At 47.1% G+C, this 115343-nt stretch carries 121 protein-coding genes and 1 pseudogene (2 of these 122 running past the window's edge); 12 read left to right on the top strand and 110 right to left on the bottom strand.

What is annotated here, in order from left to right:
- The 43 genes from HP567_RS15775 to HP567_RS15565 all read right to left on the bottom strand — a co-directional run.
- Window positions 1-28: the start of an HAD family hydrolase gene (locus HP567_RS15775; RefSeq protein WP_173609546.1), read on the bottom strand. Its footprint begins 1103 nt before the window's first position; 28 of the gene's 1131 nt are visible here — the first part of the coding sequence; its start codon is at window positions 26-28; the stop codon falls past the left edge of the window.
- Window positions 29-43: 15 nt separating this feature from the next.
- On the bottom strand, window positions 44-1828 hold the full coding sequence (locus HP567_RS15770; RefSeq protein WP_173609547.1) for an ATP-binding protein: 1785 nt from the start codon (window positions 1826-1828) through the stop codon (window positions 44-46).
- Window position 1829: 1 nt separating this feature from the next.
- Window positions 1830-2546: a response regulator transcription factor gene (locus tag HP567_RS15765; RefSeq protein ID WP_012686105.1), complete on the bottom strand. Its 717-nt coding sequence runs from the start codon at window positions 2544-2546 to the stop codon at window positions 1830-1832.
- Window positions 2547-2634: 88 nt separating this feature from the next.
- Window positions 2635-3864: a c-type cytochrome biogenesis protein CcsB gene (gene ccsB / locus HP567_RS15760; RefSeq protein WP_173609548.1), complete on the bottom strand. Its 1230-nt coding sequence runs from the start codon at window positions 3862-3864 to the stop codon at window positions 2635-2637.
- Window positions 3865-3888: 24 nt separating this feature from the next.
- Window positions 3889-5523 carry a cytochrome c biogenesis protein ResB gene (gene resB / locus HP567_RS15755; RefSeq protein ID WP_173609834.1) on the bottom strand — a complete coding sequence of 545 codons (1635 nt, stop codon included), beginning with the start codon at window positions 5521-5523 and terminating at the stop codon, window positions 3889-3891.
- Window positions 5524-5536: 13 nt separating this feature from the next.
- On the bottom strand, window positions 5537-6061 hold the full coding sequence (resA, locus tag HP567_RS15750; RefSeq protein ID WP_173609549.1) for a thiol-disulfide oxidoreductase ResA: 525 nt from the start codon (window positions 6059-6061) through the stop codon (window positions 5537-5539).
- Window positions 6062-6169: 108 nt separating this feature from the next.
- The gene (locus HP567_RS15745) at window positions 6170-6919 is read right to left on the bottom strand and encodes a pseudouridine synthase (RefSeq protein WP_173609550.1); all 750 of its coding nucleotides are present in this window, start codon (window positions 6917-6919) and stop codon (window positions 6170-6172) included.
- A gap of 114 nt (window positions 6920-7033) precedes the next feature.
- Window positions 7034-7567 carry a spore maturation protein gene (locus HP567_RS15740; protein ID WP_007724050.1) on the bottom strand — a complete coding sequence of 178 codons (534 nt, stop codon included), beginning with the start codon at window positions 7565-7567 and terminating at the stop codon, window positions 7034-7036.
- A gap of 11 nt (window positions 7568-7578) precedes the next feature.
- Complete coding sequence (locus HP567_RS15735; protein ID WP_173609551.1) at window positions 7579-8169, bottom strand: nucleoside recognition domain-containing protein; 591 nt, start codon at window positions 8167-8169, stop codon at window positions 7579-7581.
- Entirely contained in the window at window positions 8162-9331 is a 1170-nt protein-coding gene (locus tag HP567_RS15730) for a D-alanyl-D-alanine carboxypeptidase family protein (RefSeq protein ID WP_173609552.1), read from the bottom strand. The genes HP567_RS15735 and HP567_RS15730 overlap by 8 nt, the downstream gene beginning before the upstream one ends.
- Before the next feature lie 144 nt (window positions 9332-9475).
- Entirely contained in the window at window positions 9476-10060 is a 585-nt protein-coding gene (gene scpB, locus HP567_RS15725; protein WP_016739982.1) for an SMC-Scp complex subunit ScpB, read from the bottom strand.
- Window positions 10050-10814, bottom strand: a complete 765-nt coding sequence (locus tag HP567_RS15720; RefSeq protein WP_173609553.1) for a segregation/condensation protein A — start codon at window positions 10812-10814, stop codon at window positions 10050-10052. Before HP567_RS15720 ends, scpB begins: the two co-directional genes overlap by 11 nt.
- A 19-nt stretch (window positions 10815-10833) precedes the next feature.
- Window positions 10834-11502: a site-2 protease family protein gene (locus HP567_RS15715; protein WP_173609554.1), complete on the bottom strand. Its 669-nt coding sequence runs from the start codon at window positions 11500-11502 to the stop codon at window positions 10834-10836.
- Between the two features lie 183 nt (window positions 11503-11685).
- The gene (locus tag HP567_RS15710) at window positions 11686-12114 is read right to left on the bottom strand and encodes a peptidylprolyl isomerase (RefSeq protein WP_173609555.1); all 429 of its coding nucleotides are present in this window, start codon (window positions 12112-12114) and stop codon (window positions 11686-11688) included.
- A gap of 67 nt (window positions 12115-12181) precedes the next feature.
- Window positions 12182-14455, bottom strand: a complete 2274-nt coding sequence (locus HP567_RS15705; RefSeq protein WP_173609556.1) for a GGDEF domain-containing protein — start codon at window positions 14453-14455, stop codon at window positions 12182-12184.
- Between the two features lie 124 nt (window positions 14456-14579).
- A complete protein-coding gene (lysA, locus tag HP567_RS15700) occupies window positions 14580-15902 on the bottom strand; it encodes a diaminopimelate decarboxylase (protein WP_173609557.1) in 1323 nt (440 codons plus the stop codon).
- 179 nt (window positions 15903-16081) lie between these two features.
- Window positions 16082-17551 (bottom strand): spore germination protein, encoded by a 1470-nt coding sequence (locus HP567_RS15695; RefSeq protein ID WP_173609558.1) that lies wholly within the window; start codon window positions 17549-17551, stop codon window positions 16082-16084.
- Window positions 17505-18119, bottom strand: coding sequence for a stage V sporulation protein AE (locus HP567_RS15690; RefSeq protein ID WP_173609559.1), 615 nt, complete (start codon window positions 18117-18119; stop codon window positions 17505-17507). Before HP567_RS15690 ends, HP567_RS15695 begins: the two co-directional genes overlap by 47 nt.
- A 29-nt stretch (window positions 18120-18148) precedes the next feature.
- Window positions 18149-18499: a stage V sporulation protein AE gene (spoVAE, locus tag HP567_RS15685; RefSeq protein ID WP_173609560.1), complete on the bottom strand. Its 351-nt coding sequence runs from the start codon at window positions 18497-18499 to the stop codon at window positions 18149-18151.
- On the bottom strand, window positions 18499-19524 hold the full coding sequence (gene spoVAD, locus HP567_RS15680; RefSeq protein ID WP_173609561.1) for a stage V sporulation protein AD: 1026 nt from the start codon (window positions 19522-19524) through the stop codon (window positions 18499-18501). The genes spoVAE and spoVAD overlap by 1 nt, the downstream gene beginning before the upstream one ends.
- A gap of 13 nt (window positions 19525-19537) precedes the next feature.
- On the bottom strand, window positions 19538-20023 hold the full coding sequence (gene spoVAC / locus HP567_RS15675; RefSeq protein WP_172137891.1) for a stage V sporulation protein AC: 486 nt from the start codon (window positions 20021-20023) through the stop codon (window positions 19538-19540).
- Between the two features lie 81 nt (window positions 20024-20104).
- Window positions 20105-20524 (bottom strand): stage V sporulation protein AB, encoded by a 420-nt coding sequence (locus HP567_RS15670; RefSeq protein ID WP_173609562.1) that lies wholly within the window; start codon window positions 20522-20524, stop codon window positions 20105-20107.
- Window positions 20521-21135 carry a stage V sporulation protein AA gene (locus HP567_RS15665; RefSeq protein ID WP_173609563.1) on the bottom strand — a complete coding sequence of 205 codons (615 nt, stop codon included), beginning with the start codon at window positions 21133-21135 and terminating at the stop codon, window positions 20521-20523. The genes HP567_RS15670 and HP567_RS15665 overlap by 4 nt, the downstream gene beginning before the upstream one ends.
- A 141-nt stretch (window positions 21136-21276) precedes the next feature.
- On the bottom strand, window positions 21277-22032 hold the full coding sequence (sigF, locus tag HP567_RS15660) for an RNA polymerase sporulation sigma factor SigF (protein ID WP_173609564.1): 756 nt from the start codon (window positions 22030-22032) through the stop codon (window positions 21277-21279).
- Window positions 22033-22043: 11 nt separating this feature from the next.
- On the bottom strand, window positions 22044-22493 hold the full coding sequence (spoIIAB, locus tag HP567_RS15655; RefSeq protein ID WP_007724107.1) for an anti-sigma F factor: 450 nt from the start codon (window positions 22491-22493) through the stop codon (window positions 22044-22046).
- Window positions 22493-22843 carry an anti-sigma F factor antagonist gene (spoIIAA, locus tag HP567_RS15650; RefSeq protein WP_007724108.1) on the bottom strand — a complete coding sequence of 117 codons (351 nt, stop codon included), beginning with the start codon at window positions 22841-22843 and terminating at the stop codon, window positions 22493-22495. Before spoIIAA ends, spoIIAB begins: the two co-directional genes overlap by 1 nt.
- A gap of 147 nt (window positions 22844-22990) precedes the next feature.
- Window positions 22991-24175 carry a D-alanyl-D-alanine carboxypeptidase family protein gene (locus tag HP567_RS15645; RefSeq protein ID WP_173609565.1) on the bottom strand — a complete coding sequence of 395 codons (1185 nt, stop codon included), beginning with the start codon at window positions 24173-24175 and terminating at the stop codon, window positions 22991-22993.
- Window positions 24176-24319: 144 nt separating this feature from the next.
- Window positions 24320-26392, bottom strand: coding sequence for a methyl-accepting chemotaxis protein (locus HP567_RS15640; RefSeq protein WP_173609566.1), 2073 nt, complete (start codon window positions 26390-26392; stop codon window positions 24320-24322).
- 179 nt (window positions 26393-26571) lie between these two features.
- On the bottom strand, window positions 26572-27531 hold the full coding sequence (locus HP567_RS15635) for an ABC transporter ATP-binding protein (RefSeq protein ID WP_007720691.1): 960 nt from the start codon (window positions 27529-27531) through the stop codon (window positions 26572-26574).
- Between the two features lie 14 nt (window positions 27532-27545).
- On the bottom strand, window positions 27546-28535 hold the full coding sequence (locus tag HP567_RS15630; protein ID WP_012686081.1) for an ABC transporter ATP-binding protein: 990 nt from the start codon (window positions 28533-28535) through the stop codon (window positions 27546-27548).
- Between the two features lie 14 nt (window positions 28536-28549).
- A complete protein-coding gene (locus tag HP567_RS15625) occupies window positions 28550-29467 on the bottom strand; it encodes an ABC transporter permease (RefSeq protein WP_173609567.1) in 918 nt (305 codons plus the stop codon).
- Window positions 29468-29473: 6 nt separating this feature from the next.
- Window positions 29474-30406, bottom strand: coding sequence for an ABC transporter permease (locus tag HP567_RS15620; protein ID WP_173609568.1), 933 nt, complete (start codon window positions 30404-30406; stop codon window positions 29474-29476).
- Between the two features lie 249 nt (window positions 30407-30655).
- The gene (locus tag HP567_RS15615; protein ID WP_173609569.1) at window positions 30656-32305 is read right to left on the bottom strand and encodes a peptide ABC transporter substrate-binding protein; all 1650 of its coding nucleotides are present in this window, start codon (window positions 32303-32305) and stop codon (window positions 30656-30658) included.
- A gap of 114 nt (window positions 32306-32419) precedes the next feature.
- Window positions 32420-32890 carry an Lrp/AsnC family transcriptional regulator gene (locus HP567_RS15610; RefSeq protein WP_012686077.1) on the bottom strand — a complete coding sequence of 157 codons (471 nt, stop codon included), beginning with the start codon at window positions 32888-32890 and terminating at the stop codon, window positions 32420-32422.
- A 330-nt stretch (window positions 32891-33220) separates the two neighbouring features.
- The gene (locus HP567_RS15605; protein ID WP_173609570.1) at window positions 33221-34528 is read right to left on the bottom strand and encodes a pyrimidine-nucleoside phosphorylase; all 1308 of its coding nucleotides are present in this window, start codon (window positions 34526-34528) and stop codon (window positions 33221-33223) included.
- Between the two features lie 24 nt (window positions 34529-34552).
- Window positions 34553-35362, bottom strand: a complete 810-nt coding sequence (locus tag HP567_RS15600; RefSeq protein ID WP_056492641.1) for a purine-nucleoside phosphorylase — start codon at window positions 35360-35362, stop codon at window positions 34553-34555.
- Window positions 35363-35422: 60 nt separating this feature from the next.
- On the bottom strand, window positions 35423-36595 hold the full coding sequence (gene deoB, locus HP567_RS15595; protein ID WP_173609571.1) for a phosphopentomutase: 1173 nt from the start codon (window positions 36593-36595) through the stop codon (window positions 35423-35425).
- Between the two features lie 118 nt (window positions 36596-36713).
- Window positions 36714-37601 carry a site-specific tyrosine recombinase XerD gene (gene xerD / locus HP567_RS15590; RefSeq protein ID WP_173609572.1) on the bottom strand — a complete coding sequence of 296 codons (888 nt, stop codon included), beginning with the start codon at window positions 37599-37601 and terminating at the stop codon, window positions 36714-36716.
- 94 nt (window positions 37602-37695) lie between these two features.
- Window positions 37696-37935, bottom strand: coding sequence for a YqzK family protein (locus HP567_RS15585; protein ID WP_173609573.1), 240 nt, complete (start codon window positions 37933-37935; stop codon window positions 37696-37698).
- A gap of 154 nt (window positions 37936-38089) precedes the next feature.
- Window positions 38090-38554 carry a ferric iron uptake transcriptional regulator gene (gene fur, locus HP567_RS15580; protein WP_007720739.1) on the bottom strand — a complete coding sequence of 155 codons (465 nt, stop codon included), beginning with the start codon at window positions 38552-38554 and terminating at the stop codon, window positions 38090-38092.
- Window positions 38555-38648: 94 nt separating this feature from the next.
- The gene (gene spoIIM, locus HP567_RS15575) at window positions 38649-39275 is read right to left on the bottom strand and encodes a stage II sporulation protein M (RefSeq protein WP_173609574.1); all 627 of its coding nucleotides are present in this window, start codon (window positions 39273-39275) and stop codon (window positions 38649-38651) included.
- A 67-nt stretch (window positions 39276-39342) separates the two neighbouring features.
- Complete coding sequence (locus HP567_RS15570; RefSeq protein ID WP_173609575.1) at window positions 39343-40515, bottom strand: endonuclease Q family protein; 1173 nt, start codon at window positions 40513-40515, stop codon at window positions 39343-39345.
- 4 nt (window positions 40516-40519) lie between these two features.
- Complete coding sequence (locus HP567_RS15565; RefSeq protein ID WP_007720749.1) at window positions 40520-41077, bottom strand: NUDIX domain-containing protein; 558 nt, start codon at window positions 41075-41077, stop codon at window positions 40520-40522.
- A 105-nt stretch (window positions 41078-41182) separates the two neighbouring features.
- Here HP567_RS15565 and HP567_RS30020 point away from each other — a divergent pair.
- Window positions 41183-41230, top strand: a pseudogene (locus tag HP567_RS30020) (hypothetical protein); the annotation flags it as partial.
- A 7-nt stretch (window positions 41231-41237) separates the two neighbouring features.
- On the opposite strand, the gene HP567_RS15560 reads toward HP567_RS30020, so the two are convergent.
- From HP567_RS15560 to HP567_RS15515, 10 genes are all read right to left on the bottom strand, one after another.
- Window positions 41238-42437, bottom strand: coding sequence for a DUF3866 family protein (locus HP567_RS15560; RefSeq protein WP_173609576.1), 1200 nt, complete (start codon window positions 42435-42437; stop codon window positions 41238-41240).
- Window positions 42438-42582: 145 nt separating this feature from the next.
- Window positions 42583-43704 (bottom strand): M20/M25/M40 family metallo-hydrolase, encoded by a 1122-nt coding sequence (locus HP567_RS15555; protein ID WP_173609577.1) that lies wholly within the window; start codon window positions 43702-43704, stop codon window positions 42583-42585.
- A 91-nt stretch (window positions 43705-43795) separates the two neighbouring features.
- Window positions 43796-44212, bottom strand: coding sequence for a methylmalonyl-CoA epimerase (gene mce / locus HP567_RS15550; protein ID WP_142065105.1), 417 nt, complete (start codon window positions 44210-44212; stop codon window positions 43796-43798).
- 328 nt (window positions 44213-44540) lie between these two features.
- Window positions 44541-46691 carry a copper amine oxidase N-terminal domain-containing protein gene (locus HP567_RS15545; RefSeq protein WP_173609578.1) on the bottom strand — a complete coding sequence of 717 codons (2151 nt, stop codon included), beginning with the start codon at window positions 46689-46691 and terminating at the stop codon, window positions 44541-44543.
- Window positions 46692-46932: 241 nt separating this feature from the next.
- A complete protein-coding gene (locus tag HP567_RS15540) occupies window positions 46933-48270 on the bottom strand; it encodes a dihydrolipoamide acetyltransferase family protein (protein WP_217367023.1) in 1338 nt (445 codons plus the stop codon).
- Between the two features lie 20 nt (window positions 48271-48290).
- A complete protein-coding gene (locus HP567_RS15535) occupies window positions 48291-49274 on the bottom strand; it encodes an alpha-ketoacid dehydrogenase subunit beta (RefSeq protein WP_173609579.1) in 984 nt (327 codons plus the stop codon).
- Window positions 49275-49287: 13 nt separating this feature from the next.
- Window positions 49288-50280 carry a thiamine pyrophosphate-dependent dehydrogenase E1 component subunit alpha gene (locus HP567_RS15530; RefSeq protein ID WP_173609580.1) on the bottom strand — a complete coding sequence of 331 codons (993 nt, stop codon included), beginning with the start codon at window positions 50278-50280 and terminating at the stop codon, window positions 49288-49290.
- 18 nt (window positions 50281-50298) lie between these two features.
- Window positions 50299-51720 (bottom strand): dihydrolipoyl dehydrogenase, encoded by a 1422-nt coding sequence (gene lpdA / locus HP567_RS15525; protein ID WP_173609581.1) that lies wholly within the window; start codon window positions 51718-51720, stop codon window positions 50299-50301.
- Between the two features lie 138 nt (window positions 51721-51858).
- Window positions 51859-52950 carry a Glu/Leu/Phe/Val dehydrogenase dimerization domain-containing protein gene (locus HP567_RS15520; RefSeq protein ID WP_047068882.1) on the bottom strand — a complete coding sequence of 364 codons (1092 nt, stop codon included), beginning with the start codon at window positions 52948-52950 and terminating at the stop codon, window positions 51859-51861.
- Window positions 52951-53183: 233 nt separating this feature from the next.
- A complete protein-coding gene (locus tag HP567_RS15515; RefSeq protein ID WP_173609582.1) occupies window positions 53184-55253 on the bottom strand; it encodes a sigma 54-interacting transcriptional regulator in 2070 nt (689 codons plus the stop codon).
- A gap of 215 nt (window positions 55254-55468) precedes the next feature.
- Between HP567_RS15515 and HP567_RS15510 the strand changes: the two genes are divergently transcribed.
- Complete coding sequence (locus HP567_RS15510; protein WP_007720834.1) at window positions 55469-55729, top strand: DUF2627 domain-containing protein; 261 nt, start codon at window positions 55469-55471, stop codon at window positions 55727-55729.
- Here the strand turns inward: HP567_RS15510 and HP567_RS15505 are convergent.
- From HP567_RS15505 to HP567_RS15470, 8 genes are all read right to left on the bottom strand, one after another.
- Window positions 55726-56646 (bottom strand): UDP-N-acetylmuramyl pentapeptide phosphotransferase, encoded by a 921-nt coding sequence (locus HP567_RS15505; RefSeq protein ID WP_229088042.1) that lies wholly within the window; start codon window positions 56644-56646, stop codon window positions 55726-55728. The two genes, HP567_RS15510 and HP567_RS15505, sit on opposite strands and share 4 nt — an antisense overlap.
- Window positions 56628-57320, bottom strand: a complete 693-nt coding sequence (locus HP567_RS15500; RefSeq protein WP_173609584.1) for a glycosyltransferase family 2 protein — start codon at window positions 57318-57320, stop codon at window positions 56628-56630. Before HP567_RS15500 ends, HP567_RS15505 begins: the two co-directional genes overlap by 19 nt.
- Window positions 57307-57861, bottom strand: a complete 555-nt coding sequence (locus HP567_RS15495) for a copper transporter (RefSeq protein ID WP_173609585.1) — start codon at window positions 57859-57861, stop codon at window positions 57307-57309. Before HP567_RS15495 ends, HP567_RS15500 begins: the two co-directional genes overlap by 14 nt.
- Before the next feature lie 26 nt (window positions 57862-57887).
- The gene (gene steA, locus HP567_RS15490; RefSeq protein ID WP_173609586.1) at window positions 57888-59054 is read right to left on the bottom strand and encodes a putative cytokinetic ring protein SteA; all 1167 of its coding nucleotides are present in this window, start codon (window positions 59052-59054) and stop codon (window positions 57888-57890) included.
- 110 nt (window positions 59055-59164) lie between these two features.
- Complete coding sequence (locus tag HP567_RS15485) at window positions 59165-59341, bottom strand: DUF2759 family protein (protein ID WP_173609587.1); 177 nt, start codon at window positions 59339-59341, stop codon at window positions 59165-59167.
- A 115-nt stretch (window positions 59342-59456) separates the two neighbouring features.
- Window positions 59457-60260 (bottom strand): class I SAM-dependent methyltransferase, encoded by an 804-nt coding sequence (locus HP567_RS15480; RefSeq protein WP_173609588.1) that lies wholly within the window; start codon window positions 60258-60260, stop codon window positions 59457-59459.
- Window positions 60257-60640: a VOC family protein gene (locus HP567_RS15475; protein WP_173609589.1), complete on the bottom strand. Its 384-nt coding sequence runs from the start codon at window positions 60638-60640 to the stop codon at window positions 60257-60259. The genes HP567_RS15480 and HP567_RS15475 overlap by 4 nt, the downstream gene beginning before the upstream one ends.
- A gap of 16 nt (window positions 60641-60656) precedes the next feature.
- Entirely contained in the window at window positions 60657-61433 is a 777-nt protein-coding gene (locus tag HP567_RS15470; RefSeq protein ID WP_173609590.1) for a class I SAM-dependent methyltransferase, read from the bottom strand.
- 100 nt (window positions 61434-61533) lie between these two features.
- Here HP567_RS15470 and HP567_RS15465 point away from each other — a divergent pair, with 100 nt between their 5' ends.
- Window positions 61534-62400, top strand: a complete 867-nt coding sequence (locus HP567_RS15465) for a LysR family transcriptional regulator (protein ID WP_173609591.1) — start codon at window positions 61534-61536, stop codon at window positions 62398-62400.
- A gap of 6 nt (window positions 62401-62406) precedes the next feature.
- Here the strand turns inward: HP567_RS15465 and HP567_RS15460 are convergent, their stop codons facing one another.
- The 3 genes from HP567_RS15460 to HP567_RS15450 are packed head-to-tail and all read right to left on the bottom strand — an operon-like array spanning window position 62407 to window position 64313.
- Entirely contained in the window at window positions 62407-63282 is an 876-nt protein-coding gene (locus HP567_RS15460; RefSeq protein ID WP_173609592.1) for a metallophosphoesterase, read from the bottom strand.
- The gene (locus HP567_RS15455) at window positions 63257-63835 is read right to left on the bottom strand and encodes a beta-class carbonic anhydrase (protein WP_173609838.1); all 579 of its coding nucleotides are present in this window, start codon (window positions 63833-63835) and stop codon (window positions 63257-63259) included. Before HP567_RS15455 ends, HP567_RS15460 begins: the two co-directional genes overlap by 26 nt.
- Before the next feature lie 58 nt (window positions 63836-63893).
- Window positions 63894-64313 (bottom strand): hypothetical protein, encoded by a 420-nt coding sequence (locus HP567_RS15450; protein ID WP_229088040.1) that lies wholly within the window; start codon window positions 64311-64313, stop codon window positions 63894-63896.
- Window positions 64314-64409: 96 nt separating this feature from the next.
- Here HP567_RS15450 and HP567_RS15445 point away from each other — a divergent pair, with 96 nt between their 5' ends.
- Entirely contained in the window at window positions 64410-64847 is a 438-nt protein-coding gene (locus tag HP567_RS15445) for a hypothetical protein (protein ID WP_173609593.1), read from the top strand.
- A 78-nt stretch (window positions 64848-64925) separates the two neighbouring features.
- Here HP567_RS15445 and HP567_RS15440 read toward each other — a convergent pair whose 3' ends face one another.
- From HP567_RS15440 to dxs, 8 genes are all read right to left on the bottom strand, one after another.
- A complete protein-coding gene (locus HP567_RS15440; RefSeq protein WP_173609594.1) occupies window positions 64926-65612 on the bottom strand; it encodes a hypothetical protein in 687 nt (228 codons plus the stop codon).
- A gap of 313 nt (window positions 65613-65925) precedes the next feature.
- The gene (gene spo0A, locus HP567_RS15435) at window positions 65926-66714 is read right to left on the bottom strand and encodes a sporulation transcription factor Spo0A (RefSeq protein ID WP_007720793.1); all 789 of its coding nucleotides are present in this window, start codon (window positions 66712-66714) and stop codon (window positions 65926-65928) included.
- A gap of 260 nt (window positions 66715-66974) precedes the next feature.
- Complete coding sequence (gene spoIVB, locus HP567_RS15430; protein ID WP_173609595.1) at window positions 66975-68309, bottom strand: SpoIVB peptidase; 1335 nt, start codon at window positions 68307-68309, stop codon at window positions 66975-66977.
- 242 nt (window positions 68310-68551) lie between these two features.
- On the bottom strand, window positions 68552-70276 hold the full coding sequence (gene recN, locus HP567_RS15425; RefSeq protein ID WP_173609596.1) for a DNA repair protein RecN: 1725 nt from the start codon (window positions 70274-70276) through the stop codon (window positions 68552-68554).
- A gap of 16 nt (window positions 70277-70292) precedes the next feature.
- On the bottom strand, window positions 70293-70742 hold the full coding sequence (ahrC, locus tag HP567_RS15420) for a transcriptional regulator AhrC/ArgR (protein WP_007720787.1): 450 nt from the start codon (window positions 70740-70742) through the stop codon (window positions 70293-70295).
- 5 nt (window positions 70743-70747) lie between these two features.
- Window positions 70748-71605, bottom strand: coding sequence for an NAD(+)/NADH kinase (locus HP567_RS15415; RefSeq protein WP_173609597.1), 858 nt, complete (start codon window positions 71603-71605; stop codon window positions 70748-70750).
- Between the two features lie 127 nt (window positions 71606-71732).
- A complete protein-coding gene (locus HP567_RS15410) occupies window positions 71733-72551 on the bottom strand; it encodes a TlyA family RNA methyltransferase (RefSeq protein WP_173609598.1) in 819 nt (272 codons plus the stop codon).
- Window positions 72548-74434: a 1-deoxy-D-xylulose-5-phosphate synthase gene (gene dxs, locus HP567_RS15405; RefSeq protein ID WP_173609599.1), complete on the bottom strand. Its 1887-nt coding sequence runs from the start codon at window positions 74432-74434 to the stop codon at window positions 72548-72550. The genes HP567_RS15410 and dxs overlap by 4 nt, the downstream gene beginning before the upstream one ends.
- Before the next feature lie 248 nt (window positions 74435-74682).
- On the opposite strand from dxs, the gene HP567_RS15400 reads away from it, so the two are divergent.
- Window positions 74683-76377, top strand: coding sequence for a M3 family oligoendopeptidase (locus HP567_RS15400; RefSeq protein ID WP_173609600.1), 1695 nt, complete (start codon window positions 74683-74685; stop codon window positions 76375-76377).
- A 52-nt stretch (window positions 76378-76429) separates the two neighbouring features.
- Here HP567_RS15400 and HP567_RS15395 read toward each other — a convergent pair whose 3' ends face one another.
- From HP567_RS15395 to HP567_RS15295, 21 genes are all read right to left on the bottom strand, one after another.
- Window positions 76430-77332: a polyprenyl synthetase family protein gene (locus HP567_RS15395; RefSeq protein ID WP_173609601.1), complete on the bottom strand. Its 903-nt coding sequence runs from the start codon at window positions 77330-77332 to the stop codon at window positions 76430-76432.
- The gene (gene xseB, locus HP567_RS15390) at window positions 77329-77583 is read right to left on the bottom strand and encodes an exodeoxyribonuclease VII small subunit (protein WP_048032540.1); all 255 of its coding nucleotides are present in this window, start codon (window positions 77581-77583) and stop codon (window positions 77329-77331) included. The genes HP567_RS15395 and xseB overlap by 4 nt, the downstream gene beginning before the upstream one ends.
- A complete protein-coding gene (xseA, locus tag HP567_RS15385) occupies window positions 77552-78934 on the bottom strand; it encodes an exodeoxyribonuclease VII large subunit (RefSeq protein ID WP_173609602.1) in 1383 nt (460 codons plus the stop codon). Before xseA ends, xseB begins: the two co-directional genes overlap by 32 nt.
- A gap of 115 nt (window positions 78935-79049) precedes the next feature.
- Entirely contained in the window at window positions 79050-79904 is an 855-nt protein-coding gene (folD, locus tag HP567_RS15380) for a bifunctional methylenetetrahydrofolate dehydrogenase/methenyltetrahydrofolate cyclohydrolase FolD (protein WP_173609603.1), read from the bottom strand.
- A gap of 88 nt (window positions 79905-79992) precedes the next feature.
- Window positions 79993-80955 carry an O-sialoglycoprotein endopeptidase gene (locus tag HP567_RS15375; RefSeq protein WP_173609604.1) on the bottom strand — a complete coding sequence of 321 codons (963 nt, stop codon included), beginning with the start codon at window positions 80953-80955 and terminating at the stop codon, window positions 79993-79995.
- 18 nt (window positions 80956-80973) lie between these two features.
- The gene (nusB, locus tag HP567_RS15370; protein ID WP_088907127.1) at window positions 80974-81378 is read right to left on the bottom strand and encodes a transcription antitermination factor NusB; all 405 of its coding nucleotides are present in this window, start codon (window positions 81376-81378) and stop codon (window positions 80974-80976) included.
- Between the two features lie 47 nt (window positions 81379-81425).
- Window positions 81426-81638 (bottom strand): DUF2273 domain-containing protein, encoded by a 213-nt coding sequence (locus tag HP567_RS15365; RefSeq protein WP_012686029.1) that lies wholly within the window; start codon window positions 81636-81638, stop codon window positions 81426-81428.
- Window positions 81639-81650: 12 nt separating this feature from the next.
- A complete protein-coding gene (amaP, locus tag HP567_RS15360) occupies window positions 81651-82208 on the bottom strand; it encodes an alkaline shock response membrane anchor protein AmaP (protein ID WP_173609605.1) in 558 nt (185 codons plus the stop codon).
- 153 nt (window positions 82209-82361) lie between these two features.
- The gene (locus HP567_RS15355) at window positions 82362-82778 is read right to left on the bottom strand and encodes an Asp23/Gls24 family envelope stress response protein (protein ID WP_012686027.1); all 417 of its coding nucleotides are present in this window, start codon (window positions 82776-82778) and stop codon (window positions 82362-82364) included.
- Window positions 82779-82847: 69 nt separating this feature from the next.
- Window positions 82848-84203 carry an acetyl-CoA carboxylase biotin carboxylase subunit gene (accC, locus tag HP567_RS15350; RefSeq protein WP_173609606.1) on the bottom strand — a complete coding sequence of 452 codons (1356 nt, stop codon included), beginning with the start codon at window positions 84201-84203 and terminating at the stop codon, window positions 82848-82850.
- Window positions 84204-84219: 16 nt separating this feature from the next.
- Complete coding sequence (accB, locus tag HP567_RS15345; RefSeq protein ID WP_173609839.1) at window positions 84220-84720, bottom strand: acetyl-CoA carboxylase biotin carboxyl carrier protein; 501 nt, start codon at window positions 84718-84720, stop codon at window positions 84220-84222.
- Between the two features lie 207 nt (window positions 84721-84927).
- Complete coding sequence (locus HP567_RS15340) at window positions 84928-85602, bottom strand: SpoIIIAH-like family protein (protein ID WP_173609607.1); 675 nt, start codon at window positions 85600-85602, stop codon at window positions 84928-84930.
- A gap of 13 nt (window positions 85603-85615) precedes the next feature.
- Window positions 85616-86311, bottom strand: a complete 696-nt coding sequence (gene spoIIIAG, locus HP567_RS15335; RefSeq protein ID WP_173609608.1) for a stage III sporulation protein AG — start codon at window positions 86309-86311, stop codon at window positions 85616-85618.
- A gap of 30 nt (window positions 86312-86341) precedes the next feature.
- Window positions 86342-87019: a stage III sporulation protein AF gene (spoIIIAF, locus tag HP567_RS15330; protein WP_173609609.1), complete on the bottom strand. Its 678-nt coding sequence runs from the start codon at window positions 87017-87019 to the stop codon at window positions 86342-86344.
- Between the two features lie 8 nt (window positions 87020-87027).
- The gene (spoIIIAE, locus tag HP567_RS15325; protein ID WP_173609610.1) at window positions 87028-88224 is read right to left on the bottom strand and encodes a stage III sporulation protein AE; all 1197 of its coding nucleotides are present in this window, start codon (window positions 88222-88224) and stop codon (window positions 87028-87030) included.
- A gap of 16 nt (window positions 88225-88240) precedes the next feature.
- Window positions 88241-88630: a stage III sporulation protein AD gene (gene spoIIIAD, locus HP567_RS15320; RefSeq protein ID WP_005827266.1), complete on the bottom strand. Its 390-nt coding sequence runs from the start codon at window positions 88628-88630 to the stop codon at window positions 88241-88243.
- Between the two features lie 13 nt (window positions 88631-88643).
- Window positions 88644-88847 (bottom strand): stage III sporulation protein AC, encoded by a 204-nt coding sequence (gene spoIIIAC / locus HP567_RS15315; RefSeq protein WP_007725726.1) that lies wholly within the window; start codon window positions 88845-88847, stop codon window positions 88644-88646.
- 16 nt (window positions 88848-88863) lie between these two features.
- Entirely contained in the window at window positions 88864-89382 is a 519-nt protein-coding gene (spoIIIAB, locus tag HP567_RS15310) for a stage III sporulation protein SpoIIIAB (RefSeq protein WP_012686020.1), read from the bottom strand.
- A complete protein-coding gene (gene spoIIIAA, locus HP567_RS15305; RefSeq protein ID WP_173609611.1) occupies window positions 89370-90332 on the bottom strand; it encodes a stage III sporulation protein AA in 963 nt (320 codons plus the stop codon). Before spoIIIAA ends, spoIIIAB begins: the two co-directional genes overlap by 13 nt.
- A 138-nt stretch (window positions 90333-90470) precedes the next feature.
- Window positions 90471-90950 carry a CD1247 N-terminal domain-containing protein gene (locus HP567_RS15300; protein WP_173609612.1) on the bottom strand — a complete coding sequence of 160 codons (480 nt, stop codon included), beginning with the start codon at window positions 90948-90950 and terminating at the stop codon, window positions 90471-90473.
- A gap of 78 nt (window positions 90951-91028) precedes the next feature.
- Entirely contained in the window at window positions 91029-91292 is a 264-nt protein-coding gene (locus tag HP567_RS15295; RefSeq protein ID WP_007725730.1) for a YqhV family protein, read from the bottom strand.
- A gap of 150 nt (window positions 91293-91442) precedes the next feature.
- Between HP567_RS15295 and HP567_RS15290 the strand changes: the two genes are divergently transcribed.
- Genes HP567_RS15290 through HP567_RS15280 form a run of 3 tightly spaced genes read left to right on the top strand, consistent with a single transcriptional unit; the run spans window position 91443 to window position 93469 of the window.
- Window positions 91443-92264 carry a phosphosulfolactate synthase gene (locus HP567_RS15290; RefSeq protein WP_173609613.1) on the top strand — a complete coding sequence of 274 codons (822 nt, stop codon included), beginning with the start codon at window positions 91443-91445 and terminating at the stop codon, window positions 92262-92264.
- Window positions 92255-92971 carry a 2-phosphosulfolactate phosphatase gene (locus tag HP567_RS15285; RefSeq protein ID WP_173609614.1) on the top strand — a complete coding sequence of 239 codons (717 nt, stop codon included), beginning with the start codon at window positions 92255-92257 and terminating at the stop codon, window positions 92969-92971. The genes HP567_RS15290 and HP567_RS15285 overlap by 10 nt, the downstream gene beginning before the upstream one ends.
- Window positions 92972-93007: 36 nt before the next feature.
- Window positions 93008-93469, top strand: coding sequence for a DUF441 domain-containing protein (locus HP567_RS15280; protein ID WP_047068835.1), 462 nt, complete (start codon window positions 93008-93010; stop codon window positions 93467-93469).
- A 52-nt stretch (window positions 93470-93521) separates the two neighbouring features.
- On the opposite strand, the gene HP567_RS15275 is transcribed toward HP567_RS15280, so the two are convergent.
- The 7 genes from HP567_RS15275 to HP567_RS15245 form a co-directional block, all read right to left on the bottom strand.
- Window positions 93522-95213 carry a DUF4179 domain-containing protein gene (locus HP567_RS15275; protein WP_173609615.1) on the bottom strand — a complete coding sequence of 564 codons (1692 nt, stop codon included), beginning with the start codon at window positions 95211-95213 and terminating at the stop codon, window positions 93522-93524.
- The gene (locus HP567_RS15270; RefSeq protein WP_064199881.1) at window positions 95194-95763 is read right to left on the bottom strand and encodes an RNA polymerase sigma factor; all 570 of its coding nucleotides are present in this window, start codon (window positions 95761-95763) and stop codon (window positions 95194-95196) included. Before HP567_RS15270 ends, HP567_RS15275 begins: the two co-directional genes overlap by 20 nt.
- A 284-nt stretch (window positions 95764-96047) precedes the next feature.
- Complete coding sequence (ant(6), locus tag HP567_RS15265; RefSeq protein ID WP_173609616.1) at window positions 96048-96902, bottom strand: aminoglycoside 6-adenylyltransferase; 855 nt, start codon at window positions 96900-96902, stop codon at window positions 96048-96050.
- A gap of 141 nt (window positions 96903-97043) precedes the next feature.
- Window positions 97044-97601 carry an elongation factor P gene (gene efp / locus HP567_RS15260; RefSeq protein WP_047068830.1) on the bottom strand — a complete coding sequence of 186 codons (558 nt, stop codon included), beginning with the start codon at window positions 97599-97601 and terminating at the stop codon, window positions 97044-97046.
- 41 nt (window positions 97602-97642) lie between these two features.
- Window positions 97643-98713 (bottom strand): M24 family metallopeptidase, encoded by a 1071-nt coding sequence (locus HP567_RS15255; RefSeq protein WP_173609617.1) that lies wholly within the window; start codon window positions 98711-98713, stop codon window positions 97643-97645.
- A 28-nt stretch (window positions 98714-98741) separates the two neighbouring features.
- On the bottom strand, window positions 98742-99182 hold the full coding sequence (aroQ, locus tag HP567_RS15250) for a type II 3-dehydroquinate dehydratase (protein WP_173609618.1): 441 nt from the start codon (window positions 99180-99182) through the stop codon (window positions 98742-98744).
- 140 nt (window positions 99183-99322) lie between these two features.
- Window positions 99323-99835, bottom strand: a complete 513-nt coding sequence (locus tag HP567_RS15245) for a YqhR family membrane protein (RefSeq protein ID WP_173609619.1) — start codon at window positions 99833-99835, stop codon at window positions 99323-99325.
- Between the two features lie 124 nt (window positions 99836-99959).
- Between HP567_RS15245 and HP567_RS15240 the strand changes: the two genes are divergently transcribed.
- Both HP567_RS15240 and HP567_RS15235 read left to right on the top strand, forming a co-directional pair.
- Window positions 99960-100907, top strand: coding sequence for a DUF1385 domain-containing protein (locus tag HP567_RS15240; protein ID WP_173609620.1), 948 nt, complete (start codon window positions 99960-99962; stop codon window positions 100905-100907).
- Window positions 100908-100943: 36 nt separating this feature from the next.
- A complete protein-coding gene (locus HP567_RS15235; protein ID WP_173609621.1) occupies window positions 100944-101303 on the top strand; it encodes a hypothetical protein in 360 nt (119 codons plus the stop codon).
- A gap of 40 nt (window positions 101304-101343) precedes the next feature.
- Here the strand turns inward: HP567_RS15235 and HP567_RS15230 are convergent, their stop codons facing one another.
- The 3 genes from HP567_RS15230 to HP567_RS15220 form a co-directional block, all read right to left on the bottom strand.
- A complete protein-coding gene (locus HP567_RS15230; RefSeq protein WP_173609622.1) occupies window positions 101344-102273 on the bottom strand; it encodes a patatin-like phospholipase family protein in 930 nt (309 codons plus the stop codon).
- Between the two features lie 118 nt (window positions 102274-102391).
- Window positions 102392-102823 carry a transcriptional regulator MntR gene (mntR, locus tag HP567_RS15225; RefSeq protein WP_173609623.1) on the bottom strand — a complete coding sequence of 144 codons (432 nt, stop codon included), beginning with the start codon at window positions 102821-102823 and terminating at the stop codon, window positions 102392-102394.
- 99 nt (window positions 102824-102922) lie between these two features.
- Window positions 102923-103486, bottom strand: coding sequence for an NADPH-dependent FMN reductase (locus tag HP567_RS15220; protein WP_017247978.1), 564 nt, complete (start codon window positions 103484-103486; stop codon window positions 102923-102925).
- Window positions 103487-103642: 156 nt separating this feature from the next.
- Here HP567_RS15220 and HP567_RS15215 point away from each other — a divergent pair, with 156 nt between their 5' ends.
- Window positions 103643-104650, top strand: a complete 1008-nt coding sequence (locus HP567_RS15215) for a hypothetical protein (RefSeq protein WP_173609624.1) — start codon at window positions 103643-103645, stop codon at window positions 104648-104650.
- 222 nt (window positions 104651-104872) lie between these two features.
- Here HP567_RS15215 and HP567_RS15210 read toward each other — a convergent pair whose 3' ends face one another.
- A complete protein-coding gene (locus tag HP567_RS15210; protein ID WP_173609625.1) occupies window positions 104873-106210 on the bottom strand; it encodes a M28 family peptidase in 1338 nt (445 codons plus the stop codon).
- A gap of 318 nt (window positions 106211-106528) precedes the next feature.
- Here HP567_RS15210 and dat point away from each other — a divergent pair, with 318 nt between their 5' ends.
- A complete protein-coding gene (gene dat, locus HP567_RS15205; protein ID WP_173609626.1) occupies window positions 106529-107380 on the top strand; it encodes a D-amino-acid transaminase in 852 nt (283 codons plus the stop codon).
- Between the two features lie 260 nt (window positions 107381-107640).
- Here the strand turns inward: dat and HP567_RS15200 are convergent, their stop codons facing one another.
- The 6 genes from HP567_RS15200 to gcvPB all read right to left on the bottom strand — a co-directional run.
- On the bottom strand, window positions 107641-108192 hold the full coding sequence (locus HP567_RS15200; protein ID WP_173609627.1) for a glutathione peroxidase: 552 nt from the start codon (window positions 108190-108192) through the stop codon (window positions 107641-107643).
- 557 nt (window positions 108193-108749) lie between these two features.
- Window positions 108750-109415, bottom strand: coding sequence for a DUF1266 domain-containing protein (locus tag HP567_RS15195; RefSeq protein WP_173609628.1), 666 nt, complete (start codon window positions 109413-109415; stop codon window positions 108750-108752).
- Window positions 109416-109428: 13 nt separating this feature from the next.
- Window positions 109429-111285: a J domain-containing protein gene (locus HP567_RS15190; protein ID WP_173609629.1), complete on the bottom strand. Its 1857-nt coding sequence runs from the start codon at window positions 111283-111285 to the stop codon at window positions 109429-109431.
- Window positions 111285-112982, bottom strand: coding sequence for a molecular chaperone HscC (locus tag HP567_RS15185; protein ID WP_173609630.1), 1698 nt, complete (start codon window positions 112980-112982; stop codon window positions 111285-111287). The genes HP567_RS15190 and HP567_RS15185 overlap by 1 nt, the downstream gene beginning before the upstream one ends.
- 610 nt (window positions 112983-113592) lie before the next feature.
- Window positions 113593-114423, bottom strand: a complete 831-nt coding sequence (locus HP567_RS15180; protein ID WP_173609631.1) for a lipoate--protein ligase family protein — start codon at window positions 114421-114423, stop codon at window positions 113593-113595.
- 133 nt (window positions 114424-114556) lie between these two features.
- On the bottom strand, window positions 114557-115343 hold the 3' portion of the coding sequence (gcvPB, locus tag HP567_RS15175; protein WP_173609632.1) for an aminomethyl-transferring glycine dehydrogenase subunit GcvPB. Its footprint extends 683 nt past the window's final position; only the last 787 of its 1470 coding nucleotides appear in the window; the start codon falls outside the window, past its right edge; its stop codon occupies window positions 114557-114559.

Below are 115343 nucleotides of genomic sequence, written 5' to 3'. Positions count from 1 at the left end.
CAACATCAAATAAGATCGTTTTGATCATTTTCTCTCTACACTCCTACTTGTTTTTATGCAGCATCAAGGCGATTGTAAATGTCGTTCCCTCACCCAGCTTACTTTGCACACTGATAGTGCCCCCGTGTGCCTCGACAAGGTTTTTCGCAATGGCTAGTCCAAGACCAGTTCCGCCTAGTCGTCCACGTGTGCGAGCCTTGTCAGCTTTATAAAATCGTTCAAAAACAAACGGCAAATCTTCTTGTGGGATGCCACTGCCTGTATCGCTTATCTCAACCAGCAATGTTTTATCCCCGCGAGCCCGAATGGTGACGCTTCCTCCACTTGGTGTATGTCGCAGCGCATTATCGATCAAGTTCGTTAGCACTTGCTCCATGCGATCGGGATCAATGAATACATGGGTATGCGTCGTCGATATTTCAAGGAAGAGATGGATTTCGCGTTCTCTCGCCAAATTGGTGAATTTACGTTGAATGCGCTCCAAATACGGACGCAGTTCCATCGTCTCCTGGAACAACTCAACATGCCCCGCTTCCATCCGTGCCAAACTGAGCAATTCATTCACCAGCTTGGTCATACGCGCTGACTCGTCATAGATGATCTGGGCCAATTCTTTATGCTCTTCCGGTGTTGCCACAATATCATCCACAATCGCTTCACTGTACCCTTGCAACATGGATAGAGGTGTTCGCAGCTCATGGGATACGTTCGCCACGAAATCATTGCGCATCTTATCCAGTTTACGCTCCTGCGTGATGTCTCGAAGAACTGCGACAGCACCTCGGATTTGATCCCGATCATTCAAAGGTACCATGACAACCGACCATATGCGTCCTTGAACAGGGATATCTTCTGTCACTTCCTGTCCGGTTTGCAAAACCTGCTGATAGAACGGGAACAGCGGAACAGGCTCATCCGAATGCTCGAAATCCCAATCTCGCAAAAAACGTTCCGCTGGCGGATTCGTTACAGCCAGCTTACCGTTCGCATCTATCATCACAACACCATCTACCATGCTTCTAAGAACGCTCGCCAGCTGCTCCTTCTCTTTGGACAGTGCATCGACTAACTGATTGAGCTTGCTTGCCATCGTGTTAAACGAAGCCGCAAGTTCACCAGTCTCGTCTTGGGTCCTGATCGGGATTTCAGCATGAAAGTCCCCTTCCGCAATGCGATGCGCCGTTTCTTTCATCTGACGTAATGGAGTCGCAATACGCGATGAAAGGAAAAAGGCGAATACAGTGGTAGAAACAAATCCGATGACGCCAACCACAAAAATTAAAAATCTGACTTCCCTAACCGTATCATCAAAATCTTCAATCGCCTGATACATGACCACTGCACCCGTTTTCCCTGCTGCCATTTCTAAAGGAACAGCGACGGCGAGAAGTTCATGCTTGTTATTTGTATGATCGGCCGAATTATTCACATCAATATAGATCGTTTTGGGTGCAGGATGCTTGCCCGCCAGCGCATCAGACAAACGCAATGCAGGATTTTGGAGCAATCGCTCAACCGGAATACGAGGGAGCCCAGCCCCCTCGCTCATACCGACTTGCTTGCCTTTTTCATCGAGAATGACCATGCCCGTATGATGGACCAAACCAAACCTGGAGGCCATCTCCATAGCGGCAGTCATATCTGGACTCTGCGCCAAACCGACTGCGATCCCGTCTGCCAAATCGTGCAAATTCTTGGACTGCCGATTGCTATAAAAGCTGTCAAAGGATTGAACGAGCAACAAACTGAAGATCGTCAAGACAAGAGCAAATAAGGCAATAATGGTCATCCATAGCTTTCCGACTACACTGCGAAAAATAACGTCCACTTTACTTTGGCACCTCTAGCTTGTATCCGACGCCCCAAACCGTGGCGATCATATTGGCTGCTTGTGGAGAAACACGGTTCAATTTTTCGCGGAGACGCTTGATATGCGTATCCACCGTACGCAAATCGCCAAAGAACTCGTAGTGCCACACATCTTTCAGCAGCTCTTCACGCGTGAAGACTTTATCCGGCGACAATGCCAAGTAGTGCAAAAGCTCATACTCTTTTGGAGTCAGGCTCACCTCTTGGCCACTTGCAATGACCTTGTGTGCATCGTGGTCAATGGTCAGTTCCGGGAAAACAAGGACGGAATGACTGTTGAATGTCTCTGTCTTCAAATAAGCTGTCGCGGAAGAACGGCGAAGAATCGCTTTTACCCGGTACATGACTTCACGCGGGCTGAACGGTTTCACAACATAATCGTCTACCCCTGCCTCAAACCCGTGAACGCGGTTCGTTTCTTCCCCTTTTGCCGTCAGCATAATAATAGGGGTTGCCTTGAATTCACGAACACGCTGGCATACCTCGATCCCGTCCATTCCTGGCAGCATCAAGTCGAGCAAAATGATATCATAGTCACTTCCCACAGCCATTTCGACTGCTTGCTCTCCGTTATCTGCTTCATCAATCAGGAAGTTTTCTCTTTCCAAGTACATTTTCAGTAGTCTGCGAATGCGTTCTTCATCATCCACCACGAGTATACGTGCCATTTTTTCCATCTGGAACACCTCTTGCTCTCATAATATCGTAAAACCGTTAGAAGATAGTCCAAAAAGCTGGTGGTATAACCAGCTTTTTGAGGAAATTCTACACCCCAGCGTAAGAGTGCAAACCAGCAATGACCAAATTGACCACGACCAGTGTAATCAAAATAATGACAAACCCGATGACGGACATCCATGCTGATTTTGCACCGATCCAGCCTCTCGATAGACGCAAGTGCAAGTAGGCACTGTAGAAAAGCCAGACAACTAATGCCCATACTTCCTTCGGGTCCCACCCCCAGAATCGTCCCCACGCCTCTTCTGCCCAAATCATCGCAAAGATAAGGGCTCCGAGAGTAAACACTGGATATCCGATACTGATTGCTCGATAACTGATCTCATCCAGAAGCTCAGGATCGACGCTTTCAACCGAAGGCTTGATAGCAGCCCCTAATCGTTTTCGGAAAATCAAACGCAATCCGCCATACAGAATTACCCCTGTAAGGATTGACCACAGCATCGTATTCAATTTCCGTGCAGCGTCTTTTCCTTCCATCCAGGTAGGTGCCTCAAAGAGTGGTGACATTGGCCCTTCCTTGATGATGGTTGAATCAGCCGGTGCAACAATTGCAGGCAGGATGTACTCCACTTTCGGTTTTACCTTTTGTCCCGCTGCATTCATTTCTTCTTTCTTCATCTCGAATACCGTCTTTTGATCCATACGAGCAAAGGTAGAATCCATTAAAATGAATCCAACGAGCATCAGGACCACAGCCAGCACAATCTCCAACCATTTCGTACTTTTCGTGGAAATATGCTGCGGAACGGTACGGATCAAATACATGAGACCCGCTGCAAAACCAACCGCCAAAATCCCTTCACCCAGGGCTGCAGTTGTCACGTGAATGTGCAGCCAGTAGCTCTGCAAAGACGGAATCAGTGGGGTGATTTCCTTCGGGAACACGTACGAGTACGCGAGCATGATTACCCCAAGCGGAAGAACGAACGCCCCAATCGAGGTCAGCTTGTAAATCCGGTAAATAATTAAGTAGGCCAGAATAATACAGTAATCCAAGAATGCCATAAACTCAAACATGTTACTCGTCGGGCTATGGCCGCCGGCAATCCAGCGAGCAACCACATACCCTGTTTGCGCCACAAAACCGACAACGGCTAACCAATACGCAATCCGTCCATAGCGATTTTCATGTTGCTTGGGATCACGCCCTGCCCAGTTTTTACCCGTCACGGCTACAGCGAAGACGATAGACGAGATCACGTAGAGCAGAAACGCGATATCCAATAACCAGTCACTCAGTTGAATGAGCTGCACGTTGTTAGTACCCCCTTTGAAGCTTTAGGCCTTGGCCTTCGTTTTATCTTCTATCGTGACAGGGAGCTCCGCTTGTTTAACCAGCCCGTCTACTTCCCTGCGAAGACCGAACCAGTTTTTATTCGTATGGGCCGCTACCAAGATACTTCCCTCTTGTGTCTGTACCCAAACCCGGCGATGCTGCCAGAACACACCGATTGCAACGCCCGCAAGGAAAATGAATGAACCGAAATAAATCAGTGGCAATGCTTTGTCCACCCGTACATTCAGCCCTGCAATATCGATTAAATCAGGCATTTTGATGTCGAGGCCGTAACGAGGATCATTTTTCTGTGTAAGAATGGTTCCTTCAAGATATACCAATTTTTCGTTGTACTTGCCATTGTCTCCAATGAGTTCTAATGCGACCATCGGATTTTTAGGTAAATTGGTTTTCGTCGCAGGCTTCCCGTCTTTTCCCATTATAAAATCGGGGAAGTAATCCAAAATCCGTACCGTGAACCCATCCGCAATGGTTTGCTCGGGCTGTGGATTGTACAGATCAATTTTGATAAGGCCGATTTCTTTTTTATTGTTTTTCAAATCGACCACTGTAAAATTGAGCGCTCCAAGCTGCATCTCTTGCACGCCGCTCTGATAAATGTAGAGGCTGTCCTGCTCCATCGGATGATTCACGACGATCGGCCCCTTCTGTACTTCTACCAAATCCGGCTTTTTTCCTGGAACGTCAGCGCTTTTATTTTCATACAAAATGGCATCTGTCTGGTAGCTCTTCACGATGGCTCCGCCCTTAAGCTCCAGTTGCTCCGGCATTTCTTCTTCCGACCAATACTCTGTCGTGTAGTTCTCGTTTTTTATGTAGTAAGGGGTATTCGGAATCGCCATTGTTTGTCCCTCACGCACCCAGACGTACTCGTCCAAGTAAAAGCCAGGCAGGCTTCGCATTAAGGTACCGACCAAAAACAAAATCAATCCAATGTGATTAATGTAAGGACCCCAACGGCTAAAACGGCCTTTTTCAGCCATAATCGCTCGCTCCGTGCGGAAAATGCGGTATCCTTTTTCTTTTAATGCCAGAGCGGAGGCGTCCAGTATTGCTTCCTGATTGGCGTCTGGAGCAAGCTCACCCTCTGCAAACAGCTTTTGCCCTTTCAAGAAGGACTTGTGCTGGTTCAATCTCGGCTTCTTTAACGCTTTATACAGCGGTACTACGCGGTCCAGACTACAGATAACCAAAGATGTACCGAGCATAACCAGAAGCGTCACAAACCACCAGGACGAGTACATATTGTGAAATCCAAGGCCGTAAAAAATCGTTCCAAGCGTACCATATGTTTCCGTATAAAAGCGGGCAACATCTGCTTCTGTCGGTACGGGTACTGGTATGTACATTTGCTGCGGAAAGATGGTTCCGACTGCGGACGCCACCAAAATGACAATAATGATACCGATTGCAATTTTGACCGAAGAAAAAAAGTTCCAGACTCGGTCGATTACCTTCGTGTTATTCGTTTGAGAACGTCTTGCCATTCCTTCATAACGCATGTCAGGAAACGAAGTCTGCTCGTGGACTTCCACATTCAAAGGCTTCCCGCAAGACTCACAGAGCAGCGTCCCAACCGGGTTGGTATGACCGCATTCGCATTTTCGCTGATCCATCATTGCTCCTCACTTACGGCAAGATTTTTGTTACTTTTGACTCAATCATGGCTTCATCCAATTGCCCGATAAATACTTCCTGCACTTCTCCATCTGGGTCGATGAAAAAGGTCGTCGGAATCGGACCAATTCGATACAGCTTTGTAATTTCCGATTGGCGATCAAGCAAAATAGGGAAGTCAATCTCGAACTGCTTTACGAATGGTTCTACGGCAACTGGCGATTCTCCGATATTGACGCCAATTACAACCAATCCCTTATCTTTAAACTTCGTATATTGCTTTTGCAATGCCGGCATTTCTTCCTTACAGGGTTCACACCATGTGCCCCAGAAATTGAGGATAACGCCTTTTCCTTTCAAACTTTCCAGAGCCAGCTCTGGTCCATTCAATTGTTCCAAACTAAAATTCGGAGCATCGCTACCTACTTTCACAGCACCGGGGTCCTTCACAAAGCTGGAATAGAGTGCAAAGACCAGCGCCACAAGCAAAACACCCAATACCGCGATCCTGACATATGTACGATTGCTTTTGTTCATGAGGCCTTACTCCCATCTACTGCTAATAAATTGCATCCTTTTCCCATTCTATTATAGCGTTCCTAGTTTTTCCGACAGCGCACAACTTATGAACAGATTTTGAACGAATCAATGTTTCGCGCGCGGGCTCCTTTTCTTTTGAACCAAGCCCCGCTTCAAGCTCTCCACTTCCTCATGAGTGAGCTTGCGAAATTCGCCAGGCTTCAGTCCATCTAATGTAAGAAATCCTAAACGGATTCGCTCCAATGTCAACACCGGATGACCGATCGCCTCACACATTCTGCGCACTTGGCGATTTCGTCCTTCATGTATGGTCAGTTCTACCAATGCTCTTTGACTGCTAGACTCTGTCTTTAGCAATTTAGACTGACCGGGAGAAGTCATGCCGTCTTCCAAACGAATGCCGGTTGCTAGCTTGCGCACTTTTTCCTGACTGGGGATTCCCTTTACCCATGCCCGATACACTTTATCGATTTCATAGCTTGGATGTGCCAGCCTGTTGGCGAGCTCCCCGTCGTTCGTCAAGAGCAGCAAGCCGGAAGTATCATAATCCAAGCGACCTACTGGATATACCCGTTCTTTAATTCCCTTCAACAGATCGATCACTACCCGTCTGCCGCGCGGGTCTGTGACGCTCGTAATGACACCAGTAGGCTTGTACAACAAGAGATAGACATGTTGCTCCAGCTTAACCGGCTGTCCATTCACCACAATTTTGTCCTTGAGCGGATCGACTTTTATTCCCTGCTCTCGTACGACTTGGCCATTTACCTGCACCTTGCCTTGCGCAATCAATTCTTCACAATGGCGACGAGAGGCGACTCCAGCATGCGCCAATACTTTCTGTAAACGTTCCATCGTTGGTTCACCTCTACAACATCATACCCATTCTTACTAGTGTGGACAAGAAAAAGGGAAAAACTTCCCCATATCCATGAGGAAGTTTTCAAAGCCTACTCTATTTGAGCTCTTTTAAGCGAAAATGTAGGAGACAATGAGCAGCGAAAATATGACACCTGCCAGGTCTGACCACAAGCCTACTTTTAGTGCATAAGCAGAATTGCGAATACCAACTGCGCCAAAATAAACGGTTAGGACATACAGAGTCGTATCTGTACTCCCTTGCATAGTAGCGGCCAGTCTGCCCAAAAAAGAATCGGGACCGTACTGTGCGATCAGATCTGTTGCAATCGCAAGCGAGCCTGTTCCCGTCAACGGACGAAGCAACGCCAACGGGACCAGTTCTTCCGGAAAATGCAGCAGGTCAAGCAGCGGCTTGAGCGCGCGAAGCAGTAGATCCAACGCTCCTGATTCCCGAAACATACTCACTGCGACCATCATGGCAATTAGGTGCGGGAGTATGCGAATGGTAGTGGTTAAGCCGCCTTTAGCTCCATCTACAAACGTCTCGTAGACGGGGACTTGTTTCCGCCACCCATACAACAAGACAAAGGCAATCGTAACGGGAATGGCCCAAAGAGAGAGCAGGGATACCCATTGGTACATAAGGACTCCCCCTATCTGTGTCTTCGTATATGTCGATAACGGTACATGCGATCAATCAACAGCGCGACAATCGTGGCGGCAAAGGAAGATAACAGCGTAGTCCCTACGATTTCTACGGGATTCACGGAGCCATACTGCATGCGGATTGCGATCATGGTTGTAGGAATAATCGTTATGCTCGCCGTATTGATCGCCAGCAGTGTACACATGGCAGCCGAAGCGTTTTGCTTGTCTGGATTCAGCTTTTGGAGTTCTTCCATCGCTTTCAGCCCCATCGGCGTTGCTGCATTACCAAGCCCGAGCAGGTTTGCACTCATATTTGAGAGGATATACCCCATAGCAGGATGCCCTTTTGGAACATCGGGAAAAAGGACTTGAATGATCGGTGACAATGCCCGAGCCAATAGCTCAAGGAGTCCTGACTTTTCAGCAATCCGCATCATTCCCATCCAAAAGGCGAGAACACTGAGAAGTCCGAGACAAACCGTTACTCCCGTCTTGGCTCCCTCAAACGCTGCTGCGTTGATCGCTTCCATCCGCCCCGTCACGGCCGCAACGACAATGCTAATGACAATGAGCCCGAGCCAGATGACATTAAGCACTCCACAGCCCCCCTGACACTATTCCCCAAAACTGCTGCCACATTGAGCGTGAAGCTTGCGGGGCTGCAGAAGTCGGCGCATCCACACGAACTAGCAACGGAACCTGCCCAATCATCTTTTCCTTTAAATAGAGCTGAAGAAATCCTGCCAGTTGACCATTCATTTTCGATGTCACCGTTGATTCTCCCATAACGACACGCTTGTGAATCGCTTCTGTTTCTGTCGTTTGCAGTGGATATTGAAATGTGTTTGTGGTGACAAGATGAGTTCCTGCTTCAAGTGTGACTGGCGTGTCAGGCTTTACCTCCTGCCCTTTCTTGACCAGCTCTTGTAGCGGATAATTTGCGAAGCCCCAGTCCATCAGCTTGGCGGAGTCGTTCCAGTCATCAGAAGCATTCAGAGTAATTGTCGCCAGCTGTCTTCCGTTCCTTGTGGCAGAGGAAGCTAGGCAGCGCTTCGCGAGTTTGGTGTATCCCGTTTTCACACCATCAGCACCGTTGTAAAGGTGAAGCATCTTGTTTTTGTTCAGTAAGCGCCGGTCCCATTGTTCGCCTTCCCACGAAATATCCTTGACTTTCGTTGAGACGATTTGACGAAACACCGGATTATGTAAGGCATAGGCGGACAGCTTTGCCATATCTTCCGGAGTGGAGTAATGCTGGTTACTGTCATCTAAACCATGCGGATTGGTGAAATTCGTATGCTCCATTCCAATCATTGCAGCCTTTTCATTCATTAAGTAAGTGAATCCGGGCACTGATCCTCCGATGTGGGTAGCGATGGTGACGGCTGCGTCATTGCCAGATCGCAGCATCAAACCGTACAGCAGTTCTTCCAGCGTGAGCTTCTCTCCATTTTTCAAGTAGATGGATGAGCCTTCTACACCTACTGCTTGTGGCGGTACCGTTATCTGTGCATCCAATTTGCCCATCTCGATTGCTACGATTGCTGTCATCGTTTTGGTCAGACTCGCAATCCTCATTTTTTTCGTACCATTTTTGGAATAAAGAATCCGTCCACTCTCGACATCGATTAGTGCTGCACCTTCAGCTGACAAGCCAGGTGGAGCTGCAGCAGCCTTTACCACCGCTGCCGGCGTAAAAGCCATCTGTATAAAAAGAAAAACGACGAGTACGCCGGACAGATATTTTCGGATGTTCATAAACGTCCTCCCCATTTGAAAACTTGGACTCAACCTTGCCTATAAGGCAAGAGAAAAGCCGTCGTTATACCACGATACACAGGTTTGTACCATAGTATATGGGGACGAGTCGTATGATAGTACGAAAAACTGTCCGGGCTGTAACTAGTCGTTTGTCGCTTCTTCTGCTTTTCCGAATAGCGCTGATGCTTCAAGACGCGCTTCTTCAATATCAAGATTGACAGGCGGTTCTGGCAAATCCCCCAGTTCCCGTAAACCAAAATGCTCCAAAAACTCTTTGGTGGTCGCGTACAAAATGGGGCGTCCGATCCCCTCTGCTCTCCCCGCTTCACGAATGAGTTGCTTGGATAAGAGGGTGTTCAGTGCTTTTTCGCATTTAACGCCACGGATCTCTTCAATCTCCGAACGGGTCAGGGGCTGCTTGTACGCAACAATGGCGAGTGTCTCCAACGCTGCTTGGGATAGCGTTGACTGACCTGGTGATGTTGCTAACCGTTCAAAATAGGGCACATGCTCGGGCAGAGTGGTCAGCTGATACGCTTTTGCCACTTCCACGATTTGAATACCGCGTCCTGCCCGGCGGAAGTCAGCTTTCATGTCTTCGATCAAGTCGATGACCTCTTCTTCCGACACCTCAGTGATTTCACTGATTTCTTTGGCATCGATTCCTTCATCACCCGAGATGAACAGCAAGCCCTCGATTACGCCTTTCAGCTTGTCATAGTCCATCAGTGTGGGCTCCTTCCGTTCCGTTTTCACATATGATGATGTCTTGAAACAATTGATTTTGTACACACGTAATGTGCTTAGCCTTCATAAGCTCAAGCAAGGCGAGAAAGGTCGTCACAATCTCTGTACGCGTCGCCCCTTGCGTAAACAACTCAGAAAAACGAACCATCCCACCGCTGCGTACCGCTTGGCGTATCTCTGTCATTCGATCCTTGATGGAGATTTCGTCGCGCGATACCTTGGTCATCGGTTCTTTTTCTTTCGTTTTCTTTACCAGCTTTTCCAGCGCGTTGATCAAATCGTAGAGGGTCACATTTGATACTGTATGATCCTCTTCACGCACATAAGGAGACAAATTCTCTGCGGGACGTGTAAAGACTTGATTACGACCGATTTCCATTTCTCGCAGGTTCTCGGCAAGCATCTTATAGCGCTTGTACTCCAACAGACGCGCAACCAGTTCTTCACGCGGGTCTATCTCGTCTACATCCATATCGAGGAACTGCTGAAAGACATGCTCCTCCTTTTTGGGTAACAGCATCTTGCTTTTAATAGAGAGGAGCGTAGCCGCCATCACTACGAACTCACTGGCCACATCCAGTTGGAGCTCTTGCATCTTGTCAATCGTCGCGAGGTATTGCTCCGTAATTTCCGCTATCGGTATGTCGTAGATGTCCACCTCAGCCTTGTCGATCAGATGGAGCAACAGATCGAGTGGTCCCTCAAAGGAATCAAGTTTGATGCTGTAAGCCAAAAGTCGTCCCTCGTTTCCGTTAGATGAACACGCTTAAGATACTACTTCCAATTCGTTGAACCAATTCCAGGGCAATCCCATGGGGAATACCAAAAATGATTGTGCTGACCCCCGGAATAAAGATGAGTAATAGGAGAATCCACGGCCCGTAGACTTCATAATTGTAAAACTTTCCATCCCAACTTCGCGGAGACAAAAATCGCAGTATTTTGTAACCGTCCAATGGCGGAATCGGCAACAGGTTGAAAATGAAAAGAGCTGTATTGATCCAAACAGAAAATCGTAGTGTCATATCAATTGCGTAAGCCACTTTTTCATGCATTCCTACTAGTACTCCGGAATTAATTACCACGAAATACACCATGTAAAACAATACCGCGAGTATCAGGTTAATGAGTGGACCTGCAAATGAAACGTAAACAATCCCTAATCGCTTGTTCCCACGGAAATGCAGAGGATTAATCGGCACTGGTCTCGCCCAACCAAATGGACCAAACAAAATGAGAATCAAGCCGAACGGATCAATATGCGGGATTGGATTTAAAGTTAAGCGGCCCTCCGATTTCGCCGTATTGTCACCCAGCTTCCAAGCGACAAAGGCATGCGCCCATTCATGCAAAGTGAAAGCGATAACGAACGCAATTAAGCGAAACGGTACCGTTTTCCAATCAAAGTGAAAAAGATCCATTGCTTCCTCCAATCATGCGCGTTCAAAAAGTCATCTTTTTGAACAACCCCTGATAAAAATCGTCTATCTTCTAGCATACCAGCAGATAGATAGGCTTACAACCCCAATCCAGCTTGACCCAGCATGTAGCCTGACGAAAAAACACCGACAAGGATTCCCTCATCGGTGTTCATTCAACTTCTATTATCCTACTTTTACTGTACCCATTTTATCGCCTTGTTTGATTGCATCAACGTGTTCCAAACCGGAAGTGACGCGACCAAATACGGTATGTACGCCATCGAGGTGAGGGAAAGAATCGTAGCAGATGAAGAATTGGCTTCCGCCTGTGTCTTTTCCTGCGTGTGCCATGGACAGGTAACCGCGGAGATGCTTATGTGGGTTTCCTTTTGTTTCACATTTGATGGTGTAACCAGGACCGCCTGTTCCTGTTCCGTAAGGGCATCCGCCTTGTGCTACGAAGCCAGGGATAACGCGGTGGAAGGACAGACCGTTGTAGAAGCCTTCGTTAGCCAATTTCTCAAAGTTTGCAACTGTGCCAGGAGCTTCTTGATCGAACAGCTCCAGCTCGATTTGGTTACCATTTTCCATGGTGATGAGCGCCTTTTTCATATGTTGACCTCCATACCTTGTAAAGTTAACGTACCCATTCTACCATGGAGATCGATTGACGTCCAATTTATCCCTCGATGCGGATCTGCTCTTCGCCAGGCAACTCACAGTCGGTAATAAAAACAGTCCCCGCCTTCGCTTTTGCCACCATTTTCACGTACGCAGCCTTCTCTGCAACTTGTTCCGCACTAGTGTACTTCCCTGCGTAAAGGACGACACCTGCCATCGACATCGAGAGCTCCTGACCGTCCCCCATTCTGCGCTTTTCATAAATGTCCGAAAAGTATGGCGTAAAAGCATCCATGATAAACAAAACTACATCATTCGCACACTGCGCCGTCGTAATCAGAATAAAATCATCTCCGCCAATATGACCGATGAAGTCAGTCCCGCTTCCGTACCATTTCGAGGCTTCCCGCAACAAATTCGCGGTTCGAACAATGATCTGATCACCCACTTCAAACCCATAGCGGTCATTAAACCATTTGAAACGGTCGAGATCACAGTAGATGACCACCTGATGATCATACCGTTTTAGCCGTTGGTTCAATTCTCTTTCAATCTGCACATTTCCCGGCAATCCTGTCAGTGGATTGGCTGAGCTCGCCATCTCGAGTTTAATGGAAGCCATTTTGTCCAACAGCCTCTGCACAGTAACGATACCGATGTACTCCCCTTTCTCATCAATAATAATGACCACATCATACAAATGATAAGCATCTCTGGCCATCGCCCGCTTCGCCACCTCATCCAGCTTGTCGTCTTTGGTAGCTTTGAGCGGGTTGGTATTCATGATTTGAGAAACGGGTCTTTCATAGTACAGTGCAATTCCGTATTGACCACCGAGGATCTGATACAGAGAAAACCTCATGACAAGTCCTACCGGTATGCCGTTCTCCAGCACAACCACGCTTTCAATTCGCTGATTTTGCTCGAAAATCTCATGGATGCGTCTTACTTTCACGTGCTTTTCAACACTGATCGTCTTCGCCAAGATTTCCGTCATAGCGGGAGTGGGCAGTATTGGCGCTGCTTCTTGCTCAATCCGCTTTTCCATCGTAAAACGCAGAAAGTTCATCGCCTTTCCACATAGCTGCGCCATTCCTTTGTCCGGCTTGCCTAAATAGTAACCCTGTCCGTAGATGACACCGACTTCCATGAGCGTTTCCAGCTCACGCTCTGTCTCGATCCCTTCTGCTATGATTTTGCAGTTCACTTTGTCAGCAAAAGATACAAACGTCTCCAACAACGCCTGCTTAATCGGATCGACATCGATGTTACGAATTAAGGACATGTCGAGCTTAATAAAGTCCGGGTAGATTTCTGTAATCGATTCCAAGCTGGAATACCCTGCTCCCGCATCATCTACGGCGATCATATATCCTTGCTTGCGATACTCCTCAATGATTTTTCGAAAGACAGCGTAATTCGTAATCGCATGACGCTCTGTAATTTCAAAAACAATGTTTTGCGGCGTCAACTCATACTCTGCCAAAAGCATCTGCACTTTGCCACGCAACAGAAACGGATCGTCAATCGCCCGTGGGTCCAAATTAATGAATAGTTTTTCATGAGGCTTCAGGTAGCGTATATGCTCCAATGCCCGCTTGCGACATATATGCTCCAAACGAAACACCGTATCCGTCTCTTGTGCATAATTGAACAAGGCTGCGGGAGTTGCAAAAAGACTGTTGACCGGTCCGCGCGCCAGTGCCTCCCACCCCAGTGCTTCGCCATTTGGCAAATGAATGATCGGCATGAAGTGCATCTGAACGTTTTCCTCTGCAAGCAGCTTGTGAAATTGTCTAATGTGTGCATACTTTTCGGAGGTAATCCCATACTTGGCCATATGTACAGCATGTTTAACAGAGGTATACATCTCTTTCACGATATCTTCCCCGATGATTTCCGAAAAGCCGATATGGACACGAAGCTCCTCGCGATTAACGAAGCTCACTTGTCGATTTAACTGTCGTTCAGCTAGCTCCTGAAAATGAATGGATAGCATTTGACAGTCTTCTTCACTCATCATTTTCGAAAAGGAAGTGTAGATGGCAAAATCATCGCCCCACAGCTTTTGAATCGCGATGATTTTCCCTTTGATTTCAAATGCTTGACGAGCGACAGCTGGCAAAATGCTTTCGAATATATGAAGAACTCTCTTGGCGCTCGTATCACCATAACGATGCTCTACCTCTGTCAGCTTGACGATATCTATATAAAACATGACGACTTTCTTCTCTCTCTCCACTTCTTGCCGAATCATCGCCTTCATCCATTGGCGTTTGTCCAATGAAATATAGGGTATTCGTCGAAACCGCTTCATAAGAGTCGACAACATGATGAATCGCTCCCCCTCACCCTTTCATTATGCCGAGAAAACATTAAGCAATCATGAATGGGAGATGAAGGAAATACAAAACCTTCCCAAACGATCGGGAAGGTTTGTGCATTTTTTATGAAGTTTAACGCATAAGCTGCGCGCGTTTTGGCAAAACATCGTGACCGACTACTTCTGCGTACGTTTCGCGTCGTACGACTACTTCTGCTTCTCCATCCTTTACAAATACAACTGCCGGACGAGCAATCCGATTGTAGTTGTTCGCCATGGAATAACCGTATGCACCTGTACTTGGGACTGCGAGAATATCGCCCGCTTGCGCTTCTGGCAGCTTCACATCCCAGATGAGCATATCACCTGACTCACAGCACTTTCCTGCAATGGATACAACTTCTGAGGCAGGTGCATTCATTTTGTTCGCAATCGCTGCTTCGTATTCTGCATCGTATAAAGCTGGTCGCAGATTGTCTGTCATCCCACCATCGACCGCAATATATTTTCTGACATTTGGAATGTTCTTATGCGATCCAATTCGGTACAAGGTTGTCCCTGCATCCCCTACAATACTCCGACCTGGCTCGATCCAAATCTCAGGTAAAGGAATCGCCAGCGCTGTTAGCTCTTGGCGAACGATATCTGTTATGGCTTTGATATACGTTTCCGCTGGCTGCGGTGTATCGCTTTCTACATACCGAATACCAAAGCCTCCTCCTACATTCAAAACTTCCGGGAGGAATCCTAGCTTTTCTTTTGCTTCGCCCAACAGCTCTGTCAATCGTTTGACAGCCACGAGGAAGCCTTCTGTTTCAAATATTTGTGAGCCAATATGGCTATGAACTCCCAATAAATGGAGATGATTGCTTTCATGAGAGAATTGAATCGCCTCAAGAGCCTGGCCGTTTTGCACATCAAAGCCAAACTTGGAGTCGATCTGCCCAGTAGAAATGTATTCATGTGTATGAGCTTCTACACCCGGCGTGACACGCAAGAGTACGGCGACTTTTTCGTTTCGCTCTTCGGCCAATTGAGCCAACATGTGCAACTCATAAAAGTTGTCCACAACAAAACAGCCAATTTTGGCATCAAGGGCCATGATTAACTCATCATGAGATTTGTTGTTGCCATGAAAATGGATGCGCTCTACGGGGAATCCAGCTTGCAGAGCCGTATACAATTCGCCGCCAGATACTACATCGAGTGACAAGCCCTCCTCTTCAACAAGCTTGCACATCGCCAACGTGCAAAATGCTTTGCTCGCATAAGCAACCTGGAACGAAAAACCCGTATTGTGAAACGCATTGACAAATTCTCGGCATTTGGTGCGAATTTGCTGTTCGTCATACACATATAAAGGTGTTCCGTAAGTAGCAGCTAGCTGTGTCGTATCACAGCCTCCGATTTCCAGGTTTCCTTGTTCATTCACTCGACTTGTCCCGTGTAAGTACATGTTCTGTTTCCTCCCCAATTCATTCGCACCGATGATGTATATAGACAACCTTGTATAGAGAAAGGCAACCAACAAGGAGCGTCAGTTGCCATACAGAAACTTTTGTTCGTAAGGCTTCCCTACAATTTACTACAAGGTTGTGCGTTTGACAATGGGTGATCCCATCCGTTTTCAGAATATTATTGCCGAGAGGAATTTTGCGAGCGAACGATACTCGGCCTGTTGTTTTTGCTTGGCACAGCCAGCCGTACCACAATATCCTTCATCCCTTTGTAGTTGAATGGAATGAACGGCCATAAGTAAGGCGTATTCAGCGAACGGGTGGAAGCCAAGAAAATCAGGATGATCGTAATCCCGATCATCAGTCCCGGTGTAGAGAAAAAGCCCACCATAAGTATCAGAAACAAGCGAATAAGTCGATTGGCCAAGCTTAACTCATAGCTGGGAGTCGAATACATCCCGATTGCCGCCACTGCCAAATACAAAATAACCTCAGGTGCAAGGAGTCCTACCTTGATCGCCACGTCCCCGACCAGAATCGCGGCCAATAAACCTACGGCAATCGAGAGCGGCGCAGGCGTATGAATGGCGGCCATTCGCATCAAGTCCAGACCGACCTCAGCGATCACAAATTGTGCCAAAATAGGAATGCTGCCCATCTTTTTAATCCCTAAGAAATGAAGCGGCTCCGGTATCATGGAAGGGTGCATGACCAACAGCAACCAGATCGGCAAAACAAAAACGGAAGCAAAGATTCCCAGAAAACGAACCCAGCGCAGATAAGCACCGATTACCGGTGTTTGTCGATACTCCTCCGCATGTTGTACATGATGAAAATAGGTGGCGGGTGTGATCATGACACTCGGTGAAGTATCCACATAAATCAGTACGTGACCTTCCAATAGATGTACAGCAGCCACATCGGGCCGCTCTGTATATCGGACTAACGGGAAGGGGTTCAACGTTTTTCCAATGATAAATTCCTCGACGGTTTTTTCTGCCATCGGTATCCCGTCAATCTGGATGTTTTGTAGACGCTCCTTCAATGTATGGACCAGCTCTTCATTTGCTACATCGTGCAAGTAGGCAACCGCAACATCTGTCTTAGTACGCTCCCCTATCTGCATGATTTCGAATCGGAGCCGTTCGTCACGAATCCGTCGGCGCGTAAGAACTGTATTGGTTACAAGCACTTCAGTAAAGCCGTCATGGGCGCCGCGGACGATTCTTTCCGTATCGGGCTCCTGCGGTGTGCGATTCGGCAGGATTTTGGCATCGAGGATAATGGCATGGGGAGATCGGTCAATGATCAGTCCTACTTGGCCAACGAGCAATTTATCCATAAACTCGTCAGTGGTTTCTACCTTGCTCAGTTGGTAGAAAGGGATGAATTTATGAAACAAATGGTCGAAAGCATTGTCACCCATATCCCGCTCACGTACATCGTTCAGCTCACGCATGATCTGCGAAATCAGTATGCTTTCTGCGAAGCCGTTTATGTAATACAACAACATTCGTGTATGACCCACATAAAAATCATGAACCCCAATGTCAAAACTCTTACCGACACCAAGTCTGTCGTTCAAATACCTCTGATTCTCTTCAAGATAAGTTGAAATGGGATGACGTTTTTCCGTGACCTGTGCCATGAGCGCCGCTCCTTTCCATTATCCATTGCACCGCTCTCGTTGTGATGGGACAACCGTTTTGCAAACTATCTCTACCTTCCATTTTGCCTATATCTCCAATACCGATGACATTAGGTACATGCAGGGAATTCAAAATATCTACGGTATCTCCATAAATGTGATGCTGAAGTTGCTCGTCTGCGTACCCGTCCTTGTCCACGGCTTCTTCTACAATTTGTCCTTGGTTGTTTACGGAATAAGCGACGGTCGCACCCTTGACCCAATGTGTATTCGAGGCTACTGCAATCGCACCGATTACTTCGATATCAGGATGCTTCACCACGTATTCGAGGGCTCGTTCCCCTCTACCCTTGCCGTAATCTCCATTGTCATCGAACATGACGATAACAGGATCGTATGGCGTCATTTTAATCAGTTCGACCATCTGATTCCCTCGCAGTGGAGTCGGATTCCCGGCAGACAGTGATATGCATCGACCACCAAATTGCTTGGCGACATTCTCGATTACTTTTTGGGCAATATGATCTCCGTCTGTCACCACTATGACTTTCCGGCGTACTGTGTCCATGCTGGGTCACCGCCTTTTCCTGCTTGGACTTACCCTTTGGGTTTAAAAATGAGTGAGGCCAAAAATCCGAATGCGATCGCAGCCGATATACCCGCACTCGTGACCTCAAAAATCCCCGTGGCGACACCAATCAACCCATGTTGTTCGGCCTCGCCGATGGCTCCATGATACAAAGAGTGACCAAAGCTCGTGATCGGTACAGTCGCACCTGCGCCTGCAAAATCGATAAATTTGTCATACACGCCGATAAAATCGAGAAAAACTCCTGCCACGACCAGCGTACTCATGACATGAGCAGGCGTTAGCTTGCCAACATCCAAAAGGAGCTGACCCACTACACAAACCAATCCCCCTACGACAAAAGCAATCAGGTATTCCATTAGCTGCCTCCTTCAAGCGCAACCGCGTGAGCGATGCATGGTATCGAATTTCCCTGCTGAGTGCTTACCGGGCTTAAGAGTGCTCCCGTGGCGCAAACCAACACGTTTTTCAGTAACCCACGGTTGAGCTGATCAATAATGTAGCTATACGTGACCACAGCACTGCTTGCACAACCGCTTCCACCTGAAAACACATCCTGATCAGGGGAGTATATCATCAGCCCACAATCATTGTAGACTTGATCCATGTCGTATCCTTCCGTCAACATAAGCTCCTTTAGAATCGGATAGCCGACACCAGCCAAGTCGCCAGTCACGATCAAATCATAGGATTGTGGGGAGCGCCCCGTATCTTGAAAATGCGTCTGGATCGTCGATGCAGCTGCTGGAGCCATGGCCGTCCCCATGTCGAACGGGTCTTTAATCCCCATGTCCACTACTTTTCCCATCGTCGCATATGTAATGCGCGGACCATTCCCCCCGATTCCAACCAATCCTGCGCCAGCTCCTGTCACCGTCCACTGGGCACTTGGGGGCTTCTGTCCTCCGTATTCCGTGGGATAACGATACTGCCTCTCCGCTGTGGCATTGTGGCTACTGCAAGCAGCGATCGCCTTGCTCGCATAGCCTGCGTTTACCAGAGCCGCCGCATTAGCCAGTGTGAGCATCGAGGTTGAGCATGCTCCGTACATGCCGAGCAGAGGCATGGCCAGCTTTTCTGCTGTAAAGTTGGTCGTGATGTTCTGGTTCAACAGGTCGCCAGCGAGAATGAGATCCACATCCTTGCCGGTGATGCCCGCCTTTTGCAGCAATGTATTGACCGCGTCCTCCATCAGCTGGCGTTCTGCGTCTTCCCACGTCTGTTGGCCTGCATACATATCGTCGTGGATTTTATCAAACAAGTGCGCCAGCGGTCCTTCGCCTTCTTTTGGTCCCACAGCAACTGCCGAGCTTTGTAGACGAACATTTTGATCGAAGTGCCAGGTTTGCCGATTGACTCGTTTCACTGGTTGATTGCTTGACACCGACAGCCCTCCCTTAGAAAAGCATGTTGATCAGGCTCTTTATTATTCCCGCAATGAAAGCAGCAACAACCCCAAATACAATGACCGAACCAGCGAGCTTAAACATATTTCCGCCAACGCCGAGCACTAACCCTTCGCTCCGATGTTCGATGGCAGCAGACGCTATCGAGTTGGCAAAGCCTGTAACAGGCACGGCTGATCCTGCTCCAGCATACTGCCCGATATTGTCATACACACCTAACCCTGTCAGCAAAACGGACAGAAAGATGAGCGTCGCAACAGTCGGATTGCTTGCCGTTTTCTCCGTAAATCCGAAGAAGGTAATATACATATTTTGAATGGCCTGACCCAACAAACATATGGTCCCTCCTACCCAGAAAGCACGAAACGAGTTAAGCAGAACGTTTCGTTTGGGCTGGAACTTCGAAGCCTGCTGTTGATACAGTTGTTTGGTCATCTGCATCGATCCGGGGTTTTTGGATTTTGTTTTGGTTGCCATGCCCTTTCACTCCCTTTGTAAGCTTTCTTCCTATATCCTTCCTTTTTCTAAAGATGCCTATGAATAGTGGTATTTACCATTTCACAGATGGAGCAGCCATTGCAGTAAGGAACCCGTCACTTTTCCCAAAACTACTGCCATCAACAGAAAGAGAAGACTGCCATCCATGTGGATTCGCTTCGCTAATATGGGGAAGACATTCAGGACCTCCGTCAGGCCCGCGGCGAGTGTGCCCACAAATATCCCTGCAAATATCCCGTAAATCGAAGATACGAGAACGGGTAAATGAGCACCCCAGTGAAAAAAATCAATAAACGTAAAAAAAAGCGCTCCTGCCACCAAGGCCCATTCCAGGGAGCGGATATATCGATGAGCATTCGTTAATTGTGTCAACCTCGGAATGATGTCCAGAACGGTAATAAACGCGACCAGCCCGCTCCCTACAGCAAGACCTCCACCCAGTCCGATCAAAATAAGCAACAAGCACTTGATGACGCTCATTTCTTCGTCCGTTGGTTTTCCTTGTTTTCATTTTGTATGTAGTATTGATCCAGGCTTTGCTGATACATAAACAATTCCACTTCTAGCGGACTAGGTTCTTCGTTGATTTTTTTCTGGAAAATATGGTTGAAAAACAGAATCATCCCCAAACCGATTCCGATGGAGTAAGGAATTTGCATCCACAAGGGCTGATGGCTCTTTTCACCTGTAATCAAATAATAGATTCGTTCGTGAACCTGCATCATGCTGACATCGGTATGGAAATTCATGATCGCCAATCCAGAGCCAATGAACAGCAGAATCCACACCATCGCCACCAAAATCGGGTTCGATTTCTTTCGTGGATTAAGCACCTCCACAATGATTTGGGGAGCACCCTGGACGTCCAGTTCCACGTCAGGATAGACAGAACGCAGCCTTTTAATTACCTGCATAATATCGATGATGATCAAATTGCCATCCGTTGGCTTTGTCTGATAAATGGGCATCCGCCTTAACGCTTCCTCGCGCTCTCCATCCCAGTAAAGCTGGCAAATGTCTCCAAGTGTAATCATGGCTTGTGGCTGTACAGCCAATCGCTTTCTCAGGAGCAGAAACAACGCGTCTTTCATGGTACCTTCCCCTTCCCTCACATACCTGATTATTCGCTAGTATGTGCCGAGCCACAAAACCCATGCAAGTAAACGGAAATGGCCGTTTCTTTCACAAAACAAAACACCCCAGCCACGTAGTGACCGGAGTGTTTGCATCTGTTAATGCTCAATTTGGTCTTTGATCGTTTGCAAAATGCGCTTCTCGAGGCGCGATACCTGTACTTGCGAAATTCCCAGCCTCTCCGCTACTTCCGATTGCGTCTGATCCTTGTAGTAGCGCAGGTAGACAATGAGTTGTTCCCGCTCGGTCAATCGACTAATCGCATCCTTGAGCGCAATCTTTTCAAACCATTTGTTGACTCCTTCATCCGCAATCTGATCGATCAGCGTAATGGGGTCCCCGTCATTTTCAAAAACCGTTTCATGGATGGAAGAAGGTGCTCGATTTGCTTCTTGCGCAAACACGACTTCCTCTGGAGTAATCCCCACCGCGTCCGCAACCTCAGCAATCGTGGGTGCGCGACCGAATTGCTTGTACAGCTCATCCTTTGTTCGTCGTACCTTGTTGGCTGTTTCTTTGAGTGATCGACTCACCTTGACTGTACCGTCATCGCGTAAGAAGCGTTGAATTTCCCCAATAATCATCGGCACAGCATAGGTTGAAAATCGAACATCATAGGAGAGATCAAACTTGTCTACGGCCTTCAAAAGGCCAATACACCCGATCTGAAACAAATCATCCGCTTCGTATCCACGGTTGATAAAGCGCTGAACGACGGACCAGACCAGCCGAATATTGCTGTTGACGAGAAGCTCTCGTGCCTCAGTATCGCCAGCTTGGCTTTTGGCGATTAGCTCTTTTACTTGGTCATTGGTCAGAAATGGTTGACTCGCGTTTTTGATATCGGCACCCATAGGCACTACCCCTAATTTTGCAAGGCTTTGGCAAACGCCAGGCGTTTGGTGAGGCGCACAGTTGTTCCCTTACCTACAACCGTTGCCACTTCCAAAGAATCCATGAAATTCTCCATAATCGTAAAGCCCATTCCAGAGCGCTCCAGCTCCGGTTTCGTCGTATAGAGTGGCTGCATGGCCTGCTCTACATCCTCAATTCCTCGTCCATTGTCTTCCACAATCAGATCAATGCTGTCCTCTTGAATTCGCACAGAGATCTGTACCACACCCTCTGGATTTTCGTCATAACCATGAATAATGGCATTCGTAACAGCCTCGGATATTACGGTTTTGATTTCTTCCAGTTCGTCCATCGTAATATCGAGTTGCGAAATGAAGGCTGCAACTGCTACACGTGCGAATGCTTCATTTTGGCTCAATGCTGCAAACGACACTGACATAAAGTTACGCTGTACCATCATTACGCCACCCCCAGAACATGCAAAGCATCCGCTTCGTTTTCGCGAAACTTGATCACCTTGAATAACCCGGACATCTCAAATATTCGATAGATCGTAGGATTGATCGAGCAGACGTACATTTCTCCAGATCGGGCAGAGATCTGCTTGTATCTTCCCAAAATAACCCCGATACCAGAGCTGTCCATAAACGTCAAATCAGCCAGACTCAGCACAATATGACGTATAGTAGAGGTACGCAAAAGATCATCTGCCTTCTTGCGCAACTCCTCTGCCGTATGATGATCCAGCTCACCTTGCAAACGGATCACTAGCACGTCCTGCCGTGTCTCCATCGCAACTCGTAAACTCATAGCTGCCACACTCCTTCTCCCTTGATAGAAACTCTCTTTCTTCTTCAGCGAAACCAATTCCTGCCAGCCGACAAAAGAACAAAAAAATCGAGCAGCCGCGCCATTCCATTCGGGGCAACTCGATTCTTTTCGCGCTCATGCTGTCTGTTAGTAGCTAATCAAAATGCTCTTGGTGGTTCGCTTGAGAATCTCCCACATGTTGGCTTTATCTACCTGATCTTCCGGGAACAGATCGACTCGATTTACTTCCTTGCCATCTTTCGTCCGGATGAAAATGTGGCCGATTACTTGGTCCTTTGCTATCGGTGCGTGAACAGTCTCATTGATGACAATTTCCTTCTGGAATGTATCGGCCGATTCTCCTTTTTTCATCAACAAACTCACTGCATGTGGTGTTACCGCATTGATTTGCGGTTTCTGTCCTTTATCCACTACGAGTGCACGCACAGGTTCTCCCTTTTTGTACATCGGCGTCACCTGAAAGTGTGTGAATGCGTAATTGAACATAGTCGATACTTCATTATTGCGCGTCTTTACATCAGGCTCGCCCATGACGACTGCAATGACACGCATGTTGTTGCGTTTGGCAGTCGCTGTTAAACAGTATTTCGCTTCGCCTGTGTACCCTGTTTTCAAACCGTCCACCCCTTCATAAAAACGCACCAGCTTGTTCGTATTCACCAGCCAGAAGGGGGTTTCTGTATCTTTTCGCAAGTAGTCCTGGTACGTACCGGTGAACTTCGTGATGCCTTCGTGCTTTAAGAGCTCCCGTGACATGATCGCAATGTCCGCTGCCGAAGAGTAGTGATTCGCGGCAGGAAGTCCATTAGAGTTAACAAAATGCGTATTTTTCATGCCGAGCTGCTGAGCGCGTTCATTCATTCGCGCGACAAAACTCTCTTCTGTCCCAGCCAAGTGCTCAGCCATCGCTACAGAGGCATCATTCCCTGAGGCAATCGCAATCCCTTTCATCATGTCCTCTACCGTCATTTCTTCACCGGGCTGTAGAAAAATTTGCGACCCGCCCATTGATGCTGCTCTTTCACTTGTTCGAACCTTATCGGTAAGCTTAAGCTCTCCCCGCTCCACCGCTTCCATGATCAAAAGCATGGTCATTACTTTGGTGATACTGGCGGGTGGCATTTTTTCATTGGCGTTCTTTTCATACAAGACTGTTCCCGTATCCGCTTCAATCATCACTGCGGATGAAGCTTGTGGGGCAAAATGATTGTCACTCTTTTGCTGTCCAGCCTTTTCTTTGGCAATCGCCATCGGAGAAAAGATGGTAAAGCACATAACGAAGCATAGAGCGAGGTATCCATTCCGTTTCATAGCAGTCTCTTCCCTCCATTCATGGTTTTATTCTCACCATCATGAAAGGAAAATATTCACACAAAAACAGCATGATTATCTTCTCGAAAGACCATCCGGTTTCACAAAAAAATCCCTTCCGCTACTAGCAGAAGGGATACTTTCTTAAATGACGAAGCGGCTCACATTTTGCGTTAACTCGTCCGCCATTTTTTTCAATTGCTCTACGTTTTCATTAATGCGTGCAATCGAATTCAATTGTTCATCCACTGTCTCTACCACACCTGAGATGGATTCACTAATTTCATCCGACATGGTGGCAAGGCGTTGCATGGAGTTCGTCACAACCTGATTACCCGCCGCCATTTCTTCTGAGGTCGCCGTCATCGATTCGCTCTGCTCTGCAGCCGATTGAATCTCTGCCACGATATTTTGGAAAGCAGTACCCACAGATTCTACAGACTGCAAGCCTCCACTCACCATGGTAACGATCTCGTCCATATGCTTGCTCATATCCATTGCCTCATCATTGATCGAATGGGCAATGGCAGCGATACGCTCAGAGAAGGAGCTGCTTTCCTCTGCAAGCTTGCGAACCTCGCTGGCGACAACCGAGAAGCCTCGTCCAGCATCTCCAGCACGTGCAGCCTCAATGGCGGCATTCAGCGCCAACAAATTCGTCTGCGACGCAATACTCGTAATCATTTCGACGATGCTCGTAATTTCACGAGCCCGCTCACGAAGACTGTGCATTTGCCCAGCAGTACGTTCTACTTCGCTAGTGGCACGTCTTACCGTATTGATTACGTTTTCTACTAACTCCATTCCGCCTTGCGCTCTCTCAAACGTACGAGTCGTGGCAACCGATGTAGATTCAGCAGCCACCGCCACTTGTTCAACGCCTTCCGATATTTCCGAGACGGTATTCGCCGTTGCTTGCACTTCATTCGTCTGCGTAGAAACGCGATGGGCAATCGTCGAAATATTATCCGTAATAACGTTAATGGCTCCTTTGTTTTCTTGCGCAAACAGAGTCAACTCATCTGTCGCTACGTTCAGTTGTGTTGCTTGTCCCTGTACAAGGGCAATCAGCTTGCGAAGTTCAGCTGCCATCTCATTCATTTTGCGGCCAACCATAGCCAGCTCGTCATTGCCATTTACTTTTACGTTGATATTAAAATGTCCGGCGCCGATCTGATCCATATCTCGGGCGATCGCGAACAGGGATAGTCGAATCCGCTTCGCAAACCACCAGATTGCCCAAACCGAGAGTCCGATGATTGGCAAGCTGAAGAGCACGAAGTACAGCCACATTCCGTCTACTTCACCATATACCTCGTCAGTTCCCGTTGATAAAACGACATTCCATTTCAACATGGGAATCGGTGCAAAAGCTGCAAATGAATCAATGCCATGGTCAGAGTACAGCAAGCTGTTGCTTGTCTCTTGCTTCATCAGGGAAAGCATCTCTTCGTAATCTTTGTCACCAGCCAACACGAGCTTGTTGTTGTTATTCGGATTTTGATGGGCGACAACCAAACCGTCTTGTCGAACGACGAAAGCGTAGCCATTCTCCATGAAAGAGATCTCAGGAATTTTTTGAATCATTTGGTCAATCGTAAAACCAACAACGAACAATCGGCTCGTATCATCGGCCTTTTCCCCTATGGGTGTCGCAATATAAAGAAAACTCTTGTTGCTGCCCTCAACGATTTCTTCATCAGAAATAACCAAGGATTTCGTAGTTAGTGCTCTCTGGAAGTATTGCTTTTGCTTGAAGTCAATCTCATTTGTACCTGTCAAGGAATACAGAGATTTTCCGCTAGCCGTGTCAATCAAATAGATTCGGGATACTTCTTTATGTGCCTGGCGCAATAGAGTAAACTGCTCCATGATAAGCGGCTGCAGCTCTGTCATCATCACACGCTTGCTTGCCGCCGATTTCGTCGAGTTCACAATCGCTTTCAGGTCATCTTCCATGCTATTCGCATGCTGGTCAGCCAGCATTTTTGCTTGATTAGAGGTAATGCTAAACAGCGTTGATTTCGAGAAGGAAAGAGCTATGTATTGCAAGGAACCAATAATAATAAGTACGAGAATTAGACCAAACACAATCATCTTTGTAGCAAGAGAGCCTTTTAGCTTTTCCGTTGCTACTTGGCTAGTCAGATTCACTTTTTTTAAGAGATTCGATATTCCCTCCTTCTTTTTCCATCGTGGCGACAAAAATTTGCTCATGCTACTTGCCCCCTTTATCACTGCTACCATTTTCCAGTGCAAGAATTCCGAAAAAATACCCCTGAAAAAACTGCCTCTGGGTACAATACCCATTTTTTTCAGAGGTAAAACCTCCCTTATGAAGGGAAACGAGTTCCGGGCTGCACGAGTAGCCTCGGAACTCGCTATTTGCAATTGATTTAGTTATACAAATGACAAGCCGCGAAATGTCCTGGCTCTACTTCTTTCCACACAGGTACGGATGCAGCGCATTCCGGCATTGCTTTCGGGCAACGGGTACGGAAATGGCAACCGCTTGGTGGGTTCATCGGGCTAGGTACATCGCCTTGCAATACAATGCGCTCACGGTTACGCTCAATCTCTGGGTCTGGGATCGGAATCGCAGACAACAGCGCTTGCGTATACGGATGGAGCGGCTTTTCATACAAAGCATCACTTTCTGCCAGCTCAACCATTTTACCCAAGTACATAACCGCTACTCGGTCGGAAATGTATTTTACCATGGACAAGTCATGGGCAATGAACATGTAGGTCAAACCCATTTTTTCTTGCAGCTGTTCGAGCAGGTTTACAACCTGTGCTTGTACGGATACGTCCAAAGCAGAGATCGGCTCGTCACACACGATGAATTTTGGCTCTACTGCCAATGCACGGGCAATTCCGATACGTTGGCGCTGACCACCTGAAAACTCGTGTGGGAAGCGGTTCATATGCTCAGGATTCAAGCTCACCAAGGAAAGGAGCTCCTGAATGCGCTCTTTGCGCTTCTGACCAGTCGCCAGGCCATGAATATCCAGCGCCTCGCCGATGATATCCCCTACTGTCATACGCGGATTCAAGGATGCGTAAGGGTCTTGGAAAATCATTTGCATGTTGCGGCGCATTGCCTTCATTTCCTGCTGGTTCAGGTTCATGATGCTCTTGCCTTCAAACAGGACGTCCCCTTCAGTCGCATCGTACAGTCTCAAGATGGTACGACCAGCAGTGGACTTTCCACAGCCTGACTCTCCTACTACGCCCAATGTTTCTCCACGTTTGATCTCAAACGAGATATCATTTACAGCTTTCAGAGTATTATCGCCAATGGAAAAGAATTTCTTTAGATTGCGTACTTCAATCAAATTTTCACGTTTATCCACTGATATCCCTCCTTCTACGCACGGTTCTGAGCAAGCGGATGCTGAAGCCAACAAGCTGCTCGCTGAGTTGTGCTGATGTCGTTCAGCTCAGGATCGATCTCTTGGCACACACGCATCGCTGATTCGCAACGGGCAGTGAATCCACAGCCAACTGGCGGACGCAGAAGGTCTGGCGGCGTACCAAAAATCGGTGTCAGTGGCTCGTCACGGTTCAAGTCAAGACGTGGTACCGAGCGAAGCAGGCCTTTGGTGTAAGGGTGTTGCGGATTGTAGAAAATATCGTCAACTGTTCCTGTCTCGATCACTTTTCCTGCGTACATAACGATTACGCGGTCACACATCTCAGCAACTACACCAAGGTCATGTGTGATCAAGATAATGGAAGTGCCTGTTTTCTTTTGCAATTCTTTCATCAGGTCCAAAATTTGCGCCTGAATCGTTACGTCCAAAGCTGTCGTCGGTTCATCCGCGATCAACAGCTTCGGTGAACAGGCGAGTGCGATAGCGATCATTGCACGTTGACGCATACCGCCGGAGAACTCGTGTGGATATTGCTCCACACGTTTCTCAGGTTGCGGAATACCAACCATGGTCAATAGCTCAATGGCACGATCACGTGCTGCTGCTTTCGACATGTTTTGGTGCTTGATCAAGCCCTCGGTAATTTGGCTGCCGATGGTCATTGTTGGGTTCAAGGAAGTCATTGGATCTTGGAAGATCATCCCGATATCTTTACCGCGGATCGATTCCATTTCTTTTTTGGACTTCTTGACGATATCCTCTCCATTGAAGAGAATTTGTCCCTTTTTAATTTCACCTGGAGGCATAGGAATCAGCTTCATGAGGGTTTGAGCGGTTACGGATTTACCGCAACCGGACTCCCCTACAATCGCTACAGCCTCTCCGCGGTTGACGTGAAAATTCACACCGCGGACTGCTTTTACTTCACCTGCATACGTATGGAAGGATACGTGCAGGTCTTTTACATCAAGAATGCGTTCCATAACGACTATCCCTCCTATTTACGCAGGCGTGGGTCTACTGCATCGCGCAGACCGTCACCGAACAAGTTAAATGCCAAGATGGTCACGGAAATGAAGATTGCCGGGAATGTCAAACGCCATGGATAGTACTTCATGGCCGGCAAGCCCTCATTGGACATCGTTCCCCACGATGCAATCGGTGCCGAAACCCCTAGTCCGATAAAGGACAAGAAGGATTCTGCGAAAATCGCGGACGGTACAGTCAAGCTCAGCGTTACGATGATTGGACCCAAAGCATTAGGAATCAAGTGTTTGAAGATCAGACGGTTGGCGTCAGCACCAAGGGAGCGTGCAGCAAGTACAAACTCTTGGTTTTTCAATTGAAGGATCTGACCACGCACAATCCGGGCCATACCGATCCATCCCGTTATCGTTAAGGCAATAATAATCGTTCCGACACCAGGCTCTAACACTACCATCAACAAAATAACAACCAGCAGGTAAGGAATCGCAAACAGGATGTCCGCAATACGCATCATCATTTCATCTACTCTACCGCCATAGAAACCTGCGATACCACCCCAGATCACACCAATGATCAGGTCAATGAACGCTGCCGCAAGACCTACTTGCAGAGAGATACGTGCACCGTACCAAATACGCTCAAATACGTCACGACCTAGGTCATCTGTGCCAAACCAGTGTTCAGCAGACGGCTTTTTGTTCTTGCCAGCCAGATCCGTCGTAAAATAATCTTGTGGAGTTAGCCATGGGACCACAATGGCACATACGATTAACGCAGCAATGAAGATCATAGAAATCATTGCGACTTTATTCATTTTCAAACGACGCCAAACGTCAGACCAAAAAGAGAGACTTGGGCGCTTAATTGCTTCAGCTTGACGAAGGTCAACGGAAATTGGCTCGAAATGTTCTTTAGTCAAGTTTTGCACGTGTCATTACTCCTTTCCTGCGTCCGAAAGTTTGATCCGTGGATCTACCAAGGTGTATGCGATGTCAACAATCAGAATCATCACAACCAGGATAATGGAGTAGAACACGGTCGTACCCATGATTACTGTATAGTCACGGTTTGTAATAGACAAAACGAATTCGCGACCAAGACCAGGAACACCGAAAATACGTTCAATAACGAATGCACCTGTCAAAATACCAGCAATCAGTGGACCCAGGTAAGTAACAACTGGCAAGAGCGCATTACGGATAGCGTGTTTTACTGTAATAGTAAAAGTGTGCAACCCTTTTGCTTTTGCTGTTTTAATGTAATCTTGACCCATAACTTCAATCATATTGGAACGCGTCAAACGCGCGATAAATGCCATCGGTGATGCGGCGAGTGCCAATGATGGAAGGATGGTGTATTCGAATCCTTCCCATTTCGCGATTGGAAACCAGCCCAAATTAATAGCGAAAATGTATTGGTAAAAGGACGCCAAAATAAAACTTGGTACCGATAATCCCAAAACGGCGATAACCATTGCAGAATAGTCTTGCCATCTATTGTGGTTTAACGCTGCGATAACCCCTAACGTAATTCCACCAAAGATAGCGAGCAATAAAGCTTGTGCTCCTAAGTGAGCAGAAACAGGGAAACCACGATTAATCATGTCGTTAACATTCGAAGATTTCTCCGTAAACGACGGACCGAGATCCCATGTGACTACACCTTTCAAATATTCAAAGTATTGTTCATGCAACGGCAGGTTCAGCTTGTACTTTGCCTCTAGTGCTGCCTTAATTTCCGGCGGGACCTGCTTCTCGGATGTAAATGGACCACCTGGTACTGCTTTCATGATGAAGAAGGTGGCCGTTACAATTAAGAAGAGCGAGATGAGCATAAAAATGATGCGCTTACCGAGATAACGGATCAACTAACTTACCCCCTTGGTAGATTTTTGATTGCTTTCACGTCCCATGTTTACACTGCGGAACGCTGCCGACACAGTGTAAAAATCGGCTGTGTAAATAACCCTTAGATCTCTTGCAGTAAAGCTTCTCTCTCTATTTTCTCTTTGCTGGCAATTATGTCAGCTGAAATTTATGGGAAGGGCTTGCATAGCAGAGGGTATATGTGCAACCATATACCCTCTGCTGCAAATCCCGTTTCCTTCGTTATGAAATTACTCGATGTATGCGCCTTTCCAATCCACGTCACCCAGACCCGTTTGGTGAACACCTTTCACCTCTGGTTTCTGAACCCAAGATTGTGTGTACCAGTAAATTGGCATGATTGGCATTTCATCCATCAGGATTTGCTCGGCATCTGCCAAAATTTTCTTACGTTTCTCGAGGTCGGATTCCTTTGCAGATTGGTTCAACAACTCTTTATATTTTGCATTTTCCCAACGCGTATCGTTGTTCCCACCCATTTTATCTTTGAAGAGTTCCAGGAAATTGATTGGGTCATTGAAGTCACCCAGCCAACCCATCCGTCCAATCTGGAATTTACCCTCATGCATATCTTCGAGGTAAACTTTCCATTCTTTATTCTCGAGTTTCACTTCTACGCCGAGATTTTTCTTCCATTGGTCTTGGATGGCCTCCGCAATCTTCTTGTGAGCCTCAGATGTATTGTAGGACAAGACAATCGGTGGAAGCTTGCTCATACCTGCTTCTTTCAGTCCCTCTTCCAAGAGCTTTTTCGCATTTTCTACATCATTGTCTTTGAAATAGCCATTTGGATTCAGCACCATGGATGGAGGAACAGCGCCAATTGCCGGGATTTGACCCGTTTGGAGAATGTTGTCGATCAAGGCTTGTCGATCGATCGAGTAGGCAAATGCTTTCCTTACTTTTATGTTATTAAATGGCGGCTTTTCGGTATTGAACTTGTACCAGTAAGTACCCGCGATTGGATTGGTTTGAATTTTTCCTTGCTCTTTCAATGCAGGAATCGCATCTGTTGGCAAAGCGCTCATAGGTGCGCCAGCCCAATCGATTTCGCCATTTTCGAACATGGAGAGCTCTGTATTTTCGTCTTCTACCATGGAGAATTCGATTTTCTCAAGCTTTACATTGTCTTTATCCCAGTAATTTTCGTTCTTCACGAGCACCATCTTGCTCTTGTGCTCCCAAGATTCGATTTTGAAAGGTCCATTCCCGACGTGCGAACTTGCTTCGCCTGCCCACTTCGGATTTGCTTCAATTACTTTTTTGTTAACTGGGAAGTAGGTACGGAATGCGAGCAGTTCCAGGAAGTAAGGAGTCGGATTCTCCAGCTTCACTTCCAGCGTCTTATCGTCTAGTGCCTTCACGCCTACTTCATCAAGCTTTGCTTCGCCCTTGTTTGCTTTTTCGCCATTCTTCACGTAGTACAGCTGATATGCGTAGTTGGAAGCTGTTTTTGGATCGAGAGCACGCTTCCAAGCATACTCAAAGTCATGTGCTGTTACTGGGTCACCATTGCTCCATTTCGCGTCTCTGATTTTAAATGTGTAAGTGAGCTTATCATCAGAGACGGTGTAGCTCTCAGCGGCAGCTTCATGCGGCTTATCGTCAGTCCCAATGCGGGTCAAACCATCAAAGGTTGCCAAGATAATCGCGCCTGAAGTCGTGTCCTCTGCGAGCCCAGGATCAGTTGTAGGTGGCTCCGAGTGCAGGTTCATCTTTAAAACTTGTGGCTTCTTCTCAGCAGCTGGTGTTGCAGGCTGTGAAGGTGCTGGTGTACCTCCTGCCGGTGGAGTGGCAGTTTGTTGTCCTCCTCCGCACCCTGCCAGGGCGGTTCCTAAAACAGCAATCGAGCTCACAAGTGCAAACACATTCTTTTTCAACGCAATAACCCCCAGTACGTTTTTCTTTTTTGTCTTTTTTCTGAAAATAAAGGACGAAAAAAAATGAAAACTACACGAAGCTGCTTGACTTCGGCTGGAAGGCATCAACCCCTTTCATTGCAGGGTCACCTCGTCGTCTTGAACGAAAGAGAAGGTGTCTTTGTACTGCTTCAGTTCCAGTGAAACGTCCGCAGCTGCTATGCCTTCAATTTGAGAGAGTCGTTCATTGACAAAGGTGATCAGCTCATCATTACTATGGAAACACGCTTGGATGATCAAGTCGTGCTTACCGCTATAAGCGCCTACAAAGCGTACTGCAGAAAATTTGCTCAATTTCTCTGCCACTTCTTTCTGCAAACCTAGCTTTGTGGTTAACCCGATGATAGCCTGCACATGTAATCCTAATTTCTCTGGATCGGGTTGTATTACGAATTGGAATACTCCGTCTTGCAAAAGTCGAGTGATGCGCGATCGAATCGTTCCTTCGCTCACGCCTAGTTGATGGGCGATTTCTGTATATGGGATACGCCCATCTTCATGGAGGATTTGCAGAATCTGTCTATCGACATGGTCCAGCTTTTTCATAAATACGATTTTCTGGGAACCTCCATCATTTTTTTACGAATTTCGCAATAATCTTTTACAAACAGTCTAATACAATAAAAGTAATCGGAAATGATAGCGGTGTCAACGAAATTTGACAAGTAGAATAATAAAACTTTATAAAGTCAATCCGAACAGTAAAATATATTTTATATAACAAAAAACGAGTTATATCTTTCTATTGAATATGAAAAACTCGATTTAATCAACAATATTTTTTCGAGAAACTGTATTTTTACTCATAAAACAAGGCGTGCTCAAGTGCTGTGCACGCCTTGTTTTATTTGATTGATCAACTAATACCTGGACATTCTATACTTCGATAATTTTATAAATCAACGGTTGTTCTCCATCGATTGCTGTCGAAATTTGGAAGGCGCCTTCCATCTCTTTTAACGCATTTTGCAAAAGATGGTCTTCGTTAGCATGGATGGTGGCCAAAACTTCTCCAGCCTTCACCTGATCCCCGCGTTTTTTGTGCAGGACAAGACCTACTGCCAAGTCAATTGGCATTTCTTTTGTCAATCTGCCAGCACCCAAGACAACAGAAGCATGACCGATCGCTTCCGCATCAATCGCGCTTACAAAGCCGTCCTGCTCGGCTGTTACCGTATGAATGATCTTTGCTTGCGGCAGACGAGACAAATCATAGACGTCCTGCTTATTGCCGCCTTGAGCCTCTACCATTTCCGCCAGTTTATCCACTGCTTTTCCGGAAGCCATCAGGTCTTCAAGCTTCTTGCGCCCTTCTTCCACATCAGTAACAAGGCCACCCATAACAAGCATGCGCGAACCAATAGCCAATACCAGCTCGGTCAAATCGCGTGGCCCTTTACCTGCAAGTGTCTCAACCGCTTCTTTCACTTCCAGTGCATTGCCCACAGCAAAGCCAAGCGGCTGGTTCATATCGCTGATAACCGCCACCGTTTTACGTCCTACTTGGCTGCCGATTGCAACCATCGCATTTGCTAATGTTTCTGCCTCTTCAATGCTTTTCATGAAAGCGCCCTTCCCTACTTTTACATCAAGCAGGATGGCATCTGCCCCAGCAGCAATCTTCTTGGACATAATGGAGCTTGCAATCAACGGCACAGCCTCTACAGTAGCTGTCACGTCACGCAGAGCATACAGCTTCTTATCTGCAGGTGTCAGGTTGCCGGACTGCCCGATTACAGACACGCCAATATCACGCACCTGCTGCAAAAATTGCTCGCGTGTGCGTTCTACTTCAAAACCTGCGAAGGATTCCAGCTTGTCAATGGTGCCTCCTGAGTATCCAAGGCCTCTTCCAGACATTTTTGCCACAGGAATACCTGCTGCCGCTACCAATGGCGCAACTACAAGAGTAGTCTTGTCCCCTACTCCGCCTGTACTGTGCTTGTCTACTTTAATTCCTTGCAGAGAAGACAGGTCAAGCTGTTCGCCTGACCCTGCCATTGCCAAGGTTAGATCTCCCGTCTCTCTCGCAGTCATGCCACGGAAAAAGACTGCCATTGCCCACGCGGACATTTGGTAGTCAGGAATACTTCCATCTGTATAGCCTGTCACCAGAAATTGAATCTCTTCTGTTGTCAGTTCTCCGCCATCACGTTTTTTGGCGATCATATCGACCATACGCATTGTTAATCCCTCCGAATCCGTTACTTACATTTTGGCTACGATACCGTTCACCAGAGCCAGGAATTGCGATTTTACCTTCTCTGTTGTTTCCATAACTTCATCATGGGACAGAGGTTGCTCCAAAATACCTGCAGCCATGTTGCTAATGCACGAAATACCGAGCACCTTCACACCCATGTGTCGTGCCACGATTACTTCTGGTACGGTTGACATCCCTACAGCATCCCCGCCCAACAGACGAAGCATACGGATTTCAGCAGGAGTTTCATAGGTTGGTCCTAGTAGACCTGCGTATACACCTTCACGAAGCTGGATTCCTTGCTCGGACGCAACTTCATGGGCGAGCTTGCGGAGCTGTTTGGAATAAGCCTCAGACATATCCGGGAAACGCGCTCCCAATTGTTCATCGTTTGCACCAATCAACGGATTGCGGAACGTCATGTTGATGTGATCGGAAATCAGCATGAGGTCGCCTGGATTGTAGCCTTCGTTAATTCCGCCAGCCGCATTGGTCACAATAATCGTTTCTACGCCGAGCAACTTCATGACACGGATTGGGAAAACAACGGCATCCAGACCATGTCCCTCATAAAAGTGGAAACGACCTTGCATCGCAACGACTTGTTTGCCTTGCAGCTTACCAATCACGAGTTGTCCTTTGTGCCCAACAACAGTGGACACTGTGAATCCAGGAATTTCATGATAAGGTATGATCACTGGATTTTCGATTTCATCTGCCAATACACCTAGCCCTGATCCAAGCACGAGACCAATGGTTGGTTTTTCTGTCAATTTCGGTTCGATATATGCTACTGCATCATGGAAATTTGCCAATTTAACTCTCTCCTTTTTTGTGTTTCTTCTATTATATAAATGTTTATTTTTACTTTACCTTTATAAATGATTAAGGAAGCTCTTCCCAATTGTCGGAGCAGTCACCCCAAAATTGTCTGCGATGGTCGCACCCAAGTCCGCAAATGTTTCGCGGATGCCCAAATGTTGTCCAGCTTGAATACCCTTGTGATAGACAAGCAACGGAACGTATTCTCTGGTATGGTCGCTGCCATGATGTACTGGATCGTTTCCGTGGTCTGCCGTGATTACCAACAAATCATTTTCTTGTAGCGCTTCCAAAAGCTCTGGAATACGAGCGTCGAACTCCATCAATGCCTGACCATACCCTTCTGGATCACGGCGATGACCGAACTTCGCATCGAAGTCCACAAGATTGACAAAGGAAAGGCCCGTAAACGATTGTTTCATCGTACCCAGAATTTGATCCACACCATCCATGTTATCTTTGGTACGGATAGATTGAGTAACGCCTTCTTCCGCGTAAATGTCGCTGATTTTGCCAATGGCAATAGAAGCAAGGCCAGCATCTTGCAAACGATTCATGACTGTCGGAGCAAATGGCTTCACGGAATAATCGTGACGATTTGCTGTACGGCTAAAATTGCCTGGCTGTCCAACAAATGGACGCGCAATGACACGAGTTACGGCGAACTCATCACGAAGCGTCAACTCACGAGCTACCTCGCAAATATGGTACAGCTCTTCAAGCGGAACAATCTCTTCGTGTGCTGCCACCTGAAATACACTGTCCGCAGATGTATAGACAATCACTGCACCCGTATTCATATGCTCTTCGCCAAGCTCGTCGAGAATGTCTGTCCCAGAAGCGACTTTGTTCCCGAGTACCTTACGACCAATACGTTGCTCAAATTCCGAGATTAACTCTTGAGGAAATCCGTCTGGATACGTGTTAAACGGAGTGGACACATGCAGACCCATGATCTCCCAATGGCCCGTCGTCGTATCTTTCCCCATAGAGATTTCCTGCATTTTTCCATAATGGGCCATAGGAGTTGCAACTGGCGCAACGTTTTGGAGTGGTGCTATATTTCCCAAACCCAATTTTTGTAAGTTGGGCAATGAAAATCCCGCAACTCGTTCCGCAATATGACCTAAGGTGTTCGCTCCTGCATCATTGAACTTAGGCGCATCAGGTTGTTCGCCAATCCCTACGCTGTCCATTACGATCAAAAAAACTCGTGAATACTGCATCTTAACGCCTCCTGTTTACCAGTCATTCATTTCTCTCATCAAGTCGTCAGACGTCTGACCTGATTCAGAAAATTTTTCTCCGCCCGACAATCAGGCGGAGACGATCGTTTTTTCATACTCATGCTCGCGGATGCGTCTTGGCATAGATGTCCTTAATCCGCGTTCTGGTCACATGTGTGTAAATCTGGGTGGTTGAAATATCAGCATGCCCAAGCATCTCTTGAACAGAGCGCAAATCGGCTCCATTTTCCAGTAAGTGAGTGGCAAAGGAGTGGCGAAGCGTATGGGGTGTAATCTCAGCACGGATGTTTGATTTTTGGGCATATCGTTTAATAATTTTCCAAAAACCTTGCCGTGTAATTTGTTTGCCCAAGTGATTCAGAAATAATGCAGTATCGCCAGTTCCTTTTACCAGCTTGGGGCGCCCTGCCTGCAAATAGTGGCGAACCATTTGAATGGCAACCGAGCCTAACGGAATGATTCGCTCTTTTGATCCTTTTCCCAAGCATTTTACAAAGCCCATATCCAGATTCACATCAGCACTATCCAGATTGACTAACTCCGAGACACGAATGCCTGTCGCGTATAAAAGCTCAAGCATCGCTTTGTCCCGCAGCCCGGCAGGATGATTGACAGGAGGACTTTCCAAAAGACGTTCCACTTCCTCAACAGAGAGCACTTTGGGTAAGCGTTTCTCGATCTTCGGTGTTTCTAGATGAATGGATGGATCTTTATCTATGTATTTATCCCGAATGAGAAACTGATAAAACGCTCGTATCGATGCCATATTGCGAGAAAGCGTTGCTGTAGCACGTCCTTTTTCCCGTAAAACAAGCAAGTACCCAATGATGTGCGTCCGAGTAGAATCCTCTATTCGAGCGACACCTTGCTCTTGTAAATACGAGGTAAAGGCCACCATATCCCGTTGATAGGATTCCAGGGTATTTCTCGCTAACCCTTTCTCCACAGTCAGGAAATGAATAAACTGATCAATCAGACTGTCCATGAAGCTGTCCCCTTCAGCTGATAAGTATCTTGTATTGCTTTCCACAAAGAAAAAGAAACTCCTGCTTCTCCAGATAAAAAACACAAACTTGCATTTACTCTCCCGTTAAAAAAAAGAGCTGAAGTCGTGCGACATATCCGTCAAAATCCTGTGCCTGAGAGGTATTGATGACTTTTACTACCTTCACCGCATTTCCATGTGGTTCATGATAAGGGTTTGCCGGGAGAAATTTGTCCGCCAGCAAGGTAATGATGCCGTAGGAGAGCAAGGTACAAGTAATGAATAGAAGCAAGAAACGCAGACCCTCCATCACGCGACGATAAGAGACTTTCATCCGTAAGCCTCCTTACAGACTTTCTTTCATCTATATGCACTTGTCCCTTGCTCCATTCGATTCATCCTCTCTTAGGATTCCACAGGAATAGGTCTGCCATTACAAAAGCTCCCAGGAAAAAAGAAAAACTTCTCCGTTCCCAGAGAAGTCGACTTTATTTGAAGTCCTCCACGTTCACTTTATCTACACAACGATTGCAGATCCCGTAGAAGGTCAATCGGTGGTCGGTAATATAAAAGTTGTAAACATTCTTGACTTTTTCTTCTGCTGTGACAAGCAGATCTTCAAAAATTTCATCCACCGTACCACAATTGAGGCAAATAAGGTGATGATGGTGATAGGCAGCATTATCATCACGGAGATCGTAACGAGCTACGCCATCGCCAAAATTCATTTTATGAAGGATCTTTAGTTCGCTCAACAGCTCTAATGTCCTGTATACGGTAGCAAGCCCGATTTCCGGTGCTTTATCCTTCACCAGCAAGTAAACATCTTCCGCACTCAAGTGATCTTCTTCATTCTCCAACAACACGCGAACAGTGGCTTCACGCTGTGGTGTCAGCTTGTAGTTCTGTGAATGCAACTGCTGCTTAATTTTCTCTAATTTTTCTTCCAACATTAATGCCCCTCCCCGCTCGCATGAAACCTGTTCCTATTATAGTAGAGGGGCATCGAATAAGTCAAATGCATAAGTTCTTACCTGAGAATTATTCTTAATTAAGTACGAGCTGCATTAACCTAGGGGAAATGAAGGTTTCAAACAAGGCTGCAATCGTCAATACCGCCAGCATGCTAAGCACGAGGACGGTATAGCCCATAAAGTGCGGCATGATAACATCTCTTTTGCTCAGCACTCTCGTACGTATGAGTCGAAGTGAAAACGATATTCCACTGACGCCTACAATAAAAAGGGCAGGGACGACTAATAAATTTTGTGGGAGAACACCCACCATGGCAAATGTTACGCCTTGCCATTGGAGCTGACTCACCAAAAAACCGACGGTGAAACCGACCACGACTCCTTTTAAGAAGAGCATCAACAAAATCATCGGCAACCCAATGATGGATAACCCTAGTACCCACATGATTGCAGTGGTCTTGGCATAATGACCAAATGCCTGCTGAAAATGGGCACTGGTCTCAGGGATTCCATCACTGCCAAGACTGTTGAAAAAATATTGCAGAAAACCGTATAGCTCCTGCTTCTGTGACAATGGCAGTGAATTGACGAGGACGGCTCCGAAAATAATGCCCATCGTAAACAGGACGATCGTGAACCAGTAGAGTGACTGATGTTCTCTCGCATAGGATTGGATAGTTTGTCCGACTCGTGAACGCACGCTTCGTCGCCTCCCGCTTGGCTGATTACTGTACAGCTTATGCGGACGATTTCTCCCCTATGACAATCTACATCGGGACGATCTTTCCGTAGGTACCGGCGCCGCCCTTTTGGACAGAGAGTTTTCCCTCTCGTGCTTGTACGATAAGTGAAGCGATTTTCTCTCCAACAACATGGGAGAGCTCTTCTTCGTTCACGCGATGCAGCACGTTCATCTGTGTACCAAACGACCGATACAGCTTGTCCAATAATTTGGGACCAATTCCCGGAATGAATTCCAACGGGATTTGCTCGATATAAGGAGGACGAAACGCCGGATGCTGGCCGACCTCAACATCCGCTAGCTGATCAATGCGCGCTGCAACCCCTCGCACAATTCGTTGGAAGCCGCATTCCGGACATTTGCCTGAGGCATCCGCCGCGAGTAGAGACTGACAACCTTGGCACGCCGTCTGGTGATACTTGCCTAGCTCGGGATGCAGACCGTAATTCACATGAACCCCTCTTCCACCGATGCGCTTGATCGCTTTCACCCACTCTGCGAAGGAACGCTCTTGCATATATATCGCTTGATATTCCCGGCCTATCTTCGCCAGAGAATGGGCATCTGAGTTCGTGAGAAAGGTTTTGTCATGTAGCTCGGATATGCGGTCCGCCATATTCGTATTCGCACTCAAGCCCAGCTCAACCGCATAGATGAGCGAAGGATCAAACACTTCAGCCATTGAATCCGTACAGCTCCCGTACAACCCTTTATGCGGTGTAAAAATATGTGCCGGGATCAAAAGACCCTGTAATTGCTGGACACAAGCTTGCAATTCCTTAAGTGATGTGTAGATACGCTGAGAGCTCAATTGAACATTTTTGCAGCGTTCTGACAGCCATGCGGTAAATCGCTTCATTTCTTGCAGCTTCGGCAGATAAACGAGAAAGTGAGCTGCACCGCGTTCTGGCTCTTTGATTTCTACTTCGCACCCCAAGATTAACAACGTATCTTTGTAGGAAATTCCTCCATACTCCTGTTCAGTCGCTACTCCCTTTTCCAACAGATCTACCAGCTCATCCTGAACCTCAGGCGAATGTGCATCGATTATCCCGATGACATCCATCCCTTTTTTATCGGAGGCCTCCTCTAAAATTTTTGTGAGAGTCATTTGGCGTGAAGCCGTTATTTTCACAGGTTTACCTGTCCACGTACCACCGATGTGAATATGCATGTCGCAAAAATAGGTAGGAAGCATGGGTCTATCCACGCTCACGCAGCATTTTGTTTTCCCACGCAAACAATGCCACGACCGTCTTGGCATCTCGAATTTCTCCACTTTGATGCAGGGCATGCGCTTCTTCCAGTGTCACTTCCAGCACATCAACGAACTCATCCTCGTCCGGCTTGCTCTCTCCTTTTTTCAAACCAGTGGCTACAAAAACATGTAAAATTTCATCTGCAAAGCCCGGCGATGTGTAAAAAGAGCTAAGCGGTGTGTACTGACTCGCAACATAACCCGTCTCTTCCTCCAGCTCACGCATTGCACATGCAAGCGGCTCTTCCCCTGGCTCCAGTTTTCCTGCTGGAATCTCCACGATCGTACGCTCCAACGGCTTGCGGAACTGTCGAACCACCACCATTTTGTTATCATCAGTGATCGGCAATACGGCAACCGCCCCTTGATGATTTACGATTTCTCGCTTGGCTGTGTTGCCATTGGGCAGAAGAACTTCATCTACCTTAACCTTGATAATTCTCCCGTCATAAATCGGCTGACTCGAAATGGTTTTTTCATATAAGTGATCATATTTATTCACGGTCATCATCATCCTTTTTCCATGAAGTCGTTCTAAATCGTCGATTCCCTCCATAAGTTGGGAGCATAGAGCTTGTCCACCTTATTGTATCGGAGGAGATCATGAATGAAAACATATGTTAGCGAAAAGCAATTGCGTATGGTCGGGAAAGCTTGGCAGATCAAGGCCGCACTTCGTTTCTGGTCAAATAAAGACCTAACCCTTCAAGAGTACTTGATGAGGCGGGCGAATGCGGAGCGTCGTTAACGGTTTGGACGATGTACCCCAGACTGTTTCCTACAAAATCGGCTGCCATCCATGCCGTTTGAAAAGGCGCAGGATCCTCTTGCCAATTCCGCCCCATTGTAGAAAAGGACAAGCCATACCCCTTTTCCAGTGATGCCAGCCCTGACAGATCTGGGACTTTTCCCTTTATGAAAATATGCTTCCCCGCACCTTCTATTGTTTTCATCTGCCGTGAAAGGATTTCATCTCTTTCATCTCCGAAAATCGGGATTGTAACCAGAACAGGACAGAGAGTAAACCTGTTTACGATCGATATAGTATGGTGACTGATGCCGTAATGTCTGGCACGTTGATCCCCAAAGCTGATTCTGGGAATAAAAAAGGGTGTTCCGCCAAGAGTGGATACAGCATGAATGACTTCAGCCAACTGAACTCCCGAGAAACCATAAGATGTACCCGTACCTGCTACCCCAGGTCCCAACATGCATATAATGATATCGGCATGTTCTACATGGCGTGCAGCCAATAAGCCACTATGAATCGTCAACGACTCACGATCACCACCCCATGCATGACCTGTCGTCACTGTAGCAGCCAAGCTCCCGGTTGCTTTTAATTGTTGGACGTGCTGGCTCAAGGCAATCGGCAAGGATGCGCCATCTGGCATGACATATACGATACGGACATTTGGATTTTTTTTACGCAAAGTAAGGACAGCAACAGGTAGAAGACTGTGCAGCTCGCCGATCAAAACAGGGGTACCTTCCAAGGACAAGTCTTCTTGTACAAACAAATCGTGGTACGGGCTGGCCTGTTCTTCTACCGAATCAACCGCGAGCTGCCAAGGTGAATAGCGCATTTTCATGACATGGCCCCACTCATTCGGAAGGACATCGGTTTCCACGGGTTGGTTTACCTTCCCTACAACAAAGTGATACCCGCCTGTTCCCAATTCAAGGTGAACAGCGGTTGTATTGATCAAAAGTAAATCGCCACTTTTATAATCCTCCTGCAAAAAAGACAGTACTCTCTGCAGCTTGCATCCAGCAACTGACTCTGTCCGGACTTCGAGCATCTGCATACCCGCTTGCTTCTCCAGAACTTTTTGGACCGTCCCCACCGCCAAACGAAGCACTCAGCCTCCCCCTTTCATGCCTGCCTCGTCCCCGAGCTTTCTATTCAGTCTATGATGAACAGTGGTTGTCTCAATCATGCAAAACCAGATAGCAAGCGAATAAAAAAGCCGGAACCCCTCGCAAGGAGATTCCGACTTCTGTTGGTTACTCTTGTACTTCTGCAATAACAGCAAGCACCAGCTCAGCCGCTTTGTTCAGTTCAGCGATTGGCATGCGCTCATTTTTTGTATGGATTTCTTCATAGCCAATGGCAAAGTTTACGCTTGGTACGTTGTAGCCGTTAAATACGTTACCGTCGCTTCCGCCGCCGCTTGCAACCAGTTCAGGATTGCGGTCTACACGTTTAACCGCTGCAATCGCTTTTTGTACAACTGGCGTTTCTTCGTTGAACTTGTAGCCATGGTACATAAAGATAACCTCATTTTCGCAAGTCGCACCCATCTCGGCTGCCACTTCTTCAAATGCTGTCGTCATTTTCTTCACCTGAGCTTCCAGCTTGTCCATTACCAAGCTGCGAGCCTCAGACCAAATTTCCACATAATCTGTTACGATATTGTACGCTTTTCCGCCTTCAAAACGACCGATGTTCGCAGTTGTGTCCGCATCGATACGGCCCAGTGGCATACGGGAAATTGCTTTACTAGCCACCGATATAGCACTGATGCCATCCTCTGGATTCACACCTGCATGCGCTGCTTTGCCGTGGATTTTGGTTACGATGCGGTATTGGCCAGCACCAGCTACTGTAATTTTTCCAACTGGACCTTCCGAATCAAGGATGAAGCCCATTTCTGCTTTCAGCAGGCTGGAATCCATTGCACGGGAGCCTACAAGTCCGGACTCTTCTCCTACCGTCAATACGACTTGGATCGTTGGATGTGGCAGGTTTTGCTCTTTCATGCTGCGAATGCCTTCAAAAATCGCTGCTATTCCTGCTTTGTCATCCGCACCGAGGATCGTCGTTCCATCAGAATAAATGTAGCCATCGCGAATCTGAGGCTTGATTCCGTTTCCTGGCACAACCGTATCCATATGGCTGCTAAATAGGATGGTTGGACCTTTTCCAGTGCCCTCCAAAGTTGCGATCAGATTGTTGGCACCATGTCCGGTTTTCGCTGCTGCGTCATCCTCTTCTACGGTAAAGCCCATCTCAATCAGTTTTTCTTTGAGCACCTTGTTGATCTCTGCTTCGTTCTTCGTTTCACTGTCAATCTGGACGAGCTCTAAAAATTCATTTAACAAACGCTCTTGATTGATCGTACTCACACTCGTTACCTCCTGATCGTACTGCCCGATTTTGGTACATATTCACAAGTTCCAGTATACCGCAAAAAAATTTTTTCTACTACGTAAACGCCTATGATTCTTTCGGATATTGGCAGAGCTCATACAACACGCCATTCGCAGCCTTCGGATGCAAAAATCCAATCAACGCATCGTGCGCACCCGCTTTGGGGACCTCGTGGATTAGAGGTACACCTTGTTCTTTTAATGTAACTAGCCGACCCGCAACATCATCTACATCAAACGCAATGTGGTGAATGCCTTCTCCGCGTTTTTCCATAAACTTTGCTATCGGACTCTCATCACTCAACGGCTCTAGTAATTCAATATGACTTTCCCCGATCTTTAAAAATGCCACTTGTACTTGTTCGCTCTCTACGATTTCGGTTCCAACCAACTCCAATCCCAATTGCTCGGTATAAAAGGGAAGCGTCTTTTCCAAGCTTTTTACCGCAATGCCGATATGGGCAATTTTTTTCGGTGCGCTCACGAATCATCATCCTTTTGTAAGTGGTTGTCTCATTGGCTACATTTCGGTACAATTTCAGCATGGGCGAAAAAAGAAAGCCAATGATATCCTTTTCTTCATTCTAGCACAGCCACTTACAGAATCACCTGATAATTTCCTCTACCTTGAAAGGAGGTTTGATTAGAATGAGACACCAATCTCTTTTTGCCAAAATCCTGATCGGCATTCTAATACTTTCACTCATCGTTCCCACGTTTTTTTACTTTCAATAAACGAGTGATGATTCACAATGAAAACCCCTTTCCGACCAAAAAGCGGAAAGGGGTTTTTCGTTTGTCCCAGCTAATTTTTATTTGTATACGTATACGCTGGAAGTTTTCGCATCCCAGCCGACTTTGTAACCAAGATTATCCGTTACTGTACGGATCGGAATCATTGGCATGCCGTTTTTGAGGACAACAGGTGTAGGCAGTTGAATATCTGTTTTCCCTACTTTTGCTGTTTTCGATCCAACTGTAAACTTCACGACTTTAGTTCCACTGATAACAGCAACACTTGTATTGTTCCATTGCGTAGTCAGTGCCAGCGCTTCTTTAAAGAATTGGGCTGGAACCATAGTCGTATTTCCATCAATGTATGGAGCTGCAGACAGAGGATACGTTTTGCCATGCAGGGTGAAGTTTGCCGTATTTACTTTAAAGGAAGCCGAGTTCGCTGGAATAGCAGTCGATGGTTGTTGCGGCTGTTGTGGTGTTGGCGTTGCAGGCTTTGGTTGAGCCGGGGAAGGCATTCCTACACCAACAATACGAGAAAACAACAAACCTCTTTCTTCGGATGTAAATACGCTAATGCTATATGTGTTTTTCACAGCAGGATTTACGATGTTCGCAGCTGGATTGATCACGATATTAGCGTTTGTTGCCGCAGGAATATCCTGAGAAGGATAAATCAGAACGTTTTGTCCACGAACTGCAACGAAATTCGCACCTACACCATTCACAGAGATGTTAGCTGGTGCGATATAAGCCGGTACCTTGTAGCCTACCGGGAATACGATCTCGATGAAATCACGCTGCTTTTGCAGACCAACACCCAATCCTTTGATTGCTACATTTACACCTGTCTGCTTGCCAAGTGCATTTTGTGTCAATGCGATAGTTGCAGTGCTATTGTTAATACCTGTATTTGGTACAGGTACTGGATTTGTTGGGTTAGTTGGGTTGGTTGGCGTCGGGTTCACCGAAGAACCACCGATGCTGAAGGATTTGGATTCCAAAGTTCTTCCGGAAACAGTAGCCTTCAACGTGTAGTTGCCAGCCGTTTTTGGATTCGAAATCCACGCTCCGTAAGTAACTTCAACCTTCACTTTGCTAGTCGCTTTGAAGCCGGTTGGTGCAACCAGGGCAACTCTGTTCCCTACTGCAGTTGCTTTCTTCGCTGATTTCCCATTGAGCAAAAAGTCTGATGCTGTCAAAATGCCCGGTACCATATCAGAGGACGGGAACTCAAGAATCAATTCTCCATCTTCTTTTAGCTCTTTGCTGCCGAAGTCAGCATCAAACGTGTAGCTAGTGCGAGCTCCCGCACCTGGATCAGACAGATTAACCGTAAAGCTGTCGGAAGCGCTGCTTGAGCCTGAGCCGTTTTTCGTAATTTCAAATTCATCTGACTCATATGTCGTACCGTCGTATTTCACTTTGAAAACATATTTGTCACCGGAACTAGGATTCTCAATGCCAGCAGATTTGTCAAATTCCAACGTAATGTAATCATCTGAGTCTGCTCCACTCGGAATCTTGATATCTACCGAGCTACCACTGATGCTGACGGATTTCGCTTTCGTACCGTTTACCGTTACATCGTCTTCATCAATGCTCGAAGGCAACATGCCTTTCTCCGGGAAAGTGACAGTAATCGTGGAGTTCGTCTCCAGCTCATCGCTACCTTTCAGAGAAATTTTGCCGAGCTTGAGGCTTACTTTTTCGCCTGCTGCTTTGCTGCTCAACGTTACGCTGTAATCGTTTTTGGACTTGCTACTGCTGCTGGAGCTGCTTTTTTTGATCTCAACTTCGTCTGTGTCAGAGCTCTCATTTTCTGTTTCTACACTTACGTCATATGTACCCTTGTCATCGGGGTTTGTGATTCCCTTTTTAATGGTAAACGAGATTTTATCACCTTCATCAAAATCTTCATCCACCGTGATGGTCACTTCATTGTCATCCACTTCTACCCTTTTCACATCTATACCGGAAATATCTTTCTTACTGATACTATCATCCACATCGAAATCATCGTCGAAATCAACCGTGATGGTATCTCCACTCGCCAGGTCTTCTTCTAGCGTGAATTTAATATCATATTCACTTTCTTTCCCGGCACCATCGTTGTCAGCTGATACATCCAACTTTTCAATTGCATATGCTTGCGGTACTGCAACAAAAGGTGTAGCGGCCAGCGCTGATGCCAGCACTATTGGTAGTGCTTTTTTACTTTTCTCCATGTTTTTCCTCCCATATTTACCCTTAATCTGGAAAACCCTCTAGCAGGACGCTACCAGTCTACCACAAATGCTATCAGGTGGGAATGATTTCTATGTCATTTATGAGACTTACTGGCTCCAACTGTTATGACGAAGATGTCTCGGAAAAAGTTACATACGTAATGATCCATTTGGATAATTTTTTTTGGCGATTCTTTTATCAAAAAAACCAGGTCTTTACTTGACCTGGTTTTTCGACACCCTAGTACAACTTGGTATCCGGTCCTACATTTTCAAGCTTTTGTTTCACACTTTGCAGGAATCGCCCGCATATCAGACCGTCCAGCACGCGATGATCCAAGGACATGCACAGATTGACCATAGAACGCACTGCGATCATATCGTTAATGACGACAGGGCGTTTCACAATGGACTCGACACTAAGAATCGCAGCTTGCGGAGCATTGATAATCGGCTGGGACAAAACAGAGCCGAAGGAGCCTGTATTGTTAACCGTAAAGGTCCCACCTGTCATATCATCCATCGTCAATTTCCCTGCACGGGTCCGCGCTGCCAGATCATCGACTGCCTTAGCAATGCCAAGAATTGATTTTTGGTCAGCATGCTTGATGACAGGAACATAGAGAGCATCTTCCGTAGCTACTGCGATGGAGATGTTGATGTCCTTTTTCACAATGATTTTGTCATGTGCCCATGTGGAATTGATCATTGGGTACTCTTTCAACGCTTCTACAACCGCTTTGATAAAGAACGGCAGGAACGTGAGGTTGAGCCCTTCTTTTTTCGCAAATTCGCCTTTTGCCTGATTGCGGAAGTTAACGAGATTGGTCACATCTACTTCGACCATCGTCCAAGCATGTGGAGCTTCATGCTTGCTCTGCACCATCCGGTTAGCAATCGTACGACGAATGGAGGTTACAGGTACAACTTGATCACCGTTTGCAACCGGAATATCTACGGAAACAGCAGGAGTAGAAGCTGGTGCTACCGGTGCGGGTGTTGAAACGACAGTAGTTTGTTCGACCGCTGCTACGGGTGCCTGCGCGACCGTTTCCTTTCCTGTCTCAGCTGGCTTTTGACCGCCCGCGTCGATAATCGCTTGGACATCTTTACGGGTAATGCGCCCGCCTGCTCCAGTCCCTGCAACGCGGGACAAATCAATGCCATGTTGTTGGGAGAGCATGACAACAGCAGGTGAATAACGTTGTTTTGATCCATCGACGACTGGTGCTTGTTCAATGGATACAGCCGGCGTTGCTGCCTTTGGCTGCTCGGTTACAGGCGCTTGGGGAGCCGTAGTTTCCGTCGTGCTAGCAGGCGCTGCAGTTCCACCTTCCGCACCACTTTCTTCTATATATAGGATCAATGTGCCGACAGCGACTGTCTCACCTTCTGGCACGACGATCTCAGTAACGCGTCCTGAAACGGTAGAAGGAACCTCTGCGTTTACTTTATCCGTCGTCACTTCAGCCAGCGAATCGTATTTCTTGACCGTGTCGCCTACATTGACCAACCATTTGCTGATGGTGCCCTCGGTCACGCTCTCTCCGAGCTGGGGCATAAGTACTTTCGTTGCCATGATCCTTGGTCCTCCTCGCCTTAAAAGTTGGCCAGCTCGCGCATTGCTTCCAATACTTTTTCCGGGTTCAGCATAAAGTATTTTTCCATTGGCGGGCTGTATGGCATCGCTGGTACATCCGGACCACAAAGACGTTTAATCGGTGCATCCAAATCGAACAAGCAATGCTCCGCTATAATGGCAGCTACCTCACCGCCAACGCCGCCTTCTTTGTTGTCCTCGTGTACGATCAATACTTTGCCTGTCTTCGAAGCCGCTTCAACAATCGCTTCTTTGTCCAACGGATACAGTGTGCGCAAATCGAGAACATGCGCGCTGATGCCTTCTTGAGCGAGCTTTTCCGCAGCTTGCAGTGCGAAGTGGAGAGTCAAACCGTAGGAGATGACTGTGATGTCTGTCCCCTCTCGCTTGACGTCCGCTTTGCCAATCGGCAGTACATAGTCATCCTCAGGCACTTCGCCCTTGATCAAGCGATAGCAACGCTTGTGCTCGAAAAAGAGCACCGGATCTTCATCGCGGATAGCTGCTTTCAGAAGACCTTTAGCATCATAAGGTGTCGAAGGTGCTACTACTTTCAAGCCAGGAGTGTTGGTGAACATCGCTTCCACAGATTGCGAGTGGTACAATGCACCGTGAACCCCTCCGCCGAAAGGAGCACGAATCGTGATCGGGCAATGCCAGTCGTTGTTCGAACGATAGCGCATTTTCGCCGCCTCACTGACAATTTGGTTCACAGCTGGCATGATGAAGTCCGCAAACTGAATCTCTGCGATTGGACGCATACCGTAAGCTGCCGCACCAATCCCTACACCGACAATTGCGGATTCAGCCAGTGGCGTATCAATCACGCGTTCCTCGCCAAACTCTTCAATCAATCCGTTTGTCGCACGGAAAACTCCACCACGAACGCCAACGTCTTCTCCGAGAATGAACACATTGGAATCGCGACGCATTTCTTCACGCATCGCCATTGTAATTGCATCAATAAAAGAAATGACTGCCATAAAAGATCCCCCCTTATTCCCCGTATACGTACGTCATTGTCGATTCTGGTGTTGGATATGGCGCGTTTTCTGCATATTCAGTGGCTTCATCCACTTCCAGCTGTACGCGAGCAAGCATATCTGCTTCCTTGTGTTCGTCCAAGAGCCCGATCTCTCTTAAATACGTAGCGAAAACAATCAATGGGTCCTTTTTCTTCGCTTCTTCCACTTCTTCTCTCGTACGATACACACGATCGTCATCGTCACTGGAGTGGGGAACAAGGCGGTACATAACGGCTTCGATCAGTGTCGGCCCTTGACCACTGCGAGCACGTTCAACCGCTTCTTTCATGACACGATATACTTCAATCGGATCGTTTCCGTCCACACTGACTCCCGGAAAGCCGTAACCGATCGCACGGTCTGCTACACTTTCACAAGCTAACTGCTTTTTCAGTGGTACAGAGATCGCGTATTTATTGTTTTCGCAGAAAAAGATAACTGGGAGCTTGTGGACACCCGCAAAGTTCGCACCTTCGTGGAAGTCACCCTGGTTGCTGGAGCCTTCACCGAACGATGCATACACAACAAAATCTTTTTGCTTCATTCTACCTGCCAAAGCCATACCGACTGCGTGTGGCACTTGGGTAGTCACAGGGCTTGAGCCAGTCAAAATATTGTACTTCTTGCCACCGAAGTGACCTGGCATCTGTCTTCCTCCGCTATTCGGATCTTCTGCTTTCGCAAAAGCGGACAGCATGCAATCACGGGCTGTTTGGCCAAAGACCAGCACCAAACCCAGATCGCGATAGTACGGGCACAAGAAATCTCTGTCTTTTTCCATCGCAAAAGCGGCTCCCACCTGAGCTGCTTCCTGACCCTGGCAGGAAATCACGAACGGTACTTTGCCCGCACGATTCAACAGCCATTGGCGCTCGTCAATTTTTCTGGCCAATAGCATGTAATAATACATGTCAAGGACTTGTGCATCGGTTAATCCCACTTGCTCATGTCGCTTGGTTGTCATCGTTACATTCCCTCCTTGCTAATTGTGTATCGCTTTTCCGTCGACAGCCTGAGCTGCCTCCATGATTGCTTCGGATAAGGATGGATGCGGGTGAATCGTCTGACCGATCTCCCACGGAGTCGCATCCAGCACACGGGCCAGGCCCGCTTCGGAAATCATATCTGTCACATGTGTACCGATCATGTGAACCCCTAACAAATCATTGGTCTTGGCATCTACGACCAACTTCACAAAGCCGTCATTCTCACCGTGGATTAGTGCTTTGCCTAGTGGCTTAAAGCTGAACTTGCCGATTTTCACATCGTAGCCTTGTTCTTTTGCTTCTTTTTCAGTGAGTCCAACATTTGCGACTTCAGGTCGGCTATACGTACATTTCGGAACCTTGGTGTAATCCATCGGGTGCGGGTTTTGTCCAGCCATGTGCTCTACCGCGAGTATTCCTTCATGCGAAGCAACATGCGCCAATTGCAGACCGCCAATAACGTCTCCAATCGCATAAATATGAGACTCTGCTGTCTGGAAGTATTCATTAACTACGACTACGCCGCGCTCGACTTTGATTTCTGTTGCTTCCAAACCGATGTTTTCTACGTTCGCTTGGCGTCCTACTGATACGAGTACCTTTTCGGCTTCAAAGGTTTGGACTCCATCCTTGACTTCCGCTTGAATAGAGACTTTGCCTTCCCCTTTTTCCAACGATTCAGGCAGTACCTTTGCTCCCGTCACGATGTTGACTTTCCGCTTTTTCAACAGGCGAGCCAATTCCTTGCTCACTTCTTCATCCTCAAACGGCAAAATACGGTCGGCGTACTCCACAACAGTTACTTCCACACCGAAATCATTGAGCATGGAAGCCCACTCAATCCCGATGACACCGCCACCCACGATGACAACAGAAGCAGGCAATTGCTCCCACTGCAATGCTTCATCGCTTGTTACCACATAGGATCCGTCGATGACCAAACCCGGGAGTGTGCGTGGACGGGAACCTGTTGCCAGCAAAAGGAATCGTGGAACGATCATTTCTTGGTCCCCGTTTTCCTTTTCAATGCGTACAGCACCTGCCTGCGGAGAAAAAATGGAAGGCCCCATGACTCTTCCAAAGCCTTCAAAGATAGTAATGCTGCCTTTTTTCATCAAGTATTGAATCCCTTTGTGAAGTTGGTCGATAATGCCTTGCTTTCGCTCTTGTATTTTGGTGAAGTCATAGCCTACAGCACCTGCCGAGACTCCGTATTTGTCAGCTTCCTTCAGGGTGGAGAATACTTCTGCACTGCGCAATAGCGCTTTGGATGGGATGCAACCACGGTGTAAGCAAGTACCACCGAGCTTTTCTTTTTCCACGATTGCTACCTTCATTCCCAATTGGGAAGCGCGGATTGCCGCTACATAACCGCCGGTACCTCCCCCGAGGACGACTAGATCAAACTCTTGAGACACCACGATCTCTCCTTTCATTCGGAAAGCTAACCTGCGTATTAACGAGAATATGAATATTCAAAGAAAATCGTTTATGTATTCCTGACCGCCCTCCTTAGAAGAGCGGACAGGAGTATGAACCTAATAGATGAAACAAGATTAGCGCTTGTAAACAGTCTTGCCGTTTTGCAGGAAAGTATTACGTGATCTGGCAACACTTGCAATGCGCTCTTCCGCCATGCGGTCAGCAGCTTTGTAGGAAGCCATGCCATCACGTTCAGCGATTTCGTAAATTTTCAGGATGCTGTCATAGATTGTTTCTACTTTTTTCAGTGCACGCTCGCGGTTGTAGCCTTGCAGCTCATCTGCCACGTTGATTACACCACCAGCATTGATCACGTAGTCAGGCGCGTAGATCAGACCCATTTCGTGAATTTGGTCGCCGTGTCTCTCTTCTTTCAGCTGGTTGTTAGCTGCCCCTGCAATCACTTTTGCTTTGAAGAGTGGAATGGTGTCATCGTTGATGATCGCACCCAATGCGCAAGGAGAGAAGATATCGCACTCTACGCCAAAGATCTCGTTAACACCAACAGCTTTCGCACCGAAATCATTCACTGCGCGATCTACGTTTTCTTGATTGATATCCGTTACGATCAAATGCGCGCCTTCTTCATGCAGATGGCGGCACAGATTGTACGCTACGTTTCCTACACCTTGTACAGCAATCACTCGTCCGGATAGAGAGTCGGAACCAAACGCCAATTTTGCAGCAGCTTTCATTCCACGGTAGACACCGTAAGCTGTGACAGGGGATGGATTGCCACTGGAACCGAATGCAGGAGAAACACCTGTGACAAAGTCTGTTTCCAAGTGGATCATATCCATGTCTGCTACCGTTGTTCCTACATCCTCAGCTGTGATGTAACGGCCATTCAGCCCTTGAATATAGCGACCGAAAGCACGGAACAGCTCTTCGCTCTTATGCTCGCGCGGATCACCGATGATGACTGCTTTACCACCACCGATGTTCAGTCCTGCTGCTGCGTTTTTGTAAGTCATCCCACGACCGAGACGCAGTACGTCCACAATCGCCTCTTCTTCTGTTTTATACGGCCACATGCGCGTACCGCCGAGTGCTGGTCCTAATGTCGTATCATGAATGCAAATGATTGCTTTCAAACCGGAATTTTCGTCTTGGCAAAATACCAATTGCTCGTAATCGTACTTTTGCATGTAGTCAAAGATGTTCACTGAAGAAACCTCCCTAGTATCTTTCGTTTTCCGCTTAAGTAAGCTGGCGTAACAGTGGGCTCCATTTGGAGAATTTCCCGCCAAGAGGTATATGCAAAAGTCATGCCAACAAAACCAAACTTGTGAAAGCGCTTTATTTTAGAGAACGCGGGATGATTGTCCCTGCGTCAAGTCTGCATTTTTTTGCATATACGCGCAAAGATTTGCGTGCAATATTTTGCACACCCATTTCCTTACTCTTCCTGCACATCCATGATGCCCAATTTTTCCATCTTGTAGTACAAACTGCGAATCGCGATTCCGAGGCGCTTGGCTGCAAGAGTGCGATTGCCTTTGGCTGCCGCCAGTTCCCGCAATATGTGCTGACGTTCGGCCTTTTCCACCGCTTCTTTTAACGTAGTGCCAGTGGAACCCTCATGCTGGGCCTCTTCCTTTTTGGTCGAAACGATTCTTCTTTCCAATGGGGGTAAATGCTCCGGCATAATGATTCGCTCGTTGATCCGCATATGAATCATCGCTCTGCCCAGTACATTCTCTAGCTCGCGTACATTGCCTGGCCAGTGGTAGGACAGAAGCATCTGCCATGTTTCTTCATGCAGCTCTTCTACATTTCTTCCGTATTCCAGATTGGCTTTTCGTAGCAGGTGCATAGCAATCGGCTTAATATCTTCCAAGCGCTGTCTGAGTGGAGGGATATGAATCGGTACGACGTGGAGACGATAGTACAGGTCTTCACGGAAACGTCCCGCTCCGATCGCTGCCTCCAGATTCACATGGGTAGCCGCAATGACGCGAACATCGATGTTGATCGGCTTCGTTCCACCGACACGCACAACCTCTCGCTCCTGCAGGACGCGCAAAAGCATGACCTGCATGCTCATGGACAGCTCGCCGATCTCGTCCAAAAAGATGGTTCCACCGCTCGCTTCCTCAAAAAGCCCCCGCTTCCCTCCTCGACGCGCACCTGTAAACGCGCCTTCCTCATACCCGAAAAGCTCACTCTCCAAGAGGCTCTCTGAGATCGCTGCACAATTAACCCGGATGAATTGGTTGTATTTTCGTTCACTTGCATTATGTATGGCGTGGGCAAACAGTTCTTTCCCCGTTCCCGATTCCCCGCGGAGAAGGACAGTTGCTGGTGTTGACGCCGCTTTTTTGGCTTGCTCGATCGCCTGCTGCATGGACTCGCTATAGCCGATGATGTCTGCAAAGCTATATTTTGCCTCCAGATTGCGGATGATGCGACGAGCTTTCTCCAGCTCTTCTGACAGACGCTTGAATTCGGAGACATCGTGAATGACGCCTACGCTGCCTTTCAGCTCCCCATCGACCACAACCGGCGCAACATTGACCACGACGTCCTTGCGCTTTGGTCCCAGTTTCATAGGGACGCCTCTCACTGCCTTCTTCGTTTTCAGGACTTGCATGTGCATACTGTCGCCTTCGGAAATATCTACCGTCGCTGGTTTCCCGATAATGTCTTCTTGCGAAAAACCCGTAAGCCTTGTGTAGGCTGGGTTGATCAAAAGTCCATTCCCGTATTGGTCAACGACTGATATCGCTTCGTCCGATGATTGAATAATCGCTTGCAGCATGCTCTGCAAATCTTTCAAGTTCGTCACTTCTTCTGCCAACGCCATGATTTCTGTAATATCACGGAAAATGGCAACAGCTCCGACAACTTCTCCTCGATCATTGCGAACGGGCACGCGGTTTGTAATAATGCGCGTCTGATTCGGCAAGACTTGCTCCTGATTCAACTCGGGAGAGCCTGTCGTTAATACAATATGTAACCGAGTGTTCGGTATACGCTCTGAAACTTTTGTATCCAGCACTTCACTCGCCTCGATGCCCATCAATCGCTCTGCAGCTTTGTTGAACAATGTAATAATCCCTTGGCGATTGACCCCAATGATCGCGTCATGTGTAGAGTTCAACATCGTTTCCCGCTCTCGCTGATTTTGCATCAAAACGGCAATCAGCTTATCGCGTTCGCGAATCAATTTCATGACGATTCTTGTAAACGTTCCTGGGATGAGCACTGTCTTGTCTTTTTTTAATTGCCTGAGGTGCTCATACTCCCCCAGGTCCCCTGTAGCTTCTAGAATGACATCCAGATCCTCATCCAAATAAGGCCGATAATCCTGATCGACGGGAATCCCCAATGATTGGGCAAGCAGTATGCCTGGGGCGTCCGGCCTTTGATCGACGACAGCAACAACTTGTAATCGGTCCATCTGATTTAGCATCCGCAGGAGTGCTGTTCCACCACGTCCCGCACCAACGATGAGCAGCTTGTGCATGCGAGAGACCCCTCACTTTTTGAACAACCTCTTTACGATCTTACTCGTAACCATTGTACTCCAACAAATCGTTGATGGACAGGCGTTCTTCCCTAACGTGCGCTCGTTCGTGTGCAACAGGTACGGTGGACAAGGCTGAACGCATCCGATATGATGAAAAGACCGTCCCGTAATTATTGTAGTCCTTTACGCATTCGAGAAAGGGGTGAAAACCCTTGGTTTTTCAGAAAATCATTGCACTCTTAATTATGGTAATTCCGGCGGCAATCGCCATGTACGGAATCAAATTAATCCGTGACGCATTCTTCTATTCTGCCTCTCCAGACGTTGGATTTTTATGGGGAAAACTCATTCTAGGTATACTGGCTTTCGCCATCCCTGTATGGTTTATTGCAGGATTTATTCTTCATCACGAACGCAAAAAAAATCGCGTACAGCCCCGTTTCATGGTTCCTGAACCTGATGACGAGGACTAGACCAAACCGGACGAGCCAGTCTGGTTTTCTTTATTTTCGGCTTCTGTAACTCTCCCCCATTGGTCGAGTCGACGAAGCCAACCAATCTGTTCAATAACGCGGGAAAACGAGCAAAATTCTGCCGCAATCTGAACACACAAGAAAAGCACGAGCATACTCGCCTGCACATAAATCGGTGTCCCGATGACAAAGAAAAAGCCTGCTGCAAAACCTAAGGCATTCGAGCCTGTATCTCCGAGCATGATTTTGCCGCCTACGTCGTGGGGAAATAGGAGGATGCTCGCAAGGAAGATAGGAATCAACAAAATCCAGTTGACCATTGCCGCACTGGCTCCTATTGTCAGTAGGCCAAAAGCTACAGCGAGTGCTATCAGGCACCAAAATACTTTAATCGCTCGTCCTGGCCGCAGATCAAACAAGTTAATGATATTGGGTGTGAGCGCAAGCAAACCAAAGGCCACAAACTCTGCCCAAATTGTGTTTGAAAGAGCCAGGGTGAGACAGAAGGCCGTGCTTGTCCCCCCAATTAACTTCCACATGCCGCTGGTTATTCGCCTTTCTCGCCATAACACACCGAAATGTCCACGAAAGCCTTTTACATCCCGATCTGATGCACAATCATCACGCCAGCCCCAAAAGGCCATCGTAATCATACCTGTTAGAAATAAAATACCTTGCAGGAAAAGCTCGCGATCGACCCTTCTGAGCCAAAGTAGTCCGATTAGAACTATCCCGGTTATAACGCTCGAACCTACGAGGATGAGCCCCCCTGCTGTCAATACCGGCTCTCCATCGTAATTGAATCGATTCATTCCAAGCGCTTTGAGCTTTTGTGTGCCGACTTTATACAGGGGACGGTCAAGCACCAGTGGAAAAACGACCGCGACGAGTATCATTATCATGATTTTCGTTTCCACTCTTGCCCCTCCCACCATTTCCAGCATAGCGTTCGGCTAATCGCGACAAACTCTTTCCCCCGATGACAGAAGCCTGCCCAATCGTTTTTCGTTTCACGATGCGAAAAAAAGACAGGGACCTCTGCTACACGATACCCTGCCCGCAAAGCATCGACAGTGAGCCCCACCTCTATGCCAAATCCTCTATCCTGGCTCCCTAATTGCTCAAGAAGCTCACGACGTATTGCGCGTTGTCCCGATAAAGGGGCTTTTGTTTCAAAGCCTGTCAACATCCGAATGCCATGATGGGCCAAGCCTTTTGCTAATCCGAGACCTGCTTTCACTTTCGGAGGTGGCAGAACAGCTACCGCCATATCACAGACATCTTGTAGCACCGGTGTAAGCAACTGTGCGGCTTCTGCTGCGCTGTCTCGCAAATCACCGTCCAGAAGCATGACCACATCCCCACTGGCGTACTGCCAGCCCAATTGAACAGCTGCACCTTTCCCTTGATTGCGCGGCACTCGAATGACCCTATCCGCCCACTTGCTTGCGATGTGTGCCGTCTCATCTTTACTGCCATCATCAACGACGATAAGTTCATCACAAAAAAAGCGTTCACGGACGGCACGGAGAGTATCACCAATGGAAGCCTGTTCGTTGAACGCCGGGATGACGACACTAACTTTTTTCACGCGAGCCCTTCCTCTCAGTCAATCTCTTTTGCACTTGTTCTAAAAGTGCCCATTGTTTTGCAGGAGAGTCGGGCACTTCTACGACCTGTATCCAGGAATTCATCTGTTTTTCCCGTAGCCAAAGCGGGGCTTGCCTTGCTACCACCAAAAGCACCCCATCTTCCCAACTGTTTCCCTCGCGATAAGAAACCACATCCATGCCTACTGAATGCATCAGTTGCGTAAGCTGTTCAGAAACGTTGCCATCCTCCTGCCAAACATACACCTTGCTTCCTGCAAGTTCGTCCACATAGCGTATGCTCATGAGCTGGACAACTTCTTGGTTGCTGCGCGCAACTTCCTTGAGCAAACGATTCATTTGCTGCCTTAACTCATGGTTGCTTTTGAGAGCACGGTCGTACTTTGCTTCCATATTGGAAAGGATGCCTTTAGTTCCTTGTGTTATCCATGTATGGCCTGCCGTCCCTCCTAACAAGATCCCTACCCCAAGTGCGACAAATATGGCAGCCAGTGAAATCAAATGATAGCGGAAGGGTATCATGTATACCTCCATGAAAAGTGCGTTGTTCATAAAGTCCAAGTCCGCCATTGGGTCCAAATCATCTGTACAGCACTGCGGGCGATTGGATTAATAACGAGCGCGGCTGAAACAGGGAGAAGCATAGCGACTAGGCACCAACCCCACAGCTTCCATGACTCGCTCGGCCTATAGAGATGACTGACTCCTTTGGCATCAATTAGCTTTGTCCCGATCTTCGTGCGGACCAATAACGTGCTCGCCATACCTTTACGGCCTTTTTCCAGAAAATCAATCATATTGGTATGAGCACCGATCGTGACGATCAGTTCAGCCTCCTTTTCGTACGCTAACAGCATCGCCACATCTTCGCTCGTACCAGGCGCTGGCAAGACATGATAAGGCAAACCGAGAGCTTTTACGCGAGTCGTTCCAGGTGCTGTCCCATTCACAAAAGCATGTACGACAATCTCCGCTCCGCATTGGAGCGCTCTGTCCGAGATGCTGTCCATATCTCCCACAATCAGATCTGGACGATATCCTGCTTCCATGAGGGCATCTGCACCACCATCGACCCCGATCAAAACAGGTCGATATTCCCGAATGTAGGAAGATAGCGTCAGCAAGTCCTCTCTGTAATGTTTCCCGCGAACGACGACAACGACATGTCGCTGCTCCATTTTTGTATGTAATTGCACATGGCAAAGCGGTTTTAAAAATAGGTCTTTTTCCTTGCTGGCGTACAAAAGTGTATTGTCGATAAACGAAGAGAGTGTGTCATCCAACTTATCGTGCGCTTCATGCCATCGTTTTAAAATGGAGGGAACCGTCACCTGCTGCAGCCTGCATACATGGACCCACTTTTCTTCCAAAAGGATGTACAGATTTTCTTCACGGATTGTTGCATACTTGCCCTCGATCCACTCCATGAATGAATCCGACACATCTACATCCAGTACCTCATAGAGTGTGATCCCGTTTGTTAAAAGTTGGCGAGCCCCTTCAGCCGGGTATTGCCCCGTCATGAATGCCGATAGGTTGAGGACGACTTTTACCCCTCTTTCCAGCAAGGACTGTGCTGCTATCTCATCAACGTCCGGATGATCAATGATGGCGATATGATGGGAGTGGAGACGTTTGCACAACTGCTTCGTCTTCAGATCAGCCGCTACAACAGCCGTGTATGAATGTGCTGCAGAACCTTTTCGTTTGCCCACTTTTCCACCTCCGCCTTTAGTATGCTAAATATTTCCTTCTCACATGCAAAAAAAAAGAGACTGTGCACGAAATGCACAGCCTCTTTTAAGCGAAGCGTTTTCAGTTTCACCTACGCACCTTTGGCCAGGTAGTAAATGATCAAACCGTCTGCGAACAGGAAAACCACCAAAGATACAAAGCCAAATAAGATTGCAAATGTGTTTTTCGCTCTGATGGAATTCAAACAGCCCCAAGCGATAAAGAATGTGAAGATAAACATCAGGATGTCAAATAAAACGATTTTCATTAACGACAACTCCTTCACCATGATGACGCAACAGGAATACAATGGCAATTCCATTATATAGCTTCGGGTATTATGAGACAAGCATATCCAAATTTGTGAACAAAAAATTTCACAATTATTTTCCTTTTATTGTGCCACAAGTTGCGCTGCCTATCCAGATACTCCAGCAATCCTGCTCGATCCATTTTTCTTGCCCGGCTACGTGACCATGGATGGTATGAACGAGGTCTTTCAGTTCGCCATCAGTTAATTCATACAGAATGGATCGGCCTTTTCTTGAAAGCAAGTCAGCCTCCAAATCAGACCAGCTATTGTATTCTCGTCTTGTCTCCCATAGCGTTGTCTTGTTCACCTGCTCAAGCCCCGCGAGCTTCATGGTGTCCTGCACCGTTGTATCATCCGGTCTTCGTGTCTGCTCTATCGCTAGCAAGCGCGGGTATCGCGTAAAGAAATAACCGCGAAAATGAGTCGGCGAGGCCGGCATTTTGACATCATCCATCGTCCGGTCTTGGATTAAGCAAATTCCCCCCGGTGCCAATAGCCTAATGACTTCTTTAAAAAATTTCTGCAAGTCTTGCTCCGGGAAATGATGGATCAAGGCGCGAGCGAATACAATATCCGCACATTGACTCGGCAAGCCGGTTGCCCGTGCATCCCCCTGTGCAAACGAAATCTTCGGATCGTCAGCGCATTGCTCTCTCGCCGCTTCAACCATCACCTGGGAAAAATCAACCCCCGTGACAGAAGCAGCTCCTAACCCAGACCAAGCCTTGGTATAAATTCCACCACCACAACCGATGTCCACGACGTTTTTTCCCACGGGATTGACGAGCGACTGGATCGCCTGACTCCACGAATTGTCGGCGGTTCTCCCTGTATAGCTCAACTGGTTTTTCTCCGCGTGAAAATCAATTGTCATTCCTGTTTCGCCTCCATGAACTCCAATCGGTTCCCAAATGGGTCCTCTGTGAAAAAGCGGATAAGGTGCGGGATTTCTTCATCAATCCGAAACGATACCCCATTTGCTTGCAGGTGCTCCATCAGTGAACCAATGTTTTGCACGAGAAACGCCGGATGCGCTTTTTTCGCGGGAATGAATCCTTCTTCTACGCCAATATGAATCATTTGGGCACCACATTGAAACCATACACCCCCTCGAACAAGAAGCTTCGCTGGCTTTGGAACCTCCGGCATTCCCAAGAGCTCACCGAAAAACTTGCGCGCTACGTCCTCTGTTCCTGCTGGTGCTGCTAATTGTACATGATCAAGCCCAATCCATTTATGCGTTGTTGTTGTCATCGTCTTCATTTCCTCCTCATTTTTGGCAAAGAACCATCCATTCGTCAATCTGATGGGTCATGACTCTACCATCCTTTGTGGTAAGCCCTAGATATTCTTTTTGTTCATCTGTAGCGTTCAGCAGCAGTTTTTCCACGCTCGCTTCCTGCTCGGATGATTCGGAGGTACGTTGGACCCATGGTAAAAATTCAAATCTTTTTTTGCGTCCCTGCTGCTTTTGCAAAGTCATGCCGTTCGCTTCAAACAAACCTCGCCATTCACTTACGGAAAGACAGCGAACATGACTGGGATCGCGTGTTTTCTCTATTTCATTTATGAATGCCGAGAGTGACGATTCCTCAGGAGAGACATTGTCGATGAAGAGAAACAACCCACCAGGGGAAAGCACGCGACTCACCTCACGAACAAAAGCCGCCGGATCGGGAAAATGATGAGCCGCAATTCGGCATGTGACGATCTCAAATGATCCATCGAGAAACGGGAGAGATTCTGCGTCAGCCTGAACATACATCACATTATGGACAAGTGCTGTATCATTGGCCGCCGATGCCGCCATGAGCATCGGACGAGTCAAATCCGTGGCGACAACCAAGCTCACATGTGGAGCCAATGTCCTCGCTACATGCCCACCTCCCGTGGCGATATCCAGTGCCCGCCAGTTCTCTCTTGGCTGCATCCACTCCACCATCAGTTCCAGGTCGCTGCCTTTTGCATGCGTCTTGCTTTGCACGTATTGCTCAGCATTTTTTCCAAATTGCGCTTGTACAGCCTGTTTGATCTCCTCATTCTTCATCAGGAACACCTCCTGCCTACATCATATTCCAATGTTTGTCATCCTTGTTATAGAATACAGATAACTAGTTATCGAGAATTTGAATAGGAGGCAACTAAAAGTGGATCGAGAAAGTCTTGAGGTTTTTTTGACGATTGCTCGTCATGGATCGATTAATCGTGCTGCACAGGCGTTATTTTTGGCGCAATCAACACTTACACACCGATTGAAGCAGCTAGAGCGCCAGGTTGGGAGTGCGCTTTTTGTTCGCACTGCTTCAGGAGTGAGTCTAACAGGCGAAGGACGTCGGTTACTACCGGTGGCTACAAATATCGTGGAGCAAATGCGCTCCTTTATCCAAGAGAAAGAACAGCGCCAATCGATGAACATCGTCGCAGGAAAAGCTTTTGTCGCCTATGAGCTGCCGAGACTGATTGGTGAGTACCGGATTGCTCATCCGGGCTTTACCTGCTACGTCCGCTCTACGTTGTACGAGGAGTCCCTCAGCGCTCTGCTAACCGGCACAGCCGATATTGCCTTTCTCGGGAGTGAAATGTATCACCCGCACATCCATCAAGAATTTCTTCCCAGCGATCGACTCCTGCTCGTCATGGCCCCGAGCCACCCTTGGGCAAGTGGGTTTCCAGGTTTTCAAGCATGGCGTACCGAGGAAATGATTGTGTTCGGGAATCACACCGCTCCTTATCGCCAACGGATTGACCGCTATCTGGCACAGAAGGGAGTTTTTCCGAATATTATTATGGAATTGGACAGCTTCAATGCTGTTAAAAAAATGGTCGAACGGCAGCTAGGGATCACCATCCTTCCGGAAAGAACCATACAACAAGAGCTTGCGACCGGAAGATTGGTTGCCTACGATATCGCAAACGGCGAATTAGTTCGCCCAACCCTTATCGCCTACCTTCATCCAAAAAAAGAGGACGATGCTTTCCAGCAATTCGTCCAATGGATCAAGGAACATTATTAACAAAATTCACTGTAGGGTTAGTACCGTAAGCTCCGGGCGGCAAAACAAACGAACAGGCAAGATCGTCGTACCCAATCCTCTGTTGGTGTACACAGCCATGCCACCTACCTGATACATTCCTTGTACATATTTACGCCCGTATTGCGGCGCCAATAGATGACCAATGAAGGGCAAGCGTACCTGTCCTCCATGACTGTGGCCAGACAGTTGAAGATGCACGGGATATTGTGACGCCATATCAGCAAAATCAGGTTCATGCGCCAACAATATAACGCTGCCCTCTGGCGGGATATTTTCTAACGCTTTTGAAAGATCTGGTACGCCATAGAAAAGGTCATCCACTCCCGCCATGTATAACTGCTGGCCATCTTGGTGTACGACAACATGCCGATTATCCAACACTTCGAATCCTGATGCGACCAATCCATCCCGGACTTTTTGCTGTTCACCAGCTCGATAATCGTGGTTGCCCAAAACGGCGAATTTACCTAATGGGGCTAGGAGCTGATTGAAAAGGGGAACGGCGGCGAATAGAGGTCGTGTCACTTCATCAACGATATCCCCTGTGAAGCAAATCAAATCCGGTTTTTCGCACTGGATCACAGCAATAACCGACTCCAACTCTTTCGCTTCAAAATAATGACCGAGGTGGACATCGCTGAAATGAATGAGCTTTGTTCCCTTAAAGTTTTCTGGCAATCCCGGTATCGTAATGGACAATCGCACGATATCAAGTGCTTTACGTTCCCATACATGACCGTACACGCCAGTCGCTATTCCGAGACCAATCAATCCCCCTACCCATTTCGTGACTCTGTGGAGAAATGTTTTCCTCGAAATGGGAGCAAGGTTAGGATCATTCACTGTCCTTCGTTCGCTCATACCCATTCACAACAACGTCCAATCTCCCCGTCACCGGGTCAATGAGTAAGCCATGTACCTCCACATTCGGTGGGAGGAGCGGGTGATTTTTAATCGTTTCTACGCTATTTTTTACACTTTCCTCTACACGATCGAACCCGTGCAGCCATTTATGTAAGTTAATCCCCGCATGTTGGAGCGTGGAAAACGTTTGAGCCGTGACTCCTCGCTCCAGCATCTTCTCCATTGTGCGTTTGCTATCGATCGCACTCATCCCGCAGTCATAATGCCCGACGACCATCACTTCTTCAGCATTCAATTCGTAGATCGCAATTAGAATACTACGCATGATACTCCCAAAAGGGTGGGACACGATTGCCCCGGCGCTTTTTACGTGCTTGATATCCCCATTGCGCATGTTCATGGCTTTCGGTAGAAGTTCAACCAAACGGGTATCCATACAAGACAGCACGACCAATCGTTTATCAGGAAACTTGGTGGTTTGGTACTTTTCATATTCTTGGTTGGCCACAAATTCGCGGTTAAATGCGAGAATTTCATCCAAATTGCGCACTTTCACAGCACCTGCCTCGCTCTTAGTAGTATGTATTTGTATTGTATGCTTTTCTATTTTACATAGGAGGATCAAAATCTCGCAAGGGACTCTGGCAGTTTCTTATCAAATGGTTCATTTTGTCAGGATGTAATGCCTGTGTCTTGTCGTGATCTAGCAGCTCCTCGCACCAAGCACGAAGATGCATCATTCTGTTCATGCTTTTTTGATAGTCCTCTAGGTATCTTTGATAATGACGAGGTCTCTCCTCTTCTGGATACATCCCGAATTTTACTTTATCAGGATACTTGGAAATGCTAAATCTGCAAGCGCAACCCTCTTCGGTTGTCATCCACCATGCCTGTTTTTTCGGAAAACGCTTGAAGAAATGAGGACTTTTTTCATGTGATAGCTTGCCTGTCAAAACATAAGGAGAGACTATCGGATTAGGGTCAATTCCTGGTGTTTCTCTTATCATGACGAATAATTCTAGGCACATGGATTCAGTTCCTCCGGGAAGAGTACATTTTTAGTTATAGTAAAAGTACCCCAACTTTGGTAAAATAATCAAAAAAATAATTAGGAGAGTTGCAGATTGAAATTTAGACTAGCCTTAATACTTGCACTAGCACTAATCCTTCCAGCCTGTAGTGAAACTGCAAGCACACCAGAAGTGCCGCTACCTGCATATGTATTAGCCATTGACCGATTTGACGAAAGCACCGGTATGTGGATGGTTGCTTTAGCCACAGAATCAGATGATGAAAAGGAATTGCGCGCTTTAGTGGAAAATACTCGGACCTTAGCGAAAGACAAGAAAGAAGAAGTTAACTCCGTTTCTGTGACCATTATCAAACCAGATGGAAGGATTCCTTCCACTGTTACTGCATTTGGCAGAATTGCCTTGACGAGTAAAGGCATGGAACAAACCGGATTGAGTAGTATTTCCGAAATGGTCTTTGAATATAAAAACGCTCCCCCAGCAAGCCCCGAACAACCACCTACTACACCAGCTAAAGAAACTTCTAATTGAGTTTCATCAAAGGCCAAGGTTAAAATACCTTGGCTTATTTCTTGCCCCTAGACACTTCTACGTTTACTAGTCAATACATTAGGTTAAAACCTGAAATATATTTCCTAATTGCTCCTTATTTGCGAATGATTCATCAATCGATAAATAGGATAATAGGGTAATTGCTTTTTTAGCTTTATTTGCCGCAAACATTTTATGATGACCATCCAATAAGAAATGACTATAAACCCCTATCTCATCAAAATGATTCAACGGATATTTTATATCTAGGAAAGAAATGCTCAACGCTGTTGGTGTTTCTTCTACATTCACCCTTTCTACATAATCATTTATGGCTACATGATTCAATGATTCACTGGATTGAATGGGTACAATATATTCCTCTATTTTCTTCATACTGCTAATATTCCTTAGCCCAGCCTTGTAGTACTCAGTCCCATATGCCTCTCTTTTCATTCTAGGATACACCTTCAACAAAGTTGCAATGTAATGACCATTGGGAATGAGACAGGATAAATCTGACATGAAATCTTCGTCTAGTGTATTTATCCCTTGATTTAATTTGTTCGATATTTTTGTTGGGCTTTTCATATCCATTCCTGAAACGTCGGCATAAAAAAGACAGGTTTCACAATCTATGCCTGTATTGGCTATTTCTTTTCCCTCAATGGTTAGAAACCTTTGACGATAACCAGCCTGCTTATACGCAATTGGTGATGTAGAAGAGCTAATTCTAATTTCTTTATAGGATAGTAGTTTGCTCATTTCATTTAATCTCCGAAGTATTAACCTTTAAACTTTGATGGGTTTTCAACATAACTTTCGATCACATAGCCACAATTTGTACAGATTCTATGAATGATCGCGGAACTAAGCGGAACAAACTTGCCGAAGGGAAACACTCCCGCATCCCCAGCTTGCCTCCCTTTTCCAATCTCATTACACCCACATTTTGGACACTGCACTGTTGGATTTTCCATTTTGCACCTCGCTTTTACTACGTCCTACCCATACAAAAAGACACTAGCAAGCAAATGCTAATGTCTTTTTAAGGATCGTGTAAACGATTCTCTACATCCTAGCTAATCTTCGCCTCAATCCGCAGCTTATCTGCCACCATGGCAATAAACTCACTGTTGGTCGGCTTCGCCTTGGTGTTGGAAATCGTATAACCAAACAAGCTGGAGATCGAGTCCAGATTACCACGGGACCATGCTACTTCAATCGCATGACGGATGGCACGTTCTACACGACTAGCCGTTGTATTGAATTTCTTTGCAATGTCCGGGTACAGGACTTTGGTAATCGAGCCGAGCAGCTCGACATCGTTGTATACCATTGTAATCGCTTCCCGCAAATACAAATAGCCTTTGATGTGCGCTGGAACTCCAATCTCATGAATAATGCTGGTGATGCTCGCGTCCAAATTGCGACCGCGGATTTGCAAGGTAGCTTGCGGTTTCACAGAAGAAACAAAAGAAGAGGCAGGCTTGGTTGTAATGATTTGACGGATGCGCTGAGCCAGCACCTCCATATCAAACGGTTTCAAAATGTAGTATGCTGCTCCCAGCTCTACTGCTTTCTTCGTAATTTCTTCCTGCCCGAAAGCAGTCAACATGATAATTTTAGGTTGAGGACTTAAGCGCATGGCCTGAATTTGCTCCAAAACAGCCAAGCCATCCAGATGTGGCATAATGATATCCAAAATTAATACATCGGGTACACGTTCCTGCAGCAGTCGAACTACCTCATTGCCGTTGTAAGCAACACCCACAACATTCATGTCATACTGGCTACTGATGTACTCTTCCAACAGATTCACAAATTCTCGGTTATCATCTGCCAACAACACTTCAATCTTGCTCAAGGTCGTTCCTCCTAACAATGGACGGTCTTTTGGAAAGAAGGTGGCGTTTTAGAAGTTAACAAATCTAAAAGGTTTAGTCCATACCATCTTTTTCTCTACAAAAATTATTCGACAAAGCAAATTCCATTCCTGCCAATGACGAAAGATTGAATGATTTAACTGATATTTCGACAAAGAATTCTTTCATTTCTAACCGATTCGTCAAAGGACTGCAAAAATCGGAAAAGCCGTCTCGCTTCGTTCGCGTGACGGCACTTTATTCAGGCAGCCTTGGTTGTATGGGTTCGGGATTCGGCTGTATCTCGGACGTTCACGCCAGCATCCTGAAGCATCCATTCAATGTAGCAACCGTATCCCGAAGTAGGATCATTGACAAACACATGCGTGACAGCACCGACGATCTTGCCCTTTTGAATGATGGGACTGCCGCTCATCCCTTGTACGATGCCACCTGTCTTTTCCAAAAGGCGTTTGTCCGTGACTTTAATAATCATCCCTTTGGTTGCGGGAAAATGCTGCTTGACCACGTTCGCGATCTCAATATCGAACTCTTCTACTTTCTGACCTTCCACGACAGTAAGAATTTTGGCTGGCCCTTCCTCTACCTGCTCGGCAAGAGCGATTGGTAACGGCTCCTGATAATAGCTGCGTTTGGGCTCGTCCTTCATTTTGCCGAAGATGCCAAAAGGGGTGTTTTTCGTTATATTTCCAAGAACTTCACTTTCATTGTAGAAACGTGCAAATTTCTCCCCTGGGTTGCCACTTTGTCCTTTTTCAATCGATGTGACACTTGCTTGCACGATCTGGCCATCTCCTACGACAATAGCTTGACCAGTATCAACGTCGGAAATGACGTGCCCTAATGCCCCGTACGCTTTGGAATTTGGATCATAAAAGGTCAGTGTCCCTACTCCTGCCGCTGAATCCCGAATATAGAGACCCATACGGTATTCACTGTCTTTTTTATCTTTTGCTGGGTGCAAAGTGAGCGAAAGCTTTTCCTTGCCACGAACGACAAGCAATTGGACGGAATGATTCTTTTTCCCATTTTCGTTGATCAATTTCTTTACATCATTCATGTCGTTGATGTACATGTCATTCATTTTGATAATCATGTCACCAACGTGTATACCTGCCTGTTCACCTGGAGAAAACTTGTTTTTACCATCGTCTACTAAATGATGACCGACAACCAAAACACCCGCTGTTTGCAGCTTCACCCCGATTGACTGTCCACCAGGGTACAACCGCAGATCTGGCAATACATTTACTTTTACAGCAGTCAGCGGAATGTTATGCCACTTCACCTGCAATTGGGCTTCCCCAGCCCTACGCGGTTCTACAGACATAGGCCTGCTCAAATCAACGGAAACCTCACGCGCCTCTGTCCCGTTAACGTGCAAAATATCAGGATTGCTATTGATTAGCGTGCCCATTACCGGCACTGAGACCCGTAGTTGCTCGAGGGACCCTTCCATCAAACGCAATTCACGGGGAAAGGAGGACAGATCGCGGAACGGGGTGGAACTCACGACAAGCGCCGTGATGAGGAGAAGGAGACTTCCCATCCATTTTCTTTTGTTTTGTCGGATCACCAGTAATCACTCCTACCGTTCCCTACCTACACCTACAAAAACAAAACGGTCAGGTCCGTTTTGATTGACCGCAAGCGGTCATGAGGGACACCTCCACCTTGTGTACCTTTAATGTTGCCACCAGCCAAGCGGATTATGTCAGGAAAATAACCCACTCTGAACATTAGAAAGCCACGCTTCATCAAGTCCTTAGCGAGTCCATTTTTGCACTTTTTATCAACGAAAAAAGACTGCCAACCAAATTAGCTGACAGTCTTTCGTTCACGACCGAGAAGGATCATCTCGCGTGCATGTTCTTCTGTTTTTGCTGTTACCTCTGCCCCGCTTAGCATACGAGCCAGCTCTGATACCCGTTCATCATCAGACAGACGATTCACCCGCGTCTCCGTTTCATTCTCGCTCATTTCCTTTTTGATCAGAAAATGAGCGTCTGCCATGGATGCGACCTGTGGCAAGTGCGTAATGCACAGGACTTGGCGCTGTCCAGCGACCCGGGCGAGCTTTTCTGCTATCGCTTGAGCTGCCCTTCCACTTACTCCTGTGTCGACTTCATCAAAAATGAGGGTCTCCACTTGATCAGTACCCGCCAAAATCGTTTTAATGGCCAGCATGACACGCGACAGCTCTCCGCCGGAAGCAATCTTCGCCAAGGGACGCAATGGCTCACCCGGGTTAGGTGAGATTAAAAACTCGATCTGATCCATTCCGTTCGCATCTACGAAGCGCTTGATTCCGTCGATTTCTACCCCGTCTTCATCCGGTGTCTGTCTGACGTCGATGGCAAAACGAGCTCGCTCCATGTGCAGTTCTTTTAATTGCTGCTCGATTTCTTGTGCGAGCTTTCCTGCACATTCGGAGCGAATAACTGACAACTCCAATGCTTCCACTGCCAAATCGGCTGCAAGCTCCTGCAATTGCTTTTCCACCTGCTGGAGACGATCTTCGTAGTGATGCATGTCATCCAATTCATCCTGAATCGTTGCCGCGTACTCCAAAATATCGTCTACACTTTTGCCATACTTGCGTTTTAACGACTGGATTTGATCAAGACGGCGTTCTACTTCTGCCAGCTGCTCCGGTTCAAAATCCATTTGGTACGACAATTGACGAAGGTTATGCACCACATCTTCTATCTGATAGTATGCCGATTGGACCATTTCCAAAATCGGAACGAGCTGTTCTTCGTAGTTCACACCACGCTCAAGCTCACCCATCGCATGACCCAACCAATCCATGCCCTTTTGGTCACCATGCAAAGCCCGGTATGCATCTTGAATCGTTGAATAAACTTTTTCAATGTTCATCCACTTTTTCCGCTGCTGCATGAGCTTCTCGTCTTCACCAGGCGTGAGGGTTGCCGACTCAATTTCATCGAGCTGATATTGCAAAAGATCGATGCGCTGCACCAGCTCCCGATCATTGCGTGCCATGCGCTCCAGATCTTGCTTTGTCTTGCGGTACGCAGTATACAGGGTTCCATATTCTTGCTTCGCAGCTCCCAACGCACTTTCCCCATATGCATCCAGCCAATTGATATGCTTGTCTGACTGCATCAGCATATGCGTATCGTGTTGCCCATGCACCGTAACCAACCATGGCCCTAACTCACGCAGCATAGCGAGAGTTACGAGCTGGCCATTGATTCGAATGATACTTTTCCCTTGATTCGATATATCTCGGCGTACCACAAGCATACCGTCTTGCTCAATCTGGACGCCGACATTCTTACAGACGTCAAGTCCCGGGTGACCAGGCGGCAATTCAAACAGCCCTTCCACCTCTGCACGAGGCTCACCGTAACGGACAAAATCAGCCGAAGCCCGGCCTCCTAACAACAGTCCTAGCGCATCGATAATGATGGATTTACCAGCACCAGTCTCCCCTGTCAGGATGTTTAACCCTTTTTGGAAAGAGACCGTCACTGATTTGATGATGGCAAAATTTCGGATCGAGAGTTCCACTAGCATCGCAAGCGACCACCTTCTACAACATTTCCATTAAGCGTTTCGTCACTTCATTGGTATTTTCTTTCGAACGGCAAATAATCAGGATGGTGTTGTCTCCACTGATCGTCCCCATGATTTCTTCCCAAGGAAGGTTGTCAATCAGTTCCGCTACCGCATTCGCATGTCCCGAAAGCGTCTTCAGTACAATAAAATGATCGGCTTGGTCAATGCTAATAAAGGAATCCACAAGCATACGTTTCAGCTTTTGCAGTGGATTGAATTTTTGTTCAGCAGGCATTGAATACTTATATCGTCCATCAGGAAGGGGCACTTTTACCAAGTGTAGCTCCTTGATGTCTCGGGATACAGTTGCTTGCGTTACGTTAAAGCCAGCAGTCCGCAAGCGGTCCACCAGCTCATCCTGTGTTTCCACCTCTTGATTGCTGATGATATCCCGAATACGAATATGTCGTTGCCCTTTGTTCATATGGATTACTCCCATTCCCCTTGTAATTTCGTTCGTATTGCTTCGAAAAAGCCACCTTTTTTCCACTTAATCAGCGGGGTAACACACGGTGACTTTTTAATGTAAATATGATCGCCGCCCTCGAGTCGATAACCAAACTGCCCGTCAATGGACAATCCCATCTCTTGATGAATGGCATCCACTTCGACCCGGATCGTTTGATTGCCAGACAATACCATTGGCCGAGCCGTCAAGGAATGAGGAGCCACTGGTGTCAGTAATAGCATGTCCACATTAGGGGCCACTATTGGACCGCCTGCAGAAAGTGAGTATGCCGTTGATCCGGTCGGCGTAGAGACAATGACACCGTCTCCACTGAACGTCGCAACGTACTCATCATCCAGAAAGACTGCACATTGAATGATCCGGCAAAATGACCCTTTTGCAATCCCTATATCATTCATGGCCGTGTATGTCCCCAGCGTGATTCCTTTTCGAACCAAACAAGCTTCCAGCATGGCTCTCTTTTCAATGTCGTACTTTCCAGAAAGGAGATTGTCTACAGCCTGAGGCAGATGCTCCGGTTCCGCTTCCGACAAAAAGCCCAACGTGCCTAAATTAATTCCAAAGATTGGGATAGAGTGACCGGCAAGCTGGCGAGCAATTCTGAGTAGCGTGCCATCGCCTCCCAATACACAAACCAAATCCGCCTGCTTCCCCATCTCTTCTACAGATGCGCCCAGTTCCAGATGCCCAACATCTGAAGCAATATGTTCATCCAGGAATACTTGCGCCCCTCTGTCCTCAAGTAAATACAGCAGTTCCCGTGCAACGATACGTGCTTCGGGTTTTCCTTTGTTCGCTATGATTCCAATTTTCTTCACGTGGTCCACCCCAAAACTGGTTGGTTGGAAATCCTTCTTGAACAACCTCATATACAAGTATACAACTTCACATGCATAAATAAAAAGCCTCGATTGTGACAAAACTCCCGAGGCTTTGGTTTTTATCCTATTTCAAATTCGCATGAGCAGACGCAACTACCTCTGTTACGCATTGAAGCCAAGCTTCCGAATCCATGCCGCCCTCATTTTTCTGGACGTGCATAACAAATTCAATGTTTCCTTCTCCCCCAGTAATTGGAGAGTAGTCCAAGCCTTTCAGCGCGAAACCCAATCCACTGGCAAATTGGCCAATGTCAGTCAGCACGCTCTCGTGTACCTCAGGATCTCGGACGATTCCGTTCTTTCCGACTCTATCCTTGCCTGCTTCAAATTGAGGTTTGATCAGCGCAACGACGTCACCGCCATCCGTCAGAAAACGGTACAACACTGGCAAGATCAATCGTAACGAAATAAACGATACGTCAATCGATGCCGCGTTTGGACGTTCATGTTCGAAAGCTTCCGGGTCCATATGCCGAAAATTCGTCCGTTCCATGACGACCACTCGTTCATCCTGGCGCAAGCTCCACGCGAGTTGTCCGTACCCGACGTCAATCGCGTATACAAGGCGCGCACCGTTTTGCAGTGCACAGTCCGTAAATCCGCCAGTGGAGGCCCCGATGTCCATCATGACACGATCCTTCATGTCGATCTCAAAGACACGCAATGCCTTTTCCAGCTTGAGGCCACCCCGACTCACATACGGGTGTACCTCGCCCTTCACCGTAATCGCAACATCCTCGGCAAATTTGGTTCCCGGCTTGTCACAGCGCTCGCCAGCTACTTGCACAAGGCCTGCCATTACGGCTGCTTTTGCTTTTTCTCTGGTCTCATAATGGCCTCTTTCGACCAAGAGAACATCAATCCGTTCTTTTCTTACACTCATGCTTCCACTACGCCCTTCGAAATTGGCATCAAAGACCGGACACGAGCAGCGATATGATCAGCTGTGAGCCCTACCTCTTGCCGCTGTTCTTTCACACTTCCATGCTCAACAAAATAATCAGGTACCGCGACAACTTGTACATTCATGCCGTGATAGCCTGCACGACTGTAGCATTCAATGACAGCGCTGCCGAAGCCGCCCATTTCGCAGCCTTCTTCAACTGTAATGATATCGTAGCCTTCCTTCGCCAGTCGGAATAGAAGCTCTTCGTCCAACGGCTTGCAAAAACGCGCATTGACCAGCATCGGTTTGATTCCTTCTTCTTGAAGCTGATTAACAGCCGCCTCAGCTATTTCGAATACGTGACCGAACGAGAGAATCGCCACGTGTTTGCCTTCGCGTACAATCTCCGCTTTTCCGATTGGCAGCACTTGCAGCTCTTCATCCATTTTGACGCCACGAATCGGCAATCGCGGATAACGATAAGAAATCGGGCCTTCTTTATATTCCACTGCTGTCTTCATCATGTGACGCAGTTCATTTTCATCTTTTGGTGCCATAATGACCATATTCGGAATGATGCGCATGAATGCCACATCATACATGCCTTGGTGTGTCTCCCCGTCTGCTCCGACGAGCCCAGCACGGTCAACGGCAAAAATCACATGGAGCTTTTGGCGGGCGACATCGTGGATCAACTGATCATAGGCTCTTTGCAAAAAGGTCGAATAAATCGCAAAGACCGGCTTCAAGCCTTGCGTAGCCAATCCTGCCGCAAATGTACATGCGTGCTGCTCTGCGATCCCTACGTCAAATAGTCTGTCCGGGTACTTCTGACCGAATGGGATCAAGCCGGAGCCCGCTGGCATTGCAGGGGTCACAGCCACAATTGAATTGTCTTCATCTGCGAGCTTCATCATCGTATCCGCAAAAACGGATGTATACGTTGGTGCAGATTTCGGTGTATCGCCTGACTCGATTTTATACGTTCCGATGCCGTGCCACTTGACCGAATCGGCTTCTGCTGGCGCATAGCCCAGTCCTTTTTTCGTGATGGCATGGATCAATACAGGTCCTTTTGTATGCTTGGCTGTCTTCAATGTATCGAGCAACAGTTCCATGTTATGTCCGTCGATTGGGCCAATATACGTAAAGCCTAACTCCTCGAAAAGAACGCCAGATACGAGCAGATATTTCATGCTGTCCTTAAAGCGTTCAGCCATATGAGCTAATTTGCCCCCTACAGCCGGTATCGATTTCAACAAGCCTTCGACTTCATCCTTCGCCCACTGATAGTTCTCCGTTGAGCGAATTTTGCCCAAGTAGTTGTGCAGGGCACCAACGTTTGGCGCAATGGACATCTCGTTATCATTTAGCACAACGATGACATTCTTGCGCTCATGACCAATGTGGTTCAATGCCTCTAAAGCCATGCCGCCTGTCAGCGCACCGTCACCGATCACAGCAACGACATGATTCTTTTCCTTTTTCAAATCCCGCGCAGTCGCCATCCCCATAGCGGCAGACAACGACGTACTGCTATGCCCGGTTTCCCAGACGTCATGCGGGCTTTCCACCATTTTTGGGAACCCGCACAGACCTTTGTACTGACGCAAGGTCGGAAACATCTCCCGGCGTCCGGTCAGCATTTTATGTACGTATGCTTGATGTCCGACATCCCAGATCAGCTTGTCCTTGGGACTGTCAAAAACATAGTGCAGCGCTAGCGTCAGCTCGACGACTCCCAAATTCGGCGCAAGATGACCGCCTGTTTTCGAGAGCGTTTCGATTAGAAACTGACGGATCTCGGATGCCAATGTATGTAGCTGCGGTTGCGTGCACTTTTTCAAGTCTTGAGGATCATTTATAGTAGTAAGCAGCATTGGTATTCCTCACTTTCCACTGTTCGTTCTCCGGCGATTGTGCATGCTGCATATCAATCAAGCCACTAGAAAACCCGGCTTTCCTTATTGCTATAGCCGATTCCGCTTATTTTCAGCTTGATTCATTATAACGGTTTCTTAATAAAAACACCACTTTTCATCAATATATACGAATATGAAAGCGATATCTTGCATTTTCTGGTAAGATGATTTTGAATACATACTCCGAACAAAAGAGGTGGACGTCCGTGAAGTTCTCACAAATTCAGTATGAGCGCATGGATATGGACAAAGTTGAAGGACAATTCACGCAATTATTGGAAGCGTTTCAACATGCTGCAAGCTTCTCTGAGCAGGATGCGATCATGGCTCAATTGAACAAACTGCGACAAGAAGTGGAATCTGCGCGGCATGTCGCACAAATCCGCCACACGATCAATACAGAAGATCCTTTCTACAAAGCGGAACAAGACTATTGGGATGAAGCAACTCCTCTGTATACGGGAATCGTTTCCCGCTACTATCAGGCGATTGTCGATTCTTCCTTCCGCGCTGAATTGGAAGAAAAATGGGGTGCACAGCTTTTTCGCATCGCAGAGAGCACACTCCGTACATTTTCGCCGGAAGTCATCTCTGATTTGCAGGAAGAAAACCGTTTGGCCAGTCAATATGTCGCACTGAAAGCTTCTGCCAAAATCATGTTTGATGGAGAAGAGCGAAACCTTTCCGAGATGATTCCTTTTACAATTGCGAAGGATAGAGACATGCGCAAGCGCGCTAATGAAGCGAAGTATGATTTTATGCAGCAACATACGGATGAATTTGATCGCATCTACGATCAGCTCGTCAAGGTACGCACACGCATTGCCAAAAAACTCGGTTTCAATAGCTTTGTGGAGCTAGGCTATGCACGCATGAACCGTACCGATTACAATGCAGAAATGGTAGCCAGTTTCCGCCGGCAAGTGCTCGATCACATCGTTCCCGTAGCGTCAAAGCTCGTCGAACGTCAGCGACAACGCATTGGTGTCGATACACTTGAGTATTACGATCTTTCCTTTGATTTTGCTACAGGGAATCCCAGCCCGAAAGGCCCGCCGGAATGGATTGTGGAAAACGGGAAAAAGATGTATGCCGAGTTGTCACCTGAAACGGATGAGTTTTACAACTTCATGCTGGATAATGACTGTTTAGATCTATTGAGCAAAAAAGGAAAGGCTACTGGCGGCTACTGTGAATACATCAGCCAATACAGGCTCCCCTTTATTTTCGCCAACTTTAATGGTACATCCGGTGATATCGACGTACTCACGCACGAGGCAGGACATGCGTTTCAGGTGTATGTAAGCCGAGATTTTGACGTACCTGAATATCATTTCCCAACCTATGAGGCATGTGAAATACATTCAATGAGCATGGAGTTTTTGACGTGGCCATGGATGGAGCATTTTTTCAAGGAAGATACCGACAAATACAAATTCTCTCATCTCAGTAGCGGACTCCAGTTCATTCCGTATGGCGTGTCTGTTGATGAGTTCCAGCATGTTGTTTACGAGAATCCAGATATGACTCCGTCAGAGCGTAAAAAGGCTTGGCGTGAAATTGAGCGCAAGTACCTCCCGCATCGCAATTACGCGCAGAACGAGTATCTCGAGGAGGGTGGGTTCTGGCAGCAGCAATCGCATATTTTTCAAAGTCCGTTCTATTACATCGACTACACACTGGCCCAGATTTGTGCGTTCCAATTTTGGAAACGGTCACAATCAGAGCCAAAACAAGCTTGGGAGGATTATTTGACGCTTTGCCGCGAAGGCGGAAGCAAATCGTTCCTCGAGCTGGTACAGGTGGCGAAGCTTTATTCTCCATTTGAGGACGACTGCCTTCCATCGGTGATTGGCGAGATTGAACAATTTTTAAATAGCATTGACGATAAAAGCTTGTAATAGGCAGGTACGAAAAAAGCTGGCATTTCCCGCATGGGTTGCCAGCTTTCCCTTATTTATTGCGATCACGCACGTAGTCCGCCAAAGGACTGAGTGCAGAATTTTCGATTCCCGCATCTGAAAGCGCTGCTTTTGCCTCCGCAATCAATTCATCAAGACGCACCTTCGATTCGGCTAGACCAAGAAGCGATGGATATGTCGCCTTTTCCCGATCTGCATCGCTGCCAACTGCTTTCCCCAGCTCTTGGGCATCCCCTTCCACATTCAAGATGTCATCCTGAATTTGAAAAGCAAGCCCAATGCAAACTCCATAGCGCGTCAATGCTTCCATTTGGCCTTCGGATGCTTCTGCGAGATAGCCTCCCCCGCGCAAGGCTGCGATTAAGAGATCACCCGTTTTGTGACGATGGATAAATTCGAGCTGATCCAGGTTAAGACGCTTGCTCTCTCCTTCGATATCAGCCATCTGTCCGCCGACCATGCCAGTTGCTCCTGCACGTTTTCCCAGCTCCGCAATCAGTTTTACGGTAGTAGCCGCTGAAACATCAGCCCGATCCATGTAAGCTTCTGCAATGTAAGCGAACGCCCTCGTCAGTAAGGCATCTCCAGCGAGAATGGCTGTTGCTTCACCGAATACTTTGTGATTGGTCGGTTTTCCGCGACGAAGATCATCGTCGTCCATCGCAGGGAGATCATCGTGAATCAAAGAGTACGTATGTATCATTTCCAAGGCAGCCGCAAATGCCACACCCCGTTCAATCGGCTTGTCCAGTGCTTCGAGGACCGCCAAAACCAACATGGGACGCAACCTTTTTCCGCCTGCCATGAGCGAATACTTCATGGATTCGTACAAGTTTTCCGGAACTCCTTGCTTCTCAAGAGCTGGCAGGAGTCTTTGTTCTATATAGGCGGTCTTCTCCACTAAATAACTCTCGAATGTATGCACGCCGATCATGATTCTCCTTCCACACGAAAAGCCTTCTGCTTTACCTGTCCGTCTTCTTCCACCAACTGGGTAATCTTCGCTTCGATTGCATCCAGCTTTTGGCCACAAATTCTGGAAAGAGTTACTCCTTCTTGATATAGAGTAATCGCTTCTTCGAGAGGTATATCTCCTTCCTCAAGTCGATTGACGACTTCTTCCAGGCGTTTCATCGCGTCCTCGAACTGCATATCAGTCTCTTGTTCTGTTTTCTTGCGAGCCACTCTGCTTCTCCTCCTCCCGATTCACTTTTTCCACTCGCGCAGTCGCACTGCCATCACTTAATCGTACCATGATCTCGTCGCCAGGGGCAAACTGTTCCACCGATTTCACGAGTCTGTCATTGGTGTATACGAGTGAGAATCCACGCTGCATGACCTTCAGCGGGCTCAGTGCTTCCAGTGTCGCTATGCGAGCTGCAAATGCCATTCTTTTTTGATTAAGACGGCCCAGCATCCGTTCGTCCAAAGTGGAGCGGAGTTTAGACAGATTTTTTCTTTTATCCCCGATTTGATCAGCGAGGCGATATCGCTTGATCTGTTCGTCTAATCGCGTATAGCGTTCGCGTCTTCTGTCCAGCAAGTGCTTCATCGATTGACGCATCCGCAAATGTGCCCGATCCAATCGTTCTGCGGCTTCCTCCAGCCTCCGCTCCGGTTGGCGCATCGCATACGAATTGCTCAAGCGTGTCAAGCGGCTTCTCTGCTCTGTCATGGTACCACGCACTGCTCGATGCATCCGTATTTCGAGCTGCCGTACTCTTTCCACCCACTCCAAATAATGCGGTACAGCCAATTCGGCTGCGGCTGTCGGTGTTGCTGCCCGTACATCTGCTACGAAATCGGCGATCGTCACATCCGTCTCGTGTCCTACAGCAGAGATGACGGGGATGAGTGATGCAGCAATTGCTCTCGCTACGTTTTCATCATTAAACGCCCACAACTCCTCGATGGAACCACCACCGCGCCCTACAATGAGAACATCAATGTCAGGCTGATCGTTCATGATCCGAATAGCGGAAACAATCGATGCAGGTGCATCCGCACCTTGGACAACGGCTGGTGATAGTACGATCTCTGCTTGCGGATAACGTCTGCGAATTGTCGTGCAAATATCTCGGATAGCAGCTCCTGTCGGAGAAGTGACGACACCGACACGTTTGGGAAAACGCGGGAGCATCCGCTTCCTCTCCGCTGCAAACAACCCTTCTTGAGCCAATTTTTCTTTTAACTGCTCAAATGCTAAGTAAAGCGAGCCAATTCCGTCTGGCTGCATCTCTTTAGCGTAAAACTGATATGCACCATCCCGTTCGTATGCAGAAATAGACCCTCGTACAATCGCTTTGGCTCCTTCTTTGGGCAAGAAACGCAGGAAGCGGTTATAACTCGCAAACATGACGACTTTGATGCGTGACTGCTTGTCCTTTAGCGTGAAATACATATGGCCGCTGGAATGATGGGTAAAATTGGAGATTTCCCCTCTCACCCATATATCTTGAAGGTGGGGTTCCTTTTCCAGCACCAACTTAATATAGCGATTGAGATCACTGACGGATAAGATATCTTGTGATGCCATGCGGCCCCTCCTTTACAAAAAAAACTTGGCTTTGCCGTGCATGCAACAAGGACTATGCAAAAGAATGGATAAAGCTTATGCCTTATCCATTCTATAATAAGTTGCCGATTTTCTTCTATTGTTTTGCTTGCTTTTTCGCAGCCGCAACGGTATTTTTCAACAGCATCGTAATCGTCATCGGACCAACGCCGCCAGGAACCGGGGTGATAAAGCTAGCCACTTCTTTGACCTCGTCGAACTTGACATCTCCAACCAGCTTACCTGATTCGATGCGATTCACACCAACATCAATGACGACAGCGCCCGGTTTAACATGCTCTTTACCGATCATATGAGCCCTTCCGGTTGCTACGACGAGGATGTCTGCCTTTTGAGCGTATTCCTCGAGATTTTGTGTGCGAGAATGACACATGGTTACCGTAGCATTTTCCTGTTGCAACAGCAATGAGACCGGCTTACCAACGATGTTGCTGCGTCCAATCACCACTGCATGCTTGCCTGCCATCGGAGTGCCTGTGCGCTTGATCAATTCAATAATCCCGTGCGGTGTGCAAGGAAGCATCGTCTCATTTCCCAATACCATGTTTCCTATGCTAATCGGATGGAAACCGTCCACATCTTTTTCTGGAGCAATGGCTTCAATGACCGCATGCTCTGAAATATGAGCGGGAAGAGGAAGCTGAACTAAAATCCCATGAACGTTCGGGTTTTCGTTTAACTGTTGAATGATCACCAACAATTCTTCCTCTGTGATGTCAGCGTCCTTCATAATGATCTCGGATGAAATACCGACTTCCTCGCAGCCTTTTGCCTTCCCCCGTACATATGAGTGTGAAGCTGGGTCGTCTCCAACAATAACAACGGTCAAACCCGGTACGATCCCTTGCTTTTTCAATTCAGCTACTTCGTTCGCCAATTCGGTCCGAATACTCTGTGCTACTTCTTTTCCCTGGAGAATGGTTGCAGCCATGGAGAAAATGCCTCCTTTATTAACGTCGATACGTTAAGTGTACCGATTTCCCCCTCAGCTGTAAAGCCGAATTATAAAAAGTTTTCATTTATTTAACGTTCGCCTTTTGCTTCATCCACCCCAACATAGCGACTCCATAGGCATTATCACCGGAGTAAACGGGGTCACAGAAGTACAGCTTCGCCTTAACGGCAGGGTGTTCAAGTCGTTTGATCAGCCGCTCACGTATGTAATAATTAGCAGCTACTCCGCCGACAATCAAGATGTCCTTCGGGTAACCTTGCTCTACTGCATGGCGCAATGACTTCTCTAGTGTATTGGCAATACATTGTTCTGTCGCTCGCGCAATCTCAGCAGGACTTGTACTCCCCTTCTCCACTTCCCGCAAAAGCGATGCTTCTGGACCAGAGAAACTAAAGGAAAGACCGTCAACTGCCGAAGAAATCCGAAACGCTCCTGTTGCTCCCTTTGCTAACTGCTCCAACGCGGGACCTGCAGGAAAGGACAGACCGAGTGCCACACCAATCCGATCGACCAGTTGACCTGCGTGCAGATCAATCGTCCCACCGATTTTCTCAATGGCATAACCGGCTGCATGACGCTCACACAGCAGCAACTCGCTGGTACCTCCAGACAAATGTACAGCCAAAAAGCGGTCTTCTGTCGGCCGTACCTCAGCGGAGTATTCCCCTGCCGCGATATGTCCCTCTTGATGAGTCGTCAAGTGCAGAGGAACGCGCAAATAAGTCGCCAACGATTTCGCCAAGCCCTCTCCTACCTTAAAAACAGGCATATACGATCCGTCTTGCGGACGCGGCTTCTCGCTCACACAAATCGCTGCGATCTCGTAGTCCTTCCACTTCATCTCTTCACTTAATTCCGGCAGGTTCATCACATGCTGAAAGACGGCTTCGGATTGTTGCAGTCCGCGCTTGCCCTCCTTTACTTTCAGAAGGCGTTTTGCTTCTGCGACAATTCGGCCGTCTTCCTCAGCCAAGCACAGTGATGTCCGGTAATTGCTCGTGTCGATTCCCAACATTACCTTACTCATGCTTGTATCTCCTACCTATTACGCCTGCTTGGTTTCACGTGATTGCAAGAAGCTCGACAACACACCGTTTATGTACCGGTGGGACTGCTCGTCGCTAAAGAGCTTCGCGATCTCAATCGCTTCGTTCATCACGACTTTGTCTGGTGTGTCTTGCTCAAACATGATCTCGTAAAAAGCCAGACGAAGAATAGCGCGATCTACATTGGCGATGCGTTCCAATTGCCATCCACGCAGATACTTCTTGATTTCTGAATCAATCTCGGTCAAGTTTTTCAATACACCATCGAGGAGATAACGCAAATACTGTGCATTTTCCTCGGATTCTTCCATGACGAGGGCAACCGCATCAGTTAACGGAACCTCTGCCATATCGATTTGGAAAAGACATTGGACTACTTTTTCTCGTGCTGTTCTTCGTTTCATACCATTCATTCACCTACTAATTAAAATGAGCTCGGACTTTCTTTATGTCACCGAAACTTGCCTGGCAAAATCTTGTCGAGTATTTCGCGCAAGTCTTCTTTATGATCGAGCTTGCGTCCAATATAATAACCCGTCCCGACAAACACAACAAAAACCAGTGTATCCCAAAATCCCACGAGAAGGTAGATGATGCCTAAAAAAAGTCCGGCAAAAACCCCCATTAGCTTCCCCTTGTGTTCCCACATTAACTCCCGCATCATTTACTTCACCTTCTATTCCACACGTTTACGAGCCGCGTAGTTTTCCTGCTGAGCTACTTCCGTCACGACAATGGCCACCTCAGAAATGACAACACCAGCAATCCCCTCGACTTGCTCCTTCACGTCCGCCTGTAGCTTCTGTGTCAGTTCGGGCAATGGCGTTTCTCCATCTACCGAAACACGCAGGGTGATAATATTGCCGCTCTCGAGTGCTTTTACTGTCGTTTTCATATCGCGCACGCCTTTCACTCGGCGGGCTGCACGCTCCGCAATGGTCTGGATCGTCTGAATCGTAATGTTGACCTCACCCAAATCACTGCGCTGACGGATTCCCCGTTCTACTTTAGGCTTGTTAGAGCGGAAAGAACTGAAAAAGAAGCGAAGGCTGACTACGAGGAAAATGATTGCGACAATGAGATAGGTGATGTTCGTACCCGCCAGCATCTGATCCACATATGGACGGAAAAAATCTTGCGGGATCAACCCGCTGGTAGCTGCTATCGCGATGCAGGACAAAACAATGAGCGCAAAGCTGTAAATCGTCAAGATAAAGCGGTCAAACAAGTTCACAAGCACCTCTCCTTTCAGCCATGTTTGAAAAAGGAGACAAACACGGCACGCTCCGGAAAACTCCATGAATTTACGCTCAAAACCTAAACAAAATCAATGTTTTCAAATGAGGAAAATGCCCCCTGTTCGTAGGGGGCATCCATCCGCTGCTTGTTAGCGCACGCGCTGGTGTTCTTCAACCGGTACTGGTGCCGGTACTTTTTCTTCTGCTTTCAACTCAACATCAACGATATGTACGTTTACTTCCACTACAGAAAGACCTGTCATGCTCTCAATCGCATTGCGTACACTATCTTGAATATTTCGAGCGACTTCCGGGATGCGATGTCCGTATTTGACAATAATCGAAACATCCACCGCCGCTTCGCGGGAGCCAACCTCTACACGCACACCACGTGCTATATTTTTACGGCCTAAACGTTCAGCTATTTCTCCTACGAAACCGCCGCTCATTTGTGCCACACCTTCTACTTCGGACGCAGCCATGCCGGCGATCACTTCCAACACTTCGGGAGCGATCTGGACCTTACCAAGTTCTGTTCTATCTAAGTCTGGAGTAAACTCTTCCATGCTTCGCACCTCCCTCTAATTTGTAATTCATTATACCAAGCACACCGTATTTTTACAAATCAGCCCTACTTACTCTTCATCCAGTTTCAAGTCGTAGGTTTCCAAGAATTTCGTATCGAAATGCCCGCTGACAAATACCTCATGATCCAATACCTTCAAATGGAACGGAATCGTTGTCGTAATACCCTCTACGACGAATTCGTCCAAAGCACGCTTCATACGGTCAATCGCTTCGTTACGATCCTTGCCCCACACAATCAGCTTGGCGATCATAGAGTCGTAGTATGGCGGAATGGAATATCCCGCATACGCTGCACTGTCTACGCGCACACCAAAGCCGCCTGGCGCCAAATATTCCGTGATACGACCTGGCGAAGGCATGAAGTTTTTTGCAGGATTCTCAGCATTAATACGGCATTCAATAGCCCAACCATCCATTTTGATATCCTCTTGCGTAAAGGACAATGGTTGGCCTGCCGCTACGGTCAGCTGCTCTTTGATCAGATCAAAGCCAGTCACCAGCTCGGTTACCGGATGTTCTACCTGAATACGTGTATTCATTTCCATGAAGTAGAACTTTCCATGTTTGTCCAGCAAAAACTCGACAGTGCCCGCACCGTGATAGGAAACGGCTTTTGCCGCCGCAACAGCAGCTTCACCCATTTGACGGCGCAGCTCTTCACTCAGTGCTGGCGATGGCGCTTCCTCGATCAGCTTTTGGTGACGACGTTGGATAGAGCAGTCGCGCTCACCCAGGTATACGGCATTGCCATGCTTGTCTGCCATGATTTGAATTTCCACATGGCGTGGACCTTCCACGAACTTCTCCAAGTAAACACCTGGATTGCCAAAAGCCGTTTTTGCTTCATTTTGCGCCTGACGGATCGCTTTTTCCAAATCCTCGTCGTCTACAGCTACGCGCATTCCACGTCCGCCGCCACCCGCTGTCGCTTTGACCATGACAGGATAGCCGATCTCGTTTGCTGTGACGACAGCGTCAGCCACATCTTCGATCAGCCCTTCCGTACCTGGTACAGTAGGCACACCTGCCGTTTTCATCGTATCCTTCGCTGTGGACTTGTCCCCCATCTTCACAATTGCTTCTGGGTCTGGACCGATGAAGGTAATGTTGCATGCGGCACAAATCTCGGCAAAATCGGCGTTTTCTGCCAAGAAGCCATAACCAGGATGGATGGCGTCTGCCCCTACCTTGGTCGCTACACTCATGATGTTAGCTATATTCAAATAGCTTTCCTTGGATGCCTTGGGACCAATACAGTAGGCTTCGTCGGCCAGCTTCACATGAAGCGCTTCACGATCCGCTTCGGAGTAGACGGCGACCGTACGAATGCCCAGCTCGCGGCATGCCCGGATAATACGCACGGCAATCTCCCCGCGATTGGCAATCAATACTTTTTGAAACATTCCGCTCTCCCCCACCTTATTCTGGCTTCACCAAAAACAATGCTTGGCCATACTCAACCAATTGGCCGTCTTCTACGAGCACTTTCACGATTTCTCCGCTTACTTCTGCTTCGATTTCGTTAAAGAGTTTCATTGCTTCCACGATGCAAACGACTTTGCTCGCTGTCACTTTGTCACCAGCTTGTACGTAAGGCGGCTTGCCTGGTTCTGGTGCGCTATAGAAAGTCCCTACCATTGGAGATACAATCTTGTGGAGATTTGCGTCATCCGATGCTTGTACAGCTGCTGCTTTCGGAGCTTCTGCTGCGACTGGTGCTGCTGCGACAACTGGCTGAGCCGGGATATGTGCTACTGGTGCTGCAACAGGAGCTTGAACCGCTGGTTGCGTGACGACAATCGTTTCCGTACCATTGGATTTTTTCAGAGACACCTTGGCACCTTCTGTTTCCAAGTTAAATTCTTGAATGGATGATTGATCAATTAACTTAATAATTTCACGGATCTCATGCATTTTCATTACGAACAAGCACTCCTTCTTTTCTTTCAATAGAGGTTCGTGGAGTCCAGTATGTATCCTTTTGGCAAACCATAAATCCATGGTAGCCTGTTGCCTAAACCACGTCAAGAAAGGATTTCCCCGCTTCTTTTCCAACAGAAGCGAGAAAATCCTTACCATCATGCCCGTTTCTCCTGTTCCTTATAACGAGAAAGTACCGTAGCTTGATTAGGAAGACTTATATTGTACGTTAATGTTTGTCGCCGGAATATTCAAGTGCTGCTTCACGTTTGCAATGATTTCCACAACCTCGGTTGCGCTCAATTTATCTTTTTGTACTATGACTGTCGCCTTTTCATTTTGGACAGTAACGACCGCATCCTGATAACCACTCGCCTTGAGCATTTCTTCTGCAGTCATGGTAGCACTTTCCATATTGGATAGTTCTTCAAACTTGGCCATCGCTTCAGCTACTGCCTGCGGAGAGGAATCCGTGCTGTTTACGATCGCTAGCTGTTCGTCTTTTTGTTGCGCCAGCATGGCTTCGCGTTTCATCTTGTAGCCTTGGAAAATTTCACTTGCCGTTTCTGCTACCGGGACGACTGTGTTCGATGCTGCTGGTTTTGCATCTGGCGAAGCAGGCGTTTTCGCTTCCTTCGTGCCAGTTTTTTCGTCTACCGGAGTTGTCTTCGGAGCTTGATCGACAGGCGTTGCTTGTGGGGCGTGATCTACTTGCTTGGATTCAACAACCACTCCGGAAATTTGCTCTTGCTTCTGAACGGCTTGCTCTTGTCCTGATGTTGGGACCTGTTCTTGCGGTCCCTTCACCAAGTAATATCCAGAGAGCACAACCATGACAGCAAGCATTGTCAACAACCAAACCGTTTGCTTTCGCAGAATCATTCGCCATTACCTCCTACCCTTTTTTGGGCAAAATGGATATTTTATAAGCGGGAACATCCAAAACCTTTTGAACGGCTTCAGTGATCCACGCTTTAACCTGGATGTTATCGGCCCCTTTTGCAACTACTAGGACCCCGCGGACTTTCGGCTTCAGCGTCTTCACAATAACGGGGGCATCTTGCTTGCCGCCTTGCACAATGACAACCTGCTCATCTCGTGACTGGTCATTTTGATTGCGGGTTGCCTTTTCTTTGTCCATTTCCTGATTGGTTGAAGAACGAATGTTGCGGTTTTTTTCCACAACCAGCTCTGGTGTTGATTCCAGATTGACCATGACCTCTACTTCACCGACGCCGACAACAGAAGCTAGGATATCGCGAAGCTGTGTCTCGTAAATGTTTTCATATTCGGCAATGACATCGGTTGTCGGTGATCCCCCCAACACCTGGGAAGTTGTATCGCCTCCAGAAGGACCTGGCGCCTCACTCCCTATATCTCCAAATCCGAGTGGCTGGTCTTTTTCCACTCTGAGGAAATCCGTCAGAATCATGATGGCTACGCCAATTCCCAATATGACGATGAAATAATGCAGCGGCTTTAGTTTTTGGTTTTTCCCCTTGCTTCCTACTACGATTTTCTTTTCTTCCTGCATCGTCTCACCTTGCTGCTTCATAAACAGACTTTTCAGCTTTTCCCACAATTGGTTCATTGTTTTCACCTCGCTTCCTGACTGTATCCGCTACTGTTTCTCTCTTTCTCTCGATTCGTCTTTGATGACGACCTGACTTCTCGAGAGCCCCCACTCTTTGGCGACGTCGTTTGTGATTTGCGCATAAAGTGGGTTGTCATGATGAGCTGTTGCTGCAATATCTGGTTTGGGATCCGGTTGTATTTCAATGGGGTTGCCAATCGTAATCTCAACAGGTTGGACAGGTTTAATCGGCTCAATCGTGCTCTGCCCTTTTTGCTCTTCCTTGTTTGCGTCACCGACTACCAGCTCGATTCGCTCAAGGGTTGGCTGTTCTGGATTTTGCTGATTGACGGTAATCGTGACATCTTCGACAGTTACGCCGTACTGCTCTTTGACACTCGCTTTTACTGAGGACGCTACCTGTGACTGGACGTAAGCGGTCATCTGTTGGTTTTGTTGACCGAGCAGCTTGTCAGTGATGCGTTTCCACTCTGCCGAAGCAGGCTTGTTCAGCTCTTGCTGGTATCGATCCAGACGAAAGGCCAAATCTTCCTGCGAGAGGCTGAACAGACTGAACACAGGAGAAATGATTGTCAGCAAGAGAATCAAGCCCATCACCATTTTTACGTAGCGTTGCAGTGTCGTATTGGGCAAGATCAGATCGAGGAAGGCAGCCAAAAGGACGAGCAGGATAATTTTTTTCAACCACAGGGTTAACCACGTCATCTCATCACCTACCGAACCATCATGGAGATGTTGCCCGCCGCAATAATGATCGTAATCGCCAGAAAGAACATCAGGCCGACCGTTGACAAAGCAGCGAAGACGAACAAAAGACTTTTCCCAATCGTACCTAACGCACTGATGATTGGGCTGTTTCCAAGCGGTTGGAGTACGGCAGATGACAGATTGTAGATCAGAGCCAGTACCAGTATCTTCAAAGCCGGAAACGCGCATAGCATGATCAGGATCAAAACTCCCGCCAAGCCCACGGCATTTTTGACCAGTAGCGAGGCATTGAGTACAGTATCTGCCGCATCGGAGAACACACGACCTACTATCGGGATGAAATTGCCCGTGATGTATTTCGCTGTTCGGAGCGTGACCCCGTCCGCAACAGCTGAAGTGGCTCCTTGTATGGAAATGATGGCGAGAAAGATCGTCAGAAACGAGCCAAGGACACCCATTGCAATATTGCGCAGCAAGGTCGCTAACTGCGTGACTTTGTACCTCTCTGAAAACAGGCTGACGATAGAGAGCATCGCCGAGAGAAACAGAAGCGGGAATACGACATAAGAGATCATCATGCCGCTGGTGTTGATCATGAAGATAATCAACGGGTGAAACATTGTGGCGGATGCCAGATTGCCTACCGAAGCGAGCAGAGCGATGACGAGCGGGATCATGGCCAGCATGAAATCAGACATGTTCGCGATTGCGTCTTTTGCATAGGTAATGGCGACATGAAAGCTGTTGATCGCAAGTACCATCAAGACGAGATACGTAATCGAGTACGCCACTGTCGATACCGCATTGCGTTCAAAGGCGTTCTGCATCGTTTCGAGAATCATCGCGAAGACTGTAATGATAATGATGGAGCTGAGCAGCTTGCCATTCATCAAAATCTCATGAAAGATGAACTTGCCCATTCCTTGCAGGACTCCTGAAATACTAAAGTCACCTTGCTGCATGAGGATTTGGATAAAGCCTTCCGATTTCAAATCAGGCAAGTACCCTTTATAGTCGCGCTGCAACTGTTTCCAATACTGTTCGACTCGGTCTAGCTGCAAGTGATCGACCTGTTGTTGCACGATTTGATTGATCGGACCGGCTCCGGGTGCCACAGCGGGTGTCGTTGTAGCTGACACCGCTACTGGAAACAAGGCAAATAGCAGGAACCAGAACAGGATCAGCTTGCAAGTATGTGCCATGGACATCCCACCTCCCTTATGCCGGTAACAAGTCGATCACTGTTTCGATAATGATTTGGATGATCGGTACAGCCATAACCAGTATGAGAACTTTTCCAGCGAGCTCGATTTTCGAAGCAATCGCACCTTGTCCAGCATCTCGGGTCATCTGCGCACCGAATTCAGCAATGTAGGCAATTCCGATGATTTTTAGAATCGTTTCCAGAAACACAAGGTTCAAATCTGCTTGAACCGCCAATCTTTCCAAAATCCGAATGACCTCTGCTATTTTTCCGACGAGAAAGTAAAAGATGATGACTCCGCTCGCGATCGCCAGCAAAAAGGCGAACATCGGCTTCTGCTCCTTAATGACTAGCGCGAGAATCGTAGCCACCAGTCCTAGTCCGACAATTTGTACAATCTCCATCTGGAGCCCCTCCTCAGTTGAACAGGAAGACGCGTTTTACTTCGGAGAACAAATCGCCGATGTAATGGGACACCATGTAAAGGACAATGATGAATCCAACCAGAGTTGCCCAATGCGCAATATCTTCCTTGCCCGCCTGCTTCAGGACCGTATGCAGGATGGCTGTAATGAACCCTACTGCTCCTATCTGGAAAACAGGTGTCAAATCAAAATCCACTGTGAACACCTCGCCTTTAGAACATCAGGATGACGACCAAGAGTCCACCTAAAAAGCCCAAACTCTTGTACATTTTTTCGTACTTTTCCTGTTCTGCACGAGCCTCCTCTTCCAACCCTCGCAGGTGGGTGACAGCCAGGCGCAAATGCTTTTGCTGGTCTTCCCGATCGGATGATCCGAGTACCTGACCTAGACTCTCAAGCACCTCTCGTTCTTGTCTGCGCAAGGCGGTTTGGGTCCAGAGTCTGTTCATGGCTTGTTGCAACGCTTCCTCAGCCGAATGCGCCTTTTCTGTCTGCAGGAATTCAGCTGCCAGAAGAAATACTTTCCCCACCTCTTCGGAAACGCGATGACCGACCTTCACAAACGCTCGCTGTAATGGAGTCATCCCGAACACGATTTCCGTTTCGAGCATTTGCAGAGCAACGAGTAGAGCCCGAAGCTGAACGGGACGATTCGCGTAATACTTACCGATCTGCCAACCAACCATCGACGCCGAGAACAGGATGAGTACGGCTCCCATCAGCTTGACCATGCAACCTTCTCCCTTTCAACCAGGTTCATGCTTTGATCGTAGATGGCCTGGATCGTTCCGACACCTTTTGCCCGGCTGAGTACGATGTAGCGGGAAAAGGCTCCATATCGAATCAGCTTGCCCAGCATGGGGCGTTCAGCCACTTCCTTTACGCTCGCTCCATGCGCCGAGCAAATGACGGCTACACCTGCATGAATCGCTTCCCAGACTGCGTCACCATCCTCCGCTCTTCCCACCTCGTCCACAATCAGAACATCAGGAGACATGGAGCGAATCAGCATCATCATCCCTACTGCCTTTGGGCAAGCGTCCAGCACATCCGTTCGCGGACCGACGTCTCGTTGAGGAACTCCTTGCAAGCATCCCGCCAACTCGGAACGCTCGTCCACAATTCCTACCTTGCGACTTGAAGACCACTCACTCCCGTAGCTGATGGTTCGTGCGATATCACGCAACAAGGTTGTCTTCCCGCATTGGGGTGGGGAGATGAGCAGCGTGTTTTGCAATTTGCCATCCTCAAACAAATACGGCATGACCTTCTTGGCCGCGCCTTTTTTCTCGCGGGCAATCCGGATGTTGAAGCTGGTCACATCTCTGATTCCCTTCACTTCACCTTTGTCCAGCACCACTTTCCCCGCAATGCCAATGCGATGACCGCCAACCACCGTGATGTAACCCCTTTTCAACTCTTCTTCCAAGGCATAGAGAGAATGCTGGCTGACCTGGTTTAAGAGCTTTCCTGCCTCTTCTGCCGAAAACAGCCATCCTTGTGCGGGTATCGAGGTGATTTGTCCCGACGATGTCACATAGCTGGATTGCTGGCCAAACCGGACTTCCAGCGGCTGGTTTTGCCGAAGCCGAATCTCTTCCAGATTCTCTCTTACAGCGATAGGAAGGGCCGTCAAAATCGTGCGTAAAGTTGCTGGCAAAATCGCCAAGATCTCATTCATCAGGTACCCTCCTTTTGCAGCATTCTGCCTTTGTCCACTTTGACTTACCTCCATCCTATGCAGAGGTGGACGAGATTTATGCAAAAAAAATAGCTTGCTCTCATGCTAGAACGCGAGTGCAAGCTTTTCCTATCGGAATCATCGATTATCCGTTTTCTTGTTATCCACCGGCTCTATTATATAGTGTCTGAAGCCTTCCTCATCTTTGCCCTCGTGCAAGTAGATTTCTTTTTGGCAGCTAGGGCATGCGAACTCATAAGTCGTATCGAGATGGGGATCTACTTGTCCTTCGTACAGTTGTGCGTCTTCATCATCATCCAAATCGTAGAAGGTCGCATACTCGTCGTCATCATCCTCACAATCGACAACGGTTTCGTAGAGGTCATCATCATCTTCAAATAGGTAGAGCTCAATGTCCTCCAAGTCTTCATCCAAGGCCTCCACATAATCCTCTGCCTCTTCCACTCGCGCGTGAAGCTCTCGCAGTTGGCCCTCCACCTCATTTAGAATCTCAATCATCTCTACCATAATTTTTCCTTCGGAGCTTTTCTCACCTACATCCAGCCCATCTGCCAACCCTTGCAAGTATGCGATTCGATTCGCCAATGATTCTGGCATCCACATTCCCTCCCATCCAATCTCTCCCACATATAATTCCCCATGGTGATGGCATTTACCAGTGGAAGGAAATGGTAGCTATTTGCGGACGCCAATCAAAATGCAGGAGATTCCCACCAGAATCCAAGCTATTTTGGCAAAGCTAACCCGGTCCGACATCCCTAATAATCCGATAGTCGTGGTGGTGATCAAGATAATTGGCCCGACAATCGCCAGACCTGAATTAATGAGCAGAGCTTTTTCGACCTGGTTCACTTTCAAAATGAGCAAAGCTGCAATGATCTCGATACTGCCTGAAAAGACCCGAAGTGCCGCCATACCCATAATTGCTTTTTCCAACATACCGTCTCGTCCTCCCCTCCGTTTCACTCTATGCCTGTACCACATCATTTCAGCACTTTTTGAATCATCTCTATAGGCTTTTGCCCTCACTCCTCCCCTTCACTGGGCATACACTGAACCATACGCCTAGAAGAAATGAGGAACTTGCCGATGGTAGAGTGTGATCAATCTTTTTTACCTGATAGCTGGGCAAACCCGTCCGGGCAAATACGAGAGAAGCCTCGTGTGAAGGGCTTAACCATGGTCATTGACAAAGGCCTTGGACTTACCGCTTATTCCGACTTGTTAGCGCTGGCTGCTCCCTATATCGATCTATACAAACTCGGTTTTGGCACCATCGCTCTGTACCCCCTCGAAATACTCAGCCAAAAATTGATGCTTGCAAAACAATATGGCGTACACATCATGCCAGGAGGAACTTTTTTTGAAATCGCCATTCGCCACAATACAATTGCAGATTATATGAAGCTGATTCGCTCACTCGGTTTTTCTGCGGTAGAAATATCCGATGGAACATTCCCTCTATCCTTTGCACAGCGTCAGGAAGCCATCAATTACGCCTTAGACAATGATCTGGTGGTCTATACAGAGGTCGGGAAAAAAACGGCCGAGTATCGCGCATGTCGAGAAGAATTGCTGGAGACCCTGAGCTTTGACCTGCACAATGGTGCCAGTCACGTTATTGTGGAAGCGAGAGAAAGCGGGACTGTCGGTGTGTGTGACGGAGATGGCAAGATTGACGATTCCTTCGTTTTGGACATTGTCACGGCGGCCAAAGAAAAGGCAACTCGCCTGATCTGGGAAGCACCACAAAAAGATCAACAGGTCAGCTTCATCAAGGCCATTGGCAGCGACGTGAATCTCGGAAACATTGCCTATACAGATGTATTCTCTTTGGAGACGCTACGGCGAGGATTGCGCGGCGATACAGCCCTACTCATGGAATCAGGGAGGTGTTATCCGTGCGAATAGAAGTGGTGCCGACCGTGGAAGAAATACGTTTTGAACAGATCAGCAATCATGTAGTCATCGTCATTGATGTGCTTCGTGCCTCCAGTACGATTGTCACCGCATTAGGTAATGGATTTCGCAGCGTCATCCCGGTCGAAACCATTGGGCAAGCGAACTCCCTCCGCACTAGCGACTGTATTTTGGCCGGTGAACGTCACTGTAAAAAAATCCCCGAATTCGATTGCAACAACTCGCCAACTGAAATCGCAGCACTAGGGAAAACGGGGAGCCAGCTTATTCTCACCACGACGAACGGGACTCGCGCGATCCAAAAAGCAGAACGCGCCTCTGCTCTCTTGATTGGCTGCTTCTTGAATGCCACTGCATGCATGCGGCACGCTCTTTCGTATCATCTCGATATTACGCTGTACTGTGCCGGTACCCGGTCGGAATTCGCTATGGAAGACGGTCTAGCTGCCGGCTTGATGATTGCACAGGCACAACAATCGTTGCCGAGCATCCAAATTTGTGATCTGGGTGAAGTGCTCAAAGCGAGCTATCTTTATTACGCTGGAAAACTGAGCGAGCTTTTACCCCACACAACAACAGGAAAAAGGCTCATTCAGCACCATCTCGCAAGCGATATACGGTACTGCGCTCAAGTGGATCAGTATCAAATCGTTCCTTATATCAAGGAGAAACGCATACTCCCACACCTTGTCTCATAATGTGAAAGGAGAACAGGGACAGGGGTTTTGATGCCAATGATGTCTGGAGAAGTGATGCTGGTCATCCTAATCGTTATCGGTCTTATTGGGCGCTCACCGATTATTGCGACTGCCGCAAGTATATTGTTGGTGTTGAAGCTAACGGCACTGGAGCGTTTTTTCCCAACAGTAGAACGGCGCGGATTGGAGCTCGGACTGCTCTTTTTGACCATTTCCGTACTGGTTCCATTCGCCAGCGAAAAAATATCATGGAAAGACGTCACGCCTCTTTTCACTACGGTCGTCGGCTTAACCGCACTGGCTGGTGGGGCCATTGCTACCTGGATGAATGGAAAAGGACTCGATTTATTGCGCTCAGAGCCACATATGATTGTCGGACTTGTCATTGGCTCGATTATTGGCATTGTGTTTTTCCGGGGCATTCCCGTCGGGCCTTTGATGGCTGCGGGCATTACTGCCTTTGTGTTGAAGCTGTGGGAGTGGTTTGGAAGCAAATAAAAAACGAAATCCCCCTCTTATACATGACAGAGGGGGATTTGACTATGTTGTTTTATCGTTTGGCGTTATTGGACGTCTCAAACGGAACTTCCCAGTTGAGGTCTTGGTATTGCCGCTGCTGAATAGCGTGGGACAGCTTTAATTCTTTCGGTTGTTTTTCAAGGTCGCGGATGAAGAATGTTCCTTCTACGTGCACGCGCCCATCCTTATCTCGCTTATAGGTTCCGCTGCGGGAGACCTTGTAATTTTGTTTAGATTCATCCTTCGCTGACCATTCGCTCGTGTCAACAATCCCTTCTGGAAGGATGGCCGAGAACGAGATCAGTGCACCTTTTCCAAAATAGGTCTCATTCCCGATTTTTTCTTCTCCCTCCGTCGTTTTTAAGGTAAAGCCCGTAAAGGTATAGGTACTGTCACTGTTCGTCACTGTCACCTTATCCTTTAACAGGGTATCCACCGGGATGGTTGCCTGAAACTTCGCTGGCTCATACAGGTACAGAGAATGCATTTTTAATTTGTACGTTTGATCCTTTTCCAGTGGAGTTATCCCATTCCATTTCGTAACTCCTTTGCCGTCATCATGCACTTTTCCACGGTACGAGTGCTCTACGTTGTTCTTTCGAATTTGGTTAAGCTCTTCATGCAACGCATCGTCCCATCCTGCTACCACATTCCCTTTTTCATCAATTATTTGGAATGCTACTCCCAGGTCGATGAAATACCTCTCCATCCTCTCGGCTTCTGTGAATGCACCTGTTTTTGGCTCTTTTACAACCCAACCGTTTTGCTCTTTCCATTTTTGGATTTGTTCTTCTCTTTCTTTTGTCCAGTCTATTTCCAACTCGATCATACTTGTGCTCGGTACCGTCATAATGTTTTGCAACATGATCTCGATTCCATGTGGAGTCATATATTTTTGACCTATCTCGGTGTAGCTTGCCACTGCCCTTGCCTTTTTCATATCAACTGGAAACTCTACCTTCCAGCTACCTTCTTTCCCACCTAACATGGTTGCTTCGACACCGACGACCATCTCATCCGGTAATGACTTGCTATCTTTCAGGAATCGGAAAATATCATGGTTGACGACAAGATACTCTCCTTCTTCACCGTAGGAATAACCCCCTCCACCAGGATTCAGGTCTTCACCTGACTTGGTTTTGTAAGTAAGGGACAATGCGTTTTTTTCCATATCAAACGGGATACGCTTGCCATTTTGATCCACGATATTTGCAATGATCGCCATCCGAGCCGGATCCGCAACCACTTCTTTTACAATCAGTGTAATTCCTTGATCCGTCACCTTTTTATTGATCTCCTGGACATAACCCTTCTCTGCTGCCTGCTTCATTCCTTGGTCGATGCCTTGTATGGATTGGATGACACTGTTTACGTAGCTCGCAAAAGTCGGAGACACCATGGACCCAAACGTAATAATTGCCGTGACACTCGCTACTGCTAACGCGGTTTTCTTCAAAATGTTTACACTCCTTTTTTTCCAATTTGGTTTTGGTTTCGGCAACTTGACGTGCTCCAACGCCGACATCACCTGGGCAGTAAAATCTGCGGGTAACGCGCTTGGAACGTGCAGGCTGGGAAACTCCTCGCTGCTATCTTCTTCCTCCATCATCTGCCGCTGACAGAGCAGGCACTCTTCGACATGTCCTTCCAGCAGTCTAGCTTCACCTGCAGATAGCTCACCAGTCAAATACTTGCGCAACTCTTCAGTTTTGGAGCAATTCATAGATAGCAGCACCTCCTGACATTTCTTGCGCGATACTAGCCCGGAGCTTTTTCTTGGCGTGATGGATACGCATTTGTACAGTTGTAACCGGAACATGCAAAATTTCGCTAATCTCTTTGTAGCTCATCTGTTCCAAGTATTTCAGCATAAACACAACGCGGTATTCTTCCCCCAACGCCATGATTTGCTGCTGCAAAGTATCTTGCTTTTCTTTTTCCAAATACGCTTTTTCGGGTGTATCAGATTCAATCAGTCTTGTCTCTTCCAAAGGTGTTTTGGCGTAGTGCTTGTTCTTGCGCCACGCGTCTATACACAAGTTGGACGCAATCCGATACAGCCAGGCCAAAAAAGCATCTGTCGGCTTATACTTATCCAGCTGACAGTACGCTTTGATGAAAGCCTCTTGTGTCAGGTCTTGAGCATCCTGCTGCTGTCCCGTCATTCGATAAAGATAGCTGTATAATCGTTCTTTGTACTTGTCGACCAGGTGCGCGTAGGCATCCCGATTCCCTTTTTGTACCTGTTGTATGAGCAACCAATCATCCTGCAAAGGAAATCCTCCCATTTCAAAAAAGTTCGCTGCGCAGCGTTCGTTTTGGCAGGCTTCATATGGATTAACGGATCATTTTGTATTTTCTTTCCAAAAATGATTACATTTTTTAAAAAAGTTTGAGTCAACATGGTGGAGGAGAAGAAAAAGCACAGTTCTCTTCGACTCTGACACGCCATACCTGAGGGATTCACTGGCCGGCTACACTTCAAAAAGGGGACCGTCGAGCGATCTACACAACATAAGAAAACCGCCCTTGATAAAAGGCGGTTGAGTTCCATCCATCACTTCCACGAATGGTAGATATTTTCCGCGTACTTGGTAATGGCTTCATCGTAATCTGGATACGGATATCCGAGACTATCTGCCACCGCTTTGGAGTACTTTCGAAATAGCGCGTAGCACATGAATAACGATTCCCACATCTGCGGGTAGCCGTTTTCGTTATAGCTGGATAGTAGCGCTTCCCAATCTTCTTTTGGAAGATAGCGATCGATAAATTTGTAGTTTTTACCGACACTAAAGGTAAACCCTTTCTCACATCCGATTTGCCAAGCCATCATGCGGAGCAAATTCGGTCGGGCGATTTCGTTGAGATGGTCAATCGCAAACAGGATTTCTTTTCTCGCCAAACCTTTGACAACGTAAGTAGAGACCATCCAAAATTCGTTGCAGCAGTCGTCAAACTCTTTAGCAGTTGGTTTCTTGATCCAATATTGGTGATCGGAAGGGAGCACATCGTGTTGGATAAGCTCGTCCTTATCCAGCAAAACCTCAATAAGGCCGTCGCTATCTGCGAAATACTGCTCCGTCTCGTCTATCGGAATCAGTGTGAGATCTACTTTATTCCCATCCTCAAATAGCATCAGATAGGAAAACCAATTTCCTAGCTCGGACGGAAAAAGCTCCATATCCTCTGGTTTTTGCATCATAATCCGATTCCCAAAAGCATCGAGCCATTCATCATTTTCCTTGAATGAATCCATTTCAGTTACAAAATATGAAATATCATAATCTTGGAATGGATCAGCGGGTATATTTCTGTTCGTGCGTGACCCTTCCAATGTTACCAAGCGGATTCGATCATCCTTTTTAGCGAAATCAATCAGCATGCTCATCATTTCTTGTTCCGTTCTCAAAGCCATCCCCCTCCACTTTCTATTTCTTCGTACAATTAATGTAGTGCAATTGCATAATTTTTACAATACCACTTCAATCGGAGAAGGAAATAAAAAAAGCTGCACCCATATGGGCACAGCTTTTTCTTGTAATCTGTACTTTTACGCGCGGGAAACGTATGCTTCCGTACGAGTATCGATGATCAAACGCTCTCCTTCTTCTACGAAGAGAGGAACGTTTACTACGAAACCAGTTTCCAAGGTTGCTTTCTTTGTTACGTTGGAAGCAGTGTCACCTTTTACACCTGGCTCACATTCTGTTACAACGAGTTCAACCGTATTTGGCAATTGAATACCGATTGTTTCGCCGTTGTACTGCATGATTTGCACGTTCATGTTTTCCTTGAGGAAACGCAGTTCACGCTCGATTTGGTTGCGGGTGAACGTCATTTGCTCATAAGTCTCGGTATTCATGAAAGTGTACTCGTCTCCGCTCGCATACAGGTATTGCATGGTGCTGGATTCGATGCGGGCAGGGTTAACTTTTTCACCGCCACGGAAAGTCATTTCCGTCGTGTTGCCGTTACGCAGGTTGCGCAGTTTGGAGCGAACGAAAGCCGCACCTTTACCTGGTTTTACGTGTTGGAATTCTAGCACGGTATAAATATTGCCATCCACTTCGATTGTCAAACCGGTACGAAAATCGTTTACAGAGATCATGGTAGTCCTCCCAAATCAATCAATAACAGAATAAGTATAAATTACACAGGCAAAATGAGCAACTCTTTCGTGGACTTGTTCAGGTTCTCATGACCGTCAGCTGTAATCCACACATCGTCTTCGATCCGAACGCCACCAAGTCCTGTGACGTAAATGCCTGGCTCCATCGTTACGAGCATACCTGGCTCCAATACGAACGTACTTACAGTCGACAGCCCTGGCAGCTCGTGAACTTCCAGTCCGAGACCATGACCCGCGCTATGTCCATATGCGTCACCATAGCCTGCTGCTGTGATGATATTTCTTGTTGCTGCGTCAGCGTCTTTTGCGGAGACACCTGGCTTCAGTGCTTCTAAACCTGCGAGCTGGGCTCGCAAAACGATTTCGTAGATTTCACGCATTTTCGGGTCTGGCTCTCCCACAGACAACGTGCGTGTGATATCAGAATGATAGCCCTGATATGCAGCACCAAAGTCGAGCGTAACCATTTCCCCTGCCTGAATCACTTTCCCGGACGCACGTCCATGTGGCAGAGCACCGCGCACACCTGAGGCTACGATCATATCAAATGCAGAGCCTGACGCTCCTTGCTTGCGCATGAAGTATTCCAATTCCAAGGCAACATCGGATTCACACACACCTGGCTTGATGTACCCTTGAATATGCGTAAATGCTGCTTCCGCGATGCGAACTGCTTCACGAATGATAACCATCTCGGATTCGTCTTTAAACATGCGGATTTTTTCAAGCAGTCCGCTTGTTGACACCAGCTCTACTCCGTCAAACCCTTTGTTCCATTCCTGATAGGTGCCAAAGGACACGCTGCTCTCGAATGCCAAACGCTTGATCCCTTTTTCTTGCAGGAGCTTTGCCATCGCTTCAACAGCTTTTCTCTCGTTATTTACCACCGTAAAATCAGGTGCTTGTTCTTGCGCTTGTTCCACATAGCGGAAGTCAGTGACGAGAAACGCCTCTGTTTCAGTGACAATTACCCATCCCGTTGATCCGGTGAAACCACTCAAGTAGAAGCGATTCTCTGCTTTTTCGGTAATAAACGCCTCTGCTCCCACTTGTGCAAGTGCTTCGCGCAATTTATCCAGACGTTGTTTCATGGCAGCCTTTTCCCCTTTTTGAAAGCTTTTATTTTTTTTCAATTTTACGGACGAGCGCTCGTAACGCCCATTCATATCCATCGATCCCCAACCCGACAACTTGTCCAATCGCGATTGGTGCGATGACCGAGTGATGTCGAAATGGTTCCCGTGCATGAATATTGGAAATATGTACTTCAATCGTCGGCAGAGCCACGCTAGCCAATGCGTCTCGGATCGCATAGCTGTAATGGGTGAATGCCCCTGGATTGATCAAGATGCCGTCATGGACGCCTCTCGCCTGATGAATCGCGTCGATGAGGACACCTTCGTGATTCGATTGGAGATGCTCAAGCTTTCCACCCAACTCATCCATGACACCCTTCAAGGTTGTCACCACATCCTCCAGCGTTTCCCTTCCGTAAACATCCGGTTCCCTTGTCCCCAATAAATTCAGGTTGGGCCCGTTCAGTAACAAGACGGAAGTCATCGACCATCCCTCTTCCCATAAAAGTTTTTTTATTAATGAAACATTTTACCACAAGCCGTTCTGAATCCAAAGCAGACAATCGCCAAAGCAACATTTCGAACATTGGTACATCCATTTTGACAAGGAACGGAGAAATCCTCCTACCTTGTGGACTCATTCCATGCATGATTCTCGTCTGATTGTTCAAGCATAATTGTCATCCCTATGAATAAACCAAACGTCAAGTACCAAGCGCCTTCCGTACTTAAGGTGGCTATTTCCCAATTTCCGATATGAAAGAAGAAACCCGCTATCACTAACATGACCGCCCCGTATACGAGTCCCAACCACCACGCACGGATCCGGCTAAATAGCAAGCTAAACACAAAGGAAGCAACTACTGTTTCAACAAACAGCACAATACCACCAAGGCACACGCTCGCAAACGTATTTTCGTCCTCGATGCTGATAAAAGGACGTGCAAACGCCCCCACTCCGTACGGGGTCATGTTCAAAAAGTGAGCAATCCATCGAACGAGCCCCCAAATGATCGTTCCCCAGAATGCAACCTCCAAAATCTTCGAAGCGGAGATTCTTTTACTCCCTTTCCTTCCTTCCTCTGTATGGGATACGCGTGCTTGCTTGTGCCTCCGTCCTGTTTTGCTTATTTCCATTTCCATCACCTCTGTTCTCTAGTATGCTCTTCCTCCAAGCTTTTCACTTTCACTTTACATTTGTTGGAAAAGTGCGAACTCCTTGTAGCTTCAAGTCGCCATTTCCGTTAATATAGTGGTAAGGATGGTGATTGTATTGGCGCAACAAAACGTACCTAGCTACGGCGGTCAGGCCGTCATCGAAGGAGTTATGTTCGGTGGCAAAACCACGACTGTTACGGCTGTTCGCAAAAAAAATCATGAAATTGAGTATTTTGAATCCCCTAGGTCCGAATATAAATGGATTACTACGCTGAAAAAGATTCCGTTTTTGCGTGGGATTGTTGGTTTGGTCGAAGCCAGCGCCAATGGGGCCAAACATCTCAACTTCGCCTCTGAACAATACAGTATGGAGTCTGGAGAAGAAGTTTCTGAAAGTCCATCGAAGCTCACCATGATTCTAGGTGTTGCTGTCGTCGGGGTACTTTCCTTCTTGTTCGGGAAATTCGTATTCACACTCGTTCCTGTTTTCCTGGCAGACTTTTTACTCGGAAAATGGGTACCGGATGGCGTTCCTCAAACGTTGGCTGAAGGCGGATTTAAAATTTTGCTCCTCCTCGGCTACATTACAGCGATTGCACAAACTCCGTTGATTAAAAGGCTTTTTCAATACCACGGAGCCGAGCATAAAGTGATTAACGCATTCGAATCCGGGGTAGAATTAACAGTAGCCAATGTACAAAAATTTTCCGCTCTGCATTATCGTTGCGGGAGCAGTTTTCTCATTTTCTCAGTGTTCGTCGGTGTAGTGATTTACTCACTGTTCAGTTATGACTCCCTGACGGAGAGGGTCGTACAACGCATTGTTCTTTTGCCACTGGTAATCGGCGTCTCTTATGAGGTTTTGCAGTGGACAAACAAGCTCCGTGATGTACCCGTCCTACGTTATCTTGGTTATCCAGGATTGTGGCTGCAAAAGATCACAACTCGTGAACCAGATGACAGCCAAGTCGAGGTAGCCATCGCTTCCTTCCAGAAGATGCGGGAGCTTGATCAGAAGCACGTGCAGGAAAGAATGATTACGACCGGATAACGTGAGGCATTTTTATTCCCATAGAGGTGAAGCCCTATGTTACGCCGCATTCCACCAGTGATTCTGATAGTGATCGTATTGGCGATTTACGGATTTTTGATCACTCTCATCAATGATCCTGTCAGTACGATTGTCATCTTGGGATTATCCGTTGTACTTTTCTTGGTCGTGCGCAACTATTTACAAACCGGCTCCTTCTTTTCACAAGGCGCAGGAGCGGGCAAACCTAGACAGCCAAAGGTCAAGGTGAAGCAAAAGCCCTCCATCGCTCGGCAAGCAGTGAAAAAGCAGTCGACTACCCCTAGAAAAGATCATCCGTTTCGTGTGATCGAAGGCAGCAAAGGGAAGCAAAAAGAGAAGCAAGACGAAAAATCCCAAAATAATATCTCCCACTAAAAAGAAGAACAGGTTGCCTGAATCGGCAACCTGTTTTTTATTAGACCAGCATTTTCGGAGAACGATTGCGAAACACTTTGACGTAATCTTCAAAATCCCATTGTGCCAAAAATTTGTGAGCCGCTCCCTCCCCTGATTCAAACAATTGTTGCCTGATTTCATTTGACAGCTGAAATTGAGTGGTTCTCACCCCTAATGTATGGATAAAAATCGTCCGGACGGCTTTTGCCTTTTCCACATGGAGACGGTCATGAGCATCGAGCATAGTCGCCAGCAATCCCCGGGAGAAGGAAAAAAGACCTTTGATGCTGGTCGCTTCTCTCTTGTCTTGATCATCACTCAGACGAAAACCAATCGTAGGCCACCGCGGAGTCCCCGGTACATCAAACAACCAAACGGGGTAGTTGCTCAATAATGCGCCATCGACGATGTAATGTACATGTCCAGCATTTGTCAGCTTTGCTGGCTGAAAAAAAAACGGAATGGAGGAAGACATACGAACGGCTCGTGCCACAGGGAATTGATCGGGCTCTATACCATACCGTACCAAATCGTCGGGAAAGATAAGCATTTTTCCGTCAGTGACATCAGATGCGACAATCTTCAGCTTACCAGGTGGAAGATCTCCGAATGTTCGTACTCCTTTTCGTAATAACAACTCCTCTATGAACAACTCAATTCGATCTGCTCGATAAATCCCTTCTCGCACGACGAGTTCATAGATTGGTCCGATGAGAGGGAGCTTGCCCAGCCCTGAGCGTTTGAGAAAGTGAAGGTAATCCAGCTCTTCAAAGATCGGTTTCAACTCATGGCTGGAATAGCCTGCGGCGAGCAAAGCCGCAACAATGGACCCTGCCGAGGTACCAGCGAGCCTTTCCCATGTGTATCCATTCTCCTCCATGACTCGCAAGGCACCGATAAAAGCGATTCCTTTTACACCGCCACCTTCAAAGACTGCATCCGCTTTCACGTTGTTCCCCTCCCTAAAATTCCTCCCCTTTTCCATGTATAAGACGACAGCTTTTCCGTTACCACAAAGAAAAACGCAAGCCTGGTCGGCTTGCGCTATAATACGATAACGATATGGACTATTCCTCTTTTTGCTCATCTAACAAACGAATGTTACGAAGCTCTTCTATACGCTTTGGATCTGCCTCGAAGTACTGAACCAGATACTCCAGACATGTAATCGATTCCCAGCTCAGGTGGTGCTCGATTCCTTCCACATCCTGATAAATGTGCTCTTCATCCAAGCCAATGATCCGCATAAATTCTTCCAGAAGACTGTGACGGTCTACTAGGCGTTTTCCGATTTTCTTCCCTTTTGCCGTCAAGACAAGCCCACGGTATTTTTCATAAACGAGATACTTGTCTTTGTCTAGTTTCTGAACCATTTTCGTGACCGAAGAGGGATGTACTTCCAACGCTTCAGCAATATCGGAGACACGAGCATAGCCCTTTTCTTCAATTAAGTTGTAAATGCGTTCCAAATAGTCTTCCATACTCGGCGTCGGCGGCATTGTGAACCCCTCATTTCCAAACCGTTATTTCATCTAGCCAAAAAAGGCACGTAGAAATATGATACCGTGTAATGAGAAGCATTTGCAAGAGAAAAGTACCTATCGTAGCTGTTTTTCTGGTGTTGGGTTCATCATTTGGACATATTGTACGAGTTGTTGACCCAATTGCTCCATGCGCGCCTGCAATCGCTCATCCTTCAGCTTGCCTTCTGGTGTAAAGGCATTGTAAGCACTTGGGATGGAAGGGCTAGATGGCAACGGCCATGCATGCAGGTTGCGCATGATTAATTGCAAGGTGTTGACCGTGTTCGTAGCACCCATACTTCCGCCAGCGACACCAATGATGGCAACTTGCTTATCACGCAAAATGCGCCCTTCCAGGAAGTCAATGGCATTTTTCAAAGCACCTGTCATCGTGCCATGGTATTCAGGCGAACCGATTACCAATCCATCTGCTTCAGAAACCGCTTTGACAAATTGATGGACAATTTCAGGGTACGTACTGGTATCATCACGGTCATCATACAGTGGCAGCTTCCAGTCCGCCAGATGAATCATTTCAACATCGGCACCTGCAGCCTTCGCGGCTTCAAGTACAATATGAATCGCTTGTTTTGTCGTAGAATTGGCATTCATGCTTCCGGCTATTCCTACAATTTTCATGGTTTCACCCCATCGATAATCTAAATACTGGTATGTTCCTCATTATATTCCATTAAGTATAATTTGTAAACATTTATGTTTATTTAATATCATCTGTTCTGAACGTACCTGTTTGTCTCATACACTTGTACCAAGTTGCAAGTGAGGATGATGCCTATGGACAAAGTCGCTTGGCGTATCGCCGTGCTTTTTGGAGGGTCTGCGTTAGGCGGATTCTACTTGGGTGGATATGAATGGTTACGCTTTTTTACTTATTTCGGTTCCTGGGGGACAATAGGCATTGCACTTGCGGCTCTTGGCCTCGGCTGGTTCGGCGTCCAGCTGTTGACCTTTTGCCATCGCAAGCAAATTCGCTCCCTGTACGAGCTGTACTACGTATTGTGTGGCGAAGCGTTCGCTTCTAGCCTATCTGTCATCACCCACATTCTGCTATTGGGGTATACAGGAGTCATGCTTGGCCAACAGGCAGATTTCCTCTTGGAGGGGGTCTCTCCTCTTTGGTTCATCCTTCTGACCATTGCAGCCATCTTCTTTATCATAAATCGTCGGAGATGGATTGTCACTGCAACAGCCGTATCTCTATCCATCGGTTTAGTATTATTCGGATTGATTTTCAGTGCACAATCCCATGTGCCTCTACCGAGCTTGGGTTATCAAATGAACGTGAACTGGCTGATTCACGCCGTATTTTTCCTTGCCTTGCATTTTCTCATCGGCTTGGCCACGACCCTACCATTGGCAGTACATGCGTCCCATGAGCAATCTGTTCGGATGGGCGCAATGATCGGAGCTGGAATCTTTCTTTTGTTCACGATGTCAGGTCAAGCTATCCTTCTTGCCCACTGGCATGATGCCCACGCCTCTGTATTGCCTATCAAACAAATATTGGTGCAAATGATACCGGGTGGCGATTGGCTTCTCGCTATCCTCTCACTCGTGCATGGTGGAGTCATTGTCGCAGCCCTCCTCTATTCGTTGACACATCCAATTGCGACACGTCAACATCTACAAATGCTGCCACTCATTGTCGTCATGCTGCTTACCGTCTTTGTATTCTCTGTCCTTACACTCGTTGTTCCGTGGAGTATGTCTGCAATCGCCAGTGCAGCGACCTATTGCGGCATGTTCTTAATGGGCTGGTACGTTTGGAAGCACCAAAATTGACATGGATTGTTTACTCGTAGCTCCTGTGGTCAAGACAGAATCTTGGCCACTTTTTTTCGCCATTATAGGAGCCAATTCAATATTCCGACCACTACCAAGAAAAAAAGAATAAACACCAAAATATTTAAAGGACTCATCGTCATGTAGGCCTCCTCTATACATGGTTACTCTCCCTCATTTTACCACAAACGAAAAACGTCCCCCGAAGGAAACGTTTACTGTTTACTGCAAAGACTCACTTTCCGCTCTCCGCTGTCCCCCATTTGGAGAACCGATCGGATAAGCTGGCGTTGTTTGCTCTGTAATTTTGTCAATCGCTGAAAGAACCGCCTTTGTCGCCGTTGCGATTTGTGCCCAATCAATCTGCGCGATGGAGTCATCTGTTGTTTGTCCCATCCCTGCACTCGTCACAAGTGCCGTAGGAATACCCGCGGCGGCTAAAGAGTCCGCTGCACCGTTTCGTTCACGTTTCCCATCCTTATCTGTTGGAGACACCCCTGCTGCTCTCAGGAGTTGGGTTGGCAGATTTTCGTTTCCCTGCGAATTGGTTGCAACGAGTTCCGCCTTTTGACTGCCCACCCCTTCGATATAAAAGGCTGCAATCATAGCTTGTCGGTCTTTGGCTGATAAGGCATTTGCATAAGCAATCGGACCTCTGCTTCCCGAAGTAGCCGCGCCAAAGCTAACGAACCTCACTTCCGTATCAATCGGCTTGTCAGCGATATTACGCGCTATCTCAAGTAAGGCAGCTACACCAGAGCCATTGTGATTTGCCCCGGCTGATAACCCGGCGGAATCATGGTGAGCGGATACCATAACGACCTGCCCGGTGTCATTTTGATTAGGCTTTCGGCTTGCCACGATATTATACGAGGTTTGCTTGGTCGTTACGGCTCCTTCTACCTTGACGGTTCCCTTCACGGGCTGCTTGTCCAAGATGCGTTTTTGGAGCTTCGTACCATCCGCTTTGGACAAAGCGATTACAGGAACAGCGATATCCAAGGGTTCGCCCAGTGAAGCATTCCAACCTTCCTCCCGATCATTCCAGATAATCAGACCAACGGCTCCTGCAGCCGCTGCTTGGCGTACTTTTTCTCCGAACGAAATATCGCCCCGCTTGACCAAGGCAATTTTTCCCCGGGAGGCATCATTCGCAAAATCAACCGCCCTTCCCAATCCTGCATCCACCACTTGTGCTGTTGCGGTTCCATTGATCCCAAAAGTAAATCCACTTACTGTCCATTTTTGACCCGGCCATTCTTCCATTGTCAGTGATAGAGTAGTAGGATTTCGGTACGTATAATAAGAAAATGGATCGAGCTTGGTCTTATAGCCGTAAGATTGAAGTGTATTTTCCACATAGACCGCTGCCGCAAATTCCGTTTCAGTAGCAGGTGGACGGGCTGTTCTCGCCAATTGCTCGACATGGCTGTACAAGCGTTCACGATCGATCCAATCTTGAGCTTCTTCTGCATGAACACGATGGGAAAGGAAAGGTATCGGCAATATCGTTCCACAGACAAGCAGGGCACATAGCGCATAATGACGGACAGATCGCATGGCATTCTCCCTTTCCTTCGCTCTTTGCTATTTATTATGGGTGTTTACGACAAACCGAGTCTAGTCAGAATAGTTAGTCAAATAACTTCATCCTGCGCCATCCCTGGACAGCTTTCGCTTTCTTCTGCCCAAAACGTCGATTTTTCGCATGACTTCCTTCCATATGAATTCTTAATAGAAAGAGGCTTTACTCCGTAAAATTATTGATAAAGAAAAGGCGACTTTCAAATTGACCGATGTCCTTGCCTTTTGCTAAGGTGGAATCAACAAAAAACCGTTTGAAAGAAACGGATTGGAATCCATTGAGGGGGAAGCACCATGCTATATGTAGATGGAAAATGGGTAGAAGAAGGCCAAGTCGCAGTTCATCCAGAAGACCGCGGTTATAACTTTGGGGATGGCATCTATGAAGTAGTACGCATTTATAAGGGGCGCATGTACCAATGGGATGGTCATCTTACCCGATTATTTCGGAGTGCCAAAGAAATAAAAATGGAGCTCCCATGGAACGCAGAAGAGCTGACAGACTTAGCAAATCAGCTAATCGCCAAGAACAACATCACGGAGAATGACGACGCCAGTCTTTACTTGCAAGTATCTCGTGGCACCGCTCCGCGTGTACACGATATTCCGTCTGGAATCCAGCCTGTGATTATGGGCTTTGTCCGTCGCAAGGACCGCCCTGTTGCTGATATGAAGAAAGGCTGGACAGCTCAGCTCGTCGAAGATATTCGCTGGCTGCGTTGCGATATCAAAACGCTCAATTTGCTGGGAGCTGTTCTCGTCAAACAATACGCAAAGGATGCAGGTGCCCAAGAATCAATTTTGCACCGCAACGGCATCATCACAGAGTGCAGCTCTTCCAATTTGTTCGTCGTGAAAAATGGCGAGCTGTATACGCATCCGGCTGACAATCTGATCCTGCACGGAATTACTCGGCAAGTGGTCATTGATTTGGCTCGAGACAATGGCATCACTGTCCATGAAGAAGCATTCGACATTGCTTTCTTGAAGCAAGCCAATGAAATATTCCTCACCAGCACGACCGCGGAAATCATGCCGCTCATCTCGGTAGATGGCGTCGCTGTCGGAAACGGACAGCCAGGACCCGTCGCACTTACGCTACAAGACTTGTTTGAACAGCATATCAACACAAGTGTACTCGTGTAATGAAAATAACGTTTTAGTCTGGGGTTATTGATCTAACGCGGTTTTTCAAATATATATTCGGCAGCCTTCGCAAAATAAGTTTAAGACCGGTTCAATAAAAGAAACAGCGGCGGACTAAGATGTGAAAAATAAAGTCTTAGACTACCGCTGCTGTTTCGGCCTATGAATGAACTAACGTCTTCGTTAGTTCTTCTTTTTTTGGCAAAGGCCATTTCTTAGCCTTTACAGGGATGTTTAATTGAATGGCCGAAAATATTCATTTACTTTAAAAGCAGTGATTTAATTACTGGCACTATTTCCAATGGTTCCGTCGTTGTTTTGTATCTTCCGTATACATGACCGTTCCGTTCGATCAAAAACTTTGTGAAATTCCACTTGATCTCAACACCAGCGTATATGTCAGGATACTTTTCTTGCAGAAAGCTCTGCATCCATTGACCGTCCGAGGTCTGAGTATCGAAACCTTGAAATGGCGCTTGCTCTGTTAAAAATTGAAATAATGGATGAGCAGTCTGACCTCTAACCTCCATTTTCTCAAATAACGGAAAGGTCACTCCAAAGTTGCTCTCACAATATTCCCGCACTTCCGAGTTGTTCCCTGGCTCTTTCTCGTTGAATTGGTTACAAGGAAACCCAAGTATTTCAAACCCCTGCTCATGGTAACTTTCATAAAGCTTTTGAAGACCAGCGAATTGACGAGAATAGCTGCACCTACTGGCAGTGTTGACTATGAGGAGAACTTTCCCTCGGTAAGCTGACAATTCAACCAGCTTTCCATTAATTGAGGTGACTTGAAAATCATAAATCGACATGATATCGTTCCTCCCCTATTATGTTGCCTCTGCAAAACCGAAATTTAGACGTCCGCAGTTTAATTACATAATAAGGCCACTTCCTCTATTGGACTAATATATAGTATTAATAATGTTAATAGGAATAAACTATATCATCCAAATCATTCGGTGCCTTGAAATACTAGGACTGGACTTTTCAGTGAACAACGACGCCCATGCTAGGCGCACCAAAAAACAGCCGATATTGCTGCGAGAGCAAATCCGCTGTTACGTCATTTATTGGCGGGACACCTTGACGAGCTCCCCTGCCAGTTCAGCTTCTTCCCCGATGACTTTGCCGGTTAGAGCATCGATCCAACCAATGGTAAGACGGATGGGCAATTATTTGTGTCACATATCATTCCAATATCCCTATATAATCCCATATTTCTATTTAAAAACACGCCCTCGTGTTAATCGACGAGGACGTGTTGGTAACCACTCTATGTTTTGAACATTTGTTTGGTTTACTCAAAATCAAGCCAGCCCTACATTTTCTTGGTACGAATGAGGACTGATATTTTACGAAGGTCAGATCATTTATTACTGTTGAGAGCTACATTCCAATCAACTTGACGCATGGGACTGTGCCTAGAGGCGAGCAGCTTGGTGTAGAAACCTCGATTTTCTTTAGCAGTTTGGAAAGACGTATCCGGAATTAGAAAATCAATTCCTGCCACAAAACCGGCAATATATTCACTCCATCCGGAATACGCTTGTTGTGCCAGTCTTGCAGCACTTAACATATATTCCATTGCCTGATCCTTTTGCAAGTAACCGAGTTTCAAGCCAGCTCTGGATAAAAGGACGCACCAAGCATAGTCATGAGCAGCAATCCCCGCTGAAGGCAGACCTCTCGAATAGTAATCGACAAGAATCAACTGAGATTTCGATTGATGGTCCTCGGGTAACGCTTGAATGTATGCCGTTCGTTCTGATTCGGAAAAAGTAAATAAGAAATGACGGAGACGATTGAATTCTTCCCTCTTCCCTTCCGATATGAGCCATTTTATTGTATCAATGAGTGCGGTCTTATCTGTAATCTGTTTTTCCTTAAGAAGAAATAGGCACGTTCGTCTACTTAAATTTTCATGATATAACGCATAATAGTAGGCTCCACTTTTGCTAAAGCAAACAGACGAAAGAGCTCGCAGAAATAATCTGTGACCCTTCTGATTATAGGTAAGAACGGTGGGTGCCATCGGTTCCTCCTTATTAGAATCGGACCGTTTTGTAGGTTCTGACAAACAGTCGAAGCAAAAATGCATAGAGAACTAGTAACAATACGGAATAAATCACTGCTTTAACAGGAACTTCATTCGTGACATTATGTACAACAATTAGTTTATCGACAACAAATTTGGAATCTTTGTATTTGGATCCAAAGTCTGTAATCTGCAAAACTTCCCATACATAGTCAGGTAACTCTTCCGGCATTTTCACGATTGTTCCTGGCGAATCAATGAAATTACTTTTTTGTATCTGCACGGCTTGATTAGCATCTGAGACCAATAAAACGATTGATGAGTTATCAAGCTTAGCAACATAAAACCATCCTGTGGGGAGAATGCTTCGAGCCCAATTACGTTTCTTACTGTAGGAAGAATTATATCGAGTACTGATAGCACCCGTTTGGGCTTTTAATTGATACTCTGTTATTCCTAGAAACTGAACACTGGGAAGCTTTATTTGGGCGACATCAGAATAATCCAGTTGATTCAGCACCTCAGTGGAAGATAGTTCTACAGGATGAATCCTATTTTTTAGATAGGAGATAGGTGTTAATCCGGTATCATTGATGAAAGAATCAGATAACAAAACATGTAGAAAAAGAATGAAGGATAGAATGAATGCGACACCTGCTTTGGGCAACTGCATCCAAAACAGTTTCACACTGCCAAAAAAATTTGGCTTCCCAAGCTTTTTATACAATCTCTTTATGACTGATCTTCTGGTGAAAATGGGCATCCGCTTGGCCCGCTCCACCATCTCAGAACGGATTTGTGCAAGGCTGGTTATGGCATCGATATCATTCGGAAAACTCTCCAATATCTTCAAGTAGTTCTCCTCTGCCTTCTCTAACTCACCAAGCTGAATGAAGCATTTCCCCAACAGACGCAGGGCACCCATATTGGCAGGCATACGTGAGAGGATGTACAGACACTCGTCTTTTGCTTCTACGAATTGATGGGTTTCATACCATATCCGAGATCGAATCAGATACCAATCGATGTCATCTGGATAAATACGGATTCCGTGTTCCATTGCAGCAAGAGCAGACTCCTTTTCACCCATTCGAAGGAAGTATTCACCCTGTAGCCGAAGCAAGTCAGGATCATCTTTATACATCGCATAGGCTTCATCAAGCGATTGACCTGCCAGTTCCAGATTGTTTTCCTTAAGTGCCTGATATGCCGTCTCCCGCTTGTTCAGAAACACATCGTAGTCTAAATCGGCTGCATGCTGTATAAAGGTATAACGAAGAGCAGGTTCATCCAATTGTCTACAATAAAAATGGTAAAACTCTTCGGTGAAAAGCTCCATTCGATCATCCGGATCTTCTGTTGCTAGTTCACGCCATCGAAAACAGTATTCGATGGATTCCCAAACTCTTTTAGGAAGAAACCGATGTTCATGCAAGAAATCCAATAAGGTTACTTCTACTATTTCATTGAGCCTTACATTCCAGACAATATCGTTATTTAAAAGCTTTGACCATTGTTCATGGCTGATACGGGAAGAGAAATCAGAATACACCTCTTCAACTTGTTCCATGAATTCATCTACTGGGTCAATCTCTTCTGGTCGGTCTATCGTTTCAACTGTTAGCTCGACCGTGTTGGGAGGATTGGGCCAGATATGGATGTTGCTTTCATCGCTGAACGACGGGCCAGTTTCTTTGATGGCACCCTTTTTCGCAGCCTTCACTGCATAGTCATATGCTTCTCTTAGCCTTTGATAGCCTTCCGGATCATCCTCGGGGTGGTGAACCTTCAGTTTTTGGGAGTAGGCTTTTTTAATCGATTGAATATCTTCTGTGGGTTCAATCCCAAGTACCTCCCACACACCCATTAGTAGTCGAACCACCCTTCTAAATGATCCAGTTGTTTTTTAAACGCTAAAGTTGCCTTTTTTATCAGTTGCTGATCTTGTGTGGCTAACACAGCTTCGAACTTTTCCAGTAAATATGCAATTTCTGTCCGTTTGTCCCCAAGGGATTCTTCATACATCCGTTCACCCCGAGCAAGCAACAGTCTATTTTCGGCCCTGTCACGCGGATGGATTTTGATATCTCTCAATTCGTTAAGACGAGCTTCGATCTCCTCAGGTGACAGGCTTCCTGGGTTTTTCTCAATAATCATGTTCTTTTTCAAGCCAGTACTGACTATAGTAACTTCAACCTCCAAAATCCCATTAATATCATAGGTATAGCGTATATCTATAGACTGCTGGCCTGCGGGACCTTTTGGCACCTCTACTTTGAGTTCCCCCAGTTTGATGTTGTTCTCGACACGGCGGCTCTCCCCCTGGTATATTTCGGTGAGAATCGCAGTCTGATCATCATTGACTGTATACAGACGCTTTACTTTGCTCACCGGTATGGGCGTGTTACGTTCAATGATCGGCAGATAATGTCCATCCTCAAAGCCACTTGCTGTTCTTTTCACAATATCGGTTCCAAGCGTATAAGGGCATACATCCGTCAGAATAATCTCTTTTAAGGCTTCGTTTCTCTCCTTGAGAGCAACTTGAATCGCAGCTCCAATCGCTACCGATTCATCTGGGTTGATTTGCGAGTAGGGCAAGCGTCCAAACATTTTGCTAACAGTCGACTTGATTATCGGCATTCTGGTGGCACCACCGATGAGAATGATAGCATCCAGCTCCTCAGGAGTAAGAGATGCGTCTCTCAATGCTCGCTCGATCGGGTGGCGCAAACGAAGCAAGAGCTGACTTGCAAGCTTCTCAAATTCATTTCGATCCAAGCTGATTTCATGTGTTTTGCCGTTTATGGTAAAGTTCATTTTTCCAATCAGATCTCGGCCAATCATCCGTTTACAAAGTTCCGCCTGTTTGACAATGGCAGAGTGTGCCTTGGCATCTAGAGCCTCAGAATCCATCCCTGTTTTTTCAACAAAATAGGCAGCGAGTAGCTTGGTGAAGTCCTCGCCACCAAGATAGTTATCTCCTGCTATCGATTTGACCTCCATGACTCCTTCAAAAAACTCGAGTATAGAAACGTCAAAGGTTCCTCCCCCCAAATCAAAGACCAGGAATTTGGTATCGGACTTTTCCTGATGAAGTCCATACGCGATCGCAGCGGCAGTAGGTTCACTGATGAGCCTCTCTACTTTTAACCCGGCTAATTCGGCAGCACGCTTGGTTGCCTTTCGCTGAGAGTCATTAAAATAAGCCGGAACGCTAATCACCGCTTCCGTAACCTCATCTCCAAAAAATGCTTCAGCATCTGCCTTCAATGCTTTTAGGACAAAAGAGGAAAGCTCTTCAGGAGAAAATGAATACTGCCCCAACTTAAACAGCTTTTCTGTACCCATATACCGTTTGAAGGCTGCTGCAGTTACATGGGGATGGGTAATGAGACGCTCTTTTGCAATTTGGCCAACCAGAATTTCACCATTGTCATCGATGCTTACAACAGATGAAGTAAGGTGTTCTCCCAACGCATTCGGTATTAGCTCGGGACCGTTATCACACCAAAAAGCTACCAGACTATTCGAAGTTCCCAAATCAATACCTATCGTTGTCATAGAATATGAATACCCTCATTTCTCATGTAATGTATAACAGCTCAACCGTTATTTAGTAATTATATTCAATAGTATTTATAGTATTAAAAATCGATCAAAAACAAAAGGTTTATAATATGGTTCCTGTCACTCTTAGAATTAGTTTAATGTCCCACTTTCTCCAATTTCATCATTCTCGCACAAGTCTATAAACAATGGCTTACAACCTATCCTCGTATGTTGACAACCTCCGTTATACATTGAAGGACTATAAGGACGAAGAACCCGATACATTGAAAGTTACATTTCCGCATTTTGTTATTCGTCAATCCATGAATGAAGTCATTAGGCTTTTCAAAAGAGAATAATGTATACGAAGTTTCGCTTTCGAATAATTATGCTTCTTCAAACCATAAAGACTATATAACCGAACTCCAAGTACAAATAGAGTAACGACACGTTACAAAAAAAGGTGGGGACTAAATCAAAAATAGTGTATTTTCTTCCATCTACTGTATTTGATCATCCTGCCCGTAAATGGGATTCTAGTACATTATTTTCACTGGACATACTCGTGTAATGAAAAAAAGCTCTCCCGGTATGCACATAAATCCGAGAGAGCTACTCTTTTTTAACGCCGCAAATTCCATTCGTCTGTGGCATAGCGCGTACGCACAAGTTCTTCTGCCAAAGCGAGTTCTTCGTCCGTAAGCGTTGAAGGGATCAGCTCCACTTCCAGTCCGGATGCAAAGCCTTTTGAGAACGCCTCGATAGATTCTTGCAGACTGATTGGCCGAGGGCTTACTTCGTTGATCGTCACGGCTTTTTGTCGGAAGCTATCGATCATCCGTTGTTTTACCCGTTCGGATGGGAAATGCAAGAGTGAGAATAGCAAATCTACGTCCATATCAAGCAGGATAGAGCCATGCTGAAGAATAACACCCTTTTGTCGGGTCTGCGCGCTTCCCGCTACTTTTTTCCCCTCTACCACGAGTTCATACCAAGAGGGAGAATCGAAGCAAGCGGATGACCCTGGAGAATTGTACTTTTCCTTCTCCTCTTCACTTGCCAAGGAAACCATTTCCGCCGAGAGTCCGAGGTTTTGGAATCCGTGGAGAAGACCCAAGCTGATGATTTTGTAGGCTTCCGTAACGCTCGAAGGCATTTTCGGATGCTCTTCGGACACGATGACACTGTATGTCAGCTCCTGATCGTGGAGAACAGCACGCCCTCCTGTCGCTCTGCGAACAAAGCCCAGTCCTCTATTTTGAACTTCCTCCAGATTGATTTCCTTGATGGCCTTCTGGAAATAACCAATAGACAGTGTCGCCGGGTCCCACGTGTAAAAACGAACGGTCGGGAGAACCTTGCCCTCACTGTGCAACTGCAAAATTGCTTCATCTACTGCCATATTCATCGCGGGTGACATGGCTTCGGTCACGATATAGCGCCACTGTTCCATCTATGTACCTCCTCATTCACAACGCCTTCATTGTACGCTTCTGGCACGAGGGACGGCAAGCCTTTGATGCTCTAATTTTGAGCGGAAAGAAAAGCCGCCCATAACAACAGGCGACTTTTCCTGGAATCTAGGATTATGCTTGCGGCTGATAACGCAGGATTGGCTTTCTTGCCGCTGTCGCTTCATCCAAACGTTTGACCACAGTCGTATGAGGAGCTTCCTGAACGATTTCTGGCGTTTCCTCGCACTCGCGGGCAATTTGCAGCATGACGTCGATGAACTCATCGAGCGTTTCTTTTGTCTCGGTTTCGGTCGGTTCGATCATGAGGCACTCGTCCACGATCAATGGGAAGTAGATCGTTGGCGGGTGATAACCGAAGTCGAGCAAGCGTTTTGCGATATCGAGTGTGCGTACGCCCAGCTTCTTCTGGTTCACTCCAGACAGGACGAACTCATGCTTGCAGACGCGATCAAATGGCAGATGATAAGCCGTTGCCAGACGACGCATCATGTAGTTGGCGGAGAGAACCGCGTTTTGGGAAACTTGCAGCAAGCCTTCTGGCCCCATCGTACGGATATAGCTGTACGCACGAACAAGAATACCGAAGTTTCCGTTGTAGCCTTTTACGCGACCGATGGAAGCCGGACGATTGCTGTCCCAGTAGAAGCTGCCGTCTTCCTTTTTCGCTACGATTGGGGTAGGCAGGAATGGCTCGAGAATTTTTTTCACGCCGACCGGACCTGCACCTGGACCGCCACCGCCGTGAGGTCCTGTAAACGTTTTGTGCAAGTTCAGATGCACCACGTCGAAGCCCATGTCTCCCGGACGGGCAATTCCCAAAATCGCGTTCGCATTCGCACCATCATAGTACAAGAGGCCGCCAGCTTCATGGACGATTTTCGCCATTTCCACGATATCT

Source organism: Brevibacillus sp. M2.1A, assembly GCF_013284355.2.
In the GTDB taxonomy this organism is placed as follows: Bacteria; Bacillota; Bacilli; order Brevibacillales; family Brevibacillaceae; genus Brevibacillus.
This window is presented reverse-complemented; position numbering and strand designations above follow the sequence as displayed.

Bases quoted from the DNA above. Each gene is read 5' to 3' on its own strand.
- HP567_RS15765 (WP_012686105.1), bottom strand. From the start codon at position 2,546: ATGGAAAAAATGGCACGTATACTCGTGGTGGATGATGAAGAACGCATT.
- resB (WP_173609834.1), bottom strand. From the start codon at position 5,523: ATGGATCAGCGAAAATGCGAATGCGGTCATACCAACCCGGTTGGGACG.
- resA (WP_173609549.1), bottom strand. From the start codon at position 6,061: ATGAACAAAAGCAATCGTACATATGTCAGGATCGCGGTATTGGGTGTT.
- HP567_RS15745 (WP_173609550.1), bottom strand. From the start codon at position 6,919: ATGGAACGTTTACAGAAAGTATTGGCGCATGCTGGAGTCGCCTCTCGT.
- HP567_RS15740 (WP_007724050.1), bottom strand. From the start codon at position 7,567: ATGTACCAATGGGTATCCCTGCTCTCTCTTTGGGCCATTCCCGTTACG.
- HP567_RS15730 (WP_173609552.1), bottom strand. From the start codon at position 9,331: ATGAACATCCGAAAATATCTGTCCGGCGTACTCGTCGTTTTTCTTTTT.
- scpB (WP_016739982.1), bottom strand. From the start codon at position 10,060: ATGGACTATGACAAGCTGAAAGGCGTAATCGAGGGCTTGCTGTTCATC.
- HP567_RS15715 (WP_173609554.1), bottom strand. From the start codon at position 11,502: ATGGATCTTTTTCACTTTGATTGGAAAACGGTACCGTTTCGCTTAATT.
- HP567_RS15710 (WP_173609555.1), bottom strand. From the start codon at position 12,114: ATGAAAAAGGCGCTCATCACCATGGAAAATGGTAACCAAATCGAGCTG.
- HP567_RS15705 (WP_173609556.1), bottom strand. From the start codon at position 14,455: ATGTTGTCGACTCTTATGAAGCGGTTTCGACGAATACCCTATATTTCA.
- lysA (WP_173609557.1), bottom strand. From the start codon at position 15,902: ATGTACTTACACGGGACAAGTCGAGTGAATGAACAAGGAAACCTGGAA.
- HP567_RS15695 (WP_173609558.1), bottom strand. From the start codon at position 17,551: ATGGCACAGGTCACGGAAAAACGTCATCCCATTTCAACTTATCTTGAA.
- HP567_RS15690 (WP_173609559.1), bottom strand. From the start codon at position 18,119: ATGGACACAGTACGCCGGAAAGTCATAGTGGTGACAGACGGAGATCAT.
- spoVAE (WP_173609560.1), bottom strand. From the start codon at position 18,499: ATGGAATACCTGATTGCTTTTGTCGTAGGGGGATTGGTTTGTGTAGTG.
- spoVAC (WP_172137891.1), bottom strand. From the start codon at position 20,023: ATGGCAACCAAAACAAAATCCAAAAACCCCGGATCGATGCAGATGACC.
- HP567_RS15670 (WP_173609562.1), bottom strand. From the start codon at position 20,524: ATGAGCGTCATCAAGTGCTTGTTGCTTATTTTGATCGGACTGGGTGGA.
- HP567_RS15665 (WP_173609563.1), bottom strand. From the start codon at position 21,135: ATGAAAGACGCGTTGTTTCTGCTCCTGAGAAAGCGATTGGCTGTACAG.
- sigF (WP_173609564.1), bottom strand. From the start codon at position 22,032: ATGGGTGCCGATATCAAAAACGCGAGTCAACCATTTCTGACCAATGAC.
- spoIIAB (WP_007724107.1), bottom strand. From the start codon at position 22,493: ATGATGGTACAGCGTAACTTTATGTCAGTGTCGTTTGCAGCATTGAGC.
- spoIIAA (WP_007724108.1), bottom strand. From the start codon at position 22,843: ATGAGTTTACGAGTTGCGATGGAGACACGGCAGGACGTGCTAGTGATC.
- HP567_RS15645 (WP_173609565.1), bottom strand. From the start codon at position 24,175: ATGAAACGGAATGGATACCTCGCTCTATGCTTCGTTATGTGCTTTACC.
- HP567_RS15640 (WP_173609566.1), bottom strand. From the start codon at position 26,392: ATGAGCAAATTTTTGTCGCCACGATGGAAAAAGAAGGAGGGAATATCG.
- HP567_RS15630 (WP_012686081.1), bottom strand. From the start codon at position 28,535: ATGGAACGCATTCTTGATGTAAAAGACCTGCACGTATCCTTCCATACG.
- HP567_RS15610 (WP_012686077.1), bottom strand. From the start codon at position 32,890: ATGAAAAAGCTGGACCATGTCGATAGACAGATTCTGCAAATCCTCCAT.
- HP567_RS15605 (WP_173609570.1), bottom strand. From the start codon at position 34,528: ATGCGTATGGTCGATATGATCGCCAAAAAACGTGATGGCGGAGAACTG.
- deoB (WP_173609571.1), bottom strand. From the start codon at position 36,595: ATGCAGTATTCACGAGTTTTTTTGATCGTAATGGACAGCGTAGGGATT.
- xerD (WP_173609572.1), bottom strand. From the start codon at position 37,601: ATGGACAGTCTGATTGATCAGTTTATTCATTTCCTGACTGTGGAGAAA.
- HP567_RS15585 (WP_173609573.1), bottom strand. From the start codon at position 37,935: ATGAAAGTCTCTTATCGTCGCGTGATGGAGGGTCTGCGTTTCTTGCTT.
- fur (WP_007720739.1), bottom strand. From the start codon at position 38,554: ATGTTGGAAGAAAAATTAGAGAAAATTAAGCAGCAGTTGCATTCACAG.
- HP567_RS15570 (WP_173609575.1), bottom strand. From the start codon at position 40,515: ATGCTTCCTACCTATTTTTGCGACATGCATATTCACATCGGTGGTACG.
- HP567_RS15545 (WP_173609578.1), bottom strand. From the start codon at position 46,691: ATGGAGAAAAGTAAAAAAGCACTACCAATAGTGCTGGCATCAGCGCTG.
- HP567_RS15540 (WP_217367023.1), bottom strand. From the start codon at position 48,270: ATGGCAACGAAAGTACTTATGCCCCAGCTCGGAGAGAGCGTGACCGAG.
- HP567_RS15535 (WP_173609579.1), bottom strand. From the start codon at position 49,274: ATGGCAGTCATTTCTTTTATTGATGCAATTACAATGGCGATGCGTGAA.
- HP567_RS15530 (WP_173609580.1), bottom strand. From the start codon at position 50,280: ATGACAACCAAGCGACATGAGCAAGTGGGATTAACCGATGCACAAGTC.
- HP567_RS15515 (WP_173609582.1), bottom strand. From the start codon at position 55,253: ATGCACAAGCTGCTCATCGTTGGTGCGGGACGTGGTGGAACAGCACTC.
- HP567_RS15495 (WP_173609585.1), bottom strand. From the start codon at position 57,861: ATGATACCCTTCCGCTATCATTTGATTTCACTGGCTGCCATATTTGTC.
- HP567_RS15485 (WP_173609587.1), bottom strand. From the start codon at position 59,341: ATGAAAATCGTTTTATTTGACATCCTGATGTTTATCTTCACATTCTTT.
- HP567_RS15480 (WP_173609588.1), bottom strand. From the start codon at position 60,260: ATGACAATTGATTTTCACGCGGAGAAAAACCAGTTGAGCTATACAGGG.
- HP567_RS15475 (WP_173609589.1), bottom strand. From the start codon at position 60,640: ATGACAACAACAACGCATAAATGGATTGGGCTTGATCATGTACAATTA.
- HP567_RS15470 (WP_173609590.1), bottom strand. From the start codon at position 61,433: ATGAAGAATGAGGAGATCAAACAGGCTGTACAAGCGCAATTTGGAAAA.
- HP567_RS15460 (WP_173609592.1), bottom strand. From the start codon at position 63,282: ATGAGCGAACGAAGGACAGTGAATGATCCTAACCTTGCTCCCATTTCG.
- HP567_RS15450 (WP_229088040.1), bottom strand. From the start codon at position 64,313: ATGTGCCTAGAATTATTCGTCATGATAAGAGAAACACCAGGAATTGAC.
- HP567_RS15440 (WP_173609594.1), bottom strand. From the start codon at position 65,612: ATGAGCAAACTACTATCCTATAAAGAAATTAGAATTAGCTCTTCTACA.
- recN (WP_173609596.1), bottom strand. From the start codon at position 70,276: ATGCTAGTGGAACTCTCGATCCGAAATTTTGCCATCATCAAATCAGTG.
- ahrC (WP_007720787.1), bottom strand. From the start codon at position 70,742: ATGAACAAAGGGCAACGACATATTCGTATTCGGGATATCATCAGCAAT.
- HP567_RS15410 (WP_173609598.1), bottom strand. From the start codon at position 72,551: ATGAGTGTAAGAAAAGAACGGATTGATGTTCTCTTGGTCGAAAGAGGC.
- dxs (WP_173609599.1), bottom strand. From the start codon at position 74,434: ATGCTGCTTACTACTATAAATGATCCTCAAGACTTGAAAAAGTGCACG.
- HP567_RS15395 (WP_173609601.1), bottom strand. From the start codon at position 77,332: ATGATCGGCGTGCATACATTCGAGAGTTATTTAGTGGAGAAGACCGCC.
- xseA (WP_173609602.1), bottom strand. From the start codon at position 78,934: ATGGCATCACAAGATATCTTATCCGTCAGTGATCTCAATCGCTATATT.
- folD (WP_173609603.1), bottom strand. From the start codon at position 79,904: ATGGCTGCAACCATTCTCCAGGGAAAAGAAGTAGCACAGAGTATTCGG.
- HP567_RS15375 (WP_173609604.1), bottom strand. From the start codon at position 80,955: ATGAGTAAGGTAATGTTGGGAATCGACACGAGCAATTACCGGACATCA.
- nusB (WP_088907127.1), bottom strand. From the start codon at position 81,378: ATGAAACGAAGAACAGCACGAGAAAAAGTAGTCCAATGTCTTTTCCAA.
- HP567_RS15365 (WP_012686029.1), bottom strand. From the start codon at position 81,638: ATGATGCGGGAGTTAATGTGGGAACACAAGGGGAAGCTAATGGGGGTT.
- HP567_RS15355 (WP_012686027.1), bottom strand. From the start codon at position 82,778: ATGGAAGAGTTTACTCCAGACTTAGATAGAACAGAACTTGGTAAGGTC.
- accC (WP_173609606.1), bottom strand. From the start codon at position 84,203: ATGTTTCAAAAAGTATTGATTGCCAATCGCGGGGAGATTGCCGTGCGT.
- accB (WP_173609839.1), bottom strand. From the start codon at position 84,720: ATGAAAATGCATGAGATCCGTGAAATTATTAAGTTAATTGATCAATCA.
- HP567_RS15340 (WP_173609607.1), bottom strand. From the start codon at position 85,602: ATGATTCTGCGAAAGCAAACGGTTTGGTTGTTGACAATGCTTGCTGTC.
- spoIIIAG (WP_173609608.1), bottom strand. From the start codon at position 86,311: ATGAACCAATTGTGGGAAAAGCTGAAAAGTCTGTTTATGAAGCAGCAA.
- spoIIIAF (WP_173609609.1), bottom strand. From the start codon at position 87,019: ATGACGTGGTTAACCCTGTGGTTGAAAAAAATTATCCTGCTCGTCCTT.
- spoIIIAE (WP_173609610.1), bottom strand. From the start codon at position 88,224: ATGGCACATACTTGCAAGCTGATCCTGTTCTGGTTCCTGCTATTTGCC.
- spoIIIAD (WP_005827266.1), bottom strand. From the start codon at position 88,630: ATGGAGATTGTACAAATTGTCGGACTAGGACTGGTGGCTACGATTCTC.
- spoIIIAB (WP_012686020.1), bottom strand. From the start codon at position 89,382: ATGGTCAAGCTGATGGGAGCCGTACTCATCCTGTTCTCGGCGTCGATG.
- spoIIIAA (WP_173609611.1), bottom strand. From the start codon at position 90,332: ATGAATGAGATCTTGGCGATTTTGCCAGCAACTTTACGCACGATTTTG.
- HP567_RS15300 (WP_173609612.1), bottom strand. From the start codon at position 90,950: ATGCCAGAATCATTGGCGAATCGAATCGCATACTTGCAAGGGTTGGCA.
- HP567_RS15295 (WP_007725730.1), bottom strand. From the start codon at position 91,292: ATGTTGGAAAAAGCAATTATGGGTATGGCGGCACTTCGGGTCTTTTCA.
- HP567_RS15290 (WP_173609613.1), top strand. From the start codon at position 91,443: ATGGTAGAGTGTGATCAATCTTTTTTACCTGATAGCTGGGCAAACCCG.
- HP567_RS15280 (WP_047068835.1), top strand. From the start codon at position 93,008: ATGATGTCTGGAGAAGTGATGCTGGTCATCCTAATCGTTATCGGTCTT.
- HP567_RS15275 (WP_173609615.1), bottom strand. From the start codon at position 95,213: ATGAATTGCTCCAAAACTGAAGAGTTGCGCAAGTATTTGACTGGTGAG.
- efp (WP_047068830.1), bottom strand. From the start codon at position 97,601: ATGATCTCTGTAAACGATTTTCGTACCGGTTTGACAATCGAAGTGGAT.
- HP567_RS15255 (WP_173609617.1), bottom strand. From the start codon at position 98,713: ATGAAACAACGTCTGGATAAATTGCGCGAAGCACTTGCACAAGTGGGA.
- aroQ (WP_173609618.1), bottom strand. From the start codon at position 99,182: ATGACTTCCGTCTTGTTACTGAACGGGCCCAACCTGAATTTATTGGGG.
- HP567_RS15245 (WP_173609619.1), bottom strand. From the start codon at position 99,835: ATGGAAATAAGCAAAACAGGACGGAGGCACAAGCAAGCACGCGTATCC.
- HP567_RS15240 (WP_173609620.1), top strand. From the start codon at position 99,960: ATGGTGATTGTATTGGCGCAACAAAACGTACCTAGCTACGGCGGTCAG.
- HP567_RS15235 (WP_173609621.1), top strand. From the start codon at position 100,944: ATGTTACGCCGCATTCCACCAGTGATTCTGATAGTGATCGTATTGGCG.
- mntR (WP_173609623.1), bottom strand. From the start codon at position 102,823: ATGCCGCCGACGCCGAGTATGGAAGACTATTTGGAACGCATTTACAAC.
- HP567_RS15220 (WP_017247978.1), bottom strand. From the start codon at position 103,486: ATGAAAATTGTAGGAATAGCCGGAAGCATGAATGCCAATTCTACGACA.
- HP567_RS15215 (WP_173609624.1), top strand. From the start codon at position 103,643: ATGGACAAAGTCGCTTGGCGTATCGCCGTGCTTTTTGGAGGGTCTGCG.
- HP567_RS15210 (WP_173609625.1), bottom strand. From the start codon at position 106,210: ATGCGATCTGTCCGTCATTATGCGCTATGTGCCCTGCTTGTCTGTGGA.
- dat (WP_173609626.1), top strand. From the start codon at position 106,529: ATGCTATATGTAGATGGAAAATGGGTAGAAGAAGGCCAAGTCGCAGTT.
- HP567_RS15200 (WP_173609627.1), bottom strand. From the start codon at position 108,192: ATGTCGATTTATGATTTTCAAGTCACCTCAATTAATGGAAAGCTGGTT.
- HP567_RS15195 (WP_173609628.1), bottom strand. From the start codon at position 109,415: ATGGCACCCACCGTTCTTACCTATAATCAGAAGGGTCACAGATTATTT.
- HP567_RS15190 (WP_173609629.1), bottom strand. From the start codon at position 111,285: ATGGGTGTGTGGGAGGTACTTGGGATTGAACCCACAGAAGATATTCAA.
- HP567_RS15185 (WP_173609630.1), bottom strand. From the start codon at position 112,982: ATGACAACGATAGGTATTGATTTGGGAACTTCGAATAGTCTGGTAGCT.
- HP567_RS15180 (WP_173609631.1), bottom strand. From the start codon at position 114,423: ATGGAACAGTGGCGCTATATCGTGACCGAAGCCATGTCACCCGCGATG.